The organism is Enterococcus gallinarum (assembly GCF_021496385.1).
Lineage (GTDB): Bacteria > Bacillota > Bacilli > Lactobacillales > Enterococcaceae > Enterococcus_D > Enterococcus_D gallinarum.
Genome location: NZ_CP050816.1, coordinates 1,710,514 through 1,825,856, shown reverse-complemented (window position 1 = coordinate 1,825,856; position 115,343 = coordinate 1,710,514). Strand labels below are relative to the sequence as shown.

Below are 115,343 nucleotides of genomic sequence, written 5' to 3'. Positions count from 1 at the left end.
TGCTTAGGAATCGCGACGGTCGCCATAAACTTTGCTTCTTGTGATTCAACGATCACTCGTTCCCCCGACGTGTAATCTCGCTTCTCAGGCGCATAAAAATAGATTTGTCCCGCAGCGCGAAAGCGTACACCGACTACTTCTATCATAACATTGCTCCCCCTTTAGGGTACTGTTATGCCATAGATGATCTTCACTGAAAATTGTTCAGCAACGCCTTGAAAAGCTACATTCGCTTGCAGTTTCTTTTGGGCTTGCAAGGCAGCTTCGATGGCAAGATTGATCTCTTTTCCCCATAAGCCTTGTGCCAATAACTGGTCTCGTTCTTCCTGCAAATAAAATAACAGAATCGAAAAAATAACTCTCTGCTGTTCTTTTTCTTTTGCTAAAGCGAGCAGCTTTTTTTGAACGAAAATAAACGCTTGCGGATCTTTCTTCAAGAGATACTTCACCCATTGTGCAACAGCATCCTTAGTTTCATTAAACCATTCCTCTTGGGAGATTTCAACTGCTTTATGATAACTATTTGTCAAGTAACTCAAAAGACGGCTACTCTCTTGAGAAAGTCCTTCTTTTTGCAGCTTTGTCTGCAATTTGTCTTTCGCCAATGGTGAAAAATGAATGATTTGACAACGGGACTGGATCGTCGGCAAGATCCGTCCAACACTTTCCGTTTCTAAAATCGCTAAGAAATTCCCTACAGGTTCTTCCAAAAATTTCAGTAAACTATTTGCTGCACTTGTATTCATTTTTTCTGATTGCGAAAGAAGAAAGATTTTCAAGCGACTTTCGAAGCCGCTCTTAGAAAATTCTTCTTGCAATTGACGAATTTGATCTACTTTGATCGTCTGTCCATCTGGTTCCACCATGAGTACGTCCGGGTGCTCCCCTTGAGCGATCCGCAAACAATTACTGCAAGATCCGCAAGGTTCATCTGATTGAACATTCGTACAAAAGAGACGTTTCGCCAGCCACAAACTCATCTCATGTTTGCCCGTTCCTGCATCGCCTTCAAAAAGATAAGCATGGGCAATCCGCCCATGCTCGACACTTTTCTTCAGTTGGGCAAAAACCAGAGGTTGATATTCTTGTAAAAAAAGTTCCTCCATGGTCTGCTCCTTTTTAGTATTGATGGAAGCCATCGACTGGTAGAACAAAAACCGTTGCACCGCCAACTTCTACTTCCACTGGATAAGGTACTTGCCCATCAAGTGAGATGTCTAACGACATTGGTGTGGAAACATATTGTTTTCTAGACTGACAGGTTTTCTTGATCAGTTCCAATGCGTCTTGGACCCGCTCATCCTCAAGACCAATAATAAATGTACTGTTGCCGGCTTTTAAGAATCCGCCGGTAGATGAAAGTTTCGTAGCGCGAATGTTGGCATCGATGAATTCATTTGCTAATCGGTTGCTGTCTTTGTCTTGCACGATTGCCATAATCAATTTCATGAGATCATCTCCTTATTATTGTCGTCAGCGATCACATTGTTTTGAAGTAGGAAGGATATGCTTCAACGATTGCTGAAAAACTTGTCTCAACGACATCTTGTAATCCCATTCTAGCATCAACCTTATGGATGCGTACAGGATTTTCTTCTGCCAGCTTCAAATAAGCATGACGAACTCGTTGGTGAAATTCTAATCCTTCCGCGTCCAAGCGATCCAACTGATGAGCCCGATGCTCTTGAATCCTTCTTAAACCTGTATCCGAATCGACATCCAAATACAAGGTGAAGTCAGGCTCCGTGCCTTCGGTGGCAAATTCATTGATACGTGCAATCTCAGGAATACCGATCCGGCGCCCTGCCCCTTGATAAGCTAAAGAACTGTCTACAAATCGATCACAGATCACGATTTTGCCTTCATTCAATGCTGGTAAAATCACTTGGATCAAATGTTGGCGTCTTGCAGCAGCATACAGCAATGCTTCAGTCCGTTCATCCATCTCAGAATTTTTGGGATCCAGTATGATCCGCCGAATTTTTTCTGCGATTTTTACACCGCCTGGTTCTCTCGTTTTAACAATGTCTCGTTTGGCTTCTAGCTGCAAACGAGGATATAGTTCTTCTAAAACACTGGTTTTGCCAGCGCCATCTGGTCCTTCAATGGTTATGAACAGTCCACTCACCCTTGTTGCCTCCAATTTCTTATAATTCACGTCTTCCTTCCACTGCTTTAAGCAATGTCACTTCGTCCGCATATTCAATATCGCTGCCGACAGATAAGCCGTGAGCCAACCGCGTCACTTTGATCCCCGCTGGTTTGATCAGTCGGGAAAGATAGATCGCGGTAGCTTCGCCTTCTGTCGTGGCGTTCGTAGCAATGATCACTTCTTTCACTTGGTCATCATGCAGGCGCTGAATCAAAGGAGCAATATTGATATCTTCTGGTCCAGTCCCTTCCATTGGAGACAGAACACCATGCAAAACATGATAGAGTCCATGGTACTCACGAACTTTTTCTAACGCCATGACATCCTTTGGTTCTTCTACTACTAAGATCGTGCCTTTATCTCGTGAAGGGTCACTGCAGATCTCACAGGGATCTCCTTCTGTAATGTTTCCGCAAATACTGCAAAAATGCAGATCACGTTTGACGCTCAACAGTGATTTAGCAAACTCATTGACGACTTCATCTTTCATATCGATCGTATAAAAAGCCAATCTAGTTGCTGTTTTTTGTCCGATACCTGGCAGCTTCATGTAGCTGTCGATTAATCGTGCGATCGGTTCTGGATACTGCACGCCACATTTCTCCTTTTATAAACCGGGGATTCCTTTAGTGTATTTACCCATAGTCCGTTCGGTTTCTTTTTCAATTTTAGTTAATCCATCATTTACTGCCAAGATCAGCATATCTTGTAACATGTCGACATCTTCCGGATCGACGATTGCTTGATCGATCGAAAGATCGCGTAATTTTTTATCACCTGTAAAAGTTGCCTTCACATAGCCATTTGTTGACTCGCCGATAAATTCTTTACTGTTTAGGGCTTCTTGTTCTTTTACCATCTCTTTTTGCATTTTTTGTACTTGCTTCATCATGCCTTGCATATTTCCCATGCCTCGCATCATTGTTCTTCACTCCAATTCTCTCAATTTTCTTCGATGCTCGCCAATTCACCAAAAAGCTCTTGGGCTTTGGTAACGACGACTTCATTTTCAGGTTCTTCCGTAGTTGGTTCTGGTTCAGCTTCCCCTTCATCTAATTCGCCTGTATTGAAGGTTTGTCCGCCAGCAATAAATTCTTGTCGTAAGATTGGCCAGCTTTCTTTCGTGATAAACACGGCTTGCGGTGCATAATCAGAAATCATTCGTGAAATTTGATTATGCAATGTCAGCTGCAAGTCTTGGTCATTAGCTGCCCGTTGACAGACAATCTCATAATCAAAGGCAATCACTACACCAGATGCACTGGCTGCTTTTGCTTCGCTCGCGTGGAGCATTGCTCGTTGTGTCACCGACAATGACATCAACAGATCATCCCAAATGTTCCGCACATTTGCGAGATCTTTTTTTGTGGCTTCTTTCAAGACTTGAAAGACCCGTTCTTTCGGCACTCGGAAAGTGCTGCTATTTTTGGTCTTCTTGGCAGGTGGATTGACCGGTTCACTGCTGGCCGCCGATGGGTTTTCTTGTAGTTTTCGTACTTCTGACTGCAGCTTCTGAATTTCTTGACGAAGCTGCTGAACTTCTTGATTCGACACCGAAACTTCTCCTGAAGCTGGCAATCTCCTCTGATTTGCTAGTTTAACAACTGCTACTTCCAAATAAATGGTCGGATTATTGGTAAATCGCACCTCGTTTTGCGTCTCATTCAAAACAGTGATCCAATGGTAGATTTGATCTGCAGTAGCTGCCTGAGCTAAAGCTTTGAAGCCTGGTGTGATCTGCAGTGATTTTTCTTCTAATAATTGTGGTGCCTGCTGATATAAGAGCAAGTCACGACAATAGACCAGCAAGTTCTCCAACAACCGCCGTGCTTCTTTGCCCGAAGACAGCAGCTGGCGCAATGTCTCTAATGCATCTGGTACTGCTTGGTCTTCGCAAAATTGCATCAAACGGTCCATCATCTCATAAGACAAACTGCCGGTTACTTCTAATGCGTCTTGAGTCGTGACTTTGCCATCACTAAAGGCAATAGCTTGGTCAGCAATGCTTAACGCATCCCGCATCCCACCTTCTGCGGCTCGTGCGATCACTTGCAAGGCTTCTTCTTCATAGGCAATTTGACTGCCGTCTAAAACTGTCTTTAGATGATCAACGATATCTTGCGTATTGATTCGCTTAAAATCAAATCGTTGCGTTCGAGAAATGATCGTTGCAGGAATCTTGTGCGGCTCTGTCGTCGCCAAAATAAACACTACATTTTTTCGTGGTTCTTCTAACGTCTTCAGTAACGCGTTGAAGGCGCCGGTCGACAACATATGAACTTCATCCACGATATATACTTTATATTCAGCTTGTGTTGGTGCATAATTTGCACGGTCTCGGATAAAGCGGATCTCTTCGACCCCATTGTTGCTGGCTGCGTCTATTTCGATAACGTCTTCTTGCGTACCAGCTGTGATCGAACGGCACATCTCGCATTCATTGCAGGGCTCTCCATTGACTTGGTTTGGACAATTGATTGCTTTTGCAAAGATTTTGGCAGCACTCGTTTTTCCTGTTCCCCGAGGACCGGTAAATAAATAAGCATGCGAAATTTGATTTTGCTCGATCGCATTTTTCAAGGTTTGCGTAATTGCTTTTTGTCCAACGACATCCTCGAACCGTTGGGATCGCCATACACGGTACAATGCTTGATAGGCCATATTTTTCCTCACTCTTTTCAAAATTCGCTATTATCTATTATACGTAATATTTACAAAAAAAACTACCTTGAGTTGCCTATCTGCTGAAAAAGAAATGATTTTTTAAGGGAGCAATCTTTTAATAAAAATCCGCACATCCTAGAGAACGATACTTTGAAAAAAGTATTGTTTTATAGACGATTTTTTATTCAACTTTTGCCTACACTTCTACAACTTTGGTCTAATACATAGAAAATACGGAGCTATGGTATAATGAATGTACATTCATCCATTGGATGATGAAAATTTGTAAGGAGGACTGAAAATGGGTATTATCAAAGCTGCAACAAGCACGATTGGCGGAGGTCTTGCCGACCAATGGCTAGAGGTCTTCGAACCTGACAATATGGGCGACACGACAGTGATGACTAAAGGTGTGAAGGTACGGCGCAATGACAAACGCGGTTCGAACCGAAAAGGAACGGAGGATGTCATAACAGATGGATCTGTAATCCACGTCTACCCTAATATGATGATGCTGCTGGTCGATGGTGGAAAAATCATTGATTATACAGCAGAGGAAGGCTACTATACCGTCAAAAATGACTTGGCTCCTTCCATGTTCAACGGTTCCTTAAAGGATGCCATCTCTGAAACGTTTAATCGCTTCAAATTTGGTGGCGTAACACCTCAAAAACAACAAGTTTTCTATATCAATTTGCAGGAAATCAAAGGAATCCGCTTCGGGACTTCTTCTCCATTAAATTATTTTGACAACTTTTATAATGCAGAATTATTCCTAAGAGCCCATGGAAATTACTCATTGCGAATTACTGATCCGATCTTATTCTACACCAACGCGATTCCAAAAAATAAAACACAAGTTGACATCAATGACATTAACGAACAATATTTAGCAGAGTTTCTGACTGCTTTACAGACAGCCATCAACAAAATGTCAGCGGATGGCGAGCGCATCTCCTATGTTCCATCAAAAAGTATGGAATTAAGCAAATACATGGGTGAGGTTTTAGACGACAGTTGGCGCGAACTGCGAGGAATGGAAATCGTTTCAGTCGCTGTTGCAAGCATCTCTTATACGGATGATTCAGTGAAACTGATCAACATGCGTAATCAAGGTGCCATGTTGGGTGACCCAAATGTTCGTGAAGGGTATGTTCAAGGTTCGATCGCACGTGGGATGGAATCCGCAGGTAGTAATGCTGCCGGTGCAACAACCGGATTTGTTGGTATGGGCATGGGGATGAACACAACTGGCGGTTACTTGAATCAAGCAGCTCAAAACAATCAGCAACAAATCCAGCAAAACCAAGAAAATCAGCAGAAACAAAACAATGGCGATAGTTGGGACTGCCCTCAGTGTGGAACAAGCAATACGGGTAAGTTCTGCAGCAATTGCGGTACAGCAAAACCTACAGGAACCCCAAGTTTACAAATGAAATGTTCAGAATGTAGTGAAATAATTGATTTAGCAAATGGAATCCCGAAATTCTGTCCCAACTGCGGCAAGCCATTTAAGGGAGTTCCTTTAGACTAAATGAAGGAGGAACTTAAATGGATGTCATTACGCATAAATGCCCCAACTGCGGCGGTGCGCTAACCTTTGATCCTGGTGATCAAAAATTCCACTGCCCCTTCTGTTTGAGTATTTTTACAGAAGCAGAAGTAACAGCCTTTGAACAAAAACAAAAAGAAGCCCAACTTGCAGATGGGACTGCGCCGGAAAATCAGCCGATCACTGATGATACGGAACCGGCGCTAAAAGAAGCTATCACAGAAAAAACCGAAGAAAAGGCGGCCCAAATGGACTTGTTCCTTTGTCCTAACTGCGGCGCAGAGATCGTCACTGATGCTACGACAGCAGCTACTTACTGTTATTTCTGCCACAATCCAGTCGTCCTTTCCGGCCGTCTTTCTGGAGAATTCTTACCTAACAAAGTTTTACCTTTTGCAATCGAAAAAGAAGAAGCAACCGCTAAATTTCTGGAATGGGCACAAAAAAAATGGTTCGTACCAAGAGACTTCTTCGATCAAGCGCAAGTTGAAAAATTGACCGGTGTTTATTTCCCTTACTGGAGGATCGATGCCGAACTAGATGGCCAACTATCTGGAACTGGAACTTCTTTAAGAATTTGGCGTGTCGGCGAGATCGAATATACAGAACACAAACAATTTGCTGTTTCCAGACGCGGAAAAATGCGTATCAATGAACTGATCAAAAACGCTTTATCCAAGAATGTCCAACAAAAAATGGTTACCGGGGTCCAGCCTTTCCCATTGGATAAGGCCGTTGACTTTCGCAGCCAGTATCTGGCAGGATTTCAAGCAGAAAAACGCGACATTGAGTATCAAGCACTTAAGAATGAAGTACAACAGGAACTTTCCGGTTATGCTGAAAACCTCCTAAGCAGTACCGTTAATGGGTACACTAGCTTCAATCGGACCCAGCGGGACATTGAGATCACGAAAGAGACCAATCATTACGTACTGCTGCCGGTCTGGCTTGTCACCTATCGGGCAGATGATCCAAATAAGAACGTCTTTTATTATGCGATGAATGGCCAAACCGGTAAAGTCAGCGGTGTCTTGCCCATCAGTTACAAACGCTTAGGATTTACGAGTGCAGCGATTTTTGCTGTGATTGCGATTCTAGGGATGATTGGAGGATATTTCTTATGAGAAAATTTTCCTGTTTTTTCCTAATGGTTGCCGGATTTCTGCTGACAACGGTCACTGGCGTGGCAGCAGAAAACACTGTTTCCGACGACGCTGGGCTTTTTACTCCCTCTGAAATCCAGAGTTTAAGCGAACAAGCCGATCAGTTGAATGAGAAAATCAAAGGTGAAGTCTTTATCGCAACGACAAATAACGGCATTGATGATATTGAATACACCACCGACCGTTTTCTCGCGGATCGTATCGGGAATGATCAGAATGGCTCAGCATTGATGATCGATATGGGCAACCGTAATCTTCATGTGTCCACCTCAGGAAATATGCTCGATTATATCAACGACGCTCGTCTTGATGATATGTTGGATAATATTTATGATCAGATGACGGCGGGTAATTACTATCAAGCCGCCCGGGTCTACTTGGAGAATGCAGCCAGCTATGTAGAAGCGGGGGTTCCCGGCGGTCACTATCATGTGGATCGTGAGACAGGCAAGATCACTTATTATAAAGTGCTGACCCCTTTAGAAATCGGCATTAGCTTATTGGTAGCTGCAGTGATCAGTATTGCTTTTTTCATCATTGTCAAATCAAGATACCAATTAAAAATGGGTGGATACAAATACCCTTACCAAGAAAAATCCAGCATCAAATTGACTCAAAAAGAAGATCGTCTGGTCAACTCCTTCGTAACGACTCGCCGAATCCCACGTCCACCTAAAAATAATGGCGGCGGCGGTTTTGGCGGTGGCACCACTACTCATTCTTCCGGCGGCGGAACATTTGGCGGCGGCGGTCGCAGTTTTTAGTAAACGTTTCTTCTCCTCTGAAAACTGGATCGAAAACGGACTAAAAAAGATGATCTTCAGATGACTAGTTGGTCTGAGATCATCTTTTTTTAAATGATTTCTTTAAAAACAGAGAAATCGATATTCCCGCCTGAAACGATTGCGACTGTTCGTTTGCCTTTCAGCAAATGATCGATTTGTCCGCTTAGGATAGCAGCCGTACTCAGAGCACCTGCCCCTTCAGCAATCACTTTTTCTTTTAAAGCCAAATAATGGATAGCAGTTTCGATATCTTTCTCTTCAACTAAAACGGTTTCATCTATGCGCGAGCGCAACGTTTCATAAGTCAATTCTCCAGCCAAAGCCACATCGCACCCATCTGCCAATGTCTTACTGCTGCGATTGGCTATCAGTTCTTGTCGCCATATAGAGGAAATCATCCCATGCACTTGATAAGATTGAACACCAATAATATTAGTTTCCGAGCGTAATTGTTTGATTGCTAACGCAATGCCTGCGATCAAGCCGCCTCCACCGATCGGTACGATGACATTATCCACATTAGGCAAATCTTGTAAAATCTCTAACCCAATCGTTCCTTGCCCTTCCATTACCGCTCGATCATCAAAGGGGGAGACAAAGACCTCACCGCTACGTGACATCGCTTCCAAAGTAATTTGTTTTGTATCGTCGAATGTCTCTCCTGCTAAGATTACTTCAGCGCCATAATTTCTCGTTGCTTCTATTTTTGTCTTCGCTGCTTGAAGCGGCATAAAGATCCGTACATGTATCCCTAGCAGGGCGCCTGCTAGTGCAACACCTTGCGCATGATTACCTGCTGAACAAGCAATTACCCCTCTTTTTTTCTCTTCCTCTGTCAATGTTGCTAATTTGTTGTAGGCCCCTCGCGCCTTAAAGGATCCTGTACGCTGCAGATTCTCTAGTTTCAGATAAATTTCTCCTGCCTTTTCTGCGCTAAGAATATTGCTTGGTGCGGCAGGTGTATGGATCATGATTGGTGCCAGTCGCTGATAAGCATCCAGGACACCTTGGATTTCAGAAACCGCTTCTTTGATCACCGAAAGTCCTCCTAATCGATTTTTTTCTACCCTTATTGAAGCATATCTGTTCCGTAAATACAATCTAAAGTGCTCGACGTTCTGCCAAAATCCTTCCCCCTTTTTATCAACAACTGCAGAGCTCCAGATAGGCTTGAAAAAAAAATCTGTGAATATAAAGCCTCTAGTAATAAGCTTTCATCATGATGTTAGAAATGAAAATCATTGCGATGAATTTTCAGAAAATAATGACTTGATGGGCGTTCCATGCTATACTAGGAAAAATTAAAAAAGGAAGTGACTCTATGCAAATCGATTGGGAAAATTTAGGGTTTTCGTATATTAAAACCCCTTGGCGCTTTGTCGCAAAATGGAAAAATGGCTCTTGGGAACAAGGAGCATTGACTGAAGATAATATTCTGCATATTCATGAAGGTTCTCCAGCATTGCATTACGGTCAGCAATGCTTTGAAGGCTTGAAGGCGTATCGACGACCAGATGGCGGGATCAACTTGTTTCGTCCAGATGAGAATAGTAAACGATTGAATCGAAGCGCTCGTCGCTTGCGTATGCCGTTCGTTCCCGAAGAGATGTTCCTCGATGCGGTCAATCAAGTGGTCAAAGCAAACCAAGAATTTGTACCGCCTTACGGTACCGGGGCTACTCTATATTTACGGCCGCTATTGATTGGTGTAGGCGAGAATATCGGCGTTGCACCTGCGCCAGAATACTTGTTTATTATTTTTTGCATGCCGGTCGGATCATATTTCAAAGGCGAGCTGGCCCCAACGAACTTTATTGTTTCAGATTATGATCGTGCAGCACCAAATGGTACCGGCGCTGCAAAAGTAGGCGGAAATTATGCTGCCAGCTTATTACCAGGATACGAAGCCCATGAACGGAATTTTTCAGATTGCATTTATTTAGACCCTGAAACACATACAAAAATTGAGGAAGTGGGGTCCGCTAACTTCTTTGGGATCACGGCCGAAAATGAATTCGTGACACCAAAATCGCCATCAATTTTGCCAAGTATCACCAAATATTCTCTCCTTTATCTTGCAGAACATGCTTTAGGATTAATACCTGTCGAAGGAGATGTGTATGTGGATCAACTGGATCGCTTTGTTGAAGCAGGCGCTTGTGGAACCGCTGCGGTTATTTCACCTATTGGCGGAATCCAAAATGGAGAGTCTTTCCATGTGTTTTACAGTGAAACGGAGGTCGGTCCTAAAACTCGTGCGCTATACGATGAATTGACGGGTATCCAATTTGGTGAGCGCAAGGCTCCAGCTGGCTGGATTTTTGATGTTCCTCTTGATTAATCAATGAACTGATTGGGAGAATCAAAAAAATTTATAGAGCTCCCCTCTTTGCTCTCACGCCTGAAAGCACCCAAAACAATTAAAGAATGGCGCATTTTTTTTTCGTTTTGACAGGAGCCTTTTCTTAAAATAATTGCTCTCTCGTCAGTCAATTGTTACAATCAAAGGCAAGGGGGAATTATGATGGCAAAACGCTTAATTTTTTCATTGATTGCTACGGTCATCTATTTGGTCGTATCCAATATTGGGAATCTTTTTTTTGGGATCAGTCGTACCTTTAGTTGGACAACTACTTTATGGGAAGCATTATTCTTTTTTATCTTCATTTTTCTTGTTCAGCAATTTCGCAAAAAATAAACAAGCCTAAGTCAGTGGCGCTCAGCGCTAGTCTTAGGCTTGTTTTTTTTGCAACTGTTCCTCTAATTCAGATAGCCTTAGCCGTCAGAACTAAAAAGATATTCTCAAAAATATCTTTCCAAACGGCCAAAAATAAATGTTATCTATTAAACTTATCTGATACAATGAAATAAAAATAACAAAGTAATTACTAAATGTCAAAGCTCCATATTGTTAAAGAAAGTCGTGGTGGCGGCTGAGGGTGCAGATGCATCGGGTTGTTATTCTTTTTGATCTTCGGAAGTTTAATCCTCTCAGTTCTTCCCTATCTAATGATTTTTCTTGTGATAACAGGAATTATTTTTGCCATGATTTATATTTCTAAAAATAAAAGACGCTTAGCAAAGACAGAAAGAAGAAGCGGAACTTGATGAAAGAGAACGTAGACTCAAATTAGAACGTCGGCATTTTTTATACTGCCAAAATAAAGTCAGAACTTGGCTCATAGGTAAACTATTTTCATTTCCTATACTTGACTAAGAAGGTCCCCCCTCCTTTTAGGAATAAACAACTATCATCAAGTGCAAACAAAATGAGCCCAATGGATAAATACTAACTGATACTTACAAAAACGAAAGAGTTTTATTAGCTTATTAGATTTCAAAACATTCGTTACTCCTATATTCTCGAATATATATTAAAGGAGGTTTTTTCTATGGCAAATTCAGAGACACATTACCACTGGTTCTATCCTATGCTATTAATCACTTATGGAATAGGACTCTATTTATCTTTAATGCAAGTCACAGGATTTTTCATTTTAAAAAAAGGAATAGTCGATCCTGAAATACCTGGGTTTGATTTTATTTATCAATTTTCGAATACTATTTCCAAATTTTTCCCCTTAGAGACAGAGCCAATGTATTTGGGAATCATAATAGCCATCATTTTAATTTCTCTCACCATACCACTTTATTGTTTTATTAAAAATATTGAACGTCACTTTTCAGGTTGGCTATTAGCACTAAATCTTCTTCTTTCTACTCCTACACTGCTACTAATTTTCATGGGTACAGCAATGAATATGTGATCGAAAAATACCATCAGTTTGTTCATTTGAATTACGTTGGGCTTAAAACTACAAGCTCTTCAAAGAACACACGAAATCTCGGCCCGCACGAAAAAATGAAAAGCAAATTACAAAATGAAGAAAAGAGGATAAACAATGATAGAAACAGATTATTCTTATAGCAGCCAACTCTTGGAATTATACTCAAAAGATATAGATGACTATGGAAGTGAATCCTTCTCACTCGGATACATTTTGCAAGATCTTGGTTCATTTATCTTATTTATGTCTATCAGTGAAACTGGAACACTGGACAGTATTCAGATTAGAAGTAAAAAGTATTTAGTAAAAATTATTGACGACTCAGCCTACATTAGAATGTACGAATTTTTTGTAAGTTATAATAAAATCAACAAATCATTTGATAACTATGATCTTGGTTCTATAATTAATTTAGAAAAAATAAAAACTATCGATGACTTACTCACAAATAATTTAGTTCTCAAAAAAAGCGTAACTGTGATACATTCTAATGACGAGAGCGTCTTTACCGGAAAAATCAATCTTTTAGATTCAAAAAAACTAGTACTTTCTATAATAGATTACGAAAGCATCACAAAGACGAACAAAAAAACAATAAATATAGATGATTTGATTTGCATTGACATCGTCAGCGTGGAAAACTTTCTCTTGGATAAGTATATCGAAACAAATCATCTTTAAAGAGCCAAATCAAAAAGATTAGGTCGGATCATATTTTGTGCTGGTGTAAAATCGAGGTTGATTTTTACCAACATTTTTTTTAGTCTTCAATCAAAAAGAAACTCAAAATTACTAAAATCTAGTCGGCAAAAATATTCCCCAATCAATGTGGTTTCTCAATGGATATACTCTAATAAAACTCATTTAGACTCAAGAAATTATTTTTGTAGCAAAAAGCTACCCAACCCCACTGAGTTCCAATAGCATTCAAAAAAAGCTTTGGAAGAAAAGGGGTTAAAAGCAATTGGTCACGGATTTCGTCATCCACACTGTTATTTACTCTTTGAAACTGCCTTATCAATGCAAAAAGTGAGATCACGTCTCGGACACTCTGATATTCAGACAACGATAAACATCTATGCTCATCTAACAAAAGAGCTCTTTGCAGAAAAATTTGCATGCTACCTTCGTTTCTAAATATATGGTCAAAAGGATGGTCAAAAAACAAAAAAAGAGCTAGAACCCTTACTTAAAAGGAATTCTAGCTCAAAAAAATCAAAAATGATTATTTAACTGTTACTGAAGCGCCAACTTCTTCTAAAGCAGCTTTCAATGCTTCAGCTTCGTCTTTAGAGATGCCTTCTTTAACTGCTGAAGGAGCTCCGTCAACTACAGCTTTAGCTTCTTTCAAGCCTAAACCAGTTGCTTCACGAACTGCTTTGATAACTTTAACTTTTTGGTCGCCAGCTGCAGTCAATTCTACAGTGAATTCAGTTTGTTCTTCAGCAGCACCAGCGTCGCCAGCTCCACCAGCTACAGCTACAGGAGCAGCAGCAGATACGCCAAATTCTTCTTCGATAGCTTTAATTAAGTCGTTTAATTCTAAGATTGTCGCGCCTTTTAGCTCTTCGACAATGTTTTCAATGTTCAATGCCATTTTGTTTTCCTCCATTTAATTAGATAGTTTAGTTTATAGTGTGATTATGCGGCAATTAAGCTGCATCTTCTTCTTTTTCGGCCACTGCTTTGACAGCGTAAGCCACGTTGCGGATAGGTGCTTGTAGCACAGATAGCAACATTGAAAGAAGTCCTTCGCGGTTTGGCAATTTTGCCAATGCTGTGATTTCTTCCAAAGAAGAAACTTTGCCTTCGATGATACCGCCTTTGATTTCTAATGCTTTAGCCTCTTTAGCAAAATCGTTCATGATTTTTGCAGGTGCGACAACGTCTTCGTTACTGAACGCTACAGCAGTTGGGCCAGTGAATACTTCACCAAGACCTTCTAGACCAGCTTGTTCAGCAGCACGTGAAAGGATAGAATTTTTGATAACTTTCATTTCAACGTTTGCGTCGCGTAATTGTTTACGTAGACGAGTTACTTCGTCAACAGTCAATCCACGGTAGTCAACGACTACTACAGATGCGGCTGCTTTGAATTTTTCACTCACTTCATCCACAATTGCGGCTTTTTTAGCGATAGCTGCTTCACTCATTTTAAATTTCACCTCCTGATTTTGATGGAAGAGTTTCAAGAAAACATTTCTGTCTTCATTTGTCTTTATCAAGAGATAAAAACAAAAAAACTCTATGCCACCGTAGACATAGAGGGACTATTGAAGTTTCTCAATAAACGTCCTCGGTAGGAAATTAAGACTGACGTCACCTACTGTCTTCGGTACAGTTAAACTTTTAACCTTGACTACCTTACCATAGATAAGGCAGTCAAGTCAACAAAAGTTTTGTTTTTTATTCAAATTAGAAAGAAGCTTGATCTACATGGATACCAGGTCCGAAAGTTGTCGTTACAGAAATGTTTTTCATGTATTGACCTTTCGCTGCAGATGGTTTAGCTTTTACTAAAGTTTCGTGGATTGTTTTGAAGTTTTCAACTAATTTGTCATCTTCAAATGAAACTTTACCGATTGGTACATGAACGTTACCAGCTTTGTCAACACGGTAAGTCACTTTACCAGCTTTTACTTCGTTAACAGCTTTTGTTACGTCCATTGTAACTGTACCAGTTTTAGGGTTTGGCATTAAACCTTTAGGACCTAAAACACGACCAAGTTTACCGACAGTTGCCATCATATCTGGTGTTGCAACAACAACATCAAAATCGAACCATCCGCCTTGGATTTTTTGAACCATGTCGTCGTCTCCAACGAAATCAGCACCAGCTGCTTCTGCTTCTTTGGCTTTTTCACCTTTCGCAAAAACTAACACTGTTTGTGTTTTACCAGTACCGTTTGGTAGTACGACCGCACCACGGATTTGTTGGTCCGCTTTTTTAGGATCGACATTTAGTTTGTAAGCAACTTCAACCGTTGCGTCGAATTTTGCAATATTTGTTTCTTTTGCCAAAGCTACTGCTTCTTCAACTGAATAAGCTTTTGCAGCGTCAACTTTTTTCAATGCTTCTTGCATTTTTTTGCTTTTTTTAGCCATTTTGTTTCCTCCTTGATGTGGTTATAACGGTAGAACCTCCCACGTGTCCCATATTTTTCAATATAGAGCCGACTGAGAAGCTACTTCCTTAGGGTCTGTAAAAATTATTCTACAGTGATCCCCATGCTTCGTGCAGTTCCTTCAACCATGCGCATAGCTGCTTCAACGTCAGCTGCGTTTAGGTCTTCCATTTTCAATTCAGCGATTTCTTTTACTTGATCGCGTGAAACTTTTGCAACTTTGTTTTTGTTTGGTTCGCCTGAACCTTTTTCAACGTTTGCTGCTTTTTTCAACAATACTGCTGCTGGTGGTGTTTTTGTAACGAATGTGAATGAACGGTCTTCGTATACAGAGATCACTACTGGAATGATCAAGCCTGCTTGATCAGCTGTACGTGCATTGAATTCTTTTGTGAATCCCATGATATTGATACCCGCTTGACCTAGTGCAGGACCTACTGGCGGAGCTGGTGTTGCTTTACCTGCAGGAATTTGCAATTTAACGATTTTTTCTACTTTTTTTGCCACGAGACATACCTCCTTGAGTCCGTGATGTGGTTAATTGGAGATCCATATTTCTCCTCCCACTTTAGTGAATCATGTGCGCACACAAAAAACGTGTGAATAATGCACACTGAGATATTATAGCATCTCAAAAGAAATTTGCAAGAACTCTTGGCGAATTTTTTTGCTTTTTATGGAGAAAATCGGTAAAACAAAAAAAAGATTAAAAAAATCCCATACAGTTCCACTCATTGCTCTATTTCTCCATATTTTATGCTAAACTACATCTGGATTTCTCCCATCAATTAAATGAGGTGAATAGAATGGAACCTTTAAAATACCGAAGTGTCTTTGATATTATTGGACCAATTATGGTTGGACCCAGCAGTTCCCATACCGCAGGTGCTGCTCGAATTGGCAAAATCGTGCGCCACATCTTTGGCGAACAGCCTGACAGTGTCGATATCCTTTTGTATGAGTCCTTCGCGAAAACTTATCGCGGCCACGGAACAGATATTGCACTTGTCGGCGGTTTGTTAGGAATGGAGCCCGATGATCAGCGCCTTGCTGACTCATTAAAGTTAGCCTATGAGCAAGGTCTAGAAGTACTCTTTGTTCCGAAAAACGAAAAAGCCGAACATCCGAATATGGTCAAAATGATTTTAAAAAAAGGTGACCGCAAAATGTCCGTTACCGGCATTTCAATCGGCGGTGGGAATATACAAATTTCTGAATTGAATGGTTTTAAAATCTCATTGACTTTAGGTACCCCTACCTATGTCATCGTTCATCAAGATGTTCCCGGAATGGTCGCACGTGTCACGAATCTACTTTCTGAGGCACAAATCAATATTGGTACGATGACTGTTACCCGAGAGTCCAAAGGAGAAAAAGCCATTATGATCATTGAAGTGGATGAACGAAATGATCAATTGGCACAACAAATCAAAGCACTGCCCCACGTTTATAGTGCGGCTTATTTCGATTAAAGGAGGATTCGTCATGTTTTATACGATTGAAGATCTTGTTCTTCAAAGCAAAAATTATGCATCGATTGCAGAGATGATGATTGCGGTCGAATGCGAAAACTCAGGGCGCACTCGCGAGCAAGTCATTGCACTAATGGACAAAAACCTGACGGTCATGGAACAATCCGTTGCCGAGGGCGTTGCTGGAGTGACCTCTGTGACGGGATTAACCGGTGGCGATGCCACACGAATGAATGATTATATACAGGCTGGTGATTTTCTAAGTGGTGAGACGATCTTGCAAGCCGTTCAAAATGCCATTGCTGTCAATGAAGTCAATGCCAAAATGGGATTGATTTGTGCCACTCCTACAGCTGGGAGTGCCGGTGTTGTCTCTGGTGTGCTGATGGCTGTTCGCGATCGTTTGCAGCTGTCTCGTTCTCAACAAATCGATTTCCTCTTTACTGCCGGAGCCTTCGGACTAGTCATTGCGAACAATGCTTCGATATCCGGAGCAGAAGGCGGTTGTCAAGCAGAGGTTGGTTCTGCCAGTGCCATGGCAGCAGCAGCCCTCGTCTGTGCTAAGGGTGGGAGCGGACATCAAGCTGCTCAAGCAGTAGCCATTACACTAAAGAATATGATGGGATTGATTTGTGATCCTGTCGCTGGGTTAGTCGAAGTTCCTTGCGTGAAGCGAAATGCTCTCGGTTCCTCACAAGCATTTATTTCTGCTGATATGGCTTTAGCAGGAATCGAAAGTGTGATTCCTCCGGATGAAGTCGTCCACGCGATGTACCAAGTAGGACGGCAAATGCCAAGTATTTTTAAAGAAACAGCCGAGGGCGGGTTGGCCACAACGCCTACAGCACAACGTCTACAAGCGCAAATTTTAGATGCCGCTGAACACTAAAAGATGTAAGAGTCTCAATAAATAACATATCCGAATGATCATTAGATAGCTCCCGCGGCTCTGCAGGTCCTCGTTACCTATGCACGAGAAGAATAAGCGATCTCCGATCATTCGGATATTTTTGTCTATTTGCTACTACTAAAAAAAACAGATAGAACTTATATCAAAGTTATTCTTACAGCCTTTTGACGACTATCAGTTATTTCTCCCATAAAAAAGCAGCAATGTCTTCATCTACTTCTTGATTTTCATGCAGCTGACTATGCTGTGCCTGTGATCCTTTAATGATTTTTTCAGTCACAGAATAGCCATTCGCTGCCAATAAGTGGTTGATCGCCAAGGCACTTGTGGTCGGCACAGTGCCGTCCGATAGCTCTTCATCAGATAATTGCCCAGCAATCAGCTCAATCGGGAGTCGATGCCCCCCTTGCTTCAATAGTCCTTGAAATTCCTGGTAGCGTGGAGAAGCCTCCGTTGGTCCGTTTGTCACTAAATCAGTGATAGTCTGCCGTGAACTCGTATCAATAAATTCATTGAAAGGCGCCCCGATCGCTATAAATTTAGCTACTTTTGGCAATGCGGGATCCAGTGCTTCAGCCCCAGCTGCACTCAGCTCTCCAAATGTTGTGAGATAGCGAAAACCACTAACTCCCCCCATGGAATGTCCGACTAAATTTACTTGCTCTATTCCTTCCTTTTTCAGATAAAGCAACGCTTGTCGGATCCATTCTGCTTGATTCCATTCATTATTTTGATTGTCAGCGAACAAGACCTGAATGGTTGGATTTACAGCTTTTTTAGAAAGCACTCCTTCCGTTGAAACTGTCCCATCTGGTGAAATTGTTAGAACCATTTCATTGCTCACCCAATCTTTTTGGGCAAAACGCTGTATCATCCCTCCAAATGATGCGGGACCTCCTTGATAACCATGAATAAAGAGTGTTGGCGTGGTCGTTTTCTGAACGGGTTCGGTGGTTGATGTTTCTGCCGAAGCAGTCGTTGTCTCCGTTGGCTTCTGTGTACTTTTTTGTGCTGAAACATTTGAGTGAGTTGCTGCTTGACAGCCGCTAAGCAAAACAACCAGACATAGAAATAGCCATTTTTTCATTTACAGTCCCTCCAAATCGGGTCTAGTATAATCCCTTTTGAAACAAGAAACAAGCAATAGCTAATGTTTACTCTTTATTCAAGAACACTTCATTCTTTACTCGTTGCTTGGTAGGTTACCTTTTCTTTGCCTCCGGACTGTTTCTTCCGTTTAAAAATCGAGGTGTCCGCGATTTGTGAAAAAAAATCGAGCAATGGAATGATCATCATCGCAACGAGCCCTCCGGAAAAGCCATTATTGTACAGATTCAATCCACCATGAAGCACATCGATATTCAAAACCATCGACGTATGAATGAATCCCACGATCATCCCCCCTTTCCACCCGTAAGCATTAGTCACCGCACAGAGCATCATTGCAAAAATAGCCGCTGTAACGGTTACTGTTTCAGTCATTGCGTAGATATTCATTGTATTTGCTAATAGCACACCGGCAAATAAGGGCAGCGCGTTAAAGACATGGGCACCACAAGCAGAAAAACCAATGACACAAAACATCGCACCTGCAATGGGACCATTGAGGTTGACACCTAGCATACTCACATAACTCATTAACAGCAATCCCATTAACCCCATATTAATCATCGTATTATAAACGCCACTTTCACGTAAAATATCGTATTCGATTTTGCCGCTATGAGACCATATTGCCCGCATGTTCAACCGCTTGCGTTTAACAGCCATTGCTAACCCATAGCCAATCATTAATAAAGACAGCGACACCATCATAATAACCAGTGGAAGATTGGAGCCTTTAGAAACGATTGCTCGCAATTCGATATCAAAACCAAACATTCGGCAAATTCCTGCGACCATCGTACACAACATGCCAGAAGTAAAGCCGGCACTATAGATACTGACTTTTTTAAATAATGCTTGAAAATGCAGTGCTAAAGGAACCATGATCAATCCAGTCAAAACACCGATCAAATAACCGATGAAGCTACCGAAATAAGCGGGAAGTGAGTCATTGAATGCAAAAAAACTAACGATGGGTGAAACGGAGGAACCGTACAAAGCAATGAGAAGATATTTTTTGAGGGGTTGATTCATTAAATAGGAATAGAGACGAACACCTAAGAAGATTGGAATAAAATTGAACAGATTTTTGCCAAACAAACCATACCCCGTAACCATAAAGACGGCTGATATCATTCCTCCAGTAACCGGAACTCGGTAATGGTAACAGACCGCGATCGCAACAAAAGTCATGATCGACGCATTGAACAGTGCGCCACCTACAGAAGTCAGCGCAACGTAATCCGTTACTAAATGGCTTTCCGAGAACATGATTGTAAGCATTTCACGAAACACTTTTTGAGGTTCCATAAAGATCACGGCAGAAAGCAGCAAAAACAAATTAAAAGCAAACAACAAACTATAACCATTATGTACGGAAATCACACCTCTTTTTTCCAAATGTTGGTCAAAAAAATGGCGTTGACAAATCGATGCGAGAATTTTCTTCATAGGACCCCCTTTTTATAAAACGCTTTCTTTTCGTGAGATAAAAACAGCGGGCCAATAACGGTCCGCTATCACCAATTTTCAATTTTATTTTACCTTATTTTGACAAAAAACACTACAGTTTTATACTTAGATTTTATCTACTTGTTCAAAATCCAATTCTGTACTTGTTTCTCGACCAAACATATCAATATTGACTTTTAGTTTTTGTTTTTCTTCGTCGATCTCAGCGACTTGTCCTTCTAATCCAGAGAATGCACCTTCGATGATTTTAACTGTTTCACCAATCTCCACTTCCAATTCAACTGTTCGAGTGCTCATACCGATTGAACGTAAGATAGAGTTGATTTCTTCTTGTAAAAGCGGAGCTGGTTTGCTTCCTGCTCCATGAGAGCCGACAAAACCAGTCACTCCTGGTGTATTACGAACAACATACCATGATTGATCCGTCATGACCATTTCGACGAGGACATAACCTGGAAAAGTTTTGTGAACGATCTCTTTCTTTTTCCCATTCTTTTCTTCCGTTTCGACTTCTTCTGGTACGACAACACGAAAGATGTAATCGCCCATCCCCATGCTTTGCGCCCGTGATTCCAAGTTCGCTTTCACCTTGTTTTCATAGCCGGAGTAAGTATGCAAGACATACCAATTTTTTTCAAAAGATTCCATTGTATTCGGTCTCCCTATCTTTTTGTAAAATAAAAAAACCTCAGTTGCACCGAAGTTTTTCCTCGAATCAATTATACCACGATTTGTTTTACTTGACTAGTTGCTGATAAACCAGCAGCATTTATTTCAAAATCAAATCAAAAACAGTTTGAATCAGCGTATCCATCACAAAAAACATCACTGCAAAAATAATTGTCGTTTGGATCACAACAAAAGTATCTCTGCGTAATTGCTTTCTTGATGGCCAAGAAACATTTTTCATTTCAGCAAAAACATTTTTCATAAAGTTCATCAAGATTCCTCCTTACTTCGTTTCACGATGTAGCGTGTATTGATTGCAGTATTTGCAAAATTTGTTAATTTCAAGGCGATCGCCTTTTTTTCCTTCACTGACTGATTTCGAATAGTTGCGGGATCCGCAGACAGAACAAGCCAAAGCTGCTTTTTTTGTTGCCATTTCTGATGTCCTCCCCCTTTATACAAAGTTTTCCAAAGTTAAAAATACCATTTTTCAGTGAAAGTGTCAATTTTAGATTTTGACACGCAAAAATATAGTTTCCGCTGATTTTATGGTATTATAGAGATGTGAATTGGGTATTTGGGAGGGAATTGTTATGTTACTAAAAACAATGGTTTACAAAAAACGCGACTTAACTACGATCAAAGAAACAGCTACTTTAGAAGAAGCCTTGGAAATTTTAGAAGATTCTGGCTATCGCTGTGTACCGATCTTAGATGAATCCGGCAAAATCTTCCGGGGAAACATCTATAAAATGCACATCTATCGTCACAAATCGAATGGTGGAGATATGACATTACCAGTGACACACCTGCTTAAAAACGCGACAAAATTTATTTATGTCAATTCTTCATTTTTTAAAGTCTTTTTCACGATCAAAGAGTTGCCATACATTGCCGTATTAGATGAAAACAATGAGTTCTATGGGATTTTGACCCACAGTTCATTATTGAATATGCTGTCTCAATCTTGGAATGTCGAACAAGGAAGCTACGTGCTGACTATCGCATCAACTGGCACACAAGGCGATTTAGCGATCATTTCAAAAATCATCGCGAAATACAGCAGTATTGCCAGCTGTATCACATTGGACATCGGCAAGGATGAATTTATTCGTCGGACATTGATTACTTTACCAGCGAATACGTCAAAAGAGCTGTGCGATAAGATCATTTATCAGTTAGAGGCAAAAAACTTCAAAGTTGTTGAAATTGAAGATTTGAATGCAGAATAACAAAAAAGATCATCTCTACCAAAACCTACGGTAGAGATGATCTTTTTTTATTTGTTTTTTGGGAACCATCAAAGCAAAAAACAAATGATTGATTAAAATCGCTTATCGAAGCGAACACCTGTATTCACGATATACATTATAGGCGCTGTGATTGTCATGATAATCAACTCACTTAGCGCTGTTGTACCAAAGGTCGCCCAAAATGGTAATGCGAGAGTCAGATGCAGCATGATTGCAATCAAGAACATGCTCAACGAGAAGAAAATCGTATTAAGCGCTAAACGGACAAAGACATTCGGAACTTTCTTTTGCAATAGCGCCGTTGCTGACAATGCAAGCAAGGTTTGGCCTCCACCAAAGACGACGTCCAAAATTCCCATACCAAAAAATAAATTGTACAATACAACTCCGCCAAAAACACCCCACATCAGTTTTCTGTTAAAGACTACCAGATGATTCAGCCCTTCTGAGACACGAAATTGAATGGCACCAGAAGCCACTGGGGCGACTAAGACTGTCACTGCAACATACAGTGCCATGATCAAACCGTTCGCGACGACAACTCGCAACCGCTGGTTTGATAAAGTGGATGATTTATCCATTTGATCCCTTCTTTCTCCGAGTTTTGATTACGCGGGATGGTTGATGAACCGCGATGCGTTACGCACAAATAATTATTATACAGAAGATTACTGATTTATCAAGCTTACATTATTGATTTGGTTCTTATTGATTTCCATTGTCCAATTAAATTGGAGAATTCATGTGGATGTTTTGTGGATGAAAGTCTAAAAACCTATTTTCCCCCAAGCTGTTCTTCAGTAACAAGGTCGTACAATCTCCTTCTAAAGCAACCCACTTGTCAAATAGCAAAGTGTTAAAACCAACAAAAAAAGAAAGAGGAACGATCTATCTATCAGCGAGGCTAAAAAAGATACCGGAAATGACTAGAATATTTTAAATACATAACCATTAAAACGGTGGTTCTGCTTTGAATAGGAATCTTCCAGCAAAACAGGCCAAAGACGAGCATTGAGTATTTATTTGCTCGCAATTCATTCTGTTCTTCCTCTCCTACTAATTCTCATTGTCCTCCTTACAATTTTGTTTGCTTATTCTCAGCCTTTAGATTGATTTATTTCATTATTCATAGATGTAATCTATTCCTCGAAAGGAATGATTTTATATGAAAAAACTATTATCTTTTACTGTAGTAACCCTTCTTCTGATGGGTGGAGGCTGGTTCTGGTATGAGCAATCTTATGGAACGACAGATTACTACACTAAGATAACTTCGAAAGGGGAACGCGTTTCGATTGGTAGAGGTAGCGGGAGAGAACACTTTAGATACAAGTACAACTTAGCTAGCTATACATCAGACAATAATGAAAAAGATGTGTCTTTTAATTCCTATGGAGACAAGCCGCTAAAAGAGAATGCATACCTTGTATTACATGTAAATAATCATAAAGGAGTAATGGGATGGGAAGAAGTCTCGCCTAATGATGTTCCATCAGCTATATTGAATAAACTTGGATAAAGAACTCAAAGAGACGGACATCCGTCTCTTTATTCGTCAAACCAACTTCATGTAAACTTGATGTCTGCGAATCGTTCAATTGTTCATTTTCCTCTAAGTACCTGTTTGCTTATGAGGGGAATCGTACACCTTCATTGTTCATCGACTTAATGGCTAATAAGTTCAAAAGTGCTATCTTTTGATATCTTTAAATTTATCTAAAGATAGTGACAAAGACCATGTAAGCGGTTGCTTCTATCCGTTTTCGTGCTATACTATAAGTGTAAGGAGCAAGGATTCCCAGTAAAGCAGACGATGAAGGATCTGCAAGAAAAGAATTGTTGTCAACTTAGAAAAACAGACAAAGGATGTGGGAATTTGAGTTACTCCTTACTAATTGAATAGGATTCGGCGAATGTGAGCAATACGGATGTGATCATAGTGGACATAAGAACCTTAGATCACAAAAACAACAGCGAAAATAGTAGCTTGTTGTTACGTACCTTTCGTCGAATCTATTTTTTTGTCAAAAAATAGTTAAGCATCACTAGCCAAACTTGTCAGCAATCGTGCTATAATAAACAGCATTGATTTTAGATTAGATGGAGCATTTATTGTATGAAATATTATTATCATTTTGTTGTTAACCCTGAAGCAGGCAGTGGACGTGGCCTAAAAGTAGCCAAAAAAATTGAAGCAATCGTCAAGAAGCGGCGTTTTCCCCATCAGTTCTACTATACAGAATATGCCGGGCAAGAACAGGAACTTACTACTTCTTTACTGGCACAAGTATTGTTGCCATGGGATGACATCTATCGAGAAAATTCAGAAATGCTTTACCCCTTACTGGTGGTGATCGGTGGCGATGGCACCTTACATCAAGTAGTTTCCTCCCTTCAAGAATCAGAAAAAAATATTCCACTAGGCTACATTCCGGCAGGATCAGGGAATGACTTTGCCAGAGGAATGCGTTTACCTAAGGAACCAGAGCAAGTATTTTGGAAAATCGCTGGGACCGCTACTCCTCAATCGGTTACGATCATCAAGTATCATGATCAAATCCAAGATGAAACTGGGTTCGCAATCAACAATATCGGTATTGGATTAGATGCATCGATCGTTTACGCAGCAAATCATTCTGCTGCGAAATCAAACTTAAACAAGTTCAATTTAGGTTCATTTGCCTACTTGTCTGCAGTAGTGAATGTCTTGTTCCGGCAAAAAGGATTTCCCATCCTGGTAGAAACCAATGGAAAACAATTGAATTTTACAAAGGCTTTCTTGTGCACAACGACAAATCACCCCTACTTCGGTGGCGGTGTGGCGATCGCACCTACAGCAAACCTCAACGAAGATAAGATCGATTTCGTTCTCGTTGAGCGAGTCGCTTTGTTCAAAATTTTTTGGCTTTTAGCCTTACTAACCCGCAAGAAACAAATGAGATCTCGCTACTTCCATCATTTATCTACGAATAAGCTCCGAATCGTCTCCACAGTACCACAGCATGGTCAAGAAGACGGCGAAGAAATGGGTAAGCGGCCATTTGATATCACCATAACCACTACCAAACAATTGATATGGAGTTAGAAATAGTGAGAGAAGAAAAAACGATGCAGCTGTTGAGTCAGCGGCATCATTTTTTTATGACTCATGCAACCCTTTTTTGATTAAACCAGCGGCTGTCTTTTTTCAAAACGAACTGTATTATCAAAAAGGCACAGGCAAATAAGACCAATATCAAGCAGTTCAACCAGAATTTCGTAATGAAATCCGCATTCACTGAGAGGGTGTTCCCAATCAATTGATTGTTTTGTACAAACCAATAAGTCGGTGTAAAAGAAGCGATCTTACTAATAAAGTCTGGTAAAAAATCTGATGAAACAAAAACTCCCCCTAAAAAACAGCTTCCCATAATATACACATTCGAAATTCCATTCAACGCCTCACTATTTTTGACAAATGACGTAACACACGTTGAAAATGTGACAATCGGCAAGAAAAAACACAAAAGATTAATCACTAGATAGCCGGTCATGACGGACCACGTGCTACGAGTAAATAGGAGTAATCCCGCTGTAAAACAACTAGTCAGAAGCAGTGAATACCCCAACATACCAATAGAAACGGCTCGGTTCAACCGCCGTGTTGATAAAGGAGATACTTGATTGCGATTCCGGATTTCTTTCCGATTGAACACTAGATTGACCACTCCATAGCCACTAAAAATAGAAAGAAACAAACCGTAAGCAAGTGCATTGAATACTAAGCTGCCGAATTGCTGGTTCATCCGTTCACTGTATCCACGACTAATCGTTACTTCGCCATTTGCGGCCAAAGTAGATTGCGTATTTTTCAATGCCTCTTCCCTATTGCCAGTTACATGATAAAAAGCCGTATAAGTCGACAAAAAGGTATCTACTTGCCCTTCAATCAATGTTTTAGCAAAAGCATCGGGACGAGATTGTGCATCGATTGCTGACGGTACACCTGCTTCAATATTCGTAGTAAAATCTTTAGGCAAAAATAAAACATAGTCGATTTTTCCAAAATACAGCGCATCATCAATCGATTTTTGGCTCTTATCAGACAATTCCACAACCGTTTGTTCTTCTTTTAAATAGTCAATCAGTGCTTTACTTAATGCGGAGTTGTCTTCTGTAACAATGGTCATTGTCCCCCGATCCAATTTTGCATCCGGTGCTGCTGTATTTTGCGCATAGAAGAAGGTGATGATCACAGTTACAATGACTGCAATCAACAAATTTGTTTTGTTCGCTTTTAAAATTTTCAAAACGGCTTTATACAGCGACATATTGAACCCTCCTTTCAAACATTAGATTACTAAAGGCTAAGATAACCATAAAGGCTACTAACCAGAAAAGATTCAAATAGAAATCCTCTAGTGAGCGATAAAAATAGAGCTGATAGAAACTCTCACTAATTAAGTTGACAAGATTCAGTTTTCCTAGCACCGGAATGTGCAGATCGATCCAGTATTTGATATCTTGGGAGCCCATCATACCAGCAAAAAAACTCATCGCCATTGTAACAGCCACACCCAATCCTTCTTTTTGTGCCAGCCCCATATTAGGAAACAAATTCCCAACCAAATTCCCTAATAATAATGCATTCAATGCACCCAAAGCGGATAGGACGAATAACCACTGCCAGCGGTTTCCGAAGTCGACTTGATAAATAAAATGAAAAACACTTAGAATCGCTAAAACTTCTAAGAAAAATATCGTGAATCCAGCAAGGATATTTGCTGAAAAAACCAGCAATCGGTTTCGAGGGATGATCGAAAGGCGAATCCCTTTGGAAGACTGATTTGCTTGCTGGTCTTGGGCGTTTCTGACCCCCCACATGAATCCATACAAAATAGCCATTCCCACCAAGGTAAAGAAATAAAAACTTTTGATACTCATGTTTCTAGTCTGATTTTCTTGCTGAACAAAAGATTCTCCAACTAGAAAAGATGTGAGCTGGTCTTCTGTCAAAGTAGAGTCAATTGCCACCAACTTATTAGCCAGGTCAGTATTTTGTAAAAATCGGTCCATCATGTTTTTTAGAATGGTTTGAGAAAGACCGGTACGTGCAATAGCCAATTGGATCGATGACTGTTCAAAGGAATAATATCCAGCAAGATCCCCTGCATCTAATCGTTTTTCAGCCTCTTGAGGAGAGACTTCTTGTAGTGAAAACAATGGTTCTCCACCAGACTTTGTTTGCTTCAAAACATTCATAAATGCGACTTGCTGAGTCAGTTGTCCCTCATTTGTTTTCTGATTTTGTTCTTCTTTGATAATCCCAACGGGAATCGTTTCGATCGTTCCCGCTTGATCAATCTCGCTAAATGCTACAGAAAACATCAACCCTAATAAAATCGGGAAGATCAATGTCCAAAATAGTAAGGAATTATTACGAACTAAAACGTTCAAGCGATACCGATATAAGTGTCCAAACATAATCTCCCTCCTAGTCTCTTAATTCTTTACCGGTAATTTCCAGAAACACATCGTTTAATGTTGCTTCTCCTGTGTGAATCTTAGTAAATGCGATATGTTCATCCTCCAAATAGCTTAGTACTGGTAAAAGAATCTCTTTCATCTTTTTGGCTGTGATCGTCAAACGCTCTTTATCATAGGCAGTTTCAAGAACTTGAGGCAATGACTTGATAAATTCGATCGCTGTATCTGGAAGTAAAGGGATATCGATCACAAGATTTTCCGTACTTCGAACCATGTCCTTCAACTCTTCTTTTGTTCCTTTCGCGATGACTTGTCCCTGATCCATGATCACAATCTGATCACAAAGTATTTCGACTTCCTCCATATAATGAGTCGTATAAACAATTGTTGCACCTTGCTGATTCAACTTTTTGATACTGTCCAAAATTTTGTTCCGACTTTGGGGATCCACGGCAACAGTTGGTTCATCAAGAAAAATCAGTTGTGGTTTATGGGCAATGCCGCAAGCAATGTTTAAACGCCGTTTCAAGCCACCACTTAATTGTTTTGGATAGAATCCTTTGAACTCTTCTAATCCCACAAGCGAAATGACTTCCTCGATCAATAGTTTCCGCTTCTTCTTGTCAGCAACATACAGACCACAGAAGTAATCAACATTGTCGTAGACAGTCAACTCTTCAAATACAGCGATATCTTGCGGAACGACGCCAATTTTTTGCTTTATTTCATAACTTGTCGGTGTCATTTTATTTCCAAACAATTTAATAGTCCCTTTATCAAAAGATAATAAGGACAACATACAGTTGATAGCTGTTGATTTGCCGCTTCCATTAGGTCCTAAAAGCCCGAGAACTTCACCTTCCCTGACTTGCAAATTAAAATGATTCAATGCGAGAAAATCACCATAACGTTTTACCAAGTTATCAATTTCAATAATCATCGAAAAAACTCCTTTCCAAACACTTCTTATTCTGACTATAATAAAAAGCGAAAAGAATAACTAGTGAGGATACGCCAAAACAAAAATGACATTTGTCATTATTTAGGAGCCAGATATGAATAAACCATTGTCGATTAATGAGGTTGTTTTTTATTTTCTTCTCTGTGGAGGGCTAATGTCCCTGAATGGCTTCCAAGCCCTAGACTTAATCTATCTTTTGACGACAATCATCTTAAGTGGTCTCTGTCTGCTGTTCAAAAAAGGAACGTGGCTGGCATTGGGCATTTTGATAGGTCTTAGTTTGGTTTGGCCAATTTATAGCTATTTTTTCCCATGCGTCTTTCGTTCAGCCCAGATTGGTGAAAAGCAAGAAAAGATCCTCCTGCTCATTCTTTGTATACTCTTATTTTCCTTGGTTCCTTCTTGGCCGATACGGATTATACTGATGCTTTTGGTCTACTCTGCTTCTTACTTGCGAAACGATAGTTTTGAATTTCATTCGTTACAAAAAAAATTCAACTCGACTCAAGATGCCAATTGGGAAAATGAGAGCCGATTGCGTGAGCAAAACGACTACCTTAAAAGCTCTCAAGAAACAGAAGTCGCCTTACAGATCGCTGAAGAGCGGAATCGAATCGCTCGTGATATCCATGATAATGTTGGTCATCTGCTTTCAAGTGCCATCTTACAATTAGGTGCCATTCAAGCAATTAATCAAAATAAGCAACTTCACTTACCATTGGATCAATTGAACCGAACCATGAACTTGGGTATGGACCGCATCCGAGAAAGTGTTCACGATTTACATCATCACTCGCTTCCTTTTCCACAAGCATTAGATCTTTTGCTATCAGACTTTCAATTTTGTACAGTTGAGGTAATAGGAACACCGCCAAGTATTCTCTCTCAAACACAACAAACTGTCCTAATCACGATCATAAAAGAAGCCTTGACCAACGTCATGAAGCACAGTCAAGCAACAAAAGTGACTTGCGATTTTAAACAACTACCTGCTTTTCATCGATTACAAATCAAGAATGACAAACCAAAGGATAGGCTCAATCACACCCACGGGATCGGTTTGCAGACGATGCGCCAGCGAATCAACCAGGTAAACGGACAACTCCATGCCCTTGAAAAAGAGAATTTATTTCAACTTACGATTATTTTACCTAAGGAGGAGGACCAATGATCCAAGTAGTAATCATCGATGACGATCCCCTAGTTACCGCATCATTAAAAACCATCTTGGAAGTTTCAAACGAAATTGAGGTAACAGGCATTGGTCATTGTGCCAAAGAAGCAGTTGCATTGTACGAAGAAAGAAAACCTGCGATTATACTAACAGATATTCGGATGCCCGATGGGACTGGATTAGATGCTGCTCGCAAGATTTTAACCCGGGATCCGAATGCCGTCATTTTACTCTTAACTACTTTTGATGATGATGCCTATATACGAGAAGCTTTGGATCTCGGAGTCAAAGGCTATCTCATCAAGCAAAATCTTTCGGCTATTGTACCCTCTATCAAAGCTGCATACAATGGCCAAGCAGTGTTTGGCGCTGAAATCGTCACGAAGTTTCCTACACTGTTAAAAAATAATGACTCTTATTTGACTACTCATTTCTCAGAACGAGAAAAAATGATCTTGAAGGAAATTGCCACTGGAAAAAACAATAAAGAAATTGCGCAAGCGTTGTTTCTCAGCGAAGGAACGGTCCGCAATTATATCAGTAAGTTATTAGAAAAATTAGAACTTCGGGATCGTACCCAGTTAGCCATTTATTATTACCAGCATTTACAATAAAAAACACGTAAGAGGCAATCTCCTCTTACGCGTTTTTTTGATTTCAGCCTTAAATGCTTCCTGAACTATTCGGATTGGTTGGGTTAGTCGGATTTGTGTTTGGTGCCCAAACTGGCGGAACTTTGTCTAATTTTTTCTCTAACCCGGTTTCCTCTCCTTGCTCGTTTTCGGCATCTGGACTTTCATCAAGTTTGTATTCTTTCTCCAACTCATCCAATTTCTTGAAGTTATTGCTGGATTCTTTTGCTAATTTTTCTAATTTGTCATCTGTTTCTTTCGCCATTTGAAAACGCCTCCTTTTGGTATTAGCTTAGCATGTTTCGCTAAAAAACCAAAAGAAAGCGCTCATTTTCATTAACTGTAAAAAATTCTTTTTTAAGAGACGAGAAAATCATATGGAGAAAGATTTTCCATCCCAATCATTGGATCAACCACATTTTTTTGAACCATTTCGATTGTCAATTCTCTCGAAAGCGGTTCTTTTGAGATAGTTCCTTCCGGTAGTGTTTCTTCGATGATGGATTCACTCGGTGTTGTGGCAAACAAATCAAGTTCCTGTTTCTGAACCGACTGCTTACTGCTCACCGGCTCACGGGCAGTATCTGTTTTCTTTTCACTTTTCATTGTGGCTGTTGTCTGTGAGTTAGACTCTGAGAAAGGATCATCTGCTTCTTCAAACTGTGCCAACCTTTGACGTTGCAAAGGTGTCATCTCGTCGCTGCCGTTGATCCGCTCTTGCAAGGTAGTCAGTCGAGTGGCGGACTCATGTGTCACACATGTTTGATAAGCTTGGGGCTCTCCTAATAAAATCAACAGCTCTTTGCTGCGGGTCACTGCCGTATAGAGTAAATTTCGTTGCAGCATTCGTTGGTATTGATGAACCATCGGCATGATCACCATTTTGAACTCGCTTCCTTGCGCTTTATGGATCGAGCAGCAATAGGATAATGTGATTTTATTCCATTCATTTCGCTTATAGGTAACTTCTGTGGCATCGAATTGGATCACTAATTCGTCCACTTTGTCTTCTGACTGTTTGGCAGGAATAATGCCGACGATTTGTCCCATATCCCCATTGAAAACATTGTCTTCTGGCGAATTGACCAGCTGCAAAACTTTATCTCCGATCCGGTAGACTGTTTCATTCCAAGTGACTTCTTTTTTGGTCCCATCGTTTGGATTAAAGATTTCCTGCATCATCTTGTTTAGTGCATCGATCCCTGCTGCTCCGCGGTACATTGGCGCTAGAACTTGAATGTCTTGCGGTGTGAAGCCTTTCGCTTTCGCCCGTTGCACGATTTGTGCGATCAACGGTTCAATTTTGTAAGCATCACAAGCAAAGAAAGAGCGATCTCTTTGATTTTGGGTAAAGTCTGCAGGCAGTTGCCCATTTTTTATCGCATGAGCCAATGGAATGATGCTTGACCCATCTCCTTGACGATAGATCTCGGTCAATTCTTGTTTTGGAATCTGTTCGATTTCTAAAAGATCATGCAGCACTTGTCCCGGTCCTACTGAAGGCAGTTGGTCTTTGTCGCCAACAAAAATAACTTGCATATTTGTAGGGATCGATTTGAACAATGTATTAGCCAACCACGTATCCACCATCGACATTTCATCAACAATCAACAAACCGCCTTCAAGTTCTTTCGCAGCGACACTAGGCGTCTTCTCACGGCCGTTAAGCCCAAGCAAACGATGAATCGTCCCACTGGGAAGTCCCGTCGTCTCATTCATCCGTTTGGCTGCCCTACCTGTAGGAGCTGCCAACAAGATGGGGAAGATTTCTTCCGTGTATTTTGCGGGATCTAAATCAAGATCATTCAATTCAGCAAATAATTGAACGATCCCATTGATTACTGTCGTTTTCCCTGTTCCAGGTCCGCCAGTCAAAATAAATAATGGGGAATGGATGGCTTCTTTGATGGCTTCTTCTTGGGAAGATCCATAGACGATCCCTAATCGCTTCTCGATTTTTCGCAGTGTTTTTTCAACTGTTTTTTTGGGGTAGTTGATTTCTTTTTTGCGAGCTAATAATCGTTGGATCGAATTGGCGATCCCCCACTCTGAAAAATAGAGACTGTTTTCATACAACTTCGTTTCTTCTTGTTGGATCTTGCCTTCTTCTACCAATCCAATAATCGTATTTGCCAAGTCATCCGGTGGAATTTCGATGGGTCGACTCGTTTCCAACAACCGAAGTGTTTGCTCGAGCAAATCTTGTGCGTGAATATACGTGTTCCCAGTCTGTAAAGATTGGGCAAAAATCTGGTGCAAAACTGCCGCACGATAGCGCTGGGGCGAGGTGGCTTCAATTCCTAATTGATCGGCGATGTTATCTGCCCGTTTGAAGCCAATCCCTTCAATATCTTCGACTAATTGATAAGGATTTTCTTGGATGATCTCTAATGCTTCATTTTTGTATGCTTGGTAAATGGCAAAAGAAAGCTGACTACCAAATCCATAGCGGCTTAACCCAACGATCACTTGATCCATCCCATGATTGAGTCGAACCGTATCAAGAATCATTTTTCGCTTGCTTTCATTCAATCCAGGAATTTGCTCCAACAATACCGGGTCCTCTAACATGCGATCGATCGCCTGATCTCCTAGAAGCCCCACAATTTTTTCAGCCGTCTTCTTACCGATACCAGGAAACTTCTCTCCTGAAAGATAATTGATCAGACCTTGCTCTGATGTAGGTTGTTCTTGCTGATAGCTGTCCACTTTTAATTGGACGCCATATTTAGGATGATTGACTAACTCACCGTAGAATCGGTAACTCTCCTCTTCTTGGATCTCACCAAAGCTCCCAGTGACGACGATCTCAGATTCTTTGTAATCCGCATTATTTTCTGTCACTTTGACTAAAAGTACCTTATAGAAATTGCTAGGATTTTGAAAAAAGATCGCGGCAACATGGCCGACAAAAAATGTTCTTTCTGGATTCACGACGCCGCTCCTTTCACCTATAGTAAGGCATCTAAACTGTCTTGATTTTCTAGAAAACTTGCATCATTCCAACAGGTCATCTCAAAAGGCAATTGTTTATCTGCTCCTGTCTCTAAAATGGTCAAGCTATTATTAACAAGACCACCTTGTTCCCGCAATTGTGCCAATTCTTTTCCGGTCAACCATTGGATAGCTGCCGTCAATGAGGCCCCATGACCGACAAAAAGTAACGGACCATTGTGGGCTTGCACAGCAGTCATCACCACTGTTTCAATGCGCTTCAGGGCATCTTCGATGGGCTCTCCTTGAAATATCGTTGGGTCATAACGGTCAAGATGGTGGCGCAAATCAGCCAGTTCTTGCGGGTATTTTGCCTGCATTTCATCAATGAACTGCCCTTCTAAATCGCCTAGTCCAAGTTCACGTAATCCTTCTGTATAAACAATCTCGACTGGTTGCTTTAATCTTTCCACTATCCCTTGTGCGGTTGTACGGGCACGTAACGAGGTACTTGAATAGATTTTTTCAAAAGGAACATTTGCGATTGCGTAACCCAAAAGCTGGATCTCCTGATAACTTTCAGGCAACAATGGTGAATCGCCCATCATTCCTTGAAATCGTCGTGCTTGATTCCATTCTGTTTTGCCATGACGAGTAAAATATAATTGCATCGAACAAGTCTCTCCTATCGATTGTATCTAATCTAATTTGTCATTATCGTAGTGATGAGTCAATTCTAGCTCTGGAAACCCTTGTTGCCGTAAAGCTTCATAAATAATCAACGCGGCAGTGTTAGATAAATTCAATGATCGGACATGGGCATCATTCATTGGAATTCGTAAACATTTGTCCGCATGTTCGCGCATGAATGTTTCAGGCAATCCAGTTGTTTCCTTCCCAAAAAGGAAAAATTGGTCTTCATGAGTCGTATAATCTACTTCAGAATAGACACGATTGGCAAACTTAGAGATCAGGTACAGTGGACGATCACCTAAAAAGGACATAAATGCCGCTAAATCTTTGTGATAAGTAATATGAACATCATGCCAGTAATCAAGTCCAGCACGCTTCAAATGCTTGTCATCTGTTGAAAAGCCTAATGGCTCAATTAGGTGTAAATGTGTATTGGTGGCCGCGCAAGTCCGAGCGATATTGCCGGTATTGGCAGGAATTTGTGGTTCAAATAAAACAATGTGATTCATCTGGTAAGACTCCTTTCAATTGGTTCGAGCCAATTGTCTCTCAATAGATTCTATAGTACCATATTTTAACGAAAATCGTTTTGCGAACTTCTATCTGATTTACTGAAACTTTGAGCATAAAAAAAAACGTACCAACTCGGTGTCAATCACTGCGAGTCGTTACGTTAGTGAAGCTCTTTTCACTAACTTTTATCAGAACAGGAACCTGATAAAAACCAATGAAAAATGACTTGAGAACAATATATCACTCCCATGACATGATTGCAAGGGTAAATAACAAAAAAGTTCAAAAATTTTTCAAGAAACTTTCGCGACTAACAACTCAATATCGACTGTTATTTCGTGTAACGGGTTTTCCCGAACTTTTGCTATTTGCTCGTTTGACGCACCCCACTCCAATGGCGACATCGCCAACAAGTCCAGTCGCCGGTCTTCTGGGATTGAGAATGGATAACAAATCCGTTCTCGGCTCGCTTGCGGATATTTTGCAAAAAATTTATCAACGACACGTTCATTAGAATAGACTTGTTTTGCAGAATCATCTGGATAAAAAGCTTGCCGCAGCTCTTTAAGGTAGCCTGCTGCTGGCACAACTTTGATCACTTGTCCGCCCGGCTTCAAGATGCGGTCGAATTCCTGATAATTGGAAGGCGAAAATAAATTCAAAATCGTATCAAAACTAGCGGGGGCAAAAGGAAGATTCGTGAGATCTGCGACACACCAAAAGGCAGAAGCAGCATGATTGGTTGCCAAATAGACGCCTTCCTTGGCAATGTCAAATCCTACTGCCGTTTTTTCTTGTCCGGCTAATAATTGGGCAAAAAAGCTGCCTTCCCCACAACCAATATCTAAAATGTTTTCGGATTGTTCAATCTGGTGGGAGATGGCCTCTAAGACTGGACGATACATCCCACTTTGGATCATCCGACTTCGAGGAACAAACATTCCTTGATCATACTCCGTTTTCACAGGATGATCCAAAAAAAATAAAGAACCCTTTTTTGAAAGATCAAAACGATGACGATTCAGACAAATCAGTCCACTCTCATTGGCAAAGACCTGCTGATGACACAATGGACACTCAAATAAGTCGCTATGGGCCTCAAGAAAAAGTCGCCCACGATCGATTTTTTTTAACATATCAAATCCCTCTTCTCTTTCTTACTTTAGCATAGACTTATGGTAAAATGCTAGTATAGAATAACAGCTGAAAAACGGAGGGAAACAGATGTTAAAAGAATTTTGTGCCGAAAATTATACGATGATCCCATTAGCGATCGGCCGAGGAGCAAAACGGATCGAGTTATGCGACAATTTGGCTGTCGGCGGGACCACACCTAGCACGGGTGTGATTGAAGAAGCACTGAGTTACGCTGGTGAAAAAAGTGTACCGATCATGACAATGATTCGACCAAGAGGCGGTGATTTTGTTTATAATGACATCGAGTTAAAAATCATGCACACCGATTTGATCGAAGCCAAGAAATTAGGAACTGATGGTGTGGTCTTTGGCTGTCTGACACCGAACGGCTGGCTCGATGAGGAAGCACTGGAACTTCTGATTGATACAGCTGAAGGATTACAGATCACTTTTCACATGGCATTTGATGCCATTCCGGAATCTCGCCAATTTGAAGCCATTGATTGGCTTGCTGATCACGGCGTCCACCGCATCCTCACACATGGCGGGCCAGCAGGAACAGCTATCGAAGAGAACTTAGAACGGTTAAAAGCATTGATCGACTATGCAGGAGACCGCTTGATTATTTTACCAGGTGCAGGTATTTCATACAAGAATGCCCAGTCAATTGCCGATCAGCTTGGTGTCTCTGAACTCCACGGAACGAAAATCGTTGATTTGACAGATCATTAAGCAAAAAAAGACATTCGCTGATAAACGAATGTCTTTTTTGCGCAAAGCCTACTACCATTTATCATATCGCCTGCAACAAATCGTACTGTGATTGGTACAAGTGATGATAGAGCCCTTTTAAGGCCATCAGCTGGTCGTGATTGCCCGATTCAGCAATTTTTCCTCCAGCGACATAAAAAATACGGTCGGAATTTTTGATCGTTGACAGGCGATGGGCAATAATGAAGGACGTCCTGCCTTCCAGAAGTTTTAAAAGCCCTTCTTGCAGCAGCTCTTCAGTCTTTGTATCAATACTTGAAGTTGCTTCGTCTAGAATCAATATCTTTGGATCTGCCAGTAATGCTCGGGCAAAGGAAATTAACTGGCGTTGCCCTGCGGATAACGTACTTCCTCGCTCTTCAACAACTGTGTGGTAACCATCTTTCAACTCCTTGATAAACTCGTGGGCTCGAACGATTTTTGCAGCTTCGATGATTTCTTCTTCGGTTGCTGCCAGATTTCCATAACGAATATTTTCCATGATCGTCCCCGAGAAAATAAAAGTATCCTGCAGCATGACACCCATTTGTGAGCGCAATGATTCCAAGGTCACATCCCGAACGTCATAACCGTCAACTTTGACACTGCCTTCATTCACATCATAAAACCGACTCAACAAGTTGATGATCGTCGTTTTACCTGCGCCGGTAGGACCAACTAACGCAATACTTTCTCCTGCCTGAATCTGGAAGTTAACATCAGACAAGATATTTTTGCCTTCTTCGTAACGGAAAGTCACATGATTGAAAGCCACTTCCCCTTTGATGCTCGGCAATTCTATCGCATCAGCTTTATCTTCAATATCCGGTACTTCATCCATCGTCTCAAAGATCCGTTCAAGGTACGCCGTTGCCGTGATCAGTGAATTATAAAAATTTCCGATATTGATTACTGGATTCCAAAAATTATTGATGTAACTAATAAAAGCAATCAACGTGCCAGTACTGACATCAACACCGATTTGACGAATACCAACAAAGTAAATCAGACAAGTAGTGATCACAGAGATGTTTTGCACCCCTGGCCACATCAAAAATTGGACTCTGACAGCTTTCATCCAAGATGTACGGTAATCATTGCTGACTTCTTCAAAAATTTGGGCATTTTCTTCTTCACGGGCGAAGGATTGAGTGATCTTGATACCAGCGATACTTTCGTGAATATACGCATTTAGATTCGACTGTTTGTTGCTTAAAACTTGATAAGCTTTGCGCTGTTTATTTTTAATCACCATGACCATCACGAACAAGATCGGTAAGAGTGCCAATGAATACAATGTCAGTTTGACGTCGATGACTAACATGAAAATCAGTGTGATCACTACATTGAAAATATCGGAGATCAGATTGATCAGTCCATTGCTTAACAGATCGCTCAGTGTATTGATATAGTTGACCACACGGATCAAAATCTTTCCATGAGGCCGCGTATCAAAATAGGAAAAAGGCAAGCGCTGTAAATGTTCAAAGATATCGTAACGCATGTCTTTCAAGACGTCTTGGCCAATATTCGTAATATGATAAATCCGGTAACGCATGCACAGACCAATGATCAGCAGTGTCACAACAAACGCAGCACCGATCAAAAACAGCTGCATTTTATTCTGGTCAGGAATAGCTGAATCGATCGCAATTTTTGTAAATACCGGAGCAAGCATTCCCGCCAAATTGGCTAAGATGATCGTAAAGAGGACTTTACCGATACTCGCTTTATAAGGGACGACATAGCGGGCCAATCGTTTAAAGTCTTTCCAACTGAACTCCTGTTCCAGTTCTTCATCCACATCAAATTTATTGCGCGCCATTGTCGTCACCTCCAGTCAATCCCAATTGTTTTTGGTATACCTCGAAGTATCTGCCTTTTTTGGCAACTAGTTCTTCGTGGGTTCCCTGCTCGATCACGCGTCCTTTTTCCATCATCAGAATTTGATCTGCTTCACGGACAGAAGAGATCCGATGAGCAATGATGAAAGTCGTTTTTTCTCCAGTTAGTTTGGTTAGCTCTTGTTGGATCTTGGATTCTGTCTCCATGTCAACCGCTGAAGTGGTATCATCAAGAATCAAGATCGATGGATCTTTCGCCAAAGCCCGTGCCAATGAAATACGTTGTTTTTGGCCACCGGATAAGCCTACTCCCCGCTCACCGACGATGGTTTCATAACCTTGAGGCATTCGGGAAATAAAGGTGTCGGCATCCGCTACCACCGCCATTTGCCGGATAAAGTTTTCGTCTGCCAACGGATTTCCAAAAGCGATATTGTCAGAGATCGTGTTAGAAAACAAGAATACATCTTGCATGACCATTGAAATGTTCTCCCGCATTTGGCGGACCGGATATTCTTTCGCATTTTTGCCATCAATCAGCACTTCACCCTCAGTAGGATCATAAAACCGGCCTACAAGATTGACCAATGTTGTTTTACCAGAGCCGGTTTCACCTAAAATCCCTAACGTTTGCCCAGGTCCTATTTTAAAGCTAACATCTTCCAAAACATTTTGATCCGGATCATCGGAAAAATGAAAGGAAACATGTTTAAATTCCACAAAGCCTTTGATTGGTTCCAAGGCTTTCTTTTCATGGACAGGAATTTTTGACTCTTGTGCGAGCATTTGACGAATCTTGATACAGGCGGCAGAAAAACGTTGAACATCATTGATCAGCCAGCCACTCATTCGCATCGGGTTATTCAACATCCATAGGTACCCGTTGAATGCCACTAGATCACCTAATGTCATGTCTCCATTGATCACAAAGATTCCTCCTAAGACCAAAGCAATGACATTCAAACTTCCGGCTAATCCATCCAACCAAGGCAAATAGGTTCGGGATACTTCGGCAGAAGCCATGTTGCGGGTCTTGAAATCTTGGTTGTACGCTTTAAACTTGTCGATCTCATAATTTTCTCTGGCAAATGCTTTGACGACGCGATTACCACCAATATTTTCTTCTACCATCGAATTCAACCGAGAAAAGCTTTCCCTAATCTCAAAGAACAATGGATGAGCTTTTTTTGACATTTGATTCGTTAATAGAAAGATGATTGGCGTCACAGCGACTAAAGCAAGCATCAATTTCCAGTCAATAAAACTCATGACCACTACGGCTGAGAAAAACCACAAAAAACATTCGGCTATATTATAGGTCACCCAAGAAACAAAGTGTCGAATAGCATCGGTATCCCCTGTCATACGCGCCATAATATCCCCAACTCGCGTATGATTAAAGAAGTCAAAATCCAGTTCTTGCAGTTTGTGATACAAATCTTCTCGTAAATGATAGAGCGTGTTTTGTCCAACTCGTTCAAATAATAGTTGATACGCATAGCGGACAATGGTTCGGATCACTGTCGTTGCGATCATAATCAGTAATAATGGAATCAATAAGTGCGTTTGCTGCTGATTGATCACATCATCGATCACCATTCCCCCTAGATATGGATTGACGACGATCAACGCAGCATTAATAAGTAAAAACAGGATTGCTAAAATGATTCGGCCACGATTTTTTTTCGCATATCGCCAGATCCATTGTGTGTTACTCATCTAATTCCCCCTCTCGTTGTTAAGCTTAGCGATTTACTAGGCGATTAAAATGGTTTTTCTTACTCATTTTGATGTAAAATATTACTAAGAAGCCGTCGACCTGAAATTACCAGGTTCTGACACCATTGGAGTGATAAATGAATGAATCTAGTAAATCCCAGAACCTTTAATCCCGAAATTATCTACTTGTTTGATCCTTGGACACAGTCTGAAAGTCATGGAGAAATGCATCACCATGATTTCTTGGAAATCAGTATCGTTTTGGAAGGAGAAAGCAATTATTATTTTGAAGAGGCGCCAGCTACTAAAATCAAGGCAGGCAGTATCATGTTGTTTAACCCTGGTGTCAATCATTGTGAGTTTCAGGAGTCAGGGACTTGTTCCCACCAACTGCATATTGGCTTAAAGAATATTTCTTTAGAAGGATTCAAACGCAACTTTTTCCCCAACAAGCAACCGTTACTGGATTTAGGAAAATACCACCACCAAGTTTTAGATAAAGCGTGGCAGCTCGTTCGGGAGAGTAATGAGGAGCAAGATGAATTCCAATTAATGCAAAAAGCATTGATCATCGAGATGCTGGTCTATATATTAAGAGGCTTAAACGACAAACGTCTGAATGTGGTGCCCTATCTCACGAAAAGCCAACGCCGCCACCAACAAATCGTTAACTACACCATCTACTTTTTAGAGAACCACTATAAAGAAGAAATCACTTTAGAAAAGCTCGCACAAGATCAGTTTCTCAGTCCAACCTATCTTTCAAAAGTTTTTAAAGAGGCTACTGGAGTCAGCCCAATCAATTATTTAATCGAGATCCGGCTAAAACGTGCGAGAGATATGCTGACAAACGAGAAACTCACGATCAAAGAAGTCGCTTCTGCTGTTGGTTATCAAGACGCGTATCACTTTAGCAAGTCTTTTAAAAAACTTTTTGGCGTTTCTCCTTCGTCAGTCATTCCCAAGTTGCAAAAATAAATTTACCATCATGGTCCCATCATCGATACGAATAAGACAAAAAAGCGAGGCGTCTCTTATAGAAAAGAGGCGCCTCGCTTTTGATGAATGGATCTACTTTGATTGAAAGGAATACCTAGGTTTTTCAACGAATAAAATAGTTCATAAATAAGCTAGCAATGTTGAAATAAATCAAGACACTAGTCAAATCACTAAGTGTCGTAATGAATGGACCACTGGCAACGGCTGGATCAAAGCCTAATTTATCCATTAACATTGGAATCAGACTTCCTGCGAGATTCGCTACCGTAATGGCACACATCATCGCCATTCCAATAACAAAACCTAAGATCGGGTTTTGTTTCCAGACAGCCACGATCGCAAAAATTGTTAAACCGGTGACAGCACCAGTCACTAACCCTGTGAGGACTTCACCGATCACCGTTCGCATGAAGCTTTTTTCTTTATCATCTGATATGGCCAAACGGCGGACCGCAACCGCTAAAGATTGCGTACCGGCATTCCCTGCTGTACCAGTGATCAATGAAATAAAAACGGCTAAAATACTTGCTTCACTTACAAGCTCTTCATAATGACTGATCAAGCTTGCTGTTGCCATCCCCAAGAAAAGCAATGTGATCAGCCATGGCAAGCGTCGTGAAGAGGCTTTGAGGGGATTTTCACTGACTTCTTCCACGTTGACCCCGGCTAATCCGGAATAGTCACTGGCAGCTTCATCATCGATTACGTCAATGATGTCATCGACAGTTACGATCCCTAATAAATGGTCATCGTAATCTGTAACTGGCAAAGCTAGAAAGTCATAATCCCGGAATGTCTGAGCTACATCTTCCTGATCATCCCCCACATGCACGGACATGACCCGTTCATTCAAAATATCTGCAATCATCGTATCATCATCATTGATGATCAAATCCCGCAAAGAGATTACTCCGACCAGTTTGTTGTCCGTATCGACGACATAAATATAGTAAATCGTTTCGGCGACATCTGCTGCATTTTTTAGGACATACATTGCGGATCGTACCGTTTGATTGGCCACGATCGAAACAAACTCTGTCGTCATCAATGAACCAGCTGTCTCATCTTCATAATGCAGGAGCTCTTTGATTTCACTAGCATCTTCTGCCGGCATCAAACTCAAATATTTTGCTACTTGCTTCTTATCTAACGTATTCAGAAGATCGACGGCATTGTCGGTATACATCTCTGCTAGCATGTCAGCCGCATAGCCGGGACGCATTTCCGAAAGATACTCTGTCATATGTTCATCATCTTCTTCGATCACGTCAAACATATCCGCCAATTCTTTGGGTGAAAGGTACGTATAAACGATTTGGCGCTGCGACTCATCGAGAGATTGGTAGAATTGTCCCTGCTCATAAATATGCAGATCCAAAAACACTTCACGAAATTTTTGGATATCTGTTTCATTCAACGCCTGAGTCAGCTGCTCAAAGCGCTCATTAAGTTCTTGATTTTCATCCAATCTCTTCACCTCTTTTATTCACTCATTGCTTGTTTGATTGATGCCATATCTGCCGGCAAGTCTGCTTTAAAATGCAGCGATTTGCCGCTGAAAGGATGGGTAAAAGCCAATTCGCAACAATGAAGGGCCTGACGATCAATGCCAAGATCCATCGCACCGCCATAAAGTTCATCTCCCAGTAATGGACAATGGATGGCAGCAAAATGAACGCGAATCTGATGGGTACGACCGGTATGAAGAAGAATCGTAACCACAGCAACTTGCTGATCCTTTTTCGTCAACCAATATTCCGTACGTGCGGATTTCCCTTCCAAACTTGTTTTTCGTTTTAATAATGAACTGAGATCTCGTGCAATCGGATAAGTGATTTCTCCGTGAGAAGCCAATTCTTGAATCTGTCCCGCAACGATTGCTTGATATTTTTTTATCAATTGCTTTTGCCGCAGCTGAACATCTAACTTCGCATGGGCAAAGCCATGCTTGGCAAACAACATCAATCCAGATGTATCCCGATCTAAGCGAGTGACCACATGAATGACCTGATCTTGATAACCTTGCTGTTTATAATAAGCTTTGACACGATTAGCCATCGTCCCATTAGGATGATATTGAGCCGGGATCGAGGCAATGCCTGCTGGTTTGTTTACAATCAAAAGATGCTGGTCTTCATAAACGATCTCGATTGGCGTCTCATCTAATAAGACCGTTTCATGTTCACCTTCGTCTGGGATCACAATGGTTACCGTATCATTTTGCACCAAAGAATACAAGACATTTTGTCTTTGGTCATTAACAAAAATCTTGCCTCCTTGAAACTTGATTTTTGCCAACAATCCTTTAGAAATCCCTTGCTCTTTCAAAAAGTATTTTAACTGTTGCGGCTCTTGCCGCTCATAATGATAAGTAAATTCCATAACTGTTAAATTTCTCCAATAAACGCATCTTTGACACGGTTCCAAAAGTGCATATGCCGATAGGAGGCAAAGTGGATCCGTTCGTCTGCAATACGATAATAAATCGCATCGATTTCTTCCTGTTCAATCGTAAATTGATCAATGGTCACTAGATAGTCCGTACTAGCTTGTAGTTTGACTTTGACCCACTCATGATCTCCGACAATGATCGGTGACCCTAACGTTCGGAAAACACGATTGTTTAAAGAAGCGATTTCTGCTAGTTGAAAAGCATTGATACTTGGATGCAATACTGCCCCTCCCACGCTTTTGTTGTAAGCTGTTGAGCCTGTAGGTGTCGAAATCGATAAGCCATCTCCACGAAATTTCTCAAAAAGATCTTCTTTGATTGAAATATCAGCTACCATTGTCCGATTTCCCCGCTTGATCGTTGATTCATTCAATGCAAGAAAATGTTTGTCTGATTTCCCATTGGTATAAGTGATGCGGACATCAAGCAAAGGATAGCTCACACTCTTTTGACGATCATTGCACAACGTATCGACCAATTCTTCCAATTCATAGTCTCGCCAGTCGGTATAAAACCCAAGGTGTCCTGTATGGACCCCCAAAAAACGAACCTCTGCTAAGCGATGACTGAACAAGTGAAACGCAGACAACAGTGTCCCGTCTCCGCCCACTGAAATAACCAATTCTGGGTTCTCTTGGTCAATCGTATTGTCAGACTGGGCCAACAATTCTGTTAATCGCTTTGTGACAAGCATCGACTTTTCTTCTTGATTGTTGATAATTGCTACTTTGATCCCTGTCATGCTTCATCCCCCTGCCGCTGTTCCTTATGATTGCCTTTCCCATGTGAAAACAGCCGTTGCGCTTCTTGGATTTCTTCGCGAATATTCGACATCTCCTCATCTAATTGGTAGGCAGCTTCTGCAGACCGACGCAGGCGCTCGCTGATTTCATCTGGAAATTCTCCTTGATATTTATAATTCAGTGAATGCTCGATCGTTGCCCAGAAGTTCATCGCTAATGTACGAATCTGGATCTCTGCTAAAATGATCTTTTCACCATCGATCAATTGGACAGGATACTCGATCACTAAATGATAGGAACGATAGCCGCTCGCTTTTTTATTTGTAATATAATCTCTTTCAATAATTACCTTCATATCATGTCGGGTGCGCAAAAGATCAACTACTTGATGGATGTCTTCAACAAACTGACACATGATCCTCAAGCCGGCAATATCTGACATTTCTTCTTCTAAACGATCCAAAGGGATTCCCCGCAATTTGCTTTTAGTTAAAATACTATCGACTGGTTTTACACGACCCGTGACAAATTCGATCGGCACGTGTTTATTTTGTTCTCGATATTGTTTGCGGATTCCCCGCAACTTTACTTTTAGTTCTGAGACGGCTTGTTCATATGGTGCCAAAAAATCTTCCCAATCTCGAATCATTTCTATCCCTCGATTCTTTTCATAACATACGGTTCTATTTTACCACAATCTTAAAGGAAAACAGAATGTTCAATCGGTGCCACCTGCAAGAAAAATAACAGAGCTCTTTTTTGCTTCAACTCTCCCAAGGGTTTTCATTTGACTTATTGCCCATCGTTATGTAAACTTGATGGACTGTAAGGAAAGAGGAAAACAATGACACATCAAGTAGAAATCGAATTTAAAACATTGTTGACTCGTGAAGAATATCAGAGAGTCATTGCCTTCTATCAGCTTGATCGCTCCGCCTTTCATACCCAAACAAATCTTTATTTTGATACATTGGATCATCAATTAAAACAAAAAAAGTTTGGTTTGCGGATTCGGACGACGGAAGATAAAGCAGAATTAACGCTTAAATCACCTCTTAAAGAAGGGTTATTGGAAACGACCGATATCCTTTCGTTAGGTGAAGCAGCTGATTTGCGTGAGAATCAAAGAATCTTATTTACCGGTGCGGTTGCCGATCGCTTGATCCAAGAGCAAATTGATCCGGCAGCTGTGAAACCTTTTGCTGAGTTGACGACTCGTCGAGCAGAATTCAGCGTAACAGAAGGTTTACTTGCTTTAGATGAAAGCTGGTATGGCCAATCCCATGACTATGAGCTCGAACTGGAAGTCTCAGAGGCTTCTTCAGGAAAACGAGCATTTTTGTCTTTGCTTGATCGCCTGCATATCAGTTATCGTCCAGCAAAAAATAAAATTATTCGTGCCTTAGAAGAGAAGTTGTCAAAAAAAGAGTATGAATAGTTCTCATTAGGCATTTCTCATTTATAATAATTTCTGTTATATTTAATATATACAAAAGAAAAAGAATCTTAATTGGGGAGAGATTCAGATGATCGAGATTTATTTGTTTGTGAATCCGATAGGTCCAATTTGTTATCAATCCGAGTTGACCTTGTTGGACGCACTGAGTGATCAAAGAAAAAAAATACAATTGCATATATTACCAATCATGAATTTACACACTGTGGGGATTTCAATGGATTACCTTTCAATGGATCGATCCGATCTAGGATTGCGTAATCAACAAACCAGTCAAATCTATGAGGCTTCATTGGACTACAAAGCAGCTCAGCTTCAAGGTCGAAAAATCGCCCGCGACTTTTTACTTAAACTTCAATGTCAAGTAGGCGTAAATAAAGAACCTTATTCCTTCGAATTAGTCAAACAGATTTTCGCTGAAACAAACGGCGATCTTGACATGTTTTTAGAAGATCGCAAGTCTGATTTGATCAAGCAGAATTTCGCATCCGACCAAAGTGTTGCTCGCGAAATGGGCATTACGATGTCTCCTTCGGCTGTAGTGTATAATTTCGGTTGTGAACGAGATTATGGTGTCTTATTAGAAGGAATGGAAGCTCTTAGAAATATTCCACACCTTTGCCGAACAGATCAGGAAAACTATCGTTTATTCTATCAAAAGAAAGATATCAGGGATGCTGATGTTCCTCGTATCGACTCGTTGAATCGACGACTTGTCTTGCTTTAAACAATCAATAAAACATCCAAACGCTGATCGAGTCACCCTCGTTTTGGTGGTCTCCTATTAATAAGAGACCGTCAAAGGGTGGATCCATCGTTTGGATGTTTTTTCTATTCAGTCCTATCAGAATTTTTCTTTGAAGGATCTTTTTTAGAAAGCTCTTTTTTATCTGTAGGGTCTTGATCCGGCAATTCGGTCTGCTCTAATTCGGTCTGCTTCTCTTTGTGGGCAGATACAGCTTCTTTCGTGACAACTTCCCGTTTTTTCTTGCTATTATCCAAGCGACGGGCAAAAATTTCTTCCTTGTCCATTCCAAAGGCCCCCTTTCCTCTTTCATTTCTATCGTAACATGGAAATACTTTTGCTTCTTGCAATTTGCTTACTCATAAAAAAAGATTTTCTCACTTTAAAGTTTAAATTGAGGTTTCTGTTGACAAGCAAATCCTTCCTATACTTACTTTTTTTCTAGGCGTCACCGTCAAAATAAGGCAATCAACCTGTTGCTAAAAAAAGCCACTGACGATCGATCAACGATCCTTCAGTGGCTAAGACAGTCTTGCTTATGCTTCTAATTCCTTGACTAATGCTTCCAATTCATCCAACCGTTGTTCAAAGACTTTCATCGCGTCTTTGATATAATCTGCTTTAGTCATATCAACTCCAGCTTTTTTCATCACTTCAATTGGATAGTCGCTGTTGCCTGCTTTTAGATAGGTCAAATATTTCGTTAAGGCATCAGGCTCTCCTGTTAAAATTTTCTTAGCTAGTGCAGAAGCTGCCGAAAAGCCTGTTGCGTATTGATAGACATAGTAATTGTAGTAAAAATGCGGGATACGTGACCACTCTAGACTGATCTCAGGATCTTTTTCTACAGAAGGACCGTAGTATTTAGCATTCAGCTCACCATAGCTGTCACTCAAAAATTCACTAGTCAATGGCGTTCCATTGGCATCTTCTACGTGCATAAAGTGTTCAAACTCAGCAAATTGTGTCTGACGGAAAATCGTTCCTTTAAATCCATCCAGAAAATGATTCAAGACATAGGCTTTTACGCGAGGATCAGTTTCGGTTTGCAACATGTATTCTGTCAAGATGTTCTCGTTAGTTGTTGAAGCAATTTCCGCCAAGAAAATAGAATAATCGCCATAAACATAAGGTTGATTGTTGCGAGTAAAATAACTGTGGACACTGTGACCCATCTCATGCACCAATGTGAACAATTGATCCAAACGATCATTCCAGTTCATCAAAATATAGGGTAATGTGTCGTACGCGCCAGATGAATAGGCGCCACTGCGTTTGCCTTTATTTTCGACAACATCGATCCAGCGATTTTCAAACGCTTCGTTTACCACGGCTAAATATTCTTCACCTAGAGGTTTTAAAGCATCTTTGGCTTTTGCGACAGCTTCTTCATAGCTATAGCGAATCGGAGCTTCCCCTAGAATTGGTGTATAGACATCATACATATGCAAAGTATCAACAGCCAATAAGCGTTTTCTTAACTCCATGTAACGATGCAGCAGCGGCAAATGTTCATTCACGACAGCTACCAAGGTGTCATAGACACTTTCCGGGATGTGGTTGGCACTTAATGCAGCTTGTCGAGCAGACTCATAGTGGCGTGCTTTAGCTTTAAAGTTATGGGCTTTGATATTGGTACTTAATGTTTGGGCAAATGTATTACGGAACTGCTCATAGACACCATACAACCCTTTAAAGGCAGCTTCCCGTACGGAACGGTCGGTATTTTCCATCAATTGACCATAAACACCATGAGATAATTGAACTTTCTCTCCATTCTCGTCTTCAACGATCGGAAATTCTAAATCGGCATTGTTTAATACGGAAAAAATATTTCCAGAAGCGCCGAATATTTCTCCTGCACCTGCTAGTAAAGCTTCTTGTTCAGCCGGCAAAACATGGGGACGGTTATTGACAGTTTTTTCAATAAGATGGCGGTAAATGGCCAATTCCGGCTCTTGGTCGAAATAACCCCAAATAGTTGCATCATCCATTGAAAGCAATTCAGGATCAAACCAGGCAATCGCTTCACTTACTTGAGCAACAAGGTTGCTGGCTTTTGCATAAAGCCCTTGATAGGTTGTGTTGGCTGTATCTTGATCATTTTTCAGATGACTGTATACATAGAGTTTTTCCAGTTTACGGGAGATCGCTAACACATATTCTAATGCTTCCTTGAAAGCTGCTGGTCCTTGTGATAATGTCCCTTTGAAATCATCAGCCTGCTTCAACTCAGCCACGATCTCTTGGAACGCTTCTTCAAATGCCCCATCATCGGCATAGATCTTTGTAAGGTCCCATGTTAATGCTTCCGGTAGATCCGCACGATCTGGTAATTGTTTTGTTTCTGACATATTCTTCACTCCTTTACATACTAAAATAATCTTAACATACTTTTGGCGGGAACCAAGCTAAGAGAATCAAAAAGGTTGAATTTTCTGGAAATCAGAACATTCTTGATAAATACGTTTCAATAGTAGCCCTTGATCAATCATAGGAAACAACCAGTTCCAATTCATTTTGCGCAACTGATTCAGCCAGTGAGAAAAATTCCGGTTTGCGTTTTGATGAAATAAAAAACGCAGGACTAAAATTCGATGTTCCAACAAAAAACCATAATCACTGGGATGATAGCACCAATGCGGCAGATTGCCGATATGTCCTCCGAGAGGGTAAAGGAGTGCTTGAAGACTGAGGATCTGTTTTTGCTGTTGCATCAGCTTGTGTAATAACCAGACTCGGTAAGCTTCCGGCTGCCACCTTTGATGGTATGTTCGACAGGACTTTCTAGAATAATTGTTTAGCGATGGGCAGCAGCCGATAGGTTCTCCTTTTCGAAAATAACGTCTACGAAAAGAAACACCCCACTTATAATGCCAATTGATCTCGTATATGAGACCAACGCGTTGCTCTTGTGTATCTATGATCCACAAATAAAACCCCGGTTGCTCCGCAAAACGGCAACAGGCCTTTTGCAAAACGGTCCATCGATGGTGGAGTTGCGGTTGTAGATGTTTGCCTAGAAGCCACCAAGGAGAATAGTTATAGGCAAGATACTTCTCTGTTCGTTGGACAAAGCGGCTCCAAGACAAAGCCGAACACTGTACTTCAATCGCTGTTTTGCCCACAAGAAGATCCGGTCGCTGCTGCAAATCCGGCAAGTAAGCTTCTATTTCGATCGTTTCATCTGTTAGCCATTCGTAGAGGAGCTCCTTTGCTGACAAATGTTCCTCTGTCTCTCCTTCACTAAACACTTCGCAGTTAGCCGCAGCATAATGAGCGAAATGATGGCGTTTCAGGAGGCCTTTCCTTAAGTGCACCGGTCCATGACATCCTGGACAATAAAAGGGTTCTGAATCTTTCTTCGCCTGATCAGCTTTGATCCGCTGCTGCTGGTTGTCATACGCAATAATCATCTTCTCACCTCAAAAAGAAATACGCAAAAAAGCGAGAAAATGATTGTAGCCATTTTCTCGCTTTTACGATTATAAGTGAACATTAGACATTTTTGAAGTAGTAACGGGTCAATTCCAATGCGTCATGCTCCATAATGATTTTTCCATACTCTGCCAAAACCTCTGAAGTGACTTGTGTCCGGTTAGCAAATTCCATTAAATAAGCCAGTGCATTCTCAACTTCGATGTCTGTCGTATCGTTATCCATAAATTGGACTTCTAGATAGTAACGGTCATTCATTTGATAAAGATTCGTGGTCACTGAATCCAAATACACTTCGGACGCTAATTGAACCATTGCTTCAAAGCTGTTCAATTCAAAAATAAAACGATTGCCTAACTCCGGCTGGGACTCTGTCTCTTGTAATTGTGACGCGACATGCTTCTTCAACATATCCGTAATGTCCTCAGTTGAACCATCGCTCATATCATCAAAGTTTTCCATTCCTTCAGGCGGTAGGTTTTTGCTGATAAACAATTCTAAGCCATCCCCTTTAGGTAAGACTTGAAAGGTCACCGCTTCACTGCCTTTAAATTCTTCATCAATATCTACTTCTTCTAATATGCTATAAAAAAAGTTTTCAATCTCATTGTGATTTCCAAGAAGGTCAAGAAAAGTGATGCCCCTAGCAGCTAAATCTTCGCTCTTGATCAGTACACGAATCGTATTTTCATTGATATGTTCCATTTCCATATTAGCTACACCTCACTTTTGCTAATCACTATAGGTTCATTTTAACGAAACCTGTTGAAAAGTAAAGAGAAAACGCATATCCTCTTAAGAAAATCCTAAAATGCCAAAAAAAGAGATCAGCTTTTCATTCACTGATCTCATAACTATTTGATTTTTATAAGCCTGCCATCAATTGTGCTTGACGTAGTTCTAGTTGACGAACATCTCTTGGCAAGAAACGACGGATTTCATCTTCATTAAAACCAACTTGGAGTCGTTTTTCATCAATCATGATCGGACGACGCAATAATCCTGGGTTCTCTTGTACAAGTGTCAATAAATCTTTTAGCGGCAGGTCATCTAGATCCATGTTCAATTTTTGAAAAACTTTGGATCTTGTAGAGATAATTTCTTCTGTACCATCTTCTGTCATTTGTAAGATTGCTTTTAATTCAGAAATATTTAAAGGTTCTGAGAAAATATTTCTTTCAACAAAAGGAATCTCATGCTCTTGCAACCACGCACGAGCTTTGCGACAAGATGTGCAACTTGGGGAAGTATATAGTGTCAACAACGTGCATCTCTCCTTTTTTAAATTCCATTCGCAAGTTCTGTTGTCTTGCTTGATTTTAATTATACAGAACTATTTTAAAAAAATCTAGTGTAAATTTTGTATTTTTTAATAAAACTCTCAAGTTATATTAAAAGAGAAACCTCTCAAACAAAAGCTTTCACAAACTTTACATCAATTTAAATGAGAAAAATCAAATTTTTTTTTAATTTCATTTCTTTTGTATAACAGTGTGTCAAAATTGTATCATGAACCATAGATTTATTTAAATCACTCTAGTGATTTAATTCTATCGTTTTTTAATTTTGATAAAATATTCGATAATATCTGACTCCTCTATACAAGTTTCTTTCTATAATACTAGTACTCTCTCATTGGTCTTTACCAATCTTTTTTTACACCTAAAACTCGTTAAAGACTTACAAACAAAGAAAAGAACTTGTTATTAAAAGATTTCAAAAAAACGGAAATCTGTATTATCACGTATTCTATTCCAAGTCATTAGTGGCTCATTATGAGTGAAAAATCATTTCATCGGCAACGAATATGACAAATGTTACAAACAAAGAAAGCGTTTGATAAGTAAATCCTAACAAATCTCTTTGAAGAAATCAGCGATATCCACTGAATATGTTTATTTGCATATAGACGAAAAAAGCGATCGAAGTCGCTTTTTTCGTCTAATTTTTGAACTGGGCATCATATAATGCTTTGTAATGTCCCCCTGTTGCTAACAGTTGCTCGTGGGTTCCTTCTTCCAAGATCCCTTTATCGCTGACAACAATGATCCTTGTCGCATGTTTGATGGTAGCCAAACGATGGGCAATAATCAATGTGGTCCGTCCATCAGCTAATGAGTTCAATGATTCTTGAATCACTTGTTCTGTTTCTGTATCCAACGCAGAGGTCGCTTCATCTAAGATCAAGATTGGCGGATTTTTTAGAAACATTCGGGCAATCGCTACCCGTTGCTTTTGACCACCAGAAAGTTTGACCCCGCGTTCTCCAATGACTGTTTCCAATCCTTCAGGCATTTGGTCGATTACTTGTTCTAAATGAGCGAGTTTCACGGCTTGAGCAATTTCTTCTTCTGACGCATCCAATTTCCCATAAGCAATGTTTTCTCGAATCGTTCCCGGGAACAAGAAAACATCTTGCTGAACAGTTCCGATCTGGCCCCGTAGTGAGGCAAGCGTCATGTCTTGGATATTGATTCCGTCAATCGTGATCTGACCCTCAGTTACTTCATAAAACCGCGGCAGTAAATTGCAAAGCGTTGTTTTTCCAGAACCGCTTTGTCCCACAAAAGCGACAGTCTCGCCGGATTGAATCGTTAGATCAATATGGTTCAATACCTTCGTCGCATCTGCATAAGCAAAGGAAACATCTTGATAAACGATATCGCCTTTTAGTGCGTGTACATCGATGGCATTTGGCTTATCTTGAATCGCCGGTCTCTTGTCCAGCTCTTCTGTCAGGCGTTTGAAGCCAGCAAATCCTTTCGGATAGCTTTCAATCATGGTATTGACCTTTTCGATTGGCCGAACAAAGACATTGGATAACAAGATAAATCCAACAAACTGTCCATTCGTCAATTCCCCTTTGATCACGTAATAGGCCCCAAAAATCAAGGCAAACAAATTGATCAGTCGAATCAGAAAGTAATTATAGGCAGAACTGATTGCCATCACTTTATAAAAGACGATTTTTGAACGACGATAAAGGCCGCTCAGACCGTCAAATCGTTGATGTTCAAACGTCTCATTGGCAAAAGACTGAGTCACGCGAATGCCGCTGACTGCTGCTTCTACCCCAGCATTGAATTCACCTAGATTGTCATAGATCTCTGTATTGACTTTCGTCATTTTCTTATTGAAGAAAACCAGTGCAATCGTAATCAATGGAATCAGTGCAAAAGTAGCAAGTGCAAGTTGAACATGCATATTGAGCATCAGCAAGAATGAACCGATCAATGTCATGATCGTAATAAAGACGTCCTCGGGACCGTGGTGAGCAACTTCTGATATTTCAAACAAGTCAGTCGTTAGCCGACTGATCAAACGTCCAGTTTTTTGATTGTCATAATATTCAAAAGACTGTGTCTGTAAGTGTCGGAATAATTCTTGACGCATATCTGTCTCGATATTGACACCCAATTTATGGCCATAAAAGACCACGATATATTGCAAGATCGTATTGACCAGATAAAATAAAAATAGCCCCAAACAAGCGAGCAAAATCAGCCGAAAATTGTTCTGCGGCATAATCTTGTCGATCACTTGATTCACGGCAACTGGAAAAACCAATTCAAGCAGCCCTGCAAAGACAGCACAAGTAAAATCTAAGACAAACAATGACCGGTATGGCCGATAATAGCTAAAAAACCTTTTTAACACACTTCCTCCTCCTTTTCATTAATCTACATTATAAGCAAGTCTTTCTGGAAAAGCAAAATGAGAAATCGATTGAAAAGGGTAAAATTCACTCAAATTTGAAAAAGCGATGAGACCAAGGATTTCTAAAATTAGTAAATAAAACCTTTATTTATCAAGCTTTAAGCCCTTTTTTTCTCTCAAGATATCCGCTATTATATGTTCGAAAACAAAATGAAAATTTTCACTACATTTGAAAGGCGTGTCTCTTTTGCTTAATGCGATAATCTTTGATGTCGATGATACTTTATACGATCAACAACAACCATTTCGAAATGCGGTTACAACCATCATACCTGAAGTAGCAACAACAGATCTCCATCCTCTTTATATTCGTTTTCGCGTACATAGCGATGACCATTTTGGAAAAGTCATCTCAAAAGAATGGACATTAGAAGAATTTCGTACCTTTAGACTATGTCAATCGCTGATTGATTTAGGCTACTCTCCTTTATCAAATGATGCTAGCCGATTGTTTCAAGCGACTTACGAGACAGAGCTAGACAACATCCAACTTCATCCAGCCGTAGAAGAAACTCTCAATACCTTGGCTTCATTACCTATCAAGCTTGGAATCATTACCAATGGCCCAACAGATCACCAACAAAAGAAAATCGATCAATTGGAATTGACTCGCTGGATCCATCCAGAATACATGCTGATTTCTCAAGCAACAGGGTACCAAAAACCGGATATTGAACTTTTTCAGCTTGCTGAAGAACGGTTTGATTTAGATCCCTCACGGACATTATACGTGGGAGATAACTTTGACAATGATGTCTTTGGCTGTAAACAAGCGGGATGGCAAGCCCTTTGGCTGAATCATCGCCGACGCCAAGCTCCCGAAATCAAAAATTGTCACCCTGACTGTACGTTAACTGCTTTTGAAGAGCTGACAGAGGGTATCTTATCCTTTACAGATGCAGTTGTGATGGCTCGCTAAAAACTAAGAGACAGCTATAGATGCAAATCTTCGCATCCTAGCTGTCTCTTGCTTTCGTATCAAGGGTTTTGTTTTCGCTGAATCTATTCTTCACCAATGCTTAAAATCAAGCGAATATCTTCTTCCGTCATTTGGTTCAGCTGGGCTTCATTCCCTTGGATGACTTTTTGGAATAGTTCCCGCTTTTCTTGTTGCAAAGCATCCATTCGTTCTTCAATGGTTCCTTCAGCGATCATTCGCCAAACTTCCACAACCTTTTTCTGACCGATTCGATGTGCCCGGCCAGCGGCTTGTTCTTCCACTGCAGGATTCCACCATAAGTCATATAAAATGACCGTATCCGCCCCTGTCAGATTCAATCCAGTTCCGCCGGCTTTTAATGAGATCAAAAAGACATCTTTTTCTCCACTATTAAAAGCATCGACCATACTCAAACGGTCTTGAGGAGGAGTGCTTCCTCGTAAATAGAAGGTTTCAATTCCTTCTTGAGCAAGTTCTTCTTCAATGATCGAAAGCATGCTTGTAAACTGTGAGAATAAGAGCACACGGCGGCCGTTTTCTTTTGCTGCTTGAATCAGGTCTTTGACCTGTTCTAGCTTGCCTGATGTGCCTTCGTAATCTTCCACAAACAATCGCGGATCGCAGCAGATTTGACGCAAACGAGTAAGGCCAGCCAAGATGCTGATACGATTTTTGCGAAATGCTGCTGTATCCATTTGTGCGATTTCTTCCCGCATTTGGCGCAAATACGCAAGGTAGATTTTTTTCTGCTCTTCTGTCAGTACACTATAATAATTCGTTTCTAACTTCTCTGGCAGATCTTGAAGAACGGATTTTTTATCGCGTCGCAATATGAATGGCTTGATCATTTTTGCGATCTCTTGTGTCGTCAATTCTTTGTAGCGTTGTTTATTTGGGAAAAATCCCGGCATGATCATCTCAAATAAGGACCACAACTCTTCAAGATTATTCTCGATGGGTGTCCCACTCAATGCAAATCGATGGGGAACATTTAAAGAACGCAATGCTTGTGCTGTTTTGGTTCCGCTGTTTTTGACCATTTGCGCCTCATCCAAGATCAAATACGCTAAACCTAATTCTTGGTACTGGTCGATGTCCTGCCGTAAGCTGGCATAAGATGTGATGCGGACATCTGCCGGCAGCTGTAATTGGCTGCCGCGTTCCTCCCGAGAACCACTGATCACCACCGACTGGATCGTTGGTGCAAAGCGTTTGATTTCTTGCTGCCAATTATACGTCAAACTCGCAGGTGCAACGATCAGAGCATTCAACTGTTGCTTCTCTTGCTTTTCAGACAACAAGTAGCTGATTGTTTGAACTGTCTTCCCTAATCCCATTTCGTCTGCAAGTATGCCGCCAAATTGATACTGACTCAGCATCTTCAGCCAACGAAATCCGACTTCCTGATAGTGTCTTAATTGCGCTTGGAGCTGTTGAGGCAATAGTGCAGCAAATTTTTCTGGATGAATCAAATCTGTCGTCATTTGTTTGAATCCTTGACTAAAAGTTGCTTGGTCAGCTAGTTCTTCTTGCAAATACAATCCTTGATTCAACGGAACTTGTAACGTACCTGACTGAGATACAAAGGCTGTCCGTAATTTTTTCAGCGCGGCGCTTGCTTCTTGAAAGGCTTCTGTTTCCAGTGAAAGAACTTGCCCATTTTCTGTCGTGTAAAAACGATCAGCCTGCAACAAACTCCGCAAGACAGCATCGATCTCCGATTCAGCGATCCCGCTGACATCAAAGTGAATATCCAGCCAGGAACCATTTTCTTCAATTTCGATCGTTGGACGGTACTGCTGTGCATCTAAGTAAAGTTCCCGCAATTTTTTGCCGATACGTACTTCTCCTAGTTGACGCAGTAAAGGAATTTCACGAGTGAAAAAGGCAAACAATTCTTCCCCTTCCGGTAGCGCTTTGAACCAATTTTTGGTACTTTTTTGATACTTCATTCTTTCAACTACTTGTTCGATCCGCTTTTCCTGTGGGTAATCCCTTAAAATCTCTGGATGGGCCTCAGGAATCACTTGATGCTTTTCGTCAGTCGAAAAAGTCACTTCGCCATAATTGAAATCAATTTGCAAATCGATCTGACCTTTGATTTTACGCAGTGAAAAAACAACGGCTAACGGACTCTCTTGGATCTCTGCTCCGACCTCTTTTGTGATCTCTACCGTGCCGATCTTGCGTAAATGAGGCAAAACTTGCATAAACAAGTTGGACAGTTCCGCTTTTGGATAAATGATCGTTGGTTCTTCAAAGCGTTTGAATAATTGCTGCATCGTCAAATAGACTTCTTTTTGGTCCATCGTCAATTCAACGATCGTATCGCCTTGAAGGCCCCAATTGTAATAGCTCAGCAAGTGATCAAAATCCCTCGTCAAAGATAACGGAAATTGACCGTGTTCTTTTTGAACACGAAAATGCAGCGGCTTGCCTTCAGAAAAAGTCACTTGACGAAGTTTAGCGTTGCCAATCGTTAACTGCATATAAGCAGCGTTCATTTTCTCTAATAGTTCTTTCCCGTATTCAACTGGCAATAGCAAATACTTTTTGTCTAGTTTGCCTTTCACTTGGATGCCAGCTTGTCCAATCAGCTGCTGTGTCTGAGCAATGCCTAGTAAGCGGATCAGAATATCATTGTTGGTTTGGTCAAATGCTTCACTCGTTAAAAGAAACTCTGTTTGTTTGTTCGCCAGATAGCTCTTTTTTTCTTGATAGACTTGCAAAAATTTATAGATATTTTTGACGACATATGTCTTTGAAGTTCCCCGTTGACCGACTTTTAGTGAAATCCCTAGAACATCCATCTCCTGGTGGTAAGGGTTCGTGGTCAGATTTTCGACACGATATTCAATTTGCAAAGGAGTGATCGTCCGCTGTCCAGACTGCAATCGATTGAATCCCTGAGAAAACATCTCCGAAGCCGAAAATGCGGCTTTTGCTGGCTTTTTTTCTTCTGTGATTTGTCTTGTTTTACCTTGCTTTCGTAAATAAAGTTCAACAGCTATAGTGTGTTTACAATAGTGATGTTCTTCCCAATAGGGGCATTGGCAATAATCGATCTCTTTAGCCGTCGCATCAAGATCGACTAAATATAGCTCACTTCCCAAGACTTCCGCATGCCATACCTTTCTCTCTGGATCTGGAATAACCGATAGGACGCGACCTTCATTTAGATAGGTCCGACCTCTTTCAATGACTTTTTCTGGAATACTCCATTTCATATGCTTCTGATTCCTCCTTTCTCTAAAGTTTTGTACGAATTTTGCTTTGTCCACTGCCATCTGTTTGAACAACGACTTGCTGCAAGATTCGCTCTCTTAATTCTCTTACATGACTAATGATCCCAATCATCCGCCCTTCATTTTCAATCATTTCTAATGCTTCCATCGCCATTTCCAACGATTCTTCATCTAATGAGCCAAATCCTTCGTCAATAAACAACGCCTCGATCTCGATGCCTCCCGAACGATTTTGGATCACATCAGCTAATGAGATAGCCAATGCCAATGCGGCAATAAAACTTTCACCACCCGATAAGGTATGTGCTCGCCGAAGACTGCCAGCATTATCATCATAGATATCGATCTCCAACCCTGTCGAGCTTCGATAGCTCCCCACTTTGTCTGCCAACTCGAATTGATAACGTCCTCTTGTCAACCGAGCTAGGCGAACATTCGCCACTTCTAAGATCTCTGTTAAAAATCGTTGCAGAACATAGCGTTCCAAACTGGTCTTCTTTTCATTTTCTCCATTGATGACTTCTGATAGTTGCTGTAAATGGCTGATTTTTTCTAATTGCTTGGTGTTTTGTTGATAGATTATCTGCAATTCTTCAAGTAATCGCTGATTTTGCTTGATTTGTTCTTTTCCTCGGATTACTTGTTCTTGTAATTGTTCTACCGCTGTTTCAGACTGGTCTACTTGTTCTTGCAAGACTTCCAAGTCAGGCACAGCTTTGTTTTGCAAAAATTGTGCCAGTTCAAGCTGTCGCTGTTGAACAAAACGTTGTTGTTGTTCATAGGTTTTTATCGTACTGCGTAGCTCCTGGCGTTCCTCAAGATCATTGAGCAGACTGCGCATCTGTTGTTCGGTATATGCCGCAGGCAAGACTTCTTCCAAGCGTTCTTGGGCTAGCTGAGCAGCTTGTTGCTTGTCGGCTAGAAACTGTTGCAGATTTCGTTGCTGCTCTGTCAGGATCGTATACTGTTCCTTCAAACGTTGCTCTTCCAACTGATCCGCTTCAATCAGAGCTGCTAAACGAGACGATTGTGCTGCTAGTTGCTCCTGTTCCTCGTTCAACTGCTCCAGAGATACTCCCTCCGTTTGCTCTTTTAGTGAGGACAGCTTTCCTTCTTCCAAACGTAAAGCGTCACTAGCAGTCTTGAGACTTGCTTCAAGTGCTGTCAATTCTTCTGTAAGATGTTGGCTGTTTGCTTGGACCTCTGTCAATTTCTGACTGTCTAGAGCAAATTGCTCTTTCAACTGCTGATTGATTTGTTGGCATTTGAAATAGGTGGTGGCAATTTCCTTTTCAGTCAATCCTTCTGCCAGCAATGGATCAGCTGGTTCCTTGCCAACTCCTTCTTTCAGGACTGTTTGACCTAGCATATTTTCCATCAACGGCTGGAGGATTTCTCGCAGTGTCTGATACGTTGTCTGTTGTTTTTCCTTCAACGCGCTCATTTTTTGTTTAATTGTTTGAAACTGGTCATTGACTTGTTCTAGCAGCAGCAAGTTCGTCGAACGGTCTTCACCAACTTGTTGCAGCTGATTCTCCAAAGATTCAAGTTGCTGCTCGCTATCAATGATTTCTTCATTACTATACTCTGTATGTTTTTGAGCAGCGGGGTGTTCAAAAGAGCCACAGACCGGACAAGGTTCCCCCTCCACCAATAAGAGACTTAAACGAGCAATCTGCATCTTGGCATTTCGACTTTTTTCTTGCACCAATTTTTCAGTTAACTCATCATATTTACTTACTAACTGCTGCTGCTCCTCTTGCAATTTCCGCTGCTGGTCTGTTAGTTGCTGTTGGGTATCAGTCAGCTGCTGCTCCTCTTTTTTCAACATCTGCCATTGGTACAATAGATTTTCTCCACGAACCAGTTGGACTTCCTGTACTTGGTAGATCGAATGCTTTTGGATTTCTTCTTTTAATCCTTGCTCCTGCTTCATAGCAAGATTTTGCTGTTCTTTCAGATGCTGCGCTTGTTTTTCCTGTTGAGTCACCGTTTCCTGCAAAGAAGCGACCTGTTTTTCTTGTTGCTGAACTTGCTCGGCTAATGGTTTTAACTGTGCCAGTATTTGTAAACGTTGCTTAGCTGCCGTATGTTCGTCCTTTCGATCTACCTGAACTTCTCGGCTTTTGTCCCATATCTCTTGAGACTCTTGCCATTGTTCTAATGATTGCTGATTGAATGTAAGTTGTTGAATAGCCTGTGCTACTTCAGCTGTCCGCTCATCTTTTTGGCGTAAGATTTCTTGATGCTCACTCGCCCAATCTAGCTGCTGCAGCCGCAGCTTATCGTCTAAAATTTGACTTTCTTTCGCAGCTAGATTCGCTGCCTGTTGGCTGAGTTCCTGTTGCTCGGCAAGTGCTTTATGGATTTCTTTTGCCAAATAAAAAGCTTCCTGTGCGGTCTTTTTCTCTTGCTCCGCTTGGGATTTTTTTGCTTCAATTGTTTGCTGATGACTTCGTTGTTTCTCAAGATCTGTCTGCCAGTACGCTAATGTCTCAACCAACGAAACCGGAGCAGCCGGTTCGGTCCACTCAAAGCGTGTGACCAAATGATCCGCTGCCGTTTGTTGTTTTTCAATTTGTTTGGTTTGCTTTTTGACCTGTTCTTTCAGCCATTCATTGAAGCGCTGATACATTTCCGTTCCAAAAATATTCCGCAAAACTTTTTCTTTTTCATTACTGCTGGCGATCAAAAAATTGCGAAATTCTCCTTGAGGCAGCAAAATGATTTGGAAGAATTGTTTGGCATCCAATTGCAGCAGATCTTTGATGAAGATATCTACTTCATTTTTTTTGCTGATTTGTTTGCGCTCTTTTCCTTGCTGATCATAGATCGTCAACCGTACCTTAGCTGCTTGATTCGTGACTCCATCGCCGCGTTTTTTGGCTAAGACTTGTTCGGGACGTCGTTCGATCTCATAGTGCAAATGTTGATGGTCAAAGGAAAAACGGACACTCGTCTCTTCTGTGGGGGAAGCGAATGTCGAACGCATTTCTTTACCGGACCGCAAATTTCCGGAAGTTTCTCCAAATAATGCAAATGTCATTCCATCAAAGATCGTCGTCTTGCCAGCCCCGGTTTTCCCGCTGACTAGAAACAAACCACCTTCTTGAAAGTCGCCAAAATCCAGTTCCTCATGAATGTAGGGACCAAAGTTTTTCATGATTAATTTTCTTGGCTGCATGACTGCTCTCGCTCCTTCTCTCCACCCGCTGTCAAACCTGTGAGCCATTTTTGCTGCTGCTCATTTAACGGTTCTCCAGTCATTTCTTTATAAAAATGGGCGATCACCCGTTGCGGATCCTCCTCATCGGCTAATGTCAAATTTTTCTTGCTGACGATTCGCCCACTTTGCCGCTCCACAGATAAAATTCGAGGATAGACCCGCCGTAATTGATTCATCATATTAGGAATTACGGCTCGATCCGTTAACGTGAAGTGTAAGAAGGCCTCTCGATCCACTTGCCGATAAAAGGCAGGATCAAGCAATGTTTCAAAAGAAGCAGTGTATTGCTGAAGATCTCTTTTCGGCCGCAACGGATAAAAATGCCGCTGGTCCTTTTGAGTATCTACGATATAAACACCTTTCTCATTGGTTATTTCAGACAATGAAAATTTCAACGGAGACCCGCTATAACGGATTCGTTCATGATTTAGCGCAGTATTTGCATGAAGATGTCCTAAGGCGACATAGTCAAACCCTTCAAAAGCCGTTGTCGGTACACTATCCAATCCGCCTACTTGAATTTTGGTTTCCGAATCCGTCTGGCTTGAACCAGCTACAAAAAAGTGAGTCACCAAGACTTGTTTTTTCGTAGAATCAAAATACTGCTTCATCTCTTGAAGGACCCGAGTCACCCCTTCTGCGATCGTTGTGATTTTTTCATCAAAAAACAAACGCGCTTCGATCGGTTCAAAATAAGGTAACAAGAAAAACTGGGTGTCAGAAAATTCAATCGGCTCAATACTTTCTTCAATGGAGGTCGTTAGGTAAAATTGCGTATTTTTGAACCATGGACTGCCAGTTTCAAGTCGTGTCGGACTATCGTGATTACCAGAAATCGCTAGTAAAGGAAACTTTTTTTCTAAATTGATTTTCGCTATTTTCTCATTTAAACATTTCACTGCGTCAACGGCTGGCACCGTGCGATCATAAAGATCCCCAGCAATGATAATTGCATCTACTGATTGTTCTTCCGCCAGATCAATTATCTGGTCAATAATGTAACTTTGATCTTCGAGAAGATCATAGCCGTGTAATTTTTTACCTATGTGCCAATCTGCTGTATGTAAAAACCGCATATACCCACCCTCTTAAAAATATCCTTCCCATCATTATACCACTTTACGATTATGAATTGAATGTATCAACGTGATCTTCTCGTTCCCAGACAATTGAGTCCTTCTTTTTCCAAACGGGTTCTCACACTGATTTGTCAAATTAATGAAATTAAATTTCCTTTTACAAAAAAATCATTGAAATGCAATTACACATACACTACAATAAAGACGAGGTTGAAACCGAATACATTTCCGCCCAAGTTCATCTAATTTGGTTTCGACAAACACAAAAGAAAGGAGGAGAAACAATGCTTGGAATTGGACTCATGTCTGGAACTAGTTTAGATGGTGTTGATGCCGCATTAGTAGAAATCGATAATCATTCACAGCCATCTATTCGTCTGTTGCATCTGACGACTACTGCTTTTTCCCCCGAGCTGCGCCAAAGAATAAAACAAGCCTGTGACCCGGAGGACTCTTCTGTTTCCTTGATCTGTCAGTTAAATGTTGAGCTAGGCTATGCCTTTCTCGCTGCTTGTCGTCAGGTCTGCCAAGAAACAGCAGTAACCGAAACTAGCATTGACTTTGTTGCTAGCCACGGACAAACTATTTGGCATGCACCCTCGGAAAACCCGCTTGTTTCCAGTACGTTTCAAATTGGAGAGCCGTCAATCATTGCCTACGGACTCGGAACAACTGTGGTTGCCGATTTCCGCGCGATGGATATGGCTGCTGGTGGACAAGGAGCACCGCTTGTACCTTATACTGATTATCTCTTGTATCGTTCCCCTGATAAAACCCGCTTATTGCAAAATATCGGTGGGATTGGAAATGTGACGGTCCTGCCGAAAAATGGCACATTAAGTGATCTTGTCGCCTTCGATACTGGTCCTGGAAATATGATCATCGATGAACTGATGCATCAATTATTCCAACTTCCTTACGATGCTGAAGGAAGGATTGCTCAACAGGGAACCATTATTCCTAAATTGCAAACACAATTAAGAAATCATTCCTATTTCGATCAAGCACCCCCTAAGAGCACTGGACGGGAACTATTTGGTCAAGCATTCAGTGATCAACTATTAGCAGATTTTTCTGCAGAAAAACCAGCAGACTTAATAGCAACAGTGACCGATTTTACTGCCTACTCGATTGCCGAGAGCTATCGGCGCTTCGTTTTCCCACTTGTTGAAAGCGGACCCATTGAAGTGATTTTAGCAGGCGGCGGCGCGCATAATTCAACACTAAAAAAAATGCTGGTCAACTACTTACCCGTTGAGATTACAGTGATTACCCAAAATGATTTAGGTTGGTCCAATGATGCGAAAGAAGCTATGGCATTTGCCCTTTTAGGATACGAGACCTTACAGGGACATAAAAATAATGCTCCTGCCGCGACTGGTGCCAAACAATCCGTGATTCTGGGAAAGATCATCCCAAATCCATTTGGTCCCATAGGAGAGCGGAATCACCCAACATAACTTTATCAATTCAACCATATGAACGTTTTCACAGGAGGTTAAAAAATGTTAGATAAATTTACACAGTTCATTGAACGTCACCTGGCTGGACCAATGGAAAAACTGGGGAGTCAACGGCATTTACGGGCGGTCCGCGATGGGATCGTCTCTACTTTGCCACTGATTATCGTCAGCTCATTTTTTATGATTTTGGCTTTTCCTCCCCTGCCACAAGACTGGGGAATCTATCAATTTCTTTCGAGCCATGCGACCACGATCTTGCTTCCTTACCGCATGACGATGTACATTATGAGTTTATATGCCGCATTCGGGATCGGCTTTAGCTTAGCCCGTTCCTATAAACTCGATGGTCTCTCTGGTGGTATCTTAGCCACCACAGCTTTTTTATTGACTTTCACGCCAATAAATATTCCCCCCGAAGCTTTGGAGGCTGCTGGTACAGCCGGATTTGTTTTACCAATGGCAAACTTGGGCAGTGCCGGGATGTTCGTAGCGATCATTACATCGATTTTAGCTGTGGAGATTTATCGTTTGACGGATAAATCTAAATTTAAAATCACGATGCCGGAACAAGTCCCTCCTGCTGTTGCTCGTTCTTTTGAAGCTTTAACGCCAACATTGATCATTATTTTAGGTATGGGGGCAATCACCTATTACATTGGCTTTGACTGGCATACCATCGTAGCAAAAGTTGTTGATCCTCTAGTTAGCGCAGCCGATAGCTTGCCAAGTGTCTTATTGATCACTTTCTTAACGACATTCTTTTGGTCCTTTGGGATCCATGGTGCCTCGATCGTTGGTTCACTGGCACGGCCGTTATGGCTGCAATTATTGGAAGGCAACACCACTGCGTTAGCTTCTGGCGATGTGATTCCCAACATTGCTGCTGAGCCATTCTACCAATGGTTCATTTGGATCGGCGGCGCAGGGTCAACCATCGGTCTGGCGATCTTGCTTGCTTTTCGTACAAAATCCGAATTCGGATCAAAACTAGGAAAAACCGCATTGATCCCTGCTATTTTCAATATCAATGAGCCGCTGATTTTTGGGACGCCTATCGTCTTGAATCCAATTTTGATTCCGCCATTTATCATTGCACCATTAGTCAATGGTGTAATTGCCTGGGTAGCCACCTCGGCTGGTTTAGTCAACAAAGTGACCGTCAATGCCCCTTGGACATTGCCAGGACCAATTGGTGCCTTTCTTGCAACAGGCGGTGACTGGCGAGCAATCGTCTTAAACATTCTTTTGATTGTACTTTCCATCCTCATTTATTATCCATTTGTAAAAATCTATGACAAAAATGAATTGGAAAAGGAAAATCAACCAGTCACTGAATAACTCTTGATGAGCTAAAAAAGGAGCCTCTGTCTAACAGAGACTCCTTTTTAAAATTTTTTTGAGCATACCAATAAGGAGCTGCTTTTCCTAGGTAAGAAGCACGAAGCAACCCTACTTTAGAAATTAGAAATAAGACTATGTTTTAACGCAGTGTTACTATTCTAACAATCATTAAGGGAAATTATTATCTTTCCCTTAATGCACCTTTAAGAAATTTACAAACTATTTATATAAGATATCTATTCATTTTATTCAATAGGCAAATTGTGCTGTTTCAAGAAAGATAGCTTATCCCAGTAGCCTCTTTGAAATAAAATTTTATTATTTACTATTTGAAAAAAACCGCAACCTCTCAAACCTAATGGGTCACGCCACTCTAAAATTGCCCATTGTCCATCTTCGAAAATGTTTTCAACGATACAAACCATTTCTGCGTTAGAGAAGTCTTGTTCAAACATTTTCTTTATAGCCTCTTTTCCAATAACTGGCTCATTGGCAACCTGATGGTTTATTGCATTGTCATCATATAATTCTGAAATAATTTCTACATCCGCATGATTAAATGCGTCAACCCATTGGCAAAGTATTTCTTTTGGCTTCATATCATTTTACCTCCTCGATGTGTAAAAATCTTCATTTTAATTTGCACTATAAAACAAGTATCTAATTGTATTTATATATTCTACTTTCACAAATAATTTTTGAACATCTGAAATCAAAGAATTACTATTTGCCCTAATAGGCCCTCTAAACCTGTAACTAATCCCTTGTTATTGATTATCTTATAGCATATCCTCAAAAAATTATCAAGTTCAATATTTATTTAAAACACAGTCAAAAATAAAAGAAGAAACGCATCAGCGTTCCTTCTCTTCTACTTCATAAACAAAATTCGGATCTATTTCTTGGTCGAGCTTTGTAAAAGCACCTTGAATGCGGCGTTCCACTTCTGCTAACCCTTCTTTATCCATTTTCTTGATATCACTGATATCGATCGCCTCCCCAAAACGAACGGTTACTCGTCGACGTTTAAATAAATCTTTTAGCGTTAAGGGACCTTGATAAACAGAAGGAACGATTTTTACCTTCGCCATTTTGGCGATCAGTGCCATGCCACCCTTCAGCGCGGTCGAATGTCTTGTTCCGCTAGGAAACATAATGAGACTCAGATCTGTATCTTTTAAGATTTTCACCGGTGTTTTGACAGCACTCGGCCCTGGTTTGTCACGCTTTACCGGAAAAGCATTCGCATGAATCAAAATAAAGCGCAAGATTGGATTCTTAAACAATTCTTCTTTTGCCATAAAGCTGAACTTTTTGGGACGAGCAGCCACCGCCAGATACAACGGATCCCACCAGGTACGGTGAGGTGCAACCAATATGTAATTTTCATTTTGCGGCAAAGCCTCTTTGTTTTGATATCGGGCGTTCCCGTTGATCAAAAACAAAATGACCCGAACCACGCCTCGCATAAAGCTAAAAAACATACTCACTTTCCTTTCCAGTTTCTTTTATAAGTATGCAAAAAAACGCTTCAAATGACAAGCCTTTTTTGTCGTTTCCGATTATTCTTAATCGTAGTATAATACAAAGGAAATGAATTAGAACAGGAGTATGCTTTCATGTTGCAATCAAACGAACGCATAGATCAATTATATGCGGAAGATATCAAAATCATCCAAAGCAGCGAGGTCTTTTCTTTCTCCCTCGATGCCGTCTTGCTAGCTAACTTCCCAACGATTCCCAAACGGGGACGAATCGTTGATCTGTGTGCTGGAAATGGTGCAGTCGGCTTGTTTATCAGCCGTAAAACTTCGGCTCATATTTACCAGATCGAGCTGCAGGATCGGCTGGCTGATATGGCCCAACGCAGTGTAAGCTTGAATGGGCTTGAGGAACAAATAACGGTTTACCCAATGGATTTAAAAAACATCTTTACCAAAATCAAACCGGACTCGGTGGATCTCTTGGTCTGTAATCCGCCCTATTTCAAAAATGTTCCCACTGCTGTTAAAAATCCCAATCCTTATCTGGCGATTGCTCGCCATGAAATCGAGACCACATTAGACGAGGTGGTCTACACAGCCAGTAAAGCGCTGAAAATGAATGGGCGCTTTGCTATGGTTCACCGACCTGATCGTTTTTTGGATATTTTAGACTGCATGAGAAAATATCGAATCGCACCCAAACGTGTCCGTTTCGTCTATCCCAAAGCAGGGAAAGACGCGAATATCCTATTGATCGAGGGCATCAAGGATGGTAAAGCTGATGGTTTCAAGATTGCCTCACCGCTGATCACTTATCATGCGGATGGGAGCTACAGTGAGGAAGTGAGTCGGATGCTTTATGGCAGCTGATACGCATTACTTCTATGTATTGCTCTGTAAAGACAATACCTTTTACGGTGGTTATACCACAGATTTGATACGCCGCCTGCATCAACACAATCAAGGCATTGGAGCAAAGTACACTCATCCAGCTAGTCGTCGCCCCTTACAAATGATCCATGCGGAAAGTTTTGCTACCCGTAGTGAAGCCACAAAAGCGGAAGCTGCCTTTAAAAAACTGGTGCGCAAACACAAAGAACGTTATTTGACTGAACAGAAAGAAAAAAATGTTTTGAATGCTCAATCTTCAATGGGAAGTAAAGACATCACAAAAGGATAGATGAATCGGATGATTCACCTATCCTTTTGTCTCATGTAATGACATTTTTTATTGGTTTCCAGGGACTGCCCAAGCTGTTTGACTTTTGCCAAACTCTTTTGGCAAGATCCCATCAATGGATTCATAGACTAACTCTTTTTTGCTCTCAGGCAAAACGATGGCTGTTAAATAATTGTTTGTTTCTGTAAAAAAACCGATGTCTGCAAAAGCGGACTCAATCAGATGGTATTGGACACCTTGCAGCTCAGCTTGTTCTTGTTTCGCAAAGATTGGCTCTTGGCGCAAATAGTAATACTGTTCTCCTAGTTTGAAATACACAGAGTTGTGCGCAATACCCAGAAATTGGATTTCTCGGCTAACCGGTTCTGCTTGATAGATCCCCAGAGAAGGAATGGCTTCACTTTGGATTCGCTGATAAGCCGCCAACGTGCTCTGATCATAATATTTATATCCGATAAAGCGTTTTTCCCGATCGCGGATATTTGGCGTAATTTGTGCATTGTCATTTTTAAAGTCGTGAAAAAAATGATCTCCTAACAAGAAACCGCCGCCGCAAAGCAACAAAACTACGACAGGCAGCCAGATCAAACCCTGCCGCCGGTTCTCCCGATACAACAAAAGGATCAGCAAAAGTAAAAGCGCCACTAATCCAACGACTAATAAAACCGGAACGATTGAATAATAAAAAAACTCACTTTTAAGCCACATTTCTGCTGACATGAATGCAATCATCGTCTACTCCTTTTCAGTTCAAATAAGCACCTATCATCAACCCAATAAAACTAGCCGTCAATCCTACAATGTACGTACTGAAAAAATAAAGATAAAAGTACTGGCGATTGGTCTTTAGCAATGTAAATAATTCAATCGTCATTGTTGAAAAAGTAGTATAACCGCCCATGATCCCTGTTCCAAGCAAAAGATACAAGTGTTGATCAATCTGAAGACCGGCAAGAATCCCTAGTATCAACGCACCAGATAAATTAATCAGCAAAGTGGCTTTGGGAAAAGGATGTGGTCTTCGTTCAAAATAACGATTGATACCATAACGCAGGACAGCGCCCATGGCTGCACCAATTCCTACAACGATATATGCCATACTTACACCTGCTTTCTAACGAGGGCTTCGCCTAACCAGACAAAAAATAACCCGCCGCAAATCGACAGGATCAAATACCCCGCCGCTAACCCATAGGCTTGCTTTTGCAGCAACTGCACCGTGTCAAGTGCAAAGGATGAAAAAGTCGTCAAAGCACCGCAAAATCCGGTCCCCATGCCCAAGATCAAACGTCCATTCAATTGTCTTTTCGTCATGATCTGCTTGACTAAAAAGCTAAAAATAAAACAGCCAATAAAATTAGCCAGTAATGTGCCTAAAGGGAAGATGCCCCAAGACGGCAATTCCGAAGCAAGAAAATAGCGTGCCATGCCGCCAAAAAATGCAAAAAATGCCACAACAAGTACATTCATGTTGATCCTTCTTTCTAAAAGAAAAAGAACCAAGTTCATAAAACCTTGGCTCTTCTAGAAAATGATTATTTCGCGCGTTTGATGTACGTACCTTCAGAAGTATTGATTTCTAGAGATTCGCCTTCTTCGATAAAGTCAGGTACATTGACGACCAAACCTGTTTCCATCGTTGCTGGTTTACCTGAGCCAGTCACAGTCGCACCTTTGATTGACGGTTGTGTTTCAACAACTTTCAAGATGACTGATGATGGTAATTGAACCCCAATCACTTCACTGCCGAAGAATTGGATCTTCACTTCCATGTTTTCCAGAATGTATTTCATTTCTTCTTCTACAACTTCAACCGGAATTTCATATTGTTCATAGGTTTCCAAGTCCATGAAGAACGCTGTATCGTCCATAGTATACAAATATTGAACAGCTTTCGTATCAATATGAGCTTTTTCAAATTTTTCTTCTGGACGGAATGTTGTATCATAGGTTGAACCTGAACGAACATCGCGCAATTTCATACGCATGACTGTATTCCCTTTACCAGGTTTATGATGGCTGGCTTCTAATACCTTGATTAGTTTGCCGTCTTGCACGAATGTCATTCCTGCTCTTAAATCACTTGCATTGATCATAATGGTTTATTCTCCTTCGTCTTAGATAATCCTTGTCTATTGTATCAAAAAAACTGGCTTTGTTCTACAAAAATCAGTCTTGTGATCGGACAAGTTTTCGCCGTTTCTCCATATAATGAGGATCATACTCATCCGTTTCAATATAAATATACATTTTTTTATCCGGCATGAAGCTGCGGATCTTTGCTTCGATCTCGTTAATGATTTGATAACCGATCTCCTCTTGTTTTGCTGTGATATCAATTTTGGCAGCGACTAAGATTTCCGCAGGACCTAAATGAACGGTTTTGATATCCAATAATCGATCGACATCTGGACGATCAAAGGCTTCTTTGATCAGTACAAGATCTCTTTTCGTCACGCTTTCGCCAATCAATAAACTGTAAAATTCTCGTGCCAAAAAGATAGCAGCAATCATCAACAAAATACCGATCAGCAAGCCACTGAAAGCATCAAAAAACGCATTGCCAGTGACCATTGTCAAGATCGTTCCACCCATTGCCAAAATCAAGCCAATCACTGCACAAAAGTCTTCGGTAAAGATAATCAAGATCTCACTATGGCGACTTTCTTTCAAAAACCGATAAATAGGCTGCTTTTCTACGTTCAAGGTCCGAATTTCTTTGATCGCGATCCACAAAGAACTACCTTCTACAACTAAACCGAAAAGCAAAATACCAATCACTAGCCAAGTATTACCAACTTCATGAGCAGGATGCAGCAGCTTTTCAAAAGCTTCCATTACACCTAGAGCGCCCCCACCAAAAAACAGCATCATCGCTACGATCGTACTAAAGAAGTATTTCGCGCGTCCTTCGCCAAATTGGTGAAGTTCACTTTGCCCTTTCGTTGCTCGTTTATCACCGATCAACAGAAAGATTTGATTGCTGCAATCGACCACGCTGTGAATACTTTCATTCAACATCGCCGCACTGCCGCTCAATGCGTAGCCGACAAACTTGCTGATGGCAACTAAAATATTCGAGATGAGTGCTGCTATCACCGCCATCATGCCGTTTGCTTGTTTTTCCATTCAAATTCGCTTCCTTCCAAACCAAATTCTTGCCTATTATATCTCAAAAAAGGACCGTCGCACAGGAGAGAAAAAGAGCTATTCCTTTTTTTGTTCTTTTTTGACCCGAGCTTCTCTCCGACTGATTTTCTTCGTCCAAAAGCCGCCAGAAATATATTTGGGCTCATAGCTAATGATAAAGGCCCGTTCTTCGATTTGTTTGATTTTTTGAAACAGTTTCTTCTCGCTTTTGCGTTGTGAGAGAATTTCAAGGATCAATCGCGGACCTTCTAATTCTTCTCCGTAACTTTGAGTAACACCATATCCTTCTTGGCGTAAAATTTTTGGCAAATTCTTTTCTTCATCTGTATTCGTCGGTAAAATCACCGTGACCATCGTATAGCCTAAAGCTAGCTGATCTTCGATTTTGATTCCAACACTAACTCCTGCGGCGTAACCTAATGCATAAAACAGTAGGTTCAATGGATTGTCTAAGCGATCCAATACCATCGACAATCCTAATATATAAATCGTGATCTCGACCATACTGACCAGCGGTGCAATCAGCCGATACCCTTTCATCGTCAATAAAAAACGAATTGTATTCAATGTGACATAAGCCATATTGATAAAGAAGATCATCGCTAACATTTGCAAATCAATTTCCATCCCGTATCCCTCCTCTTTTAAGAATAGCAAATGCTTCTCAAAAGTGAAAATAATTGAGAAGTTGCCATCTGTTAGTCACCGTTTTCTTTCAACAAATAAAAACAAGGAGGACAGCTGCCGCTTCTTTAACGGAAATTGTCGCTTCAGCTTTCTTGATATTTTTTGAAAAGACTAGCGGTATTCTGAAGCACAAAACAACTATCCAAATCACAGATGATAGCGACTGGTTTTGTCAGCTTACTTCATCCAGCAAGCTAGCGCCACAGCTTCATCTACAATTCAGATAGTTGCTTTCTTTGTTGTTTAAATCATTATCCTTGTTTTATTAACGAATAACTCCCAACTGCTTGTTGAGCGAGAGATTCTCACGAGTGCCTTTGCTTATTTCAGTTGTCCTACTCATCAAGAGCGAAAGTAGCCATTTTTATTGCTTTCTGACTGCCCCTCTTCGATCATTCCTTCTAAGGAACGATCCAGAACAGCTCGCTTATCGCCGTTTTTTTTGTTCATGCCGCGAAATTCCCGCCGTGTCATGCCTACAGATTGCGGTCGATTGAACTTTCTGACCGTGGGATCATCGCCTTCTTTTACTTGGTAGGCTGCTGGCTCAGTATCAAAGAGCAAATAGGATTCGCGGGGTTTCTCCATTGAATCCATCAGTTCTTGTGAAGTGATCTCTTCTTTTTCTTGTTCAGGGATGATCGATGCAGGAATGTATTTGGGAACAAAATAAGATCGCCCAGAATACTCTTTCTTGGTCGGTGTTGGCGTTTCAGCCCGTTCTGCTTTACTCGTCACTTTATAAGAAGCACGTCGTTGATCATTGCCAAAAAGATTTGTTTTGCCGGTAGGTGTACTTTCCTGCAAAGGTCGTTTTCCATAGCTTGGTAAATTTGCCCGATGTTGCGCTAATTCTTCTTTTTGCCGCACACTATGACCGTAATTGGGGTGACTGGAAGGAACTTTCCGACGCAATGAGTGAGCAGAATCCTTTTCTTTGCTGCTCGTGCTAGGTTGATCCTTGATTTCTGTCAAAATCCAATCATCAGACTGACTGAAAACTTCCTTGTGTTCGGACTGCAGCTTTACACCTTCTTGATCATCATATGCTGGAAAACGGAAATGTTTGCGTTTCACATCTAAATAATTTGCCAATTCACTCATCCTCTGGTTGCGATTTTTTATAATCATATCATATTTCAGTGAATAATTCACGAAAGCTGTGGTGCCTTTTGGGAATATTCAATGACCAAGTGCAATAGATTATTACGTCAGACTAGCTGAATTTGGCTCTTTGACATGTGCATACAATGGTTCGATCTGCCAAATGTCATCAGCATAATTTTGAACCGTATAATCTGCGGAAAATTTGCCGGCATTCGCAATATTCATCAAGCTGATCGCTTGCCAGCGCTGTTGGTCTTTATAAGCTAAATCCACGCGATATTGGGCATCACAATAAGATTTGAAGTCTTTCAACAAGAAGTATTCATCATTATATTTTAATAGTGAATCAAACACTTCCCGACCTTCTCTTTCTATATTTGGGATCGTTCCGTCAATAAATGCATTCACAACTCGTTGCAGCACAGGATCTTCTTCATAAAACGCATACGCAGAATAGTTTTGTTGGGCATAATAAGCATAGACCTCTTCTTCTGTTAATCCAAAAATGGCAATGTTCTCATCTCCGATTGCATCTCGAATCTCAATGTTCGCGCCATCCAATGTCGCGATCGTGACTGCCCCATTCAACATCAGCTTCATGTTGCTAGTACCGGAAGCTTCTTTTGATGCTAAGGAAATTTGCTCACTGACATCTGCTGCGGGAATGATCCGCTCAGCCAATGTGACATTGTAGTTTTCCAAAAAGACGACTTTCAGCTTATCATTGATTGTCGGATCATGATTGATCAGGTTAGCTACTTCATTGATCACTTTAATAATGGCTTTCGCATAATGATAACTAGGTGCGGCCTTCGCTCCAAAAATAAATACCCGCGGATGAATCGGTGCCTGAGGGTCATCTTTCAAGTCAAAGTAAAGTTTCAAAATATGCATCACATTCAGCAATTGTCGTTTATACGCATGGAGCCGCTTGATTTGGACATCAAATATCGCGGTTGGATCAACTTCGATCCCGGTTGTCTGCTGAATATATTCAGCTAACGCTTGTTTGTTGGTCAGTTTTGCATCTGCTAGACGTTGCAATACTGTTGGATCTTCTTGGTAATTTTTCAATAATTGCAAGTCTTGTGGGTTATGGCGCCAACTTTTGCCGATAGTCATATCAAGCACCTTTGATAAAGGTTGATTGGCTAACTGCATCCAACGACGTTGTGCGATCCCATTGGTTTTATTATTGAACCGTTCTGGGAATATCAAATAAAAATCATGTAGGACAACGGATTTCAACAGATCAGAATGAAGCTTTGCGACACCATTGACACTATGGCTGCCAATAATCGCTAAATGCGCCATATGGACTTGGCCATCAATAATAATACGCGTCCGATTAAGAAGGGCAGCTTCGTGAACCTCTGCATACTCTTCAAGATAACGACGATCAATTTCTTCAATGATTTGGTAATTCCGAGGAATAACTTCTTTGAATAGATCAATCGGCCATTTTTCTAAAGCTTCAGCCATAATCGTATGGTTGGTATAGCTCATGACTTTCACTGTGATTGCCCATGCTTGTTCCCATGGCAAATCATGATCATCTAACAATAACCGCATCAATTCGGATACACATAATGCAGGGTGGGTATCATTGATATGAATAGCAATTTTTTCACTCATCATCGTTAGCGGATGATTCAATTTTAAATAGTAGCGAACAATACTTTGAATGCCTGCTGAGACAAAGAAATATTCTTGCATAAGTCGAGTCTTCTTGCCTCGTTCATTAGAATCATCTGGATACAAGACAGCGGTCAGATCTTCTAGAGAACGACGAGATTCAATGGTTGCATAGTTGGCTTCTTCCGCTGCAGGAACCTCAACGCTCCACAAACGTAATGTATTGATCATATCATTTTGATAGCCAACCATTCCGGTATCATAAGGAACCGCACGCCAAACATACCCACCATGCCGTTCAGGACGCAGCCTCCCATTCTCGTCTTCAATCAAGTACACTTCGCCGCCATATTGGATATCCACGGCTTTACTCTCCTTTCGAACCTCCCAGACATTTCCGGCACGTAACCAGTCGTCAGGCAGCTCTACTTGATGCCCATCTACAAACTTTTGTTTAAAAAGGCCATAATTATAACGGATGCCGTTCCCATTTCCTGGCAACCCTAATGAAGCCAAAGAATCCATGAAACAAGAAGCTAATCGTCCCAGTCCACCATTTCCTAATGCCATATCTTTTTCAACTTCAGCAACTTCATCTAATGAAAAGGATAACTCTTCGAAGAGCTCTTCCGCAGTATCCAGCAACCCTAAATTCAGTAGATTACTTTTCAACAGTTTTCCAGGTAAAAATTCGATTGAGAAATAATACGCCTGTTTCTGCTGTTCAACGAGCAGATTTTTTCGTGTCTGGCTCCAATCATTCGCGTAGCAGCTCTTGACCACGTTAGCTAAAGCTAAAAACAATTCTTGCGGTGAAGCTTCTGCGATCTCGATCGAAAAAATATCTTTCAACCGGGTTTCTAATAATTCTTGCAAGGTAGCTTTCTCCATTACAATTCACTCCTTTATGACTATCAATTTGTATGAAAAAGGACAGAAGCACCAATCGCCCTTGTCGCTAGGTCGTTCTGTCAAACCCGCTCTACTTTCAGACTAATGAATACTTCTGTCTTATACTTGATTATACTTTGATCGCTTGGTAGAGATCAATATATTGATTGGAACTAATGTCCCAGCTAAAATCTTTATTCATGGCTTGTGCTTGCAAAGATTTCCACGTCTGCTGGTCGTCTTGATAAAGCAGGATTCCTTGTTTCACTGCATTCATCAAATAAAATGACGTGAACTCTTGGAAACCAAATCCGGTGCCTTGATGAGTGATTGGATTGTATGAATCTACCGTATCTTTTAGTCCGCCAATCTCATGCACGACTGGCAATGTCCCGTAACGCATGGCGATCATTTGTGAAAGCCCGCAAGGTTCAAAAGCAGAAGGCATCAAGAACAGATCCGCTCCGGCATACATTTTTTGCGCCAGTCCAATATCAAAAGAAATCACCGCAGCACATTTTTCTGGATATTTTGCAGCAAAGTAACGGAATCCTTCTTCAAATTCCGGTTCTCCCGTTCCTAACAGCGCAAATTGAACATCAAATTGCAATAAGTTTTCCATTTCTGGCATTACAAGATGAAAACCTTTTTGTGTAGTCAAGCGGCTGACCACTGTGATAAGAGGAACATCACGCGCTGGCAGCCCCAGCATCTTTTGCAATTCTTGCTTGTTTGCAGCTTTACCGGACATTTCATCGGAAGTAAAATGATAGGGCAGCAATGGATCTGTTGCGGGATCGTTGGTTTCATAATCGATTCCGTTCAATATTCCTTGCAGTTTCCCAGATTCCATTCTTAGAATGACTTCAAGTCCGCAACCAAATTCTGGTGTTTTGATTTCCTCACTATAAGAAGGACTGACTGTTGTGATACGATCTGCGTATAAAATACCTGCTTTCATGAAATTCAAACAGTCATTTAATCGTAATGTCCCGTCATCGTAACGCTCTGTCCCCATGCCAAACAAGTCCGGTAAAATATCTTTGCTATACCATCCTTGAAAGCCAATGTTATGAATCGTCAAAACGGTGCGGATATTCTGATAAGCATTGATCCAATGATATTTTTCTTTCAGAAGAAAAGGAATCATTGCTGTATGGTAATCATTCACATGAATCACGTCAGGAATAAAATCGATTCTCTCCATCATTTCGATAGTTGCTAGTTGAAAGAAGGCAAAACGTTCGCCATCATCATAATAATCGTATAAATTATCACGACCAAAATAGTACAGATTATCGATAAAATAGTAGGTAACACGATTGAGAACTAGTTTCTTCAACCCACAATATTGCTTACGCCAACCCACATTGACTTCAAATGAAAAACAATCTTCCAGCTGTTCTTGATAGTCGGCTGACATTTTAGTAAAGAATGGCAGAACCACGACTGTTTCTACCCCTTTTTTGACAAGTTCTTTGGGCAATGCACCCACGACATCCCCTAGTCCACCTGTCTTGAAAAATGGCGCGCATTCTGCTGCGGCAAATAGTACCTTCATGCCGTTGCTCCTCCAATTAGATCTTCAGTGACATGGGTATTTTTTTTGACGACGATCGGTGCGTCACTGGTTCCTCTAACTTTGACACCTTCTGCGATCACAACATTTTTATCGAGAATAGCATAGGAAACTTCAGCACCTTCCTTGATTTCATTATTCCCAAAAATGATCGTGTCTTTGACATGGGCATTCGGATGAATCGTTGTTCTGCGGGCAACAAGTGACCGTTCGACAGATCCTTCTACGATACAACCAGAAGCAAAGTGACTATTTTTGACATCCGAAGTCTCAGCGTAATAGGTTGGCACTTCATTCTTCAGCTTGGTGTAGATCTTTTGATTTGAGTAAAGCAATGAGGTAAATTTGTGGACATCTAACATATCCATGTTGGTTTGGTAATAGGATTGAATATCATAAATATTGCTTAAATAACCAGTATATTCATACAAGCTAGTATTTTCGATAGAGATTCGTTCCCGCAAGAAACGACCTAGGTCTGGAGTAGCACCTACAGCTTGTCCTTCTTTTAAAGCTTGGATCAGGCGGTCTGTTTTGATGATGAAGATATCAGTGCAAAGATTGACCATACTTTCTGTCTCGCATTTCTTCGCTTGGACAGCTTCATTCAAATGGCCTTCTTCGTCAACTGAAAAGATCAAGTCGTTGTCACTTACGTTATCACTGCTGATTCGTTTATAAACGACCGTCATTTCTTTATTCTGTAACTGGTGGATTTTCAGCAACGCCCGCAAATCGATGTTGCATAAAATATTGCTGCCCATATAAACCGTATGCTCTGATTTAGATTTTTCCAAATAATCGATCACGTTATAGTAATACTCTTGACCAGCAGCTTGCTGTTTTAATGAGTCTTGGAACAAATGAATGAAGAAACGGTTTTGAACACCATCTAGGTTCCATTCTTTCCCGCCACCGATATGGTCAAATACGGATTGTGTTTCTCCTTCATTAAAAATCATATACACTTGTTTGATATTTGCATTTTCAATACTTGACAAGTTGAAATCAAGCAAACGATATTTACAATCAAACAATAGCGTCGACAACGGACGACTTTCCGTTAAGGGCATCAGTTCTTTGTAGCGGTGCAGATTGCCTAAAATGGCACACATTTTATTAGTTCTCATCAATCGTCACTCCTATCACTTCAGAATAACCAACAACAGCAATTTCATCTGTTCCGTCTATGACTGCATCATCACCGATCACTGCATTTTCTCCAATGATCGCGCGTTTTAGTGTTACATTTTTCCCAATGACTGCTCCAGGCATGACCACACTATCTGTGATCTTGGTTCCTTCTTTGACTTGAACATTTTCTGATAAAATACTATGTTCAATATCTCCAGCAACATAGCAACCATCCATGATCAACGAATTTTTTGCAGAACCTGTTTCTGTAATGAAATGAGGAGGAGCAATCGGATTTTTTGAGAAGACTTGCCAATTTTTATCACGGATTCCCAGTTCCATCTGTGGATCGATAAATTCCATATTAGCTTCCCAAAGAGAATCAATGGTACCCACGTCTTTCCAATAGCCTGAAAAACGATAAGCAAATACATTGTCGCCACTTTCCAAGTAAGATGGAATCACGTGTTTCCCAAAGTCGACCATTTCGCCGTCTTTTGTATAATTGCTTAACAGTACGCTGCGTAAGCGAGCCCAGTCAAAGATATAGATTCCCATTGAAGCTAAGTTACTTTTTGGCTCTGCTGGTTTTTCATCAAATTCAATGATCCGGTCATTTTTATCTGTGTTCATGATACCAAAGCGGGAAGCGTCTTTCATTGGCACTTCTAGCACTGCAACAGTAAGAGACGCATCGTTTTCTTTGTGTTTTTCCAGCATTTCTTCGTAATCCATCTTGTAGATATGGTCACCGGATAATACTAATACATATTGAGGGTCCATTTCATCAATGTAGGCAATGTTTTGATAGATCGCATGAGCTGTTCCTTCAAACCATTTTCCACCTTCAGAATTTGAGTAGGGTTGTAAAATCGTCACTCCGGTATTGATACCATCTAACCCCCAACTTGATCCGTTTCCAATGTGACTGTTCAATGCCAAAGGTTGATACTGTGTCACCACACCAACATTCTTAATCCCTGAATTGACACAATTACTTAATGTAAAATCGATAATACGATACCGACCACCAAAAGGTACTGCAGGTTTCGCAATATTTTTGGTCAACTTCCCTAAACGTGTGCCTTGTCCTCCTGCGAGGATCATCGCTAACATCTCTGTTTTCATTTTCTTGAGCCGCTAAAAAGCCAATCTCTTTCACGATGCCGGTGTTATTTTCGATATGAATGCTTTTCTTTCAAAAAGCCTTCTTTTCGATATCACCTTTCACGTTATCACTTCGATTGGACTTTCGAGCCAGCTCCTCCCCCCTTTCATTTTTTCCTGCGTTTGATTTGAATCTTTTCTGGTTTTATAATCAATGCCCCAAGTGCTGGCAAAATTGTTTTGATTTGATAAGGATATTCTTTGAATGGAATCGCTTCTGTTTGTTGGTCTTGATTATTCTGGGTCCAAGTCCCGCCAAAACTATCGCGTTCGGTATTCAATACTTCACGGTAGGTCCCTTCATACGGAACGCCAATGGCGAAATCGTGGCGTTCAACAGGTGTCAAATTCAATACAACGATCACGAAATCTTTTTTGGTTTTACCTTGTCGCAAATAGGTCAATGTTGTTTCCGCTAAATTATCAGCATCAATGACTACCAGCGATTCTTCTTTATCTTCGATTTCCCACAATGAGCGCTCCTGTTTATACAGTTCATTTAGTGTCTTTGTAAATTGCTGCATACGCTGATTTAGTTCATCTGATAAATCGACCCATTCAAGCCCGTGATCATATTTCCATTCCAAAAATTGTCCCCACTCACTGCCCATAAACAGCAGTTTCTTCCCTGGATGGGTCATCATGTAGGTATACAAATTTCTTAATTGTGAAAATTGCTTGTAACGATCTCCCCACATTTTGTGCATTAAGCTACGTTTGCCATGGACGACTTCGTCATGGGAAAGGGGTAATATATAGTTTTCATTCATGCGGTACATGAATGAAAAAGACAACAAACTCAAATGATCCTTACGGAAGATTGGATCCATTTGGTAAAAACGCAGGACATCGTTCATCCAGCCCAGATTCCATTTATAATCAAATCCAAGAGCCCCTTCTTCAATCAGGCCTGTAACTTTCGTTTCTGAGGTACTTTCCTCAGCGATCATCATCACTTCTGGATGCGCCAGTTTCACGACTGCATTTAATTTCTGCAAGAAGTAATAACCTTCATAATTTCGATTGCCCCCCTCATGATTTGGTTGCCAAACACCCTGGTCGTAGTCTCGGTAGATCATGTTCGAAACCGCATCCACGCGAATCCCATCGATGTGATAAAATTCGATCCAAAAAAGGGCACTGGATAGCAAGAAACTTTGTACTTGTGGTTTGCCTAAATCAAAATTGATTGCTCCCCAACGAACATTTTTTGCACGATCGGCATCTTGATATTCAAATGTCGGCGTTCCATCATAGTAAGCCAAACAATCATCATTGACACAAAAATGGCCCGGCACCCAGTCAACTAGGACACCGATATTTTCCAAGTGACAGGCTTCAACAAAATCTTGAAATTCTTCTGGTGTGCCGTAATAAGCGCTGAGCGCAAAATAGCCAATCAATTGATAACCCCACGATGTGCCTAATGGATGTTCCATCAATGGCATAAATTCAATATGGGTGTAGCCCATTTGTTTGAGGTAAGGAATGAGTTCATCTTTTAATTCAGAAAAACGATAAGGGGTTCCATCTGCGTGGTGTTTCCAAGAACTTGCATGGACTTCATAAATATTAAGTGGTCGTTTAAATTGATTTTGACGCTTTTTGCGGCCTTGCCACAAACCATCACGCCATTTTTTTGCCGGCACCGTGTACAAGACAGCAGCCGTTCCAGGTCGTTCTTCGAAATAAATTGCATATGGATCAATTTTCATGATTTCACGGCCGTCGGCTTGCTTGACCTTGAATTTATAATGCTGTCCTTCTTGAGGCTGATTGGTGGTAATTTCCCAAATCCCCGATTCGGAGCGTTTCGTCATCGGCAAAGAGTCATCCCATTGATTGAAATCACCTACTAGCCAGACATTTTGCGCATTTGGCGCCCAGACACGAAAAACATAGCCTGCTTTCATACGATGTGCACCTAAAAGATGCTGTGAATAAAAATTTTCACCGGTCGTAAACTGCTTCTCTGCTGTAATCATTTGCTCATTTTCCACTCGTATGTCAAACCTCCTCTTAGATCAACCCTATTTTTTCAGCCAATCAATCTTCCATCTAAAAACAGAATATTAGGAAGATCACTGGGAAAATAGTTCAGGGTAGATGGCTTTAATTTAGCATTGCTGCTCCTATATGTAGAATAGCATAAATTAAAGATCTCGTAACGTAAAAGCCTTGGCGATTGCCGGAATAGAACAATTCCTATTCCTGATTCGTTGTATTTCGATCCTCTGCTTATAATCAAAAGATTTAAGGCAGAAAAAAAACAGCTTGAACACGATTGGTTCAACCTGTTTCAGTGCTGCTTCTTTTTTTGGAAACAAAAGCGACATAAGAAGCGACACTTACTTGAAACAAACCGACGATCAAAAATAAAGCAAACAAAAATGGATGGAATTGAACTTTCATCTGGAAAGCCGTTATGACCGCAGCGATCCCAATTCCGGCTGAAAGATAAGGCCAAGAACGAAAAGACCAGAAGCTGGCAACTGTTGTATATAAACTACAGATGCCCAATAAAAAAAGCCTTGTGACCACATCAAAGACTGTGTCTGAAAAATGTATATTCTCTGAAAAAATTTGATTTGCATTAAATGTGTTAGGAACTTTTAAAATAAATAAAAGTGCCGACACCATACTAAGAATAAAAATAAACACATGGCTACTTGCAAAGACGATTCTTTGATTTGATTTCACCTGAGACTCACAACCTTTGATTAATCCATTCAGAGACAGGCATGACCTTTCTCTCGATCCTAAAAAGGATCATGCCCGCCAAAGTTCTTTCACTTGTCCATCTGTATATACTTTATACACTTTTTCATATTGCTTATTCATTGATTGACAGGCAATCAAAAAGTATTTTCCATCCCCGTCAAACTCAAGATCTCCTAATGCTTTCAAAGATACTGATTCTGTCTGTCCTAATTTATTCGTCAAAAAACGAACAGCTTGGGCCGGAGTCAATAAATAGTTTTTCATTAACAACCAGTCGATCACGATTGGTACGATTGTATTTGCTTGACATTCATTTTTTTGTTTAAGTGCAAAAATTAATTCTCCATCAGAAAAGCGGCTTTCTTCAATACCGGCTTCGCAAAGTTCTTTTCGTGCATGCTCAATTTCCGCCATCGAAACAAAAGTGATCATCTCTGCTTTGCTTCTTGTTTCTTCAATCACTTCTGTATGAAATGCTTTGATTCCTTCCAATTTTTACGCCCCCTTTCAAAATTCTAAAGTTATCATACCACCTCAAATGAGAACAATCAATTAATACGCTCGTTATTTTCTAATCATTTTCAAATAATAAAAAATGCAAAAAAAGAAAGAAAACGTTATCCCAAAGAGGGTTTTAACGAATTCTTTCTTTTTTATCTTTTGTGTTTCTGAACGTTTATTAAAATTTTATCATTTCCGTGATGAGAATTGTTTGCGGATTAGATGTTTTTCCAAGATAATCTGCTAAAAATGTACGCCGATCAAATTCGGACAATCCTTCCATCGATGACCCATTCTGCTCAGTGAGAAACGCAGGATCAACAACAGGAAGATCAAAGCCCTGTTCTGACTGAAGAATATTTCCTTCTATGAGGGATGTCAGAAAAATACTTGGCCGGATTTTTCGCTGTTTTGCCACCCGTTCAAAAATGACACTGATTTGATCCAAGTAATAGGCCTCATCAACATCCCCTAGCAAATACAAAAGCTTCTGATAGATTGGCAATGACAGTAGTTGTCGATTTGCTGCAAAAAAAGCGGGAATCGTTGCTGGCCATTTTTCTTGGGAAAGAGAAATAAGCTGGAAAGACTCATGGATTAGCCGATAAATGAATCCTTGTACCACCCCTTCCTCACAAGCATAGAAAAAGCGTTGGTCACTCATGATTTCCGCTTGTAAAATGAACGCCAACTGTTCTGAAATTATCGTATTAGGTAGTTGCCAACGTTCACGACTCTTCTGCTGATCTTGTGTGGAATAGATAGGAAATGCCACTTGATAGCGACGATCCTTACGGTTAATGATCCCAGCATCGATCAACTGATCAAGTATTTTTTCAAAATTTTTCTCTGGAAAATTTTGTTTTAATTCTCTTAAGATTGGTGGTTTTTGTTGTTTTTTCAAGAAAAGAATCAGTTTTAAGAACAACTCTGAATCAATAATTTTCTGAATTCCTTGATAATGACTACTATAAAAAAATTCCATGTCTTTCGCTCTCTTTCCATTCCCAGTAGAAGGGCCGTCTTCCCATTCAAAAATAGCCGGACAATCTTAAGCTTCCCTGCTAGCCAAAAACCTTTCATTATTACAGTGAAAGGACTGCAGTTGCTGATTGTCCGACAAATTCAAATGTTCATCTTTTTTGCCCGTATTATCCTGTCAGCTATTAGTTATTAAAGCTTTCAGTTAATTGCGGCACAACTTGTTTTTTACGAGAAACAACCCCAGGTAAGAATGCACGATTTGCTGTCAAGACAACGTTAAACGCCGCTTCAACCGGTGCAGTTGGCTCTCCAATCACTAGCAATTCAGAATTGCTGTTCAAAATATCAGTAACGACTAATAAGTACAAGTCATAGCCTTTTGCCTGATTTTCGGCCTTCATTGCTGTTTCTAGCTCTTCTTGGCGGCTAAACACTTCATTCAAATCCACTGTATTTACTTGACCGATACGAATGTTTTTTCCACCCATCGGAAAACTTTTTGCATCTAGATCCAACAACTCAGCAGCCGTTTTGGTTGTTAAATTTGTTCCAGCTTTCAACATATCCAGACCGTACGCATCTAAATCCACATTAGCAATTGCTGCTAACTCTTTTGCAGCGGCGATATCTTCCTCAGTACATGTAGGTGACTTGAACAACAATGTATCTGAAACGATCGCTGACAACATGATTCCGGCAATAGCTGCGGGAATCTCTACATTTGCCTCACGGTATAATTTCAACACGATCGTACTCGTACAGCCAACAGGTTCTGCACGGTAGTAGAGAGGGTTTGCAGTTTCAAAATTGGCGATACGATGATGGTCAACTACAGCTAAAATGGCAGCTTCTGCTATCCCTTCTGCACTTTGTTGAAACTCATTATGATCCACAAGCATCACTTCTGAACCAGCCTCAATCTGCTCAATCACACGCGGGGCTTCAAGTTCAAAATGAGACAAAGCAAATTGCGTTTCTTCGTTTGGTGTTCCCAGAGCAACTGCTTCGGTATCTTTTCCTAATTCCTTTTGCAAGTGCGCAAAAGCAATTGCTGCTCCAATAGCATCTGTATCAGGATTTTGGTGTCCAAATACTAATATTTTCGACATAATGATCGCTCCTAATTCATTCATTTTCCACTTTCTAATGATAGCAAAAAATAGGAAAGAATCAATAGTTATCTTCTTTACGCTTGTTAACGGGTAAGATAACCTTTATAGTCATCGACATGAAGCAACTCTTTTGCATTTTTCACGCGATCTTGTGTTGGCGGCTCAATTCCTTCCAGTGGATACTTCAGCCCTAATTCATCCCATTTATATTTACCCATTGTGTGATAAGGTAAAATCTCTACTTTATCTACATTATTCAGCGTCTTGATAAACGCATCTAAACGGATCAAAAACTCATCATAATCACTTCTGAATGGCACCAGCACGTGACGGATCCAGACTGGCTTATTGATTTCTGAAAGGTATTTTGCCATTTCTAAGATGTTGTCGTTGGATTGTGTGGTCAGCTTCTTATGAGCATCATTATCAATATGCTTGATATCAAATAATAGTAAATCAGTGACAGTCATCAACTCTTGAAATTTGCTAAAAAAAGGTTCTTCCCGAGTAAAAGGTTTTCCGCACGTATCTAAGGTGGTGTTCACCCCTGCAGCTTTGGCTTTCCGGAAAAGATCGATCAAGAAGTCCAACTGAAGCAATGGTTCTCCGCCACTAACAGTCAGCCCACCTTTTTCTCCCCAAAATTCTCGATATTTGAGTGCTTCTTCCAGTACGTCATCTGTCGTCCGTTCGATACCGGCACCGATTTTCCAAGTATCTGGATTATGACAAAACTCACAACGCATCCGGCATCCTTGCATAAAGACAATAAAGCGAATACCTGGTCCGTCCACTGATCCGAAACTTTCTGTTGAATGAATATGTCCTGTTACTGACATGTTGCTCTTCCTTTCTTGAAGAAACTAAAAATAAAGTTGCATCGTTTTATTCCATTGATTCCTCGCCCATACTCGCAGTGAGGCAATAGTTTGATGAACAAACTACGCTTGTCATCATCTGCTCTGCTTCACAGTCGCAGTGATTCCCTTCGGCTTTGTTACTACGGTCTCTTCGTTCCCCGTATTCATCATCTGCTCTGCTTCGCAGTCGCAGTGATTCCCTTCGGCTTTGTTGCTACGGTCTCTTCGTTCCCCGTATTCACCATCTGCTCTGCTTCGCAGTCGCAGTGATTCCCTTCGGCTTTGGTTACTATGGTCTCTTCGTTCCCCGTATTCATCATCTGCTCTGCTTCGCAGTCGCAGTGATTCCCTTCGGACTTTGGTTACTACGGTCTCTTCGTTCCCCGTATTCATCATCTGCTCTGCTTCGCAGTCGCAGTGATTCCCTTCGGACTTTGATTACTACGGTCTCTTCGTTCCCCGTATTCATCATCTGCTCTGCTTCGCAGTCGCAGTGATTCCCTTCGGACTTCGGTTACTACGGTCTCTTCGTTCCCCGTATTCATCATCTGCTCTGCTTCGCAGTCGCAGTGATTCATAACAATAGCGGCGGAATGTTCCATCCGCCGCCTTTTTTTTGCTATTACATTGCTTCGTGCATGGTACGAGCGATAACGTCATCTTGTTGTTCTTTTGTCAACTTGATGAAGTTAACTGCATAACCTGATACACGAATTGTTAATTGTGGGTATTTTTCTGGATGCGCTTGTGCATCAAGCAATGTGTCGCGGTTGAATACATTGATATTCAAGTGGTGACCACCTTTTGCTGCATAACCATCCAACATAGTTGCTAGGTTTTCTTGCTGTGTTTCGTCGTCACGTCCTAATGCTTTAGGTACGATTGAGAATGTATTTGAAATACCATCTAATGAATAGTCATATGGCAATTTCGCAACAGATGAAAGACTAGCCAACGCACCGTGTGTATCGCGGCCGTGCATTGGGTTCGCACCTGGGGCAAATGGCGCACCAGCGCGGCGTCCGTCAGGAGTGTTCCCTGTTTTCTTACCATAAACGACGTTTGAAGTGATCGTTAAGATCGATGTTGTATGTTTTGAGTTACGGTAAGTTTTTGTGCGTTTTACTTTCTTCATGAAAGTTTTCAATAGGTTAACAGCAATATCGTCTACGCGATCATCGTTGTTTCCATATTTAGGATAGTCGCCTTCGATTTCGTAATCTTCAACGATGCCGTTTTCGTCACGAATTGTGCGGACTTTCGCATATTTGATAGCAGATAATGAGTCAACTGCTACAGAGAATCCTGCGATACCAGTAGCCATCGTACGCAAGATATCTGTATCTTGTAAGGCCATTTCAATTCGTTCATAAGAATATTTATCATGCATGTAGTGGATAATGTTCAATGTATTGACATACAAATCACAAATCCAGTCCATCATTGTGTCATATTTTTCCATTACTTCATTGTAATCAAGATATTCTGAAGTGATTGGTTGGAATTTAGGTCCCACTTGCGCTTTTGATTTTTCGTCGACCCCGCCATTGATTGCATACAACAACGTTTTCGCCAAGTTCGCACGAGCACCGAAGAATTGCATTTGTTTACCAATGCGCATAGCAGATACACAACATGCGATTCCATAGTCATCGCCCCAATGTCCACGCATTACATCATCGTTTTCATATTGGATTGCTGATGTTTGGATAGACATTTTCGCACAGAATGTTTTGAAGTTGTGTGGCAAGCGTGTTGACCACAAAACAGTCAAGTTTGGTTCTGGAGCTGGTCCCAAGTTTGCTAGTGTGTGCAAGAAACGGAAGCTGTTTTTAGTTACCATGTGGCGTCCGTCTTCACCCATCCCGGCGATTGATTCTGTAACCCATGTTGGGTCACCAGAGAATAATGCATTGTATTCAGGTGTACGAGCAAATTTCACTAGACGAAGTTTCATTACGAAATGGTCAACGATTTCTTGTGCTTCTTCTTCTGTGATCACGCCATTTTTAAGGTCGCGTTCTACATAGATATCCAAGAAAGTTGACGTACGTCCTAGAGACATTGCTGCTCCGTTTTGTTCTTTGATGGCTGCTAGATAGCCTAAATATAACCATTGGAATGCTTCTCTTGCAGTTTGTGCAGGTTGAGAAATATCAAACCCGTAGATTGTACCAAGTTCTTTCAATTCGCTTAATGCGCGAATTTGTTCACTTAATTCTTCACGTTGGCGAATGATATCGTCTGACATCGTGCCATTGCCGCAATACAACAAGTCTTGTTGTTTTTCTTTGATCAAGTAATCCACACCATACAATGCTACGCGACGGTAGTCACCGATGATACGACCACGACCATAAGCATCAGGAAGTCCAGTGATAACACCAGAACGGCGTGCAGCTCTGATTTCAGGAGTGTACGCATCAAATACACCTTGGTTGTGTGTTTTACGGTAGTCACGGAAGATGTGAGAAACTTCAGAATCAATTTCATACCCATAAGATTCTGCTGATTGTTCTGACATTCGGATACCGCCGAACGGTTGCAAGCTGCGTTTGAAAGGTTTGTCTGTTTGGAACCCGACAACTGTTTCTAACTCTTTGTTCAAATAGCCCGGGCCGTGAGAAGTAATCGTTGAAACGATTTTAGTATCCATGTCTAAAACGCCGCCAGCGTCACGTTCTTGCTTGTTCAAGTCCATAACTTGATCCCAAAGCTTTGTAGTTGCTTCAGTTGGGCCAGCTAAAAATTCGTCTGTTCCGTCATAAGGTGTGTAGTTTTCTTGGATGAAGTCGCGTACGTTAACTTCTTCTTTCCAAGTTTTTCCTTTAAATCCATTCCATTGTTCCATTTGATGGACCTCCTTAAATTTTCTGTTCACTAAGTGTAACAGCTTTACGTGAATAGTATAACACAAAGCGTTTGCATTGCAAGCATTTACAAGAATTATTTTTAACAAAATTAGCTATTAAAACATAAAATGCAACGAAACAGCTTTTAAATCAACGTTTTTTAAATGTGAATTTTTTATTAAAGTCCTTTTTTTGAAAATGTGAAAAATTAATTATATAGAAAAAAACACGCGTCTGTATTGGTACAGATGCGTGTTTTACATTTAACTTATAGTACAGAATCTTCTTGAATCGCAGGATCAATCACTCGAGCAACTTCATGGATCAAGCCACCGGATTTTTCATCGGTAACAAAGGACCCATTCGATGTCCGGTCATTGATTGGGATTTGATTCGTCTCGATCTCGATCATTTGCCCCTTTTGAGTAGTCAAAATCAGGGATTGGTTTTCACCGCTTCCCATATAAACAATCCGATGAGGATTTTTCTTTAACTCTCTGAGAACCATCAGTCCTCGTTTCGCTCGTCCTAACTGACTGATTTCTTGAGCCAGCATTCGTTTGACCGCCCCTCGCTGAGTGACCATGATTACAGGCGTATCTCCTTCCGAGTAAACCAATAATCCATTGACGATCTGATCATCTTCTTTAAGATTCATCGCTTTGACTCCAGCAGCTTTTGGTCCTACAACAGGCACTTCGGCTAATGGATAGCGTAGGCCAAAAGCACGATAACTAACTAGAAAGACATCCAAGGGCTCATTTTGATCCGCTAAATACACGTTGACAAGTTCATCGGCCTCATCTTTTAGTTTCATCATAGTCAATGGCCGACTCTTGTACGTACGCCAAGGTTCAAATTCTGTCATTCTTGTTTGTTTAATCATACCGTTTTTGCTAATCAGCACGAAATTCTTTTGCGGATCAAGTTCTTGATAGGTGAATACAGCTAAAATGGTTTCTTCGGTCGCTAGATTCATTACTGTTTGCGAAATATGTTCCCCTAGATCTTTCCATTTGAGATCCGGCAACTCATGAATGGGGCGATAAATGACGTTCCCTTTATTGGTCACCAGCAACAAATGATCCAATGTGCTTGCTTGCCCGCTATAAAGCAGTGCATCGCCTTCTTTCATGCCTAACTCTTCTGGCTTAGAAGCGCCATAAGACCGCAAGCTGCTGCGTTTGACATAGCCATCTGTCGTAACAGTTACCACAACATCTTCTTGGGCGACAAGTACTTGGGTCTCGATTTTGATTTCTTGGATCTCTGCTTCAATCTCGGTCAACCGATCAGAGTGGTATTTCTTCTTGATTTCTCTTAGCTCTTTTTTGATGACTTTTAATAATTCCGTTTCTTCATTCAAAATTTTCGTCAATTCGCGAATCGTTTCAGCTAATTCTTGGGCTTCTGCCTGTAATTGCGTGATATCTGTATTAGTCAAGCGATACAATTGCAATGTTACAATGGCTTCTGCCTGTTCTTCTGTAAACCCATGCTGAACGACCAGATTATTTTTTGCATCTTTTTTGTCTTTACTGCTGCGGATTGTCGCGATCACTTCATCGAGGATCGAAAGAGCCTTCATCAACCCATCAACGATGTGCTGACGTTTCTGCGCTTTCTTCAGCTCATAGCGGCTCCGCTTAGCAATGACTTCCCGACGGTGTTTCACATAACTTTCTAAGATATGTTTCAACCCGACTTGCTGCGGCCGCATTTCATCGATGGCTACCATGTTGAAATTGTAGTTGATTTGCAGTTCCGTATTTTTAAATAGATAGTTCAAAATTCCTTGAGCATTGGCATCTTTTTTCAGCTCAACCACAATTTGCAAACCGGTACGGTCCGTTTCGTCCCGGACCTCGGCAATCCCATCGATTTTTTTGTTTAAACGAATCTCATCCATTTTTTTGACCAGATTCGCTTTATTGACTTCGTAAGGAATCTCATTGATGACAATTTGCTGTTTGCCGCCTTTGATATCTTCGATTCTAGTCTTTGAACGTAAGATCACTTTCCCGCGACCTGTTTCATATGCCTTCTTGATTTCTTCTTTTCCTTGTAAGATGCCGCCAGTTGGGAAATCTGGACCTGGAATGAATTCCATCAATTTATCCAATGAGGCGTTCGGGTGATCAATCAAATAAATCGTTCCGTCAATGACTTCACTTAAATTGTGTGTGGGAATTTCAGTTGCATAACCGGCAGAGATCCCTGTCGACCCGTTGACCAGCAGATTGGGATATTTTGCTGGCAAAACAGTTGGTTCCTTTTCGGTATCGTCAAAATTCCAAACTAACTCAACGGTATCTTTTTCAATATCCTTCAATAATTCTCCGCTTAATTCAGACAAACGGGCTTCTGTATAACGCATAGCTGCTGGCGGATCACCATCCATACTCCCGTTGTTCCCGTGCATTTCGATCAGGATTTGTCTTAATTTCCAGTCTTGACTCATACGGACCATGGCTTCATAAATACTGGAATCTCCATGGGGATGAAAATTCCCCATGATATTCCCTACAGATTTTGCGGACTTACGAAATCCTTTGTCATAAGTATTTCCATCTTGATTCATGGCAAACAAAATTCGTCGCTGAACGGGCTTTAGGCCATCTCGAATATCCGGTAATGCCCGTTCTTGGATAATATATTTAGAGTATCTGCCGAAACGGTCCCCCATCACTTCTTCTAATGTTAATTCTTGTATATTGTTTTTATGTTCCAAGAGATCCCCTCCTAATCCTCAGACAAGCTGATTGCTGAAATTTGCTCAGCTTCTTGTAATTTTTCTTCGACCAATCCAGGGATCGTCTCTTCTTTTTTCTCTAAAATACTGCCGTCTTCTTCCAAGCTGAATTGGACATGGCTTTCGATCCACTTCCGCCGCGGTTCTACTTTATCACCCATCAATGTAGTAACCCGTCGTTCCGCTTGTGCCGCATCATCGATTCGAACACGGATCAATGTTCTTGTTTCTGGGTCCATCGTTGTCTCCCAAAGTTGATCTGCATTCATCTCACCTAACCCTTTGTACCGTTGCAGCATATAGCCTTTACCAATTTTTTTGGTCACCGCGTTTAATTCGTCATCTGTCCAGGCATATTCAACTACGGCTTTTTTGCCTAGGCCTTTTGAAACTTTGTACAAAGGCGGCAATGCAATATAAACTTTGCCAGCTTCGATCAATGGTTTCATATAGCGATAAAAGAAGGTCAGCAACAAGACTTGGATATGAGCACCATCTGTATCTGCATCGGTCATGATGATCACTTTGTCATAATTGCAGTCTTCGATCGAAAATTCTGGACCAACGCCTGCGCCGATCGTGTAGATCATAGTATTGATTTCTTCATTTTTCAAAATGTCTTGCATTTTGGCTTTCTCGGTATTGATGACTTTTCCACGTAACGGAAGAATTGCTTGAAACTTACGGTCTCGGCCTTGTTTGGCTGATCCACCAGCCGAGTCTCCTTCGACTAAGTACAACTCATTTTTTTTCGGATTACGAGACTGGGCTGGTGTCAATTTTCCAGATAACAACGATTCGCCCTTTTTGCGTTTTTTCCCACTGCGGCTTTCTTCTCGTGCTTTCCGAGCAGCTTCCCGCGCTTCCCGAGCCTTGATGGCTTTACGGACAAGCATTTGGCTCATCTCGCTATTTTCTTGCAAGTAATAACCCAGTTGTTCACCAATCACATTGTCTACCGCATTTCGTGCGATCGGCGTTCCTAGTTTTTCTTTTGTTTGACCTTCAAATTGAAGCAGATTCTCTGGTACCCGAATCGACAGAACTGCCGCTAAACCTTCCCGAAAATCACTGCCTTCCAGATTTTTGTCCTTTTCTTTCAGCAGGCCGACCTTTCGAGCATATTCATTGAAAGCTTTAGTCATAGAGATCTTCATTCCCACTTCATGGGTACCGCCGTCTTTCGTACGCACGTTATTTACAAATGATAGGACATTTTCGGAATACCCATCATTATATTGGAAAGCAACTTCCACTTCGATTGCTTCTTTTGTGCCAGAAAAATACACAACAGGCGTCAATGTATCTTTTTCTTCGTTTAAATAATCAACAAACTCTTTGATTCCTTCTTCAAATAAAAAGACCTCTTGCTGCAATTCAGCCCGCTCATCTGTTAGGGTGATTTTCACTCCTCTTAATAAGAAAGCTGATTCTCGCAATCGTTCTGCTAACGTGTCATAAGAAAATTTCGTTGTTGTAAAAATCGTGTCATCCGGCTTGAAACGTACGGTTGTTCCAGTTGCTTTCCGCGTCTTTCCGATTTTTTTCAATGTACCGTCAGGTTTGCCACCATCTTTGAATTTCTCTTGGTATTCGATACCATCTCGTACGATAGAAACTTCTAGCCAGCTTGATAGCGCATTTACGACACTGGCACCCACTCCGTGGAGTCCGCCTGATGTCTTATAGCCCCCTTGGCCAAATTTGCCGCCAGCATGCAGTACAGTAAAGATGACTTCGACTGTTGGGATTCCTGAAGCATGCATTCCCACCGGCATTCCACGACCATTGTCTCGCACACTGATACTATTGTCTTTGTGGATAGTGACATCAATTTCATTCCCGAATCCTGATAGTGCTTCGTCGACCGCATTATCAACGATTTCGTAGACCAAATGGTGCAAGCCTCGGCCGTCAGTCGATCCGATATACATACCAGGTCGCTTTCTCACTGCCTCCAAGCCTTCTAGGACTTGTATCGAGGCATCATTATACTCTGTGGTTTTCTTTGCCAAAGCCACCGCTCCTTTAACTAAATTAAGTGGGTTTCCGCGGAAACCCAACATGAATGATTCGCAAAAAAAATCTTAACATAAAATCGGCTTTTTTCAAGCGAACATTTTTCTAAACTATCTTATCCTTTTTCCTACCGTTCGACAAGGCAAAGTCACTTTTAGCTTTTGGATGATCCATCTATCATTGCTCGTTTATCCATAGCTTCAGTATTTTCTTATTGTTGCTGCGACGGTTTCATGCTAAAATTGCTCTAGACTTTCAAGGAAAGTGGGTTATCATGAAGACGATTCTGTTACTATTTATTGCTTATTTGCTCGGTTCGATTCCCTCTGGTGTCTGGATCGGTCAGCTATTCTTCAAAAAAGACATTCGCCAATTTGGCAGCGGGAATACAGGAACTACGAATACCTTTCGTGTTCTTGGCAAATCAGCTGGCGTCATTGTTTTATTGATGGATATTCTGAAAGGTACCTTGGCTACTTGTTTGCCGGCGATCTTTTCAGTCACAACAATCAATCCTCTTTGGTTTGGTGTTTGTGCTATTCTAGGTCACACGTTTCCAATTTTTGCCAAGTTCAAAGGCGGGAAAGCGGTGGCGACCAGCGCAGGCATGCTTTTAGGCTACAATCCAATTTTCTTCATTTATTCAGCGCTTATTTTTGTGATTTGTTTGTTCATAACCAGCATGGTCAGCCTGACAAGTATGATTGCAGCCTGCTTGATCACTTTGTCGACAATCCTATTGCCTTATGTCGCACCAATGATTTTACCAAAACAAAATTGGTTATTGACGTGTATCGCAATTGGTGTCACCTGTTTTATTTTTATCCGTCATCGTGAAAATATCAAGCGGATCAAAGACGGCACAGAGAGCCGTATCTCTTTTGGTCTTAATAAAAAAGAATAGGAGAAGCTGGGAAAAGTCATTCATGACTTTCGTCCCAGCTTCTTTTTTTCTTATTCACATAGGCTTACTTAACTGTGATCGAATATTTCGTTTCAAATTGCTCGTTGGCTGCCAAGCGTTGGATTCCTGTTTTTTCATGTAGTTCGCCACTAGTCTCTAAGGTATCTGCAATACCTACCCATGGCTCAATACATAAAAAAGGAGATTCTACTGGATAAGTCGTCCAAAAGCCAACGTAAGGCATATTATTATAGCTCAATGTCACACTGTGAGGAGATTTTTCACTGCGGATCGAAAATGAATTCAACCCTTTCGTTTCATAAATCAAGGCATCGTTCTTAAACATCTCATGAGTCAACCGTAGATCAGTGTTCGTTTGTCCCAATGTCCGCTGCTCCAGATCGATATAATTGCCTACCAACGGCAATTTTACACGAGATTTCTTAGGTGAGAATGTGAGATAAAAATCTTCAAATACATTATCCTCTCCTAACGGTACATTGAATGCAGGATGACCACCGATAGAGAAGAACATGTCTTCCTGACTATCATTTACGACTTGATACTTGACTACAAGACCGTCTCCACCTAATTCGTAACTAACAAACAACTGAAAATCAAAGGGATAGTTGCTCTTTGTCTCCTCACTGCTAGCTAGTAGTAAACGAACATAATCTACTTTGTGCTCCACGACTTCAAACATCATGTCTCGAGCAAAACCATGCCGTGGCAGATGATACGTTTCACCTTTGTAGCGGTATTGATTGTCCTTCAACGCACCCACTATCGGAAATAAGATTGGTGCATGCTTTCCCCAATGTGCAGGATCAGCTTGCCAAATATATTCTAAGTTGGTATTCACATCAATCAAACTTTGCAGTTCGGCTCCTTTTTCGGCAATTGTTGCCTGCAAATGCCCTGCGCTGATCGTAACTGTCATATCGCCATCTCCTAATATTGATGTTTGTTCAATTCCTCTTTGAAACGACTATTCAACACTTTTAAATAAGTTCCTTTCATTCCCAAGGAACGTGACTCAATAATACCTGCTGATTCCAGTTTGCGCAATGCATTTACAATAACAGAACGTGTAATACCGATTCGATCCGCAATACTAGAAGCGGTCAAACGTCCTTCATCCCCTTCTAATGCTTCAAAAATCGCTTGGACAGCTTTCAATTCGCTGTATGACAGTGTATTGATCGCCATTTGTACGGCAGTCGCACTACGAACGTCTTCTTCGATATTGCGGGATTTTTGATAAAGAAACTGCATGCCAACTACAGTTGCACTGTATTCTGCTAAGACTAGATCATCGTCATCGAACGTTTTTTCGATCCGAGACAAAATGATCGTGCCCAACCGTTCGCCTGCACCATAAATGGGCACGATTGTTGTTAAACCATTCGGATATAACTCCCGCATCTCAATAGGAAAAGCAGTCATATCGTTGCTGATGGGAACATTTGCTTCTGTCGAAGATAAATTATCTACTAAACTTGTATAATTTTTAGGAAACTGTTTTTCTACAAACATCTTTTTGATACGTTCATTGTTGACATCATGCGTCTCAACGAATCCCAACACACTACCGTCACTACTGATAATATAAGCATTGCTATCGAGTATGTCACCTAAAATAACCGCCATTTTATCATAAGGCAAATCAGATGCCAGATTGAAGGTATTTTTTTGTTGCAGTAATTCATTGATTTGTCGTGTCTTTTCTAAAAGTGTTTTCATTGGTTCTCTCCCTTTATAAAATATACCGGCTTAGGTCTTCATCTTTGGCAATAGAAGCAAGTTTGTCTTCAACGTACGCTTCTGTAATAGTGATTTCTCCCATTTGCATGTCGGATGCTTCAAACAATAAGTCTTCAAGTAACTTTTCTAGAATTGTGTGTAAGCGACGGGCGCCAATGTTATCTGTATCGCGATTCACTTGAAAGGCAATTTCCGCAATTTTTTGGATTGCTTCCAGCGTAAAAGTGACTGTCACATTCTCTGTTCCCAACAAGGCAATATACTGCTTGATCAAAGCATTGTTTGGCTCCGTCAGGATCTTGACAAAGTCTTCTTTCGTTAAATCATCAAGTTCTACACGAATCGGGAAGCGTCCTTGTAATTCAGGGATCAAATCACTTGGTTTTGACAAATGAAAGGCACCTGAAGCAATGAATAGGATATGGTCGGTTTGTAAAGGGCCGTATTTCGTGTTGACTTGTGATCCTTCTACGATCGGTAAAATATCCCGTTGCACACCTTCACGAGAAACTTCGCCTGATTGTTGCGATTTTGATGTGATCTTATCGATTTCATCAAGGAAGATGATCCCGCTAGATTCGGCTAAACGCAATGCCGCACTATGGATATCCGCATCATTCACTAATTTTGAAGATTCCTCTTGGATCAATAATTCTCGAGCTTCTTTTACCGTTACTGTCCGTTCGATTTTCTTTTGCGGTTTCAATGCACCTAATGTTTCATTCAAATCGATCCCCATTTGTTCCAATCCATTGTTCATCATTGGTGACTGTGTTTTTGGTTCATCCACCTGGATCGTTACTTCACGATTGTCCAATAAGCCTTTTTCTAATTGCTCATAAATGGCTTGACGGTTGCTGCGGATTTCGTCCGTCAGTTCTTCTTTTGGTTCTTCTGCCTGCTGCCCAGGATTGAACATATTCATCATTTGTTCATATGGATTCGCAGATTTCTTTTGCTCTTTTTTGATTCCAGGTACCAGTACTTTAACCAGTCGACGATTGGCTTTCTTTTCTGCCTGCAGCCGAACGTTTTTGTATTGCTCTTTTTTTACGATCTGGATGGCATTTTCCACAAGATCCCGAATCATTGATTCCACGTCACGTCCGACATAACCGACTTCGGTGAACTTAGTTGCTTCTAATTTAACGAAAGGCGCATCAACGATCTTCGCTAATCGACGAGCAATTTCTGTTTTTCCGACACCAGTCGGTCCGATCATTAAAATATTCTTCGGCGTCACATCTTGCTGCATTTTCTCATCCAACTGGAGACGACGGTAGCGATTACGTAAAGCTACTGCAACAGATTTCTTGGCACTAGTTTGGCCAACAATGTATTGATCTAATTCTTTGACGATTTCTTTTGGTGATATATTTTGATTTGTCATAGCTTCATCCCTCTTTAAAACTCTTCAACAATAATGTTGTGATTGGTAAAGACACAAATATCAGCGGCGATATTCAATGCTCCTTCAGCAATTTCTTTTGCAGAAAGATCACCGCCGTAACGTTTCATCGCTCTAGCTGCAGCGAGTGCATAATTGCCGCCAGAACCGATAGCCAAAATCCCTTCATCTGGTGAAATGACTTCTCCTGTCCCAGAAACCAAGAGCATTTCTTCCTGATTCATCACGATCAGCATTGCTTCTAGTTTCTGCATCGATTGCTGTGTCCGCCATTCTTGTGCTAACTCAACAGCAGCACGTTGTAAGTTGCCGTTGTATTCATTGAGTTTTCCTTCAAATTTTTCTTCCAGTGTGAAAGCATCTGCCACACTTCCAGCAAATCCAACTACGACTTCACCGTTATAGATTCGGCGTACTTTGCGTGCCGTCCCCTTCATGACGACTTGTTCTCCCATTGTTACTTGACCATCTCCGGCCATTGCGAATTTGCCATCTTTTTCAACAGCACAAATCGTTGTTGAATGAAAAGGTGATTTCATAATTCTTTCCTCCTGTCGCCAATTTTTAAGCTCTTGGATGAAATTGGCGGTAATTTTTTTGCAAGCTATCTTTTGTGACATGGGCATAGATCTGCGTCGTAGATAAGTTGGCATGGCCTAACAATTCTTGAACGGTCCGCATATCAGCCCCGTGATTTAATAAGTGAGTGGCAAATGTGTGCCTCAACATGTGGGGGTGGATCTTGCTGTCCAAACTACTTTTGCGAATGATTTGATTCAACACATACTCAATCCCCGTCGCTGTGATTCCGTCACCTAAATGATTGACGAAAACAATCTCATGCCGTTTGTGGTGTTTCTCCATCAACTGTTGGCGTCCAGCTGAGACATAGTCTCGCAACGCTTCTTGCGCATAGCTGCCAAAAGGAACATAACGATCCTTGTTTCCTTTCCCATGGATCAACAATACACCATTCTCCCAATCAACGTCTGACAAGGTTAGGTTGCTGCATTCGCTGACCCGCAGTCCGGATCCATACAGGATCTCCAACAAAGCTCGATTTCGTTGCTGCAAAGGTTCGTGCCCTTTTACACTTTCAAAAAGTGCCTCCATTTCTTTTTCATAAAAAAAACGCGGTAATTTTGCGTTCTTTTTCTTTAAGTGAATATAAGCGAATGGATTTTCTTTAATGACTTCGTGTTTCGTTAAAAAGTGATAGAACGACCGCAAACTGGCCATTTTACGGCTGATCGAATTGCGACTGTAATTGCGCTCATTCAAAAAACTAAGGTATACTCTGACGTCACGGTGATCAATGGCAAGAAAGTCTTCATTGCCAGACTCTTTTAAAAAACGAAAGAAATCCTCCATGTCTTCTTGGTAAGCAGACTTGGTCTTATCAGAATAGCCTCGTTCAACAATTAGATAACGAAAAAAATCATTTTGAAGTTCGTTCTCCGGCAAACTAATCCCCCATTTCATGACTCGAAATAACTGTATCATAGAGTTTTAAAAAAAACAAACGAATTGTCAGAATTTAACCAATATTTCAAAGTTTAGACATAATTATGAAAATTCTTTAAGGGAGAATTTAGAAAAGATCCGCAGGTTTCTCGAAGCTTTTTTTGATTGTTATGATTTACACGAAAACTTGCGAAGGATTTGCCCCAAATTCAACTTGGCATATGCTTTGCCTACAGTTGCTTCTCACTGTGAACTAAGTAGAACTTGCGTTCCACTCTTTCCAGAGTCAGCCGTAGAAAATTCTATCAAGGTTGCTACCCTCGCTTTGCTCGCCGCTGCTCATCATCAACTCTGCCTTGCTTCGCAAGCCACTCGTTGTGATTCGCAGCAAAAACGCACTCGTTTGAGTGCGTTGTTTGGGTTATTCGATTGGTTGGGTGTCATTGTCTGTGTTTGGTTGATTTTCTACTGGCTTTTGGCTTTCGATGGCTGCTACTAACTCTTTGTTTCCTTGTTTAGTAGACATGGTTTGATTAATGAGATTGACTAAATCGAGGCCAGTTGTTTCTTTGATAGTATCAAATGTCCGTGCCAAGCCGGCTTCTCCCATGTCGTGGAGTCCGTCGTTGCCTCCAAAGCTGACCACTTTATCGATGTTGCTAAGTGGCGCATTAACTTCTTTGGCAATTTCAGGCAATACTTTGATGAATTCCATCAAAATACCTGCTTCATTCAGTTTAGTTAAAGCAATCGCCATTTTTTCGCGACTTTCGGCTTCTGCTTGACCGACTTTAGCGATTCTTTCAGCATCTGCCGAACCGAGTTTTTCGATTCTCTCTGCTTCTGCTTGGGCAGCTAGTTTCACTTTTTCAGCCTCTGCTTGGGCACGAGCAATTTCTCTTGCTTTATCTGCCAAGGCATTTTGTTCTACAACATATTTATCGGCTTCTGCTTTTTTACGGACTGTAGCATTCAATTCTTTTTCCGTCAGTTCAGCTTGCTTTTCTTGGATCTCGATGTTCTTTTCTTGTTCGATCAATTGGACTTTCATTTTTTCGCCCACAGCAATCTGTTCTGCTTTAGCATCTGCTACTTCCCGTTCTTGTTTGTATTGTGCTTGTTTCAATGCCATATCTTTCGTTGCTTCTGCGATTTCCGTTTGGCGACGAATTTCCTCGTGCTGTGCCAACTGTTCATTTTCGGCTTGCTTGATTCGTGTTTCTCTTAATGCATTTGATTCTGCAACTTCTGCATTCTTCTTCACTTCAGCAATCTGCGGTCGTCCTAAGGCATCTAAGTAGCCGTTACTGTCACTAACATCTTTGATCGTAAATGAAACGATCTCTAATCCCATTTTTTTCAAGTCGGTAGATGCGACTTCTTGCACTTGTTCCGCAAAATCATCTCGATTTTTGTAAATTGCTTCAACGGTCATTGTCCCTAGAATCGCCCGCAAGTGGCCTTCCAGTACTTCTTGTGCTTCATCTTCCAACTCGCCGGTTGATTTGCCTAAGTATTGTTCGGCAGCTGTTTTGATCGATTCCGTACTGTTACCAACTTTAACTAAAACCGTCGCGCTTGCTTTGATCGGTACCCCTTGTTCGGTATAAACTTCTGGTGTGCCAATTTCAAGTTTATGCGTCAGTAAACTCAATTTATGTGCTTTTTGAACAATTGGGATCACGAATGTTCCGCTATTTTTTAAAATCTTGATGCCTTCTTTACCTAAAAATGACCCCGTTACGATCAACGCTTCATCTGGCTTGCCGATTCGGTAACGAATCATTAAAAATGCGATCAATAACACGACTAAAACGATGATCCATAAAATTGGATTACTTAAAAAATCTAATGCATTCCCTGTATCTAACATTTTCCAACACTCCCTATTCAATAAAATTGTGGTTTTCTACCACTAAAGCAATACCTTTTTTGTCAAAATCAACAATAATCACTTTGGTTCCGACTGGTAATTCTCGCTTTTCCCGAATATCCTCTTCTTTATAGAACTTTGCCGGATAAACAGAACGCGCTGTCTTACTGCCAATCTCCATCACTTCACCGAGGGTATTTCCGACGATCTTTTCTGTCAATTCACCAATCAAAAAATCTTCATGACCAAGAACATTGCTGCGATTTTTATCTGTCAATCGATTGAAAAGCCACATAAACGGGCCTAGCAACAAACTGAAAAGCAGAAAAACGGCAAATATCAAAACAAATAGTACAATCAGCCAGCCCACTATTTGAATATAAGATGGAAACTGCTGCAGATATTCTTGAAGCAATGTGACCCATTCCCCAATCACGATCGTCACCACCTTCGCTATTGTTACTGTTAATCATATGATAACCGCTACCAAGTTTCAAGACAATTCAAAAAAAAACTTTCTCAACAATTTCTCGTGAGAAAGTTTTCGACAATTAATTTGCAACTGTTTCTTTGGCAGCCTCTAAAGCTGTAAGCGCACGATTAGCCAATGCCTCATAACGGGATTTTTTATCTTTGATTCGTTCGGGCAGTTCAGGAAGCAAGCCAAAATTGGCATTCATTGGTTGGAAATGTTTGCCTTCTGCATGCGTAATGTAATACGCCATGCTGCCGATTGTTGTTTCCTGCGGAAAGATGATTGGTTCTTCCCCTTTTGCAAGTTTTGCTGCATTGATTCCAGCTACTAGACCGCTAGCCGCACTTTCAACATACCCTTCTACTCCTGTCATTTGACCAGCAAAAAACAAGTCATCACGTTTGCGAGATTGATAGGTTTGTTGCAGAAGTTCTGGCGAGTTCATAAAACTATTCCGATGCATTACACCATAGCGGACAAATTCAGCTTGCTCTAAACCAGGGATCATCCGAAAGACCCGTTTTTGTTCTCCCCATTTTAGATGCGTTTGGAAACCTACAATGTTGTACAACGAGGCAGCAGCGTTATCTTGACGCAATTGGATCACTGCATAAGGCCGTTTGCCTGTCTTAGGATCTTCCAAACCAACAGGTTTCATTGGTCCAAACAACATCGTCTTTGGACCACGAGAGGCCATCACTTCAATTGGCATACAGCCTTCAAAGAATTTCTCTTTTTCAAACTCTTTCAAAGGAGCGACTTCGGCATTTACCAAGGCTTCACGAAAGGCATAAAATTCTTCTTCGTTCATCGGACAATTCAGGTATGCTGCTTCTCCTTTGTCGTATCGTGATTTCAAGTAAACTTTATCCATATCAATAGTTGATTTATCAATGATTGGCGCCGCGGCATCATAGAAATAGAAGCCTTCCGACCCATTGAATGCTTGAATCGCCTTGGATAACGGTTCTGAAGTCAATGGTCCAGTAGCGATTACCGTAATTCCTTCTGGGATTTCGGTGATCTCTTCTTCGATCACTGTTACCAACGGATGTTCTTTCACCCGCTTTGTAACTAATTCAGAAAAATCGTCCCGATCAACGGCTAGTGCACCACCAGCCGGAACCGCTGTCTGATCGGCCGAAGAGATAATAACCGAATTCAAGCGGCGCATTTCTTCTTTCAAAACACCTACTGCATTGGTTAAATTGTTTCCTCTAAGAGAATTTGTACAAACAAGTTCCGCAAAATTATTCGTATGATGGGCTTCTGTCGTTTTCTTAGGACGCATTTCATACAAATTGACAGCCACTCCTGCCTCAGCAGCTTGCCAAGCAGCTTCGCTTCCTGCTAATCCAGCACCAATTACATTGATTTTTTTCATACTTCGTCTCCTTTATAGTAAAAGAGTCTGTGCCAAAAGTCATCAAAACAAAAAATAACCCTTACATTGGCAGATGCTGATCTTCAGATCACCGTTTGTCTCTGCTTATTTTTTATTCTATTCCTTGTGTCACAGCTCTGTTTTTTGAAAAGGAACGCAGAAGTCTGCTGTCTCTCAGCAGATACTTCTTGCGCTCACTTCATTTTTTTATTGAGAGGTCAAAAACGATCGATAGCTTACTTTTGAACATCTTCCTCATAATCACCTTTGATACAAACGACTTGCTTGCCGCCTTTGACTTTCTTTTCAACCAAATAGTTGTCACATTTTGGACAGTTTCTGCCTACTGGTTTATCCCATGACGTAAAGTCACATTCTGGATAACGTGTGCAGCCAAAGAAAATTCGGTTCTTCTTGGATTTTCTTTCAACAACTTGTCCTTGGTGACAAACTGGACATTCCACTCCGATTTCTTTGACGATCGGTTTTGTATTTCGACAATCTGGAAAATTGCTACAAGCATAAAATTTTCCATAACGACCTAGCTTGATGACCATTGGATGACCGCAAATATCGCAATCGAAGCCAGCGGGTTCATCTTTTATCTGGATTTTCTCAATATTTTCTTCCGCATTGGATAATTCTTTTTCAAATGGTCGATAGAATTGGTCCACGACTTTGATCCATTCTTGTTTGCCCGCTTCAATACTGTCTAAGCTGCTTTCCATCTCGGCTGTGAAATGGGTATCGACGATTTGAGGGAAGAATTCCTCGATCAACGAATTAACGATTTCTCCCAATTCAGTTGGTTCAAAACGTTTTTGAGTTAATTTAACGTAATAGCGCCGTTGGATCGTTTCTAAAGTTGGTGCATAAGTCGATGGACGCCCTACACCATTTTCTTCTAAAGTTTTGATCAACGTTGCTTCGCTAAAACGAGCAGGTGGTTGTGTGAAGTGTTGTTTTGGTTCGATAGAGATCGACTGAACAACGTCCCCTTCATTTAATTCCGGCAAAATATTCTCTTTGTCTTCTTTGCCGTCATCTCGTCCCTCAACATACACTTGCATGAATCCTTTAAATTTGATTTTGGATCCGTTAGCTATGAATATGACGCCATTCTGCTGTAGCGTCACTTTCATTGTATCCAAAATCGCAGGGGTCATTTGGCTGGCTACAAAACGAGACCAAATCAAGCGATAGAGTTTCAACTGATCTTTGTCCAAGTACTTTTCCATTTCTTCTGGTGTACGCATGACGCTTGTAGGACGTACAGCCTCGTGGGCATCTTGCGCCCCTTGCGCATTCTTGATTTTCTTGCCACCATGAGCTGAAAAAGCTGAGCCATAGGTTGTTTCGATGAATTCCGCCGCTTCTCCTTTAGCTGTATCCGCGATCCGTGTAGAATCGGTACGCATATAGGTGATCAACCCCACCGTTCCTTGCTTGCCTAATGGGATTCCTTCATAAAGCTGTTGGGCTACCATCATTGTTTTACGTGTACGGAAATTCAATTTGCGGGCTGCCTCTTGTTGAAGACTGCTGGTTGTAAAAGGAGCCGAAGGATTGCGTTTTCGTTCTTTCTTTTCTACCTTGGTCACTTGGTAATCTTTGCCATCTAAACGATCGGTCACTTCTTTGATGCTTTCAGCGTTTGGTAGTTTTTTCTTTTTACCATCTAGCCCCCAGAAAGCCGCCTTGAACTTTTTCGTTGCTTTTTTAAAGTTGCCATCGATACTCCAGTATTCTTCAGGTATAAACTCGCGGATTTCTTTTTCGCGATCAATGATGATTTTCAATGCTACTGACTGAACACGGCCCGCACTCAATCCTTTTTTGACTTTGCGCCATAAAATTGGACTGATCGAATAACCTACCAGACGGTCCAACACCCGACGAGCTTGCTGCGCATCTACTAAATCGACATCAATCGTACGAGGTTCTTTGAACGCAGCTTTAACTGCATCTTTTGTGATTTCATTAAAAACGACCCGGTTCTTTTCTTTTAAATCTAGTCCTAGCAAGAAAGCTAAATGCCAAGCAATAGCTTCCCCTTCTCTATCCGGGTCACTTGCGAGATAAACTTTTTCTGCTTTTTTAGCTGCAGAACGAAGGCTCTTGATGACATCGCCTTTGCCGCGAATCGAGATGTAATGAGGTTCATAGTCATTTTCGACGTCAATGCCCATTTTGCTTTTCGGCAAATCACGAATATGTCCAACACTCGCAACAACTTTATAGTTGCGCCCGAGGTATTTTTCAATGGTTTTCGCCTTTGCTGGCGACTCCACGATCACTAGATATTTATATGCCATATAAAAAATGGCTCCTTCCTTCATTTTTTCCTACTATAATATATTCGGCAAACAATCCACTTGCTTTCCAAACATCCAAATCGTAGCTTATCATAGCTTTCAGAAAAAGTTTTGTCAAGAAAGGATCATCATAAGTTCAAAAGCCTAAGGCAATTCTTCTAAGATATCTTCTGCTGTCAGCGTGCATTTTGCTCCATCTTGAATCAACTGATGACACCCCTTTGATCGATCGGTCAAAGCTTCTCCAGGCACGGCAAATACATCCTTCCCATTTTCTAAAGCCAACTGTGCAGTAATCAAAGAGCCACTCTTTTCTTTGGCTTCAATCACACAAACTGCCTGTGCGATTCCCGCAATCAGTCGATTCCGCATGGGAAAATGATGTTTATGCGGCAATGTTCCTCGCGAATATTCACTAACCAGCAAATGTTCCTGCTTGATCTGAGAATAAAGACGTTGCGAACTCTTAGGATAACACTGATCCAGTCCCGTTCCTATAACTGCAATGGTTTGTCCACCACTTTCAATCGCTGCTTCATGGGCGAAACTATCTAATCCCTGGGCAAGGCCGCTAACGATCAAGTACTTCTTTTTCACTAGTTCCGGAATGATTTTTCTACAAATCTGCTGACCGTAGCTTGTCGCTTGTCTAGCACCGACAACAGCCAGTGAAGGCTTTTGGAGTAATGCCAGATTCCCTTCGTAAAAGAGGATCAATGGTGGATCAGCGATTTTTCTCAGTGCAGGTGGGTAGTCTTTTGAAAAAAAGGTGATAAATGACTGGTCGGCCATTTTTTCCGCTAAGTCACTCTCTGTCAACTGATGCCACGACTGTTGAAAACGACGAATATTGCGTGTGATCCCTGTCATTTGAATAACTTCTTCAGCCGTTATAGTCCAATTTTCTTGTGCGAGGCAGCCTTTGACCACCTGCCACTGACTTTGAATACCGACTCCTTGTACAAATGACAAGCGAAGGAGGATTTTATCGAAGGGCGTACATTCCTGAAAGTACATAAAACAACCTCATTTCTAAAGAATCTCACTAATAAGATTCGTAAAAATGAGGCTGTTTGATGAATTATTTTACATACTGTTTTACTGGTGCAAACGTTTTGCGATGGATAGGACAAATCCCATGGGTAGCTAATCCTTCTAAATGGGTTTTCGTACCGTAACCAGCATTTTGATCAAATCCATAATGAGGAAAAACACCATGATAATCTTTCATTAAATTATCCCGAAATACCTTAGCCATGATACTTGCAGCAGCGATAGAGATCGACCGCGCATCCCCTTTGATCAGACTGGTCTGAGGAATATCGGTATCAAGCGTCATAGCGTCCACCAATAAATGCTCTGGTGTAATCGATAAGTCAGCTAGCGCTCGTTTCATCGCATTCTTACTGGCTTGATAAATGTTCACACGATCTATTTCCTCATGATCTGCAATACCGATGCCAATCGCTACCGCTTTATTTTGGATCTCAATAAATAATTCTTCTCTTTTTTTCGCAGAAAGTTGTTTCGAATCATTCAAGCCAATGATCCCGCAATTCTTCGGTAAAACCACTGCCGCGGCAACTACAGGCCCAGCTAACGGTCCCCGGCCGACTTCATCTAAACCGGCAACAAACCGAAGCCCTTTCTGATAGAGTTCTTGTTCAAATACAGACATTTCTGCATATTTTTCTTGCATTTGTCGCTGTTTACGCTGCTGATTTTGATACTTGGTAATCAGCTTTTGGACACCAGAGCGTTCGTCTGCCATCAGTTGAGTCACATAAGCCGGGTCAACCTCCTCGGCAAATAGTCGCTCTTTGATAGTTTTAATCGGCTCTTTCATCTTTTTCACCTAACTCCTCGTAACGATCTAATGTGTACCTTCCCAGCTTCCCTTGTCGAATATCAAAAACGACTAATTCACTACCGCGATCATAATTGTCTTTGTAGCCACGTTTTTCAGTGATCTTCATCAATAGTTCTGGTGCTAGACATTGTTCTTCTTCCGCAGAAAGTGAATAACGCTGAGCAATTCTTCCTTCATAGTAGCGAGCAAAAAAGTCTAACCCAAACAAAGCAATATCATCTAAATGGATGAGTTGATCTTTGATAGCGCCAGTCAAAGCTAATTTTTTGCCAATCTCAGGATCTTCAAATTTAGGCCAGAGAATTCCTGGTGTATCCAGCAATTCCAATTCTGTACCAAAACGCAACCATTGTTGCCCTTTGGTAACACCTGGTTTATTCCCAGTCTGAGCAATTTTTTTGCCGACTAAGCGATTCATCAATGTTGATTTTCCTACATTAGGAATCCCAATGACCATTGCTCTTATCGGACGTGGTTTGAGCCCACGAGCTTTGTCACGAGCAATTTTTTCTTGCAGAACTTCCTTTGCTTTAGGAACGATCATTTTGATTCCTTGACTATCCTGAGCATTGATCGCCATGGCTAAGAAACCTTGTTTTCTAAAATAGCCTTCCCAGAGTTTTGTTTGCTGAGGGTCAGCCAAGTCTGCTTTATTGATCAAGATCAAGCGTGGCTTTTGTTGTAAAATTTGATCCAGCATGGGGTTTCTTGAAGAAATGGGGAGACGAGCATCTACAAGTTCAAACACGATGTCGACAAATTTTAGTTTTTCGCTTACTTCACGTTTTGCTTTGGCCATGTGGCCTGGAAACCATTGAATGGTACTCATAATTAATTTCCTTTCATACCAGTCTTTTTCAGACATTGTTTTGGCTTTCTCTTAAAAGTATCGGACGAATCGAGAAAATTTCCTGATTGCCGAGTATCCTACGCATTTTAACACGAATTGGTTTAATTGGAAATACTACCTGCCAATCACCTGCAACTATACCTATGAGACGCGTATTGTAGTGGTGATTTGCTCATTCAACCTGCTCTTACAGTCCAGCAAATATCCAAAGAATGGCCAAAAACTGCCCAACTACGCTGACTATTCTGTTATATGCCATTATTTGGCTGATTCCACAGCCTTTCCTTGTTAATTCATTCACTAGAATCACTTGGCAGACTAATTTAAAAATGCCATAAGGGGATTTGGCCCACGGCTCAATTCATTCTGTCACTCAGTGTCAGTCCAAGAGAACTTGCTGGCTTGTGAAAGTAGCTAAAATCAGGAAAAAGTAGCCAAAAGTAGTCAAAAGTAGCTAAAAGTAGCTAAAAGTAGCTAGCTGAGTGTCAGGATGTAGGAAGCCAACTTTTTTTGAGAAAAAGACCAATTTTCCGCCTAGTTAAAATTATACTTCATTTTACGTCTTTTACTCAAATCATCTTATCAATTTTGAAGAAAAAATGCCAAAAGTCTGACAGAATTACAACACTGTAAAAAATTTTATCGTTATTTCTAGAACATTTTTTTCACATTTGCTCAAGCAAGCGGCTACCTCGTTTGAATATATAAGTAATAGAAATAAAACGAAATGCAGCTATGTATCGTAGCTAAGTACTAAGATCAACAAAATCGAAAAGATCAAACTTTTTTGAAACCAAGAGGTTCCCATCGCTCATACTGATTTATGAAAACAATGAAAACAAAAAAATCTAGAAAGAATTTACTTCTTTCTAGATCGCCATCATTTCTTATTAAAGTGCGTATCGATACAAGTTTTGATGAAAAAAAATACAAATGAAATGAATAGAAAACTAATTTTTACTCATGATTCTCCCTTTTGATACTCTCACCGTTGGAGTTAATGACTTGCCGATACCACTCAAAGGAATCTTTTTTCTTACGCATATAGGACCCTGTTCCATCATCTTGTTTGTCGACATAGATAAATCCATAGCGTTTTTTCATCTCACCTGTCGTAGCACTGACTAAATCGATCGGCGCCCACGTTAGATAACCGATACAGTCTACCTGATCCTCTTCAACTGACAGCAACAATTGCTCGACATGTCTGTGCAAGTAATCAATGCGATACGCATCGTGAACATGCCCATCTTCTGCGATTTCATCCACTGCACCTAGTCCGTTTTCAGTAATCATGATTGGTAATCCGTATTTTCGATAAGTGTAATTTAACAAATACCGCATGCCAATCGGATCAATCGTCCATCCCCACTTACTGCTTTCCAAATAAGGATTTTGCAGACCGCCAAATAAAGCACTTTTTCCTTCCGATGCACCTTCATATTCTGCGACAGAAGACGCATAGTAATTCATGCCAATAAAATCAATTTTGCCCTCAGCAAACACTTTTTTATCTGACTCAGAGATCACGATTTTTATGCCTTGATCTGCATATTCTTCCAGTTTGTATTGGGGAAACAGACCATTGCACATTGCATCGATCTGATAGAAGTCACGATCCATTTGTTTATAGGCATTTAGAACATTGACGGGATCACAATTTGCTGGATAGACTGGCTCGATACCAAAAACACAGCCAATTTGGAAGTTTTCATCAATTTCATGTCCCATTTTGACAGCAGCACAACTTGCAAGCGTCATATTGTAGCCAATCATGGCTAATGTCTGGGCCTTAGCATCGATTTCAGAGTACTTTAATCCGGCAATGATATAGGTAAAGATATCACTAGCCTCACTTTGAGGATCGATATGGTTCATCTCATTAAATGTGGCCCAGTATCTGACTTTTCCTTTGAATGATTCAAACATCGTGCGACAAAAGCGCAAATAGAAATCAACGACTTTGCGATTTGTCCATGAACCATATTCTGTCACTAGATGAATCGGCATTTCGAAGTGATAGAGCGTAATGATCGGTTCGATACCATGTTTTAATAGCGTGTCAACGACTCGTTGATAAAAATCGATACCGGCTTGATTTGGTTCTGCTTCGTTCCCTTTAGGATAAATTCTTGACCAGTCGATAGAAATCCGCAATGCCTTGAATCCCATTTCCGCAAACAAAGCAATATCTTCTTGATAACGATGATAAAAATCGATGCCTGTATGAGAAGGATAAACCTTATTAGCAAGAAGTTCTTTATCGATCTCACGAGGCTGTTCATAGCTGCCTACTGTGACATAGTCCATAATAGCTGGGCCTTTGCCATCTTCCTGCCAAGCACCTTCACATTGATGAGCGGCAATGCTGCCGCCCCATAAAAAATCATTTCTTAACTTCATCTGCTCACCTTTTCTATCTTCTTTATTACGGTTTCTATTGCAAGACAATATTTAGTAAATCATCCGACTTTACCAACTGGTTATTGGATGTTGGGATCACATCAAGAAAATCATTCGTATTCGTAATGACCACAATAGTCGTTGGATCATACCCGGCTTCACGAACTTTTTCAAAATCTACTTCACCGATTGGTTGTCCTGTCCTCACACGATCACCTTGCTTCACATTCATCGTAAAATACTTGCCTTCTAACGAAACAGTGTCGATACCAATATGGATCAAGACCTCAACGCCTTGGTCACTGCGAAGACCAATCGCGTGTTTGGTAGGAAAGACTGTTAGCACTTCCCCATCGATTGGCGAATGAATCACATGACTTATAGGTTTGATACCGATTCCTTTCCCTAAAGCACCAGTTGAAAAAGCTTGGTCATTGATTTCATTGAGGGGAACCACTTCTCCTTCCACTACACTTTTTAAAGCAGTAGAACGAATCATTTCAGAAGATACAGGTTGTTCTTTCTCTTTAACCGCCGGTACTTCATCACTTTCTACTGGAATCCCTAACATATAGGCTGCGATAGTCGCACCAATAAAACTGATCGCAACCGCTGCCACCATTAACCAAAGATTCATGAAGTCGCCTTCGCCAATATAGGCAGGTAATCCAAATAATCCCCAAGCAATTGAATAAGCTTTGACACCTGTTAAACCGGCGAACAGTCCCCCTAAACCTCCACCGATCATCACAGCAATAAACGGACGACGGAATTTAACGAATACACCATAGATGGCTGGTTCGGTAACTCCTAAAATGGCGGATAAAGTCACGGTCCCAAATAGTTGTTTTTGTTTCAAGTTGCGAGCACGCAAGAAGTATCCAAGCATTGCTCCGCCGACAGCGATGTCAGAGATTGTACATGATGAGATAAACGCTGGATCATATCCATTCGCTGCAATCAATGAAGCCACAACAGGCATAATGAAATTGCCGGCGCCTAACATAATGATGAATGGCTGTAATGCAGAATAGAGCATCATCACAAACCAGCTACCTATCGTGTCCATCAATAGATTGAAGAAGCCAATGATGCCTTCCCCAATATAAAACCCTAATGGACCAAAAACCAGGAGTGTGGCTGGCAAAGTAATCAGCATGATCACTAAAGGAGACATAAAGTACTGCAAACTTTTAGGAATGACTTTTTTGGCAAACTTTGTTACATAGCCCATGAACCATACTGCTAATAAAATCGGGATAAAGCTATTTGAATAAGTGATCTGTGGTAACCCAATACCAAATAAACTCAATCCCGAAACATTGTTGATCGGTTCAGATAAAATGGTTGCTGCTAAAGCCACTGCTAGATAAGGGCTGGCGCCTAATCGTTTGGCACAGCTCATCGCCATTAAAATAGGTAAGAAATAAAAAACAGCCGACCGTAATGCATCAAAAATTTGATACGTTGAGCTATCTGTCGAAATCAAACCGGTTAATGAAATAATTGAAAGAAATGCGGCTAATAAACCTGCACAGATGATTGGTTCTAAAATGGGATTCATTGATTCCGAAATCACATCTAGCATCGCCTTGATCGGATTTTTCTTCGTTTTTGGCTGGTCTGCTTCGTCTCCTGACATTCCCAGTTGGTCAATTAAATCTTTGTAAACATCGTTTACATGGGTTCCTACGATAATTTGATAAGCAACATTGTTGCTTACCACATCAATAACCCCTTCCAGCTCTTGCAATTTTTTTGTATCTGCTTTTGAGCGATCTTTTAAAGTAAAACGAAGACGAGTCATGCAGTGCACAACAGCTTGAATATTGGCTTTTCCGCCAACTAATTTGATGATTTGCTCGTTGAAATCATGGTATTGATTCATGTCATTCTCCTCTTTCTGTTACACGATTGATGTGGATCATTAAGTAGGTGTACTCTTCTTGTGTCAGGTAACTGTTGAACTTTCCTTTGACATAGATCTCAATTTTTTCAACCGCGGCAAATGCTTCCGGATACATTGCTTTCACTTGTTTATAAAGTTGAGACTCATTGTCGGAATAGGTCTGGTTGTTCCGCAATCGTTCGATGAAATACTGGAGATGGGTCACAAGACGCATATAATTCATGCTATTTTCATCTAAAGTAATCGTAAAATGATATTTGATAATATTCAGCATATCCCGCAACGTTTCCATATCAGCTAATTGTTCATCAAACTTTGCTTTCGTTTCCTGCAAGTTAACAAAATGTAAGGCAATGGCAACGGCTTCATCTTCAGGAAAATCGACTTGAAAGGTTTGATTGATCCTTTCCAAGGCTTCTAACCCAATTTTGTAATAACTGGGATAGAATTTTTTTACCTCCCAAGTCAATGGACTCCTCAAATATTGATCTTTTTTTGCCCGTTTCAATGCAAAGGATAAATGATCTAACAAAGCTAAATAAAGATAATCATTGGCACTTTTGCCGATTTCTTTTTCTCCATATTGTACGAGCTCGTTTACAAGCAGGATCAATTGATCATCGGCGCGAGATAAGAGGTAGCTAAAATGCTCTAATCGATCTTGGCTATCTAAGACAAAGGTCTTCTCTACTTCAGAGTCAGAAATATGTTGGCCAACTTTTTTCTTGAATGCGACTCCTGTTAAGTAGATGATCGACTCATGCCCTCCTCTATCCACTAAGGCAACATTATTATTGATAATCTTTTTAACTTTCATTCGTTTCTCCTTTCCAGAAAAAAGAACTCAGAATAAATATCAAATAAACTTTACAAAAGAAAGTGTACTTGATATATATTCTGAGTTCTGCCTGATCGTCTCAGTAACATAACTCAAGAAACAGCTGCGGCGCTATTTCTCGTTCCTTTTTCTAACTTACAGCCAAAGTATATCAGCTTAAAATGGCACTGTCAACGCTTACTTATAAAATTATTTCTTGCTTGTTCGTTTCAATAGAATAACGAAAAACAACAAAGTAAGTGTTAAATAATTATGTAAAGGACATGACACAACAACAGCATTTTATTATCAAGCAAAGGATCCAACAACATTGATTTCTGCAGAAAAATACTAGCTGCTATTAAAAACATCATCTACTCATATATTTTGAAAGTAGCGATACCTACGCAAAAATATGAATAAATGATGTTTTTGTTTTTCATTATATAAAGCGCATATGGGTTAGTGGGTAATAAACAAAACGGGCATTTCCTAAAATCGCATCTCCAGAAATGGCACCAAATGATCGGCTGTCTTTAGAGGCACGACGATTGTCACCTATCACGAAATAGCTGTCTTTCCCCAGCTTTTCAACGCCCAACAATGACTGTAGATCAAAGTCATTCGTATAAGAGACATTTTCGTGATCATTCTTTCGATTTTTCACTAGGAAATTCTCATCTACCGGCTGATCATTAACATATAGTTGATCATTTTCGTAACGAATGGATTCACCAGGCAATCCAATCACTCGCTTAATATAGGTGGAACCATCCGGCATTTGAAAAACGACGACATCAAATCGCTTGATGGGTGAGATTTTCTCGATCAAAACCATATCCCCCTGTCTTAAGGTACCTTCCATTGAATTTCCGCCTACCGGTACAGGGATCAGCAAGAATGCACGAATCAGGAATGCAGAGGCCAATGCAATAATCGCGTATTTAATGATGAACCAAAAGCGATCGATCCAGATTTTTCTTCGCTGCATGATGTCCCTCCTCTTTTACTTTGTTACTACTTTGATAATAACTCGACAGCTTTCAAATAAGCATGATCTTCTTGTTTTAATTGATCCGTCACAGCTTTCTCAATTGCTTGTGCTGTTTCTGCATTCACTTTCCCTGTCACTTCCAGCTCAGCTTTTTGCTGAACGGCTTGAACGGCTGATACGGTGGTTTGGTCAAATGTATCTCCGGTGGTCTGATAACCTAGTGCAGAAAGAAACTGATTCAACCGATCAACTGCTTCTGAGCTTTGCCCTTCTTTCAATTCTTTGTCTCTTGGTAATGGAGCTAAATAGGCATACTCAGGAAAATCTGCTTGATGATCTGGCATTACACCTTGCTCATTGACCCATTCTTCATTTGGCGTCAGCCACTTCATGACCGTCATCTTTAGCTCACTATTGTCTCCTAATTCTTTTACATTTTGTACAGTTCCTTTACCAAAGGTTTCTGTACCGACAACTGGTATATCTGCGGATTCTTGCAACGCAGCTGCAAAAATTTCTGCGGCCGATGCACTGCCGCCATCAACCAAAACGACAACCGGTTCTGTGACTTTGAATCCTTCATCAAGAGCAGCACTTGCCTTCGTTTCACTTATGACACCACTATCATCTGCAAACTTAACGATCGTTTTTCCATCTTCTAAAAACATGCTAGCCATGATCTGTACTTGATCTAAAAGCCCACCAGGATTTTGCCGGACATCCAGAATAAATGATTTTGCTCCTTTCTTTCTCAGTGACTCAATTCCTTCTTTTAATTCGGAGGCAGTACTTTCACCAAAAGTCGTAATTTCGATTTTCCCGATTTTTTTCTCACTATCAAGGTCTGTATGAACAGTATCCACTGGAATCGTATCTCGTGTAATCGATACGTCAAAGGTCTCTTTTTCCCGTTGGATCGTCAACTTGACTGTGGTCCCTTTTTTGCCACGAATGTTGTTTACGACCTCTGTTAATGACAGGCCTTTCGTTTCTTTCCCATCCACTTTCAAAATACGATCGTTTAGACGCAAACCGTTTTTCTCAGCTGGGGAGTTCTTGATAGGGGCTTGTGCCACTTCTGGATAGTCGTTGACAAGGGTAAGGGTGGCGCCAATTCCTTCAAAACTGCTTGATAAAGACTGATCCAATTCATTGGCTGCTGATTCACTAAGATACGTTGTATAAGGATCACCTAATGCATCGGTCATTCCTTTTAATGCCCCTTCGACCAAGACATCCTCATCTACTTCTTGGTAATAATTGGCACGAATTTGATCAAAAAGCGTTTGAACTTTTTCCAGTTCATTTGATGTCGCCACTGTGGGCTGATTCTGTGGGGATTGTGTTGCAGCCGTACTTTTTTGCCAAATGTAGACACCGCCTCCCGAGAGGATCGCGACACAAATCAGTGAGATCACATAACGGTGAAAAGAAACATTTTTCATAGAAAGACACCTTTCTGTCCATTAATTTTTTAGCCTCTAGTGTAAAAAGAGAGGAAGTTTCCACTCCACTCTCTCTTATTTATTATCCTCCACATACTGTTCCCAAATACGATCAAAAATATCCATAGAAGGCAAATAATCGACGTTCAATTCTAAATAAGAAGAAACTTCATCATAATCGTCGGTATGTTTTGGGAATTGAATATCATGACTTGCATGTGTCGCAAAGATCTGTGCCTCATCAGTATGACTAGGCCCTTTGATGGCCATTAAATAAGTATAAAAACTTTTACGCATGCGTATTCTCCCAGTGATCCTCAAGAAAAGCTGCTCGTCTCGCATGATTGCGAGCAAAATTTTCAGGATGCTTTTTGTAGTATTCTTGATGCTCTTCTTCTGCCAAATAAAAAGGTTGTGCAGGTTCGATACTCGTTACGATTGGGGCATTAAAGCGACCCGATGCTTGCAAAGCGGCTTTGCTTGCTTCTGCTTTTTGTTTTTGTTCCTCATTGAAATAGAAGATGACTGGTCGGTAATTGTCTCCTCGATCTTCAAACTGCCCAAAAGCATCCGTGGGATCCGTCTGTTGCCAATAAATAGTCAATAATTCCTCAAAACTGATTTTTTCTGGATCAAAAATGATCTCAATAGCCTCTGTATGACCGGTTTTATGACTTTTTACTTCCTCGTAGGTCGGGTCAACCGTGTGTCCAGCCGTATACCCGGAAAAGATGGACTGTACTCCTTCTAACTCATCAAAAGGCTGAATCATACACCAGAAACACCCTCCCGCAAAAATTGCTCGTTCCATTATTTGTCCTCCGTTTCTGCTGGCAGATAGAGACTCATTTGGATCTCATCATCTACTAGATTGAT

At 40.9% G+C, this 115,343-nt stretch carries 110 protein-coding genes and 1 other annotated feature (2 of these 111 only partly in view); of the genes, 25 read left to right on the top strand and 85 right to left on the bottom strand.

Features of this window, described 5'->3' with window-relative positions; translation table 11 throughout:
- The 7 genes in view from HED61_RS09005 to dnaX are tightly spaced (at most 31 nt apart) and all read right to left on the bottom strand, a layout consistent with a single transcriptional unit that may run on beyond the window.
- Window positions 1–146 carry the beginning of a PSP1 domain-containing protein gene (locus HED61_RS09005; protein ID WP_003127095.1) on the bottom strand. Its footprint begins 655 nt before the window's first position, so the window shows 146 of its 801 coding nt (coding positions 1–146); the start codon lies at window positions 144–146; the stop codon falls past the left edge of the window.
- A 15-nt stretch (window positions 147–161) separates the two neighbouring features.
- Window positions 162–1,106, bottom strand: a complete 945-nt coding sequence (holB, locus tag HED61_RS09000; RefSeq protein WP_219645257.1) for a DNA polymerase III subunit delta' — start codon at window positions 1,104–1,106, stop codon at window positions 162–164.
- Window positions 1,107–1,119: 13 nt separating this feature from the next.
- Window positions 1,120–1,449 carry a cyclic-di-AMP receptor gene (locus HED61_RS08995; RefSeq protein ID WP_003127092.1) on the bottom strand — a complete coding sequence of 110 codons (330 nt, stop codon included), beginning with the start codon at window positions 1,447–1,449 and terminating at the stop codon, window positions 1,120–1,122.
- Between the two features lie 31 nt (window positions 1,450–1,480).
- Window positions 1,481–2,128, bottom strand: a complete 648-nt coding sequence (gene tmk, locus HED61_RS08990) for a dTMP kinase (protein ID WP_003127091.1) — start codon at window positions 2,126–2,128, stop codon at window positions 1,481–1,483.
- 19 nt (window positions 2,129–2,147) lie between these two features.
- Complete coding sequence (gene recR / locus HED61_RS08985) at window positions 2,148–2,744, bottom strand: recombination mediator RecR (protein ID WP_003127090.1); 597 nt, start codon at window positions 2,742–2,744, stop codon at window positions 2,148–2,150.
- 15 nt (window positions 2,745–2,759) lie between these two features.
- Complete coding sequence (locus HED61_RS08980) at window positions 2,760–3,074, bottom strand: YbaB/EbfC family nucleoid-associated protein (RefSeq protein ID WP_003127089.1); 315 nt, start codon at window positions 3,072–3,074, stop codon at window positions 2,760–2,762.
- A 20-nt stretch (window positions 3,075–3,094) separates the two neighbouring features.
- A complete protein-coding gene (gene dnaX / locus HED61_RS08975) occupies window positions 3,095–4,813 on the bottom strand; it encodes a DNA polymerase III subunit gamma/tau (RefSeq protein WP_103300017.1) in 1,719 nt (572 codons plus the stop codon).
- A gap of 304 nt (window positions 4,814–5,117) precedes the next feature.
- Between dnaX and HED61_RS08970 the strand changes: the two genes are divergently transcribed.
- Genes HED61_RS08970 through HED61_RS08960 form a run of 3 tightly spaced genes read left to right on the top strand, consistent with a single transcriptional unit; the run spans window position 5,118 to window position 8,295 of the window.
- On the top strand, window positions 5,118–6,350 hold the full coding sequence (locus HED61_RS08970) for an SPFH domain-containing protein (RefSeq protein WP_005472382.1): 1,233 nt from the start codon (window positions 5,118–5,120) through the stop codon (window positions 6,348–6,350).
- Between the two features lie 17 nt (window positions 6,351–6,367).
- Window positions 6,368–7,492 (top strand): TFIIB-type zinc ribbon-containing protein, encoded by a 1,125-nt coding sequence (locus tag HED61_RS08965; protein WP_219645258.1) that lies wholly within the window; start codon window positions 6,368–6,370, stop codon window positions 7,490–7,492.
- Window positions 7,489–8,295: a TPM domain-containing protein gene (locus HED61_RS08960; RefSeq protein WP_156247319.1), complete on the top strand. Its 807-nt coding sequence runs from the start codon at window positions 7,489–7,491 to the stop codon at window positions 8,293–8,295. Before HED61_RS08965 ends, HED61_RS08960 begins: the two co-directional genes overlap by 4 nt.
- An 89-nt stretch (window positions 8,296–8,384) precedes the next feature.
- Here HED61_RS08960 and HED61_RS08955 read toward each other — a convergent pair whose 3' ends face one another.
- Window positions 8,385–9,353 (bottom strand): pyridoxal-phosphate dependent enzyme, encoded by a 969-nt coding sequence (locus HED61_RS08955; protein WP_003127084.1) that lies wholly within the window; start codon window positions 9,351–9,353, stop codon window positions 8,385–8,387.
- Between the two features lie 284 nt (window positions 9,354–9,637).
- Between HED61_RS08955 and HED61_RS08950 the strand changes: the two genes are divergently transcribed.
- The 5 genes from HED61_RS08950 (at window position 9,638) to HED61_RS08930 (ending at window position 13,241) form a co-directional block, all read left to right on the top strand.
- Window positions 9,638–10,657 (top strand): branched-chain amino acid aminotransferase, encoded by a 1,020-nt coding sequence (locus tag HED61_RS08950; RefSeq protein WP_195957664.1) that lies wholly within the window; start codon window positions 9,638–9,640, stop codon window positions 10,655–10,657.
- Window positions 10,658–10,840: 183 nt separating this feature from the next.
- Entirely contained in the window at window positions 10,841–11,014 is a 174-nt protein-coding gene (locus tag HED61_RS08945; protein WP_005472376.1) for a hypothetical protein, read from the top strand.
- Between the two features lie 694 nt (window positions 11,015–11,708).
- On the top strand, window positions 11,709–12,083 hold the full coding sequence (locus HED61_RS08940) for a hypothetical protein (protein WP_103300013.1): 375 nt from the start codon (window positions 11,709–11,711) through the stop codon (window positions 12,081–12,083).
- Window positions 12,084–12,218: 135 nt separating this feature from the next.
- Window positions 12,219–12,785, top strand: coding sequence for a hypothetical protein (locus tag HED61_RS08935; RefSeq protein ID WP_195957663.1), 567 nt, complete (start codon window positions 12,219–12,221; stop codon window positions 12,783–12,785).
- Window positions 12,786–13,043: 258 nt separating this feature from the next.
- Window positions 13,044–13,241, top strand: coding sequence for a tyrosine-type recombinase/integrase (locus HED61_RS08930; protein WP_113849869.1), 198 nt, complete (start codon window positions 13,044–13,046; stop codon window positions 13,239–13,241).
- An 88-nt stretch (window positions 13,242–13,329) separates the two neighbouring features.
- On the opposite strand, the gene rplL is transcribed toward HED61_RS08930, so the two are convergent.
- From rplL to rplK, 4 genes are all read right to left on the bottom strand, one after another.
- On the bottom strand, window positions 13,330–13,701 hold the full coding sequence (rplL, locus tag HED61_RS08925; protein WP_003127081.1) for a 50S ribosomal protein L7/L12: 372 nt from the start codon (window positions 13,699–13,701) through the stop codon (window positions 13,330–13,332).
- Window positions 13,702–13,756: 55 nt separating this feature from the next.
- The gene (gene rplJ / locus HED61_RS08920; RefSeq protein ID WP_003127079.1) at window positions 13,757–14,257 is read right to left on the bottom strand and encodes a 50S ribosomal protein L10; all 501 of its coding nucleotides are present in this window, start codon (window positions 14,255–14,257) and stop codon (window positions 13,757–13,759) included.
- 74 nt (window positions 14,258–14,331) lie between these two features.
- Window positions 14,332–14,458: a sequence feature (ribosomal protein L10 leader region), on the bottom strand.
- 61 nt (window positions 14,459–14,519) lie between these two features.
- A complete protein-coding gene (rplA, locus tag HED61_RS08915; protein WP_003127078.1) occupies window positions 14,520–15,209 on the bottom strand; it encodes a 50S ribosomal protein L1 in 690 nt (229 codons plus the stop codon).
- A gap of 104 nt (window positions 15,210–15,313) precedes the next feature.
- On the bottom strand, window positions 15,314–15,736 hold the full coding sequence (gene rplK / locus HED61_RS08910) for a 50S ribosomal protein L11 (protein ID WP_003127077.1): 423 nt from the start codon (window positions 15,734–15,736) through the stop codon (window positions 15,314–15,316).
- A gap of 299 nt (window positions 15,737–16,035) precedes the next feature.
- Here rplK and sdaAB point away from each other — a divergent pair, with 299 nt between their 5' ends.
- Window positions 16,036–16,701 carry an L-serine ammonia-lyase, iron-sulfur-dependent subunit beta gene (gene sdaAB / locus HED61_RS08905; protein ID WP_003127076.1) on the top strand — a complete coding sequence of 222 codons (666 nt, stop codon included), beginning with the start codon at window positions 16,036–16,038 and terminating at the stop codon, window positions 16,699–16,701.
- A gap of 13 nt (window positions 16,702–16,714) precedes the next feature.
- The gene (gene sdaAA / locus HED61_RS08900) at window positions 16,715–17,590 is read left to right on the top strand and encodes an L-serine ammonia-lyase, iron-sulfur-dependent, subunit alpha (protein ID WP_003127075.1); all 876 of its coding nucleotides are present in this window, start codon (window positions 16,715–16,717) and stop codon (window positions 17,588–17,590) included.
- Between the two features lie 199 nt (window positions 17,591–17,789).
- Here sdaAA and HED61_RS08895 read toward each other — a convergent pair whose 3' ends face one another.
- The 5 genes from HED61_RS08895 to rpmG form a co-directional block, all read right to left on the bottom strand.
- Window positions 17,790–18,698: an alpha/beta hydrolase gene (locus tag HED61_RS08895; RefSeq protein ID WP_005472371.1), complete on the bottom strand. Its 909-nt coding sequence runs from the start codon at window positions 18,696–18,698 to the stop codon at window positions 17,790–17,792.
- A gap of 89 nt (window positions 18,699–18,787) precedes the next feature.
- On the bottom strand, window positions 18,788–20,167 hold the full coding sequence (locus HED61_RS08890) for a DUF1576 domain-containing protein (RefSeq protein ID WP_086269247.1): 1,380 nt from the start codon (window positions 20,165–20,167) through the stop codon (window positions 18,788–18,790).
- A 126-nt stretch (window positions 20,168–20,293) separates the two neighbouring features.
- The gene (gene nusG / locus HED61_RS08885) at window positions 20,294–20,836 is read right to left on the bottom strand and encodes a transcription termination/antitermination protein NusG (protein ID WP_003127071.1); all 543 of its coding nucleotides are present in this window, start codon (window positions 20,834–20,836) and stop codon (window positions 20,294–20,296) included.
- A 121-nt stretch (window positions 20,837–20,957) separates the two neighbouring features.
- Window positions 20,958–21,128, bottom strand: coding sequence for a preprotein translocase subunit SecE (gene secE, locus HED61_RS08880; protein ID WP_003127070.1), 171 nt, complete (start codon window positions 21,126–21,128; stop codon window positions 20,958–20,960).
- A 12-nt stretch (window positions 21,129–21,140) separates the two neighbouring features.
- Window positions 21,141–21,293, bottom strand: a complete 153-nt coding sequence (rpmG, locus tag HED61_RS08875) for a 50S ribosomal protein L33 (protein WP_005472365.1) — start codon at window positions 21,291–21,293, stop codon at window positions 21,141–21,143.
- Window positions 21,294–21,450: 157 nt separating this feature from the next.
- Between rpmG and cbpA the strand changes: the two genes are divergently transcribed.
- Window positions 21,451–22,089 carry a cyclic di-AMP binding protein CbpA gene (gene cbpA, locus HED61_RS08870; RefSeq protein WP_003127068.1) on the top strand — a complete coding sequence of 213 codons (639 nt, stop codon included), beginning with the start codon at window positions 21,451–21,453 and terminating at the stop codon, window positions 22,087–22,089.
- A gap of 92 nt (window positions 22,090–22,181) precedes the next feature.
- Here cbpA and HED61_RS08865 read toward each other — a convergent pair whose 3' ends face one another.
- Window positions 22,182–22,691, bottom strand: coding sequence for a QueT transporter family protein (locus tag HED61_RS08865; protein ID WP_103300006.1), 510 nt, complete (start codon window positions 22,689–22,691; stop codon window positions 22,182–22,184).
- Window positions 22,692–23,275: 584 nt separating this feature from the next.
- On the opposite strand from HED61_RS08865, the gene HED61_RS08860 reads away from it, so the two are divergent.
- Together HED61_RS08860 and HED61_RS08855 are read left to right on the top strand one after the other, a co-directional pair.
- Window positions 23,276–23,629, top strand: coding sequence for a YxeA family protein (locus HED61_RS08860; RefSeq protein ID WP_103299946.1), 354 nt, complete (start codon window positions 23,276–23,278; stop codon window positions 23,627–23,629).
- A 597-nt stretch (window positions 23,630–24,226) separates the two neighbouring features.
- Window positions 24,227–25,195: a diacylglycerol/lipid kinase family protein gene (locus HED61_RS08855; RefSeq protein WP_003127064.1), complete on the top strand. Its 969-nt coding sequence runs from the start codon at window positions 24,227–24,229 to the stop codon at window positions 25,193–25,195.
- 61 nt (window positions 25,196–25,256) lie between these two features.
- Here the strand turns inward: HED61_RS08855 and HED61_RS08850 are convergent, their stop codons facing one another.
- The 3 genes from HED61_RS08850 to HED61_RS08840 are packed head-to-tail and all read right to left on the bottom strand — an operon-like array spanning window position 25,257 to window position 28,516.
- The gene (locus HED61_RS08850) at window positions 25,257–26,420 is read right to left on the bottom strand and encodes an ABC transporter permease (protein WP_005472361.1); all 1,164 of its coding nucleotides are present in this window, start codon (window positions 26,418–26,420) and stop codon (window positions 25,257–25,259) included.
- Window positions 26,407–27,573 (bottom strand): ABC transporter permease, encoded by a 1,167-nt coding sequence (locus tag HED61_RS08845; RefSeq protein WP_219645259.1) that lies wholly within the window; start codon window positions 27,571–27,573, stop codon window positions 26,407–26,409. The genes HED61_RS08850 and HED61_RS08845 overlap by 14 nt, the downstream gene beginning before the upstream one ends.
- A gap of 10 nt (window positions 27,574–27,583) precedes the next feature.
- Window positions 27,584–28,516, bottom strand: a complete 933-nt coding sequence (locus HED61_RS08840) for an ABC transporter ATP-binding protein (RefSeq protein ID WP_103299942.1) — start codon at window positions 28,514–28,516, stop codon at window positions 27,584–27,586.
- A 115-nt stretch (window positions 28,517–28,631) separates the two neighbouring features.
- Between HED61_RS08840 and HED61_RS08835 the strand changes: the two genes are divergently transcribed.
- Together HED61_RS08835 and HED61_RS08830 are read left to right on the top strand one after the other, a co-directional pair.
- Window positions 28,632–29,708 carry a sensor histidine kinase gene (locus HED61_RS08835; RefSeq protein ID WP_060814260.1) on the top strand — a complete coding sequence of 359 codons (1,077 nt, stop codon included), beginning with the start codon at window positions 28,632–28,634 and terminating at the stop codon, window positions 29,706–29,708.
- Window positions 29,705–30,325: a response regulator transcription factor gene (locus HED61_RS08830; protein ID WP_005472357.1), complete on the top strand. Its 621-nt coding sequence runs from the start codon at window positions 29,705–29,707 to the stop codon at window positions 30,323–30,325. Before HED61_RS08835 ends, HED61_RS08830 begins: the two co-directional genes overlap by 4 nt.
- A 49-nt stretch (window positions 30,326–30,374) precedes the next feature.
- Here HED61_RS08830 and HED61_RS08825 read toward each other — a convergent pair whose 3' ends face one another.
- The 5 genes from HED61_RS08825 to HED61_RS08805 all read right to left on the bottom strand — a co-directional run bounded on the left by HED61_RS08825 (window position 30,375) and on the right by HED61_RS08805 (window position 35,619).
- On the bottom strand, window positions 30,375–30,608 hold the full coding sequence (locus tag HED61_RS08825; RefSeq protein ID WP_041119103.1) for a hypothetical protein: 234 nt from the start codon (window positions 30,606–30,608) through the stop codon (window positions 30,375–30,377).
- Between the two features lie 92 nt (window positions 30,609–30,700).
- Entirely contained in the window at window positions 30,701–33,277 is a 2,577-nt protein-coding gene (gene recD2 / locus HED61_RS08820) for an SF1B family DNA helicase RecD2 (protein WP_219645260.1), read from the bottom strand.
- 17 nt (window positions 33,278–33,294) lie between these two features.
- On the bottom strand, window positions 33,295–33,948 hold the full coding sequence (locus tag HED61_RS08815; protein WP_219645261.1) for a histidine phosphatase family protein: 654 nt from the start codon (window positions 33,946–33,948) through the stop codon (window positions 33,295–33,297).
- Between the two features lie 27 nt (window positions 33,949–33,975).
- Window positions 33,976–34,479 (bottom strand): tRNA (uridine(34)/cytosine(34)/5-carboxymethylaminomethyluridine(34)-2'-O)-methyltransferase TrmL, encoded by a 504-nt coding sequence (gene trmL, locus HED61_RS08810; RefSeq protein WP_003127047.1) that lies wholly within the window; start codon window positions 34,477–34,479, stop codon window positions 33,976–33,978.
- A 297-nt stretch (window positions 34,480–34,776) separates the two neighbouring features.
- Complete coding sequence (locus tag HED61_RS08805) at window positions 34,777–35,619, bottom strand: methyltransferase domain-containing protein (protein ID WP_219645262.1); 843 nt, start codon at window positions 35,617–35,619, stop codon at window positions 34,777–34,779.
- An 88-nt stretch (window positions 35,620–35,707) separates the two neighbouring features.
- On the opposite strand from HED61_RS08805, the gene HED61_RS08800 reads away from it, so the two are divergent.
- A complete protein-coding gene (locus HED61_RS08800) occupies window positions 35,708–36,352 on the top strand; it encodes a copper homeostasis protein CutC (protein ID WP_195957659.1) in 645 nt (214 codons plus the stop codon).
- Between the two features lie 61 nt (window positions 36,353–36,413).
- On the opposite strand, the gene HED61_RS08795 is transcribed toward HED61_RS08800, so the two are convergent.
- Window positions 36,414–38,195, bottom strand: a complete 1,782-nt coding sequence (locus tag HED61_RS08795; protein ID WP_219645263.1) for an ABC transporter ATP-binding protein — start codon at window positions 38,193–38,195, stop codon at window positions 36,414–36,416.
- A complete protein-coding gene (locus HED61_RS08790) occupies window positions 38,182–39,933 on the bottom strand; it encodes an ABC transporter ATP-binding protein (protein WP_003127043.1) in 1,752 nt (583 codons plus the stop codon). Before HED61_RS08790 ends, HED61_RS08795 begins: the two co-directional genes overlap by 14 nt.
- A 141-nt stretch (window positions 39,934–40,074) precedes the next feature.
- Here HED61_RS08790 and HED61_RS08785 point away from each other — a divergent pair, with 141 nt between their 5' ends.
- Entirely contained in the window at window positions 40,075–40,911 is an 837-nt protein-coding gene (locus HED61_RS08785) for an AraC family transcriptional regulator (protein ID WP_003127042.1), read from the top strand.
- A gap of 124 nt (window positions 40,912–41,035) precedes the next feature.
- On the opposite strand, the gene mgtE is transcribed toward HED61_RS08785, so the two are convergent.
- From mgtE to HED61_RS08765, 4 genes are read right to left on the bottom strand one after another with little or no spacing between them, the layout of a single operon-like run.
- Entirely contained in the window at window positions 41,036–42,400 is a 1,365-nt protein-coding gene (gene mgtE / locus HED61_RS08780; RefSeq protein WP_060815539.1) for a magnesium transporter, read from the bottom strand.
- A 14-nt stretch (window positions 42,401–42,414) separates the two neighbouring features.
- Complete coding sequence (locus HED61_RS08775; RefSeq protein ID WP_003127040.1) at window positions 42,415–43,314, bottom strand: RluA family pseudouridine synthase; 900 nt, start codon at window positions 43,312–43,314, stop codon at window positions 42,415–42,417.
- A gap of 5 nt (window positions 43,315–43,319) precedes the next feature.
- Window positions 43,320–44,117, bottom strand: coding sequence for an NAD kinase (locus tag HED61_RS08770; protein ID WP_029486937.1), 798 nt, complete (start codon window positions 44,115–44,117; stop codon window positions 43,320–43,322).
- 5 nt (window positions 44,118–44,122) lie between these two features.
- The gene (locus HED61_RS08765; RefSeq protein ID WP_021151082.1) at window positions 44,123–44,776 is read right to left on the bottom strand and encodes a GTP pyrophosphokinase; all 654 of its coding nucleotides are present in this window, start codon (window positions 44,774–44,776) and stop codon (window positions 44,123–44,125) included.
- Between the two features lie 195 nt (window positions 44,777–44,971).
- Between HED61_RS08765 and HED61_RS08760 the strand changes: the two genes are divergently transcribed.
- Window positions 44,972–45,565, top strand: a complete 594-nt coding sequence (locus HED61_RS08760) for a CYTH domain-containing protein (RefSeq protein WP_219645264.1) — start codon at window positions 44,972–44,974, stop codon at window positions 45,563–45,565.
- An 88-nt stretch (window positions 45,566–45,653) separates the two neighbouring features.
- The gene (locus tag HED61_RS08755) at window positions 45,654–46,310 is read left to right on the top strand and encodes a DsbA family protein (protein WP_103299933.1); all 657 of its coding nucleotides are present in this window, start codon (window positions 45,654–45,656) and stop codon (window positions 46,308–46,310) included.
- A gap of 104 nt (window positions 46,311–46,414) precedes the next feature.
- Here HED61_RS08755 and HED61_RS08750 read toward each other — a convergent pair whose 3' ends face one another.
- The 6 genes from HED61_RS08750 to HED61_RS08725 all read right to left on the bottom strand — a co-directional run bounded on the left by HED61_RS08750 (window position 46,415) and on the right by HED61_RS08725 (window position 53,423).
- On the bottom strand, window positions 46,415–46,678 hold the full coding sequence (locus tag HED61_RS08750) for a hypothetical protein (RefSeq protein WP_219645265.1): 264 nt from the start codon (window positions 46,676–46,678) through the stop codon (window positions 46,415–46,417).
- 186 nt (window positions 46,679–46,864) lie between these two features.
- Window positions 46,865–48,682 carry an oligoendopeptidase F gene (pepF, locus tag HED61_RS08745; protein WP_219645266.1) on the bottom strand — a complete coding sequence of 606 codons (1,818 nt, stop codon included), beginning with the start codon at window positions 48,680–48,682 and terminating at the stop codon, window positions 46,865–46,867.
- Between the two features lie 66 nt (window positions 48,683–48,748).
- Window positions 48,749–49,744 carry a competence protein CoiA gene (locus HED61_RS08740; protein WP_103299931.1) on the bottom strand — a complete coding sequence of 332 codons (996 nt, stop codon included), beginning with the start codon at window positions 49,742–49,744 and terminating at the stop codon, window positions 48,749–48,751.
- 82 nt (window positions 49,745–49,826) lie between these two features.
- Complete coding sequence (locus tag HED61_RS08735; RefSeq protein ID WP_003127031.1) at window positions 49,827–50,477, bottom strand: adaptor protein MecA; 651 nt, start codon at window positions 50,475–50,477, stop codon at window positions 49,827–49,829.
- Window positions 50,478–50,631: 154 nt separating this feature from the next.
- On the bottom strand, window positions 50,632–51,030 hold the full coding sequence (gene spxA, locus HED61_RS08730; RefSeq protein ID WP_003127030.1) for a transcriptional regulator SpxA: 399 nt from the start codon (window positions 51,028–51,030) through the stop codon (window positions 50,632–50,634).
- A 677-nt stretch (window positions 51,031–51,707) separates the two neighbouring features.
- The gene (locus tag HED61_RS08725; protein WP_005472341.1) at window positions 51,708–53,423 is read right to left on the bottom strand and encodes an ABC transporter ATP-binding protein; all 1,716 of its coding nucleotides are present in this window, start codon (window positions 53,421–53,423) and stop codon (window positions 51,708–51,710) included.
- A gap of 247 nt (window positions 53,424–53,670) precedes the next feature.
- Here HED61_RS08725 and HED61_RS08720 point away from each other — a divergent pair, with 247 nt between their 5' ends.
- Window positions 53,671–54,402: an HAD family hydrolase gene (locus tag HED61_RS08720; RefSeq protein ID WP_219645267.1), complete on the top strand. Its 732-nt coding sequence runs from the start codon at window positions 53,671–53,673 to the stop codon at window positions 54,400–54,402.
- 83 nt (window positions 54,403–54,485) lie between these two features.
- Here the strand turns inward: HED61_RS08720 and HED61_RS08715 are convergent, their stop codons facing one another.
- From HED61_RS08715 to HED61_RS08705, 3 genes are read right to left on the bottom strand one after another with little or no spacing between them, the layout of a single operon-like run.
- Complete coding sequence (locus HED61_RS08715; RefSeq protein ID WP_219645268.1) at window positions 54,486–57,650, bottom strand: DEAD/DEAH box helicase; 3,165 nt, start codon at window positions 57,648–57,650, stop codon at window positions 54,486–54,488.
- Window positions 57,651–57,672: 22 nt separating this feature from the next.
- Complete coding sequence (locus HED61_RS08710) at window positions 57,673–60,852, bottom strand: AAA family ATPase (protein WP_219645269.1); 3,180 nt, start codon at window positions 60,850–60,852, stop codon at window positions 57,673–57,675.
- Window positions 60,834–61,970 carry an exonuclease SbcCD subunit D gene (locus tag HED61_RS08705; RefSeq protein ID WP_219645270.1) on the bottom strand — a complete coding sequence of 379 codons (1,137 nt, stop codon included), beginning with the start codon at window positions 61,968–61,970 and terminating at the stop codon, window positions 60,834–60,836. The genes HED61_RS08710 and HED61_RS08705 overlap by 19 nt, the downstream gene beginning before the upstream one ends.
- A 287-nt stretch (window positions 61,971–62,257) precedes the next feature.
- On the opposite strand from HED61_RS08705, the gene anmK reads away from it, so the two are divergent.
- The gene (gene anmK, locus HED61_RS08700; RefSeq protein WP_003127023.1) at window positions 62,258–63,433 is read left to right on the top strand and encodes an anhydro-N-acetylmuramic acid kinase AnmK; all 1,176 of its coding nucleotides are present in this window, start codon (window positions 62,258–62,260) and stop codon (window positions 63,431–63,433) included.
- A 45-nt stretch (window positions 63,434–63,478) separates the two neighbouring features.
- Complete coding sequence (locus tag HED61_RS08695; RefSeq protein WP_003127022.1) at window positions 63,479–64,774, top strand: PTS sugar transporter subunit IIC; 1,296 nt, start codon at window positions 63,479–63,481, stop codon at window positions 64,772–64,774.
- 248 nt (window positions 64,775–65,022) lie between these two features.
- On the opposite strand, the gene HED61_RS08690 is transcribed toward HED61_RS08695, so the two are convergent.
- On the bottom strand, window positions 65,023–65,376 hold the full coding sequence (locus HED61_RS08690; RefSeq protein WP_003127021.1) for a nuclear transport factor 2 family protein: 354 nt from the start codon (window positions 65,374–65,376) through the stop codon (window positions 65,023–65,025).
- Between the two features lie 255 nt (window positions 65,377–65,631).
- On the bottom strand, window positions 65,632–66,261 hold the full coding sequence (locus HED61_RS08685) for a lysophospholipid acyltransferase family protein (protein ID WP_060815402.1): 630 nt from the start codon (window positions 66,259–66,261) through the stop codon (window positions 65,632–65,634).
- A 135-nt stretch (window positions 66,262–66,396) separates the two neighbouring features.
- Here HED61_RS08685 and HED61_RS08680 point away from each other — a divergent pair, with 135 nt between their 5' ends.
- Both HED61_RS08680 and HED61_RS08675 read left to right on the top strand, forming a co-directional pair.
- Entirely contained in the window at window positions 66,397–67,131 is a 735-nt protein-coding gene (locus tag HED61_RS08680) for a tRNA1(Val) (adenine(37)-N6)-methyltransferase (protein ID WP_003127019.1), read from the top strand.
- Complete coding sequence (locus HED61_RS08675; protein WP_103299926.1) at window positions 67,121–67,441, top strand: GIY-YIG nuclease family protein; 321 nt, start codon at window positions 67,121–67,123, stop codon at window positions 67,439–67,441. Before HED61_RS08680 ends, HED61_RS08675 begins: the two co-directional genes overlap by 11 nt.
- Before the next feature lie 48 nt (window positions 67,442–67,489).
- Here HED61_RS08675 and HED61_RS08670 read toward each other — a convergent pair whose 3' ends face one another.
- The 22 genes from HED61_RS08670 to parE form a co-directional block, all read right to left on the bottom strand.
- On the bottom strand, window positions 67,490–68,173 hold the full coding sequence (locus tag HED61_RS08670; protein WP_005472327.1) for a hypothetical protein: 684 nt from the start codon (window positions 68,171–68,173) through the stop codon (window positions 67,490–67,492).
- A gap of 13 nt (window positions 68,174–68,186) precedes the next feature.
- Window positions 68,187–68,540 (bottom strand): fluoride efflux transporter FluC, encoded by a 354-nt coding sequence (locus tag HED61_RS08665; RefSeq protein WP_005472325.1) that lies wholly within the window; start codon window positions 68,538–68,540, stop codon window positions 68,187–68,189.
- A gap of 2 nt (window positions 68,541–68,542) precedes the next feature.
- Complete coding sequence (gene crcB / locus HED61_RS08660; protein ID WP_156247308.1) at window positions 68,543–68,911, bottom strand: fluoride efflux transporter CrcB; 369 nt, start codon at window positions 68,909–68,911, stop codon at window positions 68,543–68,545.
- A 65-nt stretch (window positions 68,912–68,976) separates the two neighbouring features.
- Window positions 68,977–69,537, bottom strand: a complete 561-nt coding sequence (gene efp / locus HED61_RS08655) for an elongation factor P (protein WP_003127013.1) — start codon at window positions 69,535–69,537, stop codon at window positions 68,977–68,979.
- A 73-nt stretch (window positions 69,538–69,610) separates the two neighbouring features.
- Window positions 69,611–70,570: a cation diffusion facilitator family transporter gene (locus HED61_RS08650; protein WP_113849890.1), complete on the bottom strand. Its 960-nt coding sequence runs from the start codon at window positions 70,568–70,570 to the stop codon at window positions 69,611–69,613.
- Window positions 70,571–70,648: 78 nt separating this feature from the next.
- On the bottom strand, window positions 70,649–71,218 hold the full coding sequence (locus tag HED61_RS08645; protein ID WP_219645271.1) for a DUF2179 domain-containing protein: 570 nt from the start codon (window positions 71,216–71,218) through the stop codon (window positions 70,649–70,651).
- A 402-nt stretch (window positions 71,219–71,620) separates the two neighbouring features.
- On the bottom strand, window positions 71,621–72,382 hold the full coding sequence (locus HED61_RS08640) for a hypothetical protein (protein WP_029486949.1): 762 nt from the start codon (window positions 72,380–72,382) through the stop codon (window positions 71,621–71,623).
- A 102-nt stretch (window positions 72,383–72,484) separates the two neighbouring features.
- Window positions 72,485–74,911 carry a glycogen/starch/alpha-glucan phosphorylase gene (locus HED61_RS08635; RefSeq protein WP_156247306.1) on the bottom strand — a complete coding sequence of 809 codons (2,427 nt, stop codon included), beginning with the start codon at window positions 74,909–74,911 and terminating at the stop codon, window positions 72,485–72,487.
- A gap of 130 nt (window positions 74,912–75,041) precedes the next feature.
- Window positions 75,042–76,472 (bottom strand): glycogen synthase GlgA, encoded by a 1,431-nt coding sequence (gene glgA, locus HED61_RS08630; RefSeq protein ID WP_005472317.1) that lies wholly within the window; start codon window positions 76,470–76,472, stop codon window positions 75,042–75,044.
- Window positions 76,469–77,620 (bottom strand): glucose-1-phosphate adenylyltransferase subunit GlgD, encoded by a 1,152-nt coding sequence (glgD, locus tag HED61_RS08625; protein WP_005472316.1) that lies wholly within the window; start codon window positions 77,618–77,620, stop codon window positions 76,469–76,471. Before glgD ends, glgA begins: the two co-directional genes overlap by 4 nt.
- On the bottom strand, window positions 77,610–78,752 hold the full coding sequence (locus tag HED61_RS08620; RefSeq protein ID WP_003127006.1) for a glucose-1-phosphate adenylyltransferase: 1,143 nt from the start codon (window positions 78,750–78,752) through the stop codon (window positions 77,610–77,612). The genes glgD and HED61_RS08620 overlap by 11 nt, the downstream gene beginning before the upstream one ends.
- 146 nt (window positions 78,753–78,898) lie before the next feature.
- Window positions 78,899–80,776 carry a 1,4-alpha-glucan branching protein GlgB gene (glgB, locus tag HED61_RS08615; RefSeq protein ID WP_029486951.1) on the bottom strand — a complete coding sequence of 626 codons (1,878 nt, stop codon included), beginning with the start codon at window positions 80,774–80,776 and terminating at the stop codon, window positions 78,899–78,901.
- A gap of 304 nt (window positions 80,777–81,080) precedes the next feature.
- Complete coding sequence (locus HED61_RS08610) at window positions 81,081–81,491, bottom strand: hypothetical protein (RefSeq protein ID WP_005472313.1); 411 nt, start codon at window positions 81,489–81,491, stop codon at window positions 81,081–81,083.
- Between the two features lie 69 nt (window positions 81,492–81,560).
- Entirely contained in the window at window positions 81,561–82,004 is a 444-nt protein-coding gene (locus HED61_RS08605; RefSeq protein ID WP_103299922.1) for a hypothetical protein, read from the bottom strand.
- A gap of 187 nt (window positions 82,005–82,191) precedes the next feature.
- Window positions 82,192–82,998, bottom strand: a complete 807-nt coding sequence (locus HED61_RS08600) for a DUF1803 domain-containing protein (protein WP_103299921.1) — start codon at window positions 82,996–82,998, stop codon at window positions 82,192–82,194.
- Window positions 82,999–83,179: 181 nt separating this feature from the next.
- Complete coding sequence (locus HED61_RS08595) at window positions 83,180–84,106, bottom strand: manganese-dependent inorganic pyrophosphatase (RefSeq protein ID WP_103299920.1); 927 nt, start codon at window positions 84,104–84,106, stop codon at window positions 83,180–83,182.
- A gap of 86 nt (window positions 84,107–84,192) precedes the next feature.
- Complete coding sequence (gene pflA / locus HED61_RS08590; RefSeq protein ID WP_003126995.1) at window positions 84,193–84,948, bottom strand: pyruvate formate-lyase-activating protein; 756 nt, start codon at window positions 84,946–84,948, stop codon at window positions 84,193–84,195.
- Between the two features lie 114 nt (window positions 84,949–85,062).
- The gene (locus tag HED61_RS08585) at window positions 85,063–85,362 is read right to left on the bottom strand and encodes a hypothetical protein (protein WP_234981371.1); all 300 of its coding nucleotides are present in this window, start codon (window positions 85,360–85,362) and stop codon (window positions 85,063–85,065) included.
- Window positions 85,362–85,571 carry a hypothetical protein gene (locus tag HED61_RS08580; protein WP_219645273.1) on the bottom strand — a complete coding sequence of 70 codons (210 nt, stop codon included), beginning with the start codon at window positions 85,569–85,571 and terminating at the stop codon, window positions 85,362–85,364. Before HED61_RS08580 ends, HED61_RS08585 begins: the two co-directional genes overlap by 1 nt.
- A gap of 20 nt (window positions 85,572–85,591) precedes the next feature.
- A complete protein-coding gene (gene pflB, locus HED61_RS08575; protein ID WP_003126991.1) occupies window positions 85,592–87,820 on the bottom strand; it encodes a formate C-acetyltransferase in 2,229 nt (742 codons plus the stop codon).
- A gap of 269 nt (window positions 87,821–88,089) precedes the next feature.
- Window positions 88,090–90,552 (bottom strand): DNA topoisomerase IV subunit A, encoded by a 2,463-nt coding sequence (parC, locus tag HED61_RS08570; RefSeq protein WP_103299919.1) that lies wholly within the window; start codon window positions 90,550–90,552, stop codon window positions 88,090–88,092.
- An 11-nt stretch (window positions 90,553–90,563) separates the two neighbouring features.
- Window positions 90,564–92,588, bottom strand: a complete 2,025-nt coding sequence (gene parE / locus HED61_RS08565; protein WP_003126988.1) for a DNA topoisomerase IV subunit B — start codon at window positions 92,586–92,588, stop codon at window positions 90,564–90,566.
- A gap of 278 nt (window positions 92,589–92,866) precedes the next feature.
- Here parE and plsY point away from each other — a divergent pair, with 278 nt between their 5' ends.
- A complete protein-coding gene (plsY, locus tag HED61_RS08560; RefSeq protein ID WP_003126987.1) occupies window positions 92,867–93,496 on the top strand; it encodes a glycerol-3-phosphate 1-O-acyltransferase PlsY in 630 nt (209 codons plus the stop codon).
- Between the two features lie 64 nt (window positions 93,497–93,560).
- Here the strand turns inward: plsY and HED61_RS08555 are convergent, their stop codons facing one another.
- From HED61_RS08555 to HED61_RS08460, 20 genes are all read right to left on the bottom strand, one after another.
- Complete coding sequence (locus HED61_RS08555; RefSeq protein ID WP_113849898.1) at window positions 93,561–94,436, bottom strand: aldose 1-epimerase family protein; 876 nt, start codon at window positions 94,434–94,436, stop codon at window positions 93,561–93,563.
- Between the two features lie 11 nt (window positions 94,437–94,447).
- Complete coding sequence (gene codY / locus HED61_RS08550; RefSeq protein WP_003126985.1) at window positions 94,448–95,239, bottom strand: GTP-sensing pleiotropic transcriptional regulator CodY; 792 nt, start codon at window positions 95,237–95,239, stop codon at window positions 94,448–94,450.
- Between the two features lie 13 nt (window positions 95,240–95,252).
- Window positions 95,253–96,650, bottom strand: a complete 1,398-nt coding sequence (gene hslU / locus HED61_RS08545; RefSeq protein ID WP_005472293.1) for an ATP-dependent protease ATPase subunit HslU — start codon at window positions 96,648–96,650, stop codon at window positions 95,253–95,255.
- Between the two features lie 14 nt (window positions 96,651–96,664).
- A complete protein-coding gene (gene hslV, locus HED61_RS08540; protein WP_003126982.1) occupies window positions 96,665–97,207 on the bottom strand; it encodes an ATP-dependent protease subunit HslV in 543 nt (180 codons plus the stop codon).
- Between the two features lie 25 nt (window positions 97,208–97,232).
- Complete coding sequence (xerC, locus tag HED61_RS08535) at window positions 97,233–98,150, bottom strand: tyrosine recombinase XerC (protein WP_005472287.1); 918 nt, start codon at window positions 98,148–98,150, stop codon at window positions 97,233–97,235.
- Window positions 98,151–98,553: 403 nt separating this feature from the next.
- On the bottom strand, window positions 98,554–100,005 hold the full coding sequence (locus tag HED61_RS08530) for a flotillin family protein (RefSeq protein WP_113849899.1): 1,452 nt from the start codon (window positions 100,003–100,005) through the stop codon (window positions 98,554–98,556).
- A 13-nt stretch (window positions 100,006–100,018) separates the two neighbouring features.
- Window positions 100,019–100,444, bottom strand: coding sequence for a hypothetical protein (locus tag HED61_RS08525; RefSeq protein WP_029486957.1), 426 nt, complete (start codon window positions 100,442–100,444; stop codon window positions 100,019–100,021).
- A 112-nt stretch (window positions 100,445–100,556) separates the two neighbouring features.
- Window positions 100,557–101,864, bottom strand: a complete 1,308-nt coding sequence (trmFO, locus tag HED61_RS08520) for an FADH(2)-oxidizing methylenetetrahydrofolate--tRNA-(uracil(54)-C(5))-methyltransferase TrmFO (RefSeq protein ID WP_003126978.1) — start codon at window positions 101,862–101,864, stop codon at window positions 100,557–100,559.
- A 236-nt stretch (window positions 101,865–102,100) separates the two neighbouring features.
- Window positions 102,101–104,179: a type I DNA topoisomerase gene (gene topA / locus HED61_RS08515; protein WP_103299915.1), complete on the bottom strand. Its 2,079-nt coding sequence runs from the start codon at window positions 104,177–104,179 to the stop codon at window positions 102,101–102,103.
- Between the two features lie 144 nt (window positions 104,180–104,323).
- Window positions 104,324–105,196: a DNA-processing protein DprA gene (gene dprA, locus HED61_RS08510; RefSeq protein ID WP_113849900.1), complete on the bottom strand. Its 873-nt coding sequence runs from the start codon at window positions 105,194–105,196 to the stop codon at window positions 104,324–104,326.
- Window positions 105,197–105,260: 64 nt separating this feature from the next.
- Window positions 105,261–106,025, bottom strand: a complete 765-nt coding sequence (locus tag HED61_RS08505; RefSeq protein ID WP_219645303.1) for a ribonuclease HII — start codon at window positions 106,023–106,025, stop codon at window positions 105,261–105,263.
- On the bottom strand, window positions 106,009–106,878 hold the full coding sequence (gene ylqF / locus HED61_RS08500; RefSeq protein WP_003126974.1) for a ribosome biogenesis GTPase YlqF: 870 nt from the start codon (window positions 106,876–106,878) through the stop codon (window positions 106,009–106,011). The genes HED61_RS08505 and ylqF overlap by 17 nt, the downstream gene beginning before the upstream one ends.
- A gap of 978 nt (window positions 106,879–107,856) precedes the next feature.
- On the bottom strand, window positions 107,857–109,302 hold the full coding sequence (locus HED61_RS08495) for a family 1 glycosylhydrolase (RefSeq protein ID WP_219645274.1): 1,446 nt from the start codon (window positions 109,300–109,302) through the stop codon (window positions 107,857–107,859).
- Window positions 109,303–109,336: 34 nt separating this feature from the next.
- Complete coding sequence (locus HED61_RS08490; protein ID WP_005472277.1) at window positions 109,337–111,190, bottom strand: PTS beta-glucoside transporter subunit IIBCA; 1,854 nt, start codon at window positions 111,188–111,190, stop codon at window positions 109,337–109,339.
- A 1-nt stretch (window position 111,191) separates the two neighbouring features.
- Window positions 111,192–112,028: a PRD domain-containing protein gene (locus tag HED61_RS08485; protein ID WP_003126971.1), complete on the bottom strand. Its 837-nt coding sequence runs from the start codon at window positions 112,026–112,028 to the stop codon at window positions 111,192–111,194.
- A 442-nt stretch (window positions 112,029–112,470) separates the two neighbouring features.
- On the bottom strand, window positions 112,471–113,019 hold the full coding sequence (lepB, locus tag HED61_RS08480; protein WP_003126969.1) for a signal peptidase I: 549 nt from the start codon (window positions 113,017–113,019) through the stop codon (window positions 112,471–112,473).
- A 26-nt stretch (window positions 113,020–113,045) separates the two neighbouring features.
- Window positions 113,046–114,467 carry a S41 family peptidase gene (locus tag HED61_RS08475; protein ID WP_171918120.1) on the bottom strand — a complete coding sequence of 474 codons (1,422 nt, stop codon included), beginning with the start codon at window positions 114,465–114,467 and terminating at the stop codon, window positions 113,046–113,048.
- A gap of 75 nt (window positions 114,468–114,542) precedes the next feature.
- Window positions 114,543–114,764, bottom strand: coding sequence for a YozE family protein (locus tag HED61_RS08470; RefSeq protein ID WP_003126967.1), 222 nt, complete (start codon window positions 114,762–114,764; stop codon window positions 114,543–114,545).
- A complete protein-coding gene (msrA, locus tag HED61_RS08465; RefSeq protein ID WP_113849904.1) occupies window positions 114,757–115,278 on the bottom strand; it encodes a peptide-methionine (S)-S-oxide reductase MsrA in 522 nt (173 codons plus the stop codon). The genes HED61_RS08470 and msrA overlap by 8 nt, the downstream gene beginning before the upstream one ends.
- A protein-coding gene (locus HED61_RS08460; RefSeq protein ID WP_005472266.1) for a YpmS family protein crosses the window boundary here: on the bottom strand, window positions 115,278–115,343 show its end. 573 nt of this gene lie beyond the right edge of the window; the window shows 66 of its 639 coding nt (coding positions 574–639); the start codon falls outside the window, past its right edge — the gene reads right to left on this strand; the stop codon is at window positions 115,278–115,280. The genes msrA and HED61_RS08460 overlap by 1 nt, the downstream gene beginning before the upstream one ends.

Coding starts and splice junctions, on each gene's coding strand:
- holB (WP_219645257.1), bottom strand. CDS start 1,106: ATGGAGGAACTTTTTTTACAAGAATATCAACCTCTGGTTTTTGCCCAA.
- HED61_RS08995 (WP_003127092.1), bottom strand. CDS start 1,449: ATGAAATTGATTATGGCAATCGTGCAAGACAAAGACAGCAACCGATTA.
- HED61_RS08980 (WP_003127089.1), bottom strand. CDS start 3,074: ATGATGCGAGGCATGGGAAATATGCAAGGCATGATGAAGCAAGTACAA.
- dnaX (WP_103300017.1), bottom strand. CDS start 4,813: ATGGCCTATCAAGCATTGTACCGTGTATGGCGATCCCAACGGTTCGAG.
- HED61_RS08970 (WP_005472382.1), top strand. CDS start 5,118: ATGGGTATTATCAAAGCTGCAACAAGCACGATTGGCGGAGGTCTTGCC.
- HED61_RS08965 (WP_219645258.1), top strand. CDS start 6,368: ATGGATGTCATTACGCATAAATGCCCCAACTGCGGCGGTGCGCTAACC.
- HED61_RS08960 (WP_156247319.1), top strand. CDS start 7,489: ATGAGAAAATTTTCCTGTTTTTTCCTAATGGTTGCCGGATTTCTGCTG.
- HED61_RS08950 (WP_195957664.1), top strand. CDS start 9,638: ATGCAAATCGATTGGGAAAATTTAGGGTTTTCGTATATTAAAACCCCT.
- HED61_RS08945 (WP_005472376.1), top strand. CDS start 10,841: ATGGCAAAACGCTTAATTTTTTCATTGATTGCTACGGTCATCTATTTG.
- HED61_RS08940 (WP_103300013.1), top strand. CDS start 11,709: ATGGCAAATTCAGAGACACATTACCACTGGTTCTATCCTATGCTATTA.
- HED61_RS08935 (WP_195957663.1), top strand. CDS start 12,219: ATGATAGAAACAGATTATTCTTATAGCAGCCAACTCTTGGAATTATAC.
- rplL (WP_003127081.1), bottom strand. CDS start 13,701: ATGGCATTGAACATTGAAAACATTGTCGAAGAGCTAAAAGGCGCGACA.
- rplJ (WP_003127079.1), bottom strand. CDS start 14,257: ATGAGTGAAGCAGCTATCGCTAAAAAAGCCGCAATTGTGGATGAAGTG.
- rplA (WP_003127078.1), bottom strand. CDS start 15,209: ATGGCTAAAAAAAGCAAAAAAATGCAAGAAGCATTGAAAAAAGTTGAC.
- sdaAB (WP_003127076.1), top strand. CDS start 16,036: ATGGAACCTTTAAAATACCGAAGTGTCTTTGATATTATTGGACCAATT.
- sdaAA (WP_003127075.1), top strand. CDS start 16,715: ATGTTTTATACGATTGAAGATCTTGTTCTTCAAAGCAAAAATTATGCA.
- HED61_RS08895 (WP_005472371.1), bottom strand. CDS start 18,698: ATGAAAAAATGGCTATTTCTATGTCTGGTTGTTTTGCTTAGCGGCTGT.
- HED61_RS08890 (WP_086269247.1), bottom strand. CDS start 20,167: ATGAAGAAAATTCTCGCATCGATTTGTCAACGCCATTTTTTTGACCAA.
- nusG (WP_003127071.1), bottom strand. CDS start 20,836: ATGGAATCTTTTGAAAAAAATTGGTATGTCTTGCATACTTACTCCGGC.
- secE (WP_003127070.1), bottom strand. CDS start 21,128: ATGAACTTTATGAAAAATGTTTTTGCTGAAATGAAAAATGTTTCTTGG.
- rpmG (WP_005472365.1), bottom strand. CDS start 21,293: ATGGCAACAAAAAAAGCAGCTTTGGCTTGTTCTGTCTGCGGATCCCGC.
- cbpA (WP_003127068.1), top strand. CDS start 21,451: ATGTTACTAAAAACAATGGTTTACAAAAAACGCGACTTAACTACGATC.
- HED61_RS08865 (WP_103300006.1), bottom strand. CDS start 22,691: ATGGATAAATCATCCACTTTATCAAACCAGCGGTTGCGAGTTGTCGTC.
- HED61_RS08860 (WP_103299946.1), top strand. CDS start 23,276: ATGAAAAAACTATTATCTTTTACTGTAGTAACCCTTCTTCTGATGGGT.
- HED61_RS08855 (WP_003127064.1), top strand. CDS start 24,227: ATGAAATATTATTATCATTTTGTTGTTAACCCTGAAGCAGGCAGTGGA.
- HED61_RS08850 (WP_005472361.1), bottom strand. CDS start 26,420: ATGTCGCTGTATAAAGCCGTTTTGAAAATTTTAAAAGCGAACAAAACA.
- HED61_RS08845 (WP_219645259.1), bottom strand. CDS start 27,573: ATGTTTGGACACTTATATCGGTATCGCTTGAACGTTTTAGTTCGTAAT.
- HED61_RS08840 (WP_103299942.1), bottom strand. CDS start 28,516: ATGATTATTGAAATTGATAACTTGGTAAAACGTTATGGTGATTTTCTC.
- HED61_RS08835 (WP_060814260.1), top strand. CDS start 28,632: ATGAATAAACCATTGTCGATTAATGAGGTTGTTTTTTATTTTCTTCTC.
- HED61_RS08830 (WP_005472357.1), top strand. CDS start 29,705: ATGATCCAAGTAGTAATCATCGATGACGATCCCCTAGTTACCGCATCA.
- HED61_RS08825 (WP_041119103.1), bottom strand. CDS start 30,608: ATGGCGAAAGAAACAGATGACAAATTAGAAAAATTAGCAAAAGAATCC.
- HED61_RS08815 (WP_219645261.1), bottom strand. CDS start 33,948: ATGCAATTATATTTTACTCGTCATGGCAAAACAGAATGGAATCAAGCA.
- trmL (WP_003127047.1), bottom strand. CDS start 34,479: ATGAATCACATTGTTTTATTTGAACCACAAATTCCTGCCAATACCGGC.
- HED61_RS08805 (WP_219645262.1), bottom strand. CDS start 35,619: ATGTTAAAAAAAATCGATCGTGGGCGACTTTTTCTTGAGGCCCATAGC.
- HED61_RS08800 (WP_195957659.1), top strand. CDS start 35,708: ATGTTAAAAGAATTTTGTGCCGAAAATTATACGATGATCCCATTAGCG.
- HED61_RS08795 (WP_219645263.1), bottom strand. CDS start 38,195: ATGGCGCGCAATAAATTTGATGTGGATGAAGAACTGGAACAGGAGTTC.
- HED61_RS08790 (WP_003127043.1), bottom strand. CDS start 39,933: ATGAGTAACACACAATGGATCTGGCGATATGCGAAAAAAAATCGTGGC.
- HED61_RS08785 (WP_003127042.1), top strand. CDS start 40,075: ATGAATCTAGTAAATCCCAGAACCTTTAATCCCGAAATTATCTACTTG.
- HED61_RS08775 (WP_003127040.1), bottom strand. CDS start 43,314: ATGGAATTTACTTATCATTATGAGCGGCAAGAGCCGCAACAGTTAAAA.
- HED61_RS08765 (WP_021151082.1), bottom strand. CDS start 44,776: ATGATTCGAGATTGGGAAGATTTTTTGGCACCATATGAACAAGCCGTC.
- HED61_RS08760 (WP_219645264.1), top strand. CDS start 44,972: ATGACACATCAAGTAGAAATCGAATTTAAAACATTGTTGACTCGTGAA.
- HED61_RS08755 (WP_103299933.1), top strand. CDS start 45,654: ATGATCGAGATTTATTTGTTTGTGAATCCGATAGGTCCAATTTGTTAT.
- pepF (WP_219645266.1), bottom strand. CDS start 48,682: ATGTCAGAAACAAAACAATTACCAGATCGTGCGGATCTACCGGAAGCA.
- HED61_RS08740 (WP_103299931.1), bottom strand. CDS start 49,744: ATGATTATTGCGTATGACAACCAGCAGCAGCGGATCAAAGCTGATCAG.
- HED61_RS08735 (WP_003127031.1), bottom strand. CDS start 50,477: ATGGAAATGGAACATATCAATGAAAATACGATTCGTGTACTGATCAAG.
- HED61_RS08715 (WP_219645268.1), bottom strand. CDS start 57,650: ATGAAATGGAGTATTCCAGAAAAAGTCATTGAAAGAGGTCGGACCTAT.
- HED61_RS08710 (WP_219645269.1), bottom strand. CDS start 60,852: ATGCAGCCAAGAAAATTAATCATGAAAAACTTTGGTCCCTACATTCAT.
- HED61_RS08705 (WP_219645270.1), bottom strand. CDS start 61,970: ATGCGGTTTTTACATACAGCAGATTGGCACATAGGTAAAAAATTACAC.
- anmK (WP_003127023.1), top strand. CDS start 62,258: ATGCTTGGAATTGGACTCATGTCTGGAACTAGTTTAGATGGTGTTGAT.
- HED61_RS08695 (WP_003127022.1), top strand. CDS start 63,479: ATGTTAGATAAATTTACACAGTTCATTGAACGTCACCTGGCTGGACCA.
- HED61_RS08690 (WP_003127021.1), bottom strand. CDS start 65,376: ATGAAGCCAAAAGAAATACTTTGCCAATGGGTTGACGCATTTAATCAT.
- HED61_RS08685 (WP_060815402.1), bottom strand. CDS start 66,261: ATGTTTTTTAGCTTTATGCGAGGCGTGGTTCGGGTCATTTTGTTTTTG.
- HED61_RS08680 (WP_003127019.1), top strand. CDS start 66,397: ATGTTGCAATCAAACGAACGCATAGATCAATTATATGCGGAAGATATC.
- HED61_RS08675 (WP_103299926.1), top strand. CDS start 67,121: ATGGCAGCTGATACGCATTACTTCTATGTATTGCTCTGTAAAGACAAT.
- HED61_RS08670 (WP_005472327.1), bottom strand. CDS start 68,173: ATGATTGCATTCATGTCAGCAGAAATGTGGCTTAAAAGTGAGTTTTTT.
- HED61_RS08665 (WP_005472325.1), bottom strand. CDS start 68,540: ATGGCATATATCGTTGTAGGAATTGGTGCAGCCATGGGCGCTGTCCTG.
- crcB (WP_156247308.1), bottom strand. CDS start 68,911: ATGAATGTACTTGTTGTGGCATTTTTTGCATTTTTTGGCGGCATGGCA.
- efp (WP_003127013.1), bottom strand. CDS start 69,537: ATGATCAATGCAAGTGATTTAAGAGCAGGAATGACATTCGTGCAAGAC.
- HED61_RS08650 (WP_113849890.1), bottom strand. CDS start 70,570: ATGGAAAAACAAGCAAACGGCATGATGGCGGTGATAGCAGCACTCATC.
- HED61_RS08645 (WP_219645271.1), bottom strand. CDS start 71,218: ATGGAAATTGATTTGCAAATGTTAGCGATGATCTTCTTTATCAATATG.
- HED61_RS08640 (WP_029486949.1), bottom strand. CDS start 72,382: ATGAGTGAATTGGCAAATTATTTAGATGTGAAACGCAAACATTTCCGT.
- HED61_RS08635 (WP_156247306.1), bottom strand. CDS start 74,911: ATGGAGAAAGCTACCTTGCAAGAATTATTAGAAACCCGGTTGAAAGAT.
- glgA (WP_005472317.1), bottom strand. CDS start 76,472: ATGAAGGTACTATTTGCCGCAGCAGAATGCGCGCCATTTTTCAAGACA.
- glgD (WP_005472316.1), bottom strand. CDS start 77,620: ATGAGAACTAATAAAATGTGTGCCATTTTAGGCAATCTGCACCGCTAC.
- HED61_RS08620 (WP_003127006.1), bottom strand. CDS start 78,752: ATGAAAACAGAGATGTTAGCGATGATCCTCGCAGGAGGACAAGGCACA.
- glgB (WP_029486951.1), bottom strand. CDS start 80,776: ATGATTACAGCAGAGAAGCAGTTTACGACCGGTGAAAATTTTTATTCA.
- HED61_RS08600 (WP_103299921.1), bottom strand. CDS start 82,998: ATGGAATTTTTTTATAGTAGTCATTATCAAGGAATTCAGAAAATTATT.
- HED61_RS08595 (WP_103299920.1), bottom strand. CDS start 84,106: ATGTCGAAAATATTAGTATTTGGACACCAAAATCCTGATACAGATGCT.
- pflA (WP_003126995.1), bottom strand. CDS start 84,948: ATGTCAGTAACAGGACATATTCATTCAACAGAAAGTTTCGGATCAGTG.
- HED61_RS08585 (WP_234981371.1), bottom strand. CDS start 85,362: ATGAATACGGGGAACGAAGAGACCGTAGTAACCAAAGTCCGAAGGGAA.
- HED61_RS08580 (WP_219645273.1), bottom strand. CDS start 85,571: ATGGAACATTCCGCCGCTATTGTTATGAATCACTGCGACTGCGAAGCA.
- pflB (WP_003126991.1), bottom strand. CDS start 87,820: ATGGAACAATGGAATGGATTTAAAGGAAAAACTTGGAAAGAAGAAGTT.
- plsY (WP_003126987.1), top strand. CDS start 92,867: ATGAAGACGATTCTGTTACTATTTATTGCTTATTTGCTCGGTTCGATT.
- HED61_RS08555 (WP_113849898.1), bottom strand. CDS start 94,436: ATGACAGTTACGATCAGCGCAGGGCATTTGCAGGCAACAATTGCCGAA.
- codY (WP_003126985.1), bottom strand. CDS start 95,239: ATGAAAACACTTTTAGAAAAGACACGACAAATCAATGAATTACTGCAA.
- hslU (WP_005472293.1), bottom strand. CDS start 96,650: ATGACAAATCAAAATATATCACCAAAAGAAATCGTCAAAGAATTAGAT.
- hslV (WP_003126982.1), bottom strand. CDS start 97,207: ATGAAATCACCTTTTCATTCAACAACGATTTGTGCTGTTGAAAAAGAT.
- xerC (WP_005472287.1), bottom strand. CDS start 98,150: ATGAAATGGGGGATTAGTTTGCCGGAGAACGAACTTCAAAATGATTTT.
- HED61_RS08530 (WP_113849899.1), bottom strand. CDS start 100,005: ATGTTAGATACAGGGAATGCATTAGATTTTTTAAGTAATCCAATTTTA.
- trmFO (WP_003126978.1), bottom strand. CDS start 101,864: ATGAAAAAAATCAATGTAATTGGTGCTGGATTAGCAGGAAGCGAAGCT.
- topA (WP_103299915.1), bottom strand. CDS start 104,179: ATGGCATATAAATATCTAGTGATCGTGGAGTCGCCAGCAAAGGCGAAA.
- dprA (WP_113849900.1), bottom strand. CDS start 105,196: ATGTACTTTCAGGAATGTACGCCCTTCGATAAAATCCTCCTTCGCTTG.
- HED61_RS08505 (WP_219645303.1), bottom strand. CDS start 106,025: ATGAAAGAGCCGATTAAAACTATCAAAGAGCGACTATTTGCCGAGGAG.
- ylqF (WP_003126974.1), bottom strand. CDS start 106,878: ATGAGTACCATTCAATGGTTTCCAGGCCACATGGCCAAAGCAAAACGT.
- HED61_RS08495 (WP_219645274.1), bottom strand. CDS start 109,302: ATGAAGTTAAGAAATGATTTTTTATGGGGCGGCAGCATTGCCGCTCAT.
- HED61_RS08490 (WP_005472277.1), bottom strand. CDS start 111,190: ATGAATCAATACCATGATTTCAACGAGCAAATCATCAAATTAGTTGGC.
- HED61_RS08485 (WP_003126971.1), bottom strand. CDS start 112,028: ATGAAAGTTAAAAAGATTATCAATAATAATGTTGCCTTAGTGGATAGA.
- lepB (WP_003126969.1), bottom strand. CDS start 113,019: ATGCAGCGAAGAAAAATCTGGATCGATCGCTTTTGGTTCATCATTAAA.
- HED61_RS08475 (WP_171918120.1), bottom strand. CDS start 114,467: ATGAAAAATGTTTCTTTTCACCGTTATGTGATCTCACTGATTTGTGTC.
- HED61_RS08470 (WP_003126967.1), bottom strand. CDS start 114,764: ATGCGTAAAAGTTTTTATACTTATTTAATGGCCATCAAAGGGCCTAGT.
- msrA (WP_113849904.1), bottom strand. CDS start 115,278: ATGGAACGAGCAATTTTTGCGGGAGGGTGTTTCTGGTGTATGATTCAG.